Source organism: Autumnicola tepida, assembly GCF_031846485.1.
Classification (GTDB): domain Bacteria; phylum Bacteroidota; class Bacteroidia; order Flavobacteriales; family Flavobacteriaceae; genus Autumnicola; species Autumnicola tepida.
In genome coordinates, this window is sequence record NZ_JAVRHQ010000008.1 from 1 (window position 1) to 115,343 (window position 115,343).

General features: G+C 38.2%; 90 protein-coding genes, 1 tRNA gene and 3 pseudogenes (1 of these 94 running past the window's edge). 49 read left to right on the forward strand and 45 right to left on the reverse strand.

Features of this window, described 5'->3' with window-relative positions; genetic code table 11:
- Together RM553_RS08120 and RM553_RS08125 are read right to left on the reverse strand one after the other, a co-directional pair.
- Positions 1-823: pseudogene (locus tag RM553_RS08120) on the reverse strand (hypothetical protein); the annotation flags it as partial.
- Between the two features lie 588 nt (positions 824-1,411).
- Positions 1,412-1,556: pseudogene (locus RM553_RS08125) on the reverse strand (Y-family DNA polymerase); the annotation flags it as partial.
- Positions 1,557-1,659: 103 nt separating this feature from the next.
- On the opposite strand from RM553_RS08125, the pseudogene RM553_RS08130 reads away from it, so the two are divergent.
- From RM553_RS08130 to RM553_RS08150, 5 genes and pseudogenes are all read left to right on the forward strand, one after another.
- A pseudogene (locus RM553_RS08130) lies at positions 1,660-2,454 on the forward strand (IS1595 family transposase).
- A gap of 129 nt (positions 2,455-2,583) precedes the next feature.
- Entirely contained in the window at positions 2,584-4,935 is a 2,352-nt protein-coding gene (locus tag RM553_RS08135) for a sensor histidine kinase (protein ID WP_311534427.1), read from the forward strand.
- Between the two features lie 88 nt (positions 4,936-5,023).
- A complete protein-coding gene (locus tag RM553_RS08140; protein ID WP_311534428.1) occupies positions 5,024-5,386 on the forward strand; it encodes a response regulator transcription factor in 363 nt (120 codons plus the stop codon).
- Positions 5,387-6,377: 991 nt separating this feature from the next.
- Entirely contained in the window at positions 6,378-14,129 is a 7,752-nt protein-coding gene (locus RM553_RS08145) for an MBG domain-containing protein (RefSeq protein ID WP_311534429.1), read from the forward strand.
- 39 nt (positions 14,130-14,168) lie between these two features.
- Positions 14,169-15,059, forward strand: a complete 891-nt coding sequence (locus RM553_RS08150) for an outer membrane beta-barrel protein (protein ID WP_311534430.1) — start codon at positions 14,169-14,171, stop codon at positions 15,057-15,059.
- A 370-nt stretch (positions 15,060-15,429) separates the two neighbouring features.
- Here RM553_RS08150 and RM553_RS08155 read toward each other — a convergent pair whose 3' ends face one another.
- The 3 genes from RM553_RS08155 to RM553_RS08165 form a co-directional block, all read right to left on the reverse strand.
- Positions 15,430-16,263, reverse strand: a complete 834-nt coding sequence (locus RM553_RS08155) for a universal stress protein (protein WP_311534431.1) — start codon at positions 16,261-16,263, stop codon at positions 15,430-15,432.
- 319 nt (positions 16,264-16,582) lie between these two features.
- Positions 16,583-17,125, reverse strand: coding sequence for a DUF6557 family protein (locus RM553_RS08160; protein WP_311534432.1), 543 nt, complete (start codon positions 17,123-17,125; stop codon positions 16,583-16,585).
- A 129-nt stretch (positions 17,126-17,254) separates the two neighbouring features.
- The gene (locus RM553_RS08165) at positions 17,255-19,345 is read right to left on the reverse strand and encodes a helix-turn-helix domain-containing protein (protein ID WP_311534433.1); all 2,091 of its coding nucleotides are present in this window, start codon (positions 19,343-19,345) and stop codon (positions 17,255-17,257) included.
- Positions 19,346-19,583: 238 nt separating this feature from the next.
- On the opposite strand from RM553_RS08165, the gene RM553_RS08170 reads away from it, so the two are divergent.
- The 4 genes from RM553_RS08170 to RM553_RS08185 all read left to right on the forward strand — a co-directional run bounded on the left by RM553_RS08170 (position 19,584) and on the right by RM553_RS08185 (position 23,294).
- A complete protein-coding gene (locus tag RM553_RS08170) occupies positions 19,584-20,156 on the forward strand; it encodes an ankyrin repeat domain-containing protein (RefSeq protein WP_311534434.1) in 573 nt (190 codons plus the stop codon).
- A 19-nt stretch (positions 20,157-20,175) separates the two neighbouring features.
- Positions 20,176-21,279, forward strand: a complete 1,104-nt coding sequence (locus RM553_RS08175) for an acyltransferase family protein (protein ID WP_311534435.1) — start codon at positions 20,176-20,178, stop codon at positions 21,277-21,279.
- A 146-nt stretch (positions 21,280-21,425) separates the two neighbouring features.
- A complete protein-coding gene (locus RM553_RS08180) occupies positions 21,426-22,193 on the forward strand; it encodes a DUF6090 family protein (protein WP_311534436.1) in 768 nt (255 codons plus the stop codon).
- A 66-nt stretch (positions 22,194-22,259) separates the two neighbouring features.
- On the forward strand, positions 22,260-23,294 hold the full coding sequence (locus RM553_RS08185; protein ID WP_311534437.1) for a serine hydrolase domain-containing protein: 1,035 nt from the start codon (positions 22,260-22,262) through the stop codon (positions 23,292-23,294).
- A gap of 153 nt (positions 23,295-23,447) precedes the next feature.
- On the opposite strand, the gene RM553_RS08190 is transcribed toward RM553_RS08185, so the two are convergent.
- The 5 genes from RM553_RS08190 to RM553_RS08210 all read right to left on the reverse strand — a co-directional run bounded on the left by RM553_RS08190 (position 23,448) and on the right by RM553_RS08210 (position 25,998).
- Entirely contained in the window at positions 23,448-23,681 is a 234-nt protein-coding gene (locus tag RM553_RS08190) for a hypothetical protein (RefSeq protein WP_311534438.1), read from the reverse strand.
- A gap of 37 nt (positions 23,682-23,718) precedes the next feature.
- The gene (locus RM553_RS08195; RefSeq protein ID WP_311534439.1) at positions 23,719-24,072 is read right to left on the reverse strand and encodes a hypothetical protein; all 354 of its coding nucleotides are present in this window, start codon (positions 24,070-24,072) and stop codon (positions 23,719-23,721) included.
- 71 nt (positions 24,073-24,143) lie between these two features.
- Positions 24,144-24,491 carry a DUF4870 domain-containing protein gene (locus tag RM553_RS08200; RefSeq protein WP_311534440.1) on the reverse strand — a complete coding sequence of 116 codons (348 nt, stop codon included), beginning with the start codon at positions 24,489-24,491 and terminating at the stop codon, positions 24,144-24,146.
- Positions 24,492-24,525: 34 nt separating this feature from the next.
- Entirely contained in the window at positions 24,526-25,350 is an 825-nt protein-coding gene (locus RM553_RS08205) for a DUF4412 domain-containing protein (RefSeq protein ID WP_311534441.1), read from the reverse strand.
- A 138-nt stretch (positions 25,351-25,488) separates the two neighbouring features.
- Positions 25,489-25,998 (reverse strand): outer membrane protein, encoded by a 510-nt coding sequence (locus RM553_RS08210; RefSeq protein WP_311534442.1) that lies wholly within the window; start codon positions 25,996-25,998, stop codon positions 25,489-25,491.
- Positions 25,999-26,342: 344 nt separating this feature from the next.
- Here RM553_RS08210 and RM553_RS08215 point away from each other — a divergent pair, with 344 nt between their 5' ends.
- From RM553_RS08215 to RM553_RS08240, 6 genes are all read left to right on the forward strand, one after another.
- Entirely contained in the window at positions 26,343-27,107 is a 765-nt protein-coding gene (locus RM553_RS08215) for a LytR/AlgR family response regulator transcription factor (RefSeq protein ID WP_311534443.1), read from the forward strand.
- A gap of 35 nt (positions 27,108-27,142) precedes the next feature.
- Entirely contained in the window at positions 27,143-29,209 is a 2,067-nt protein-coding gene (locus RM553_RS08220) for a tetratricopeptide repeat-containing sensor histidine kinase (protein ID WP_311534444.1), read from the forward strand.
- A 340-nt stretch (positions 29,210-29,549) separates the two neighbouring features.
- Positions 29,550-30,512, forward strand: coding sequence for a family 8 glycosyl hydrolase (locus RM553_RS08225; RefSeq protein ID WP_311534445.1), 963 nt, complete (start codon positions 29,550-29,552; stop codon positions 30,510-30,512).
- Positions 30,499-30,861 carry a hypothetical protein gene (locus RM553_RS08230; protein ID WP_311534446.1) on the forward strand — a complete coding sequence of 121 codons (363 nt, stop codon included), beginning with the start codon at positions 30,499-30,501 and terminating at the stop codon, positions 30,859-30,861. The genes RM553_RS08225 and RM553_RS08230 overlap by 14 nt, the downstream gene beginning before the upstream one ends.
- 305 nt (positions 30,862-31,166) lie before the next feature.
- Positions 31,167-31,901, forward strand: a complete 735-nt coding sequence (locus tag RM553_RS08235) for a LytR/AlgR family response regulator transcription factor (protein WP_311534447.1) — start codon at positions 31,167-31,169, stop codon at positions 31,899-31,901.
- Positions 31,902-32,329: 428 nt separating this feature from the next.
- On the forward strand, positions 32,330-32,824 hold the full coding sequence (locus tag RM553_RS08240; protein WP_311534448.1) for a hypothetical protein: 495 nt from the start codon (positions 32,330-32,332) through the stop codon (positions 32,822-32,824).
- Positions 32,825-32,937: 113 nt separating this feature from the next.
- On the opposite strand, the gene RM553_RS08245 is transcribed toward RM553_RS08240, so the two are convergent.
- From RM553_RS08245 to RM553_RS08295, 11 genes are all read right to left on the reverse strand, one after another.
- On the reverse strand, positions 32,938-33,312 hold the full coding sequence (locus tag RM553_RS08245; RefSeq protein ID WP_311534449.1) for a response regulator: 375 nt from the start codon (positions 33,310-33,312) through the stop codon (positions 32,938-32,940).
- Between the two features lie 39 nt (positions 33,313-33,351).
- Positions 33,352-36,039 carry a PAS domain-containing protein gene (locus RM553_RS08250; RefSeq protein ID WP_311534450.1) on the reverse strand — a complete coding sequence of 896 codons (2,688 nt, stop codon included), beginning with the start codon at positions 36,037-36,039 and terminating at the stop codon, positions 33,352-33,354.
- A 138-nt stretch (positions 36,040-36,177) separates the two neighbouring features.
- Complete coding sequence (locus RM553_RS08255; RefSeq protein WP_311534451.1) at positions 36,178-36,504, reverse strand: YegP family protein; 327 nt, start codon at positions 36,502-36,504, stop codon at positions 36,178-36,180.
- A 198-nt stretch (positions 36,505-36,702) separates the two neighbouring features.
- Positions 36,703-37,422, reverse strand: a complete 720-nt coding sequence (locus RM553_RS08260) for a LytR/AlgR family response regulator transcription factor (protein ID WP_311534452.1) — start codon at positions 37,420-37,422, stop codon at positions 36,703-36,705.
- Between the two features lie 142 nt (positions 37,423-37,564).
- Positions 37,565-38,989: a glycosyltransferase family 2 protein gene (locus RM553_RS08265; protein WP_311534453.1), complete on the reverse strand. Its 1,425-nt coding sequence runs from the start codon at positions 38,987-38,989 to the stop codon at positions 37,565-37,567.
- Between the two features lie 45 nt (positions 38,990-39,034).
- Positions 39,035-40,060 (reverse strand): hypothetical protein, encoded by a 1,026-nt coding sequence (locus RM553_RS08270; protein ID WP_311534454.1) that lies wholly within the window; start codon positions 40,058-40,060, stop codon positions 39,035-39,037.
- 8 nt (positions 40,061-40,068) lie between these two features.
- Positions 40,069-40,449, reverse strand: coding sequence for a response regulator transcription factor (locus RM553_RS08275; protein WP_311534455.1), 381 nt, complete (start codon positions 40,447-40,449; stop codon positions 40,069-40,071).
- A gap of 3 nt (positions 40,450-40,452) precedes the next feature.
- Positions 40,453-41,166, reverse strand: coding sequence for a hypothetical protein (locus RM553_RS08280; RefSeq protein WP_311534456.1), 714 nt, complete (start codon positions 41,164-41,166; stop codon positions 40,453-40,455).
- A 151-nt stretch (positions 41,167-41,317) separates the two neighbouring features.
- On the reverse strand, positions 41,318-44,905 hold the full coding sequence (locus RM553_RS08285; RefSeq protein ID WP_311534457.1) for a PAS domain-containing hybrid sensor histidine kinase/response regulator: 3,588 nt from the start codon (positions 44,903-44,905) through the stop codon (positions 41,318-41,320).
- A 570-nt stretch (positions 44,906-45,475) separates the two neighbouring features.
- A complete protein-coding gene (locus RM553_RS08290) occupies positions 45,476-49,825 on the reverse strand; it encodes a hypothetical protein (RefSeq protein ID WP_311534458.1) in 4,350 nt (1,449 codons plus the stop codon).
- Positions 49,826-50,129: 304 nt separating this feature from the next.
- The gene (locus RM553_RS08295; protein ID WP_311534459.1) at positions 50,130-50,537 is read right to left on the reverse strand and encodes a helix-turn-helix domain-containing protein; all 408 of its coding nucleotides are present in this window, start codon (positions 50,535-50,537) and stop codon (positions 50,130-50,132) included.
- A 264-nt stretch (positions 50,538-50,801) separates the two neighbouring features.
- Between RM553_RS08295 and RM553_RS08300 the strand changes: the two genes are divergently transcribed.
- A complete protein-coding gene (locus RM553_RS08300) occupies positions 50,802-52,070 on the forward strand; it encodes a HEPN domain-containing protein (RefSeq protein WP_311534460.1) in 1,269 nt (422 codons plus the stop codon).
- Between the two features lie 68 nt (positions 52,071-52,138).
- Positions 52,139-53,011 carry a hypothetical protein gene (locus tag RM553_RS08305; protein ID WP_311534461.1) on the forward strand — a complete coding sequence of 291 codons (873 nt, stop codon included), beginning with the start codon at positions 52,139-52,141 and terminating at the stop codon, positions 53,009-53,011.
- A gap of 573 nt (positions 53,012-53,584) precedes the next feature.
- Here the strand turns inward: RM553_RS08305 and RM553_RS08310 are convergent.
- From RM553_RS08310 to RM553_RS08370, 13 genes are all read right to left on the reverse strand, one after another.
- Positions 53,585-53,845 (reverse strand): hypothetical protein, encoded by a 261-nt coding sequence (locus RM553_RS08310; RefSeq protein ID WP_311534462.1) that lies wholly within the window; start codon positions 53,843-53,845, stop codon positions 53,585-53,587.
- A gap of 212 nt (positions 53,846-54,057) precedes the next feature.
- Positions 54,058-55,023 carry a hypothetical protein gene (locus RM553_RS08315; RefSeq protein ID WP_311534463.1) on the reverse strand — a complete coding sequence of 322 codons (966 nt, stop codon included), beginning with the start codon at positions 55,021-55,023 and terminating at the stop codon, positions 54,058-54,060.
- A gap of 664 nt (positions 55,024-55,687) precedes the next feature.
- On the reverse strand, positions 55,688-56,830 hold the full coding sequence (locus tag RM553_RS08320) for a reverse transcriptase family protein (RefSeq protein WP_311534464.1): 1,143 nt from the start codon (positions 56,828-56,830) through the stop codon (positions 55,688-55,690).
- 189 nt (positions 56,831-57,019) lie between these two features.
- Complete coding sequence (locus RM553_RS08325) at positions 57,020-58,294, reverse strand: phosphoribosyltransferase-like protein (RefSeq protein WP_311534465.1); 1,275 nt, start codon at positions 58,292-58,294, stop codon at positions 57,020-57,022.
- Positions 58,295-58,955: 661 nt separating this feature from the next.
- Positions 58,956-60,197: a site-specific integrase gene (locus RM553_RS08330; RefSeq protein ID WP_311534466.1), complete on the reverse strand. Its 1,242-nt coding sequence runs from the start codon at positions 60,195-60,197 to the stop codon at positions 58,956-58,958.
- Positions 60,198-61,871: 1,674 nt separating this feature from the next.
- Positions 61,872-62,846, reverse strand: coding sequence for a DUF1259 domain-containing protein (locus RM553_RS08335; protein ID WP_008615549.1), 975 nt, complete (start codon positions 62,844-62,846; stop codon positions 61,872-61,874).
- Positions 62,847-63,304: 458 nt separating this feature from the next.
- A complete protein-coding gene (chrA, locus tag RM553_RS08340; RefSeq protein WP_008615548.1) occupies positions 63,305-64,672 on the reverse strand; it encodes a chromate efflux transporter in 1,368 nt (455 codons plus the stop codon).
- Entirely contained in the window at positions 64,672-65,394 is a 723-nt protein-coding gene (locus RM553_RS08345) for a superoxide dismutase (RefSeq protein ID WP_008615545.1), read from the reverse strand. Before RM553_RS08345 ends, chrA begins: the two co-directional genes overlap by 1 nt.
- Positions 65,395-65,531: 137 nt before the next feature.
- Entirely contained in the window at positions 65,532-65,921 is a 390-nt protein-coding gene (locus RM553_RS08350; RefSeq protein ID WP_008615543.1) for a hypothetical protein, read from the reverse strand.
- A 69-nt stretch (positions 65,922-65,990) separates the two neighbouring features.
- A complete protein-coding gene (locus tag RM553_RS08355) occupies positions 65,991-67,271 on the reverse strand; it encodes a sensor histidine kinase (RefSeq protein ID WP_008615542.1) in 1,281 nt (426 codons plus the stop codon).
- Positions 67,268-67,951: a response regulator transcription factor gene (locus RM553_RS08360; RefSeq protein WP_008615540.1), complete on the reverse strand. Its 684-nt coding sequence runs from the start codon at positions 67,949-67,951 to the stop codon at positions 67,268-67,270. The genes RM553_RS08355 and RM553_RS08360 overlap by 4 nt, the downstream gene beginning before the upstream one ends.
- 499 nt (positions 67,952-68,450) lie before the next feature.
- A complete protein-coding gene (locus tag RM553_RS08365; RefSeq protein ID WP_008615538.1) occupies positions 68,451-69,695 on the reverse strand; it encodes a site-specific integrase in 1,245 nt (414 codons plus the stop codon).
- A gap of 248 nt (positions 69,696-69,943) precedes the next feature.
- Positions 69,944-70,018 (reverse strand) — tRNA-Pro (locus tag RM553_RS08370).
- Positions 70,019-70,315: 297 nt separating this feature from the next.
- Here RM553_RS08370 and RM553_RS08375 point away from each other — a divergent pair.
- The 4 genes from RM553_RS08375 (at position 70,316) to RM553_RS08390 (ending at position 74,312) form a co-directional block, all read left to right on the forward strand.
- Positions 70,316-70,774, forward strand: coding sequence for a c-type cytochrome (locus RM553_RS08375; RefSeq protein WP_311534467.1), 459 nt, complete (start codon positions 70,316-70,318; stop codon positions 70,772-70,774).
- Between the two features lie 226 nt (positions 70,775-71,000).
- Entirely contained in the window at positions 71,001-71,867 is an 867-nt protein-coding gene (locus RM553_RS08380) for a hypothetical protein (RefSeq protein ID WP_311534468.1), read from the forward strand.
- Between the two features lie 77 nt (positions 71,868-71,944).
- Entirely contained in the window at positions 71,945-73,375 is a 1,431-nt protein-coding gene (locus RM553_RS08385; RefSeq protein WP_311534469.1) for an MBOAT family O-acyltransferase, read from the forward strand.
- A gap of 1 nt (position 73,376) precedes the next feature.
- A complete protein-coding gene (locus RM553_RS08390; protein ID WP_311534470.1) occupies positions 73,377-74,312 on the forward strand; it encodes a hypothetical protein in 936 nt (311 codons plus the stop codon).
- Here RM553_RS08390 and RM553_RS08395 read toward each other — a convergent pair.
- Complete coding sequence (locus tag RM553_RS08395; RefSeq protein ID WP_311534471.1) at positions 74,302-75,459, reverse strand: glycosyltransferase family 4 protein; 1,158 nt, start codon at positions 75,457-75,459, stop codon at positions 74,302-74,304. The genes RM553_RS08390 and RM553_RS08395 overlap by 11 nt on opposite strands.
- Before the next feature lie 140 nt (positions 75,460-75,599).
- Here RM553_RS08395 and udk point away from each other — a divergent pair, with 140 nt between their 5' ends.
- The 13 genes from udk to RM553_RS08460 all read left to right on the forward strand — a co-directional run bounded on the left by udk (position 75,600) and on the right by RM553_RS08460 (position 88,481).
- On the forward strand, positions 75,600-76,208 hold the full coding sequence (udk, locus tag RM553_RS08400) for a uridine kinase (protein ID WP_311534472.1): 609 nt from the start codon (positions 75,600-75,602) through the stop codon (positions 76,206-76,208).
- Between the two features lie 19 nt (positions 76,209-76,227).
- On the forward strand, positions 76,228-76,542 hold the full coding sequence (locus RM553_RS08405) for an FtsB family cell division protein (RefSeq protein WP_311534473.1): 315 nt from the start codon (positions 76,228-76,230) through the stop codon (positions 76,540-76,542).
- A gap of 41 nt (positions 76,543-76,583) precedes the next feature.
- Positions 76,584-77,972, forward strand: a complete 1,389-nt coding sequence (locus RM553_RS08410; RefSeq protein ID WP_311534474.1) for a methylmalonyl-CoA mutase subunit beta — start codon at positions 76,584-76,586, stop codon at positions 77,970-77,972.
- 2 nt (positions 77,973-77,974) lie between these two features.
- Positions 77,975-80,104: a methylmalonyl-CoA mutase gene (scpA, locus tag RM553_RS08415; protein ID WP_311534549.1), complete on the forward strand. Its 2,130-nt coding sequence runs from the start codon at positions 77,975-77,977 to the stop codon at positions 80,102-80,104.
- A 55-nt stretch (positions 80,105-80,159) separates the two neighbouring features.
- Complete coding sequence (locus tag RM553_RS08420; RefSeq protein ID WP_311534475.1) at positions 80,160-80,819, forward strand: class I SAM-dependent methyltransferase; 660 nt, start codon at positions 80,160-80,162, stop codon at positions 80,817-80,819.
- Between the two features lie 75 nt (positions 80,820-80,894).
- The gene (locus RM553_RS08425; protein WP_311534476.1) at positions 80,895-81,956 is read left to right on the forward strand and encodes a zinc-binding metallopeptidase family protein; all 1,062 of its coding nucleotides are present in this window, start codon (positions 80,895-80,897) and stop codon (positions 81,954-81,956) included.
- Between the two features lie 12 nt (positions 81,957-81,968).
- Positions 81,969-82,850 (forward strand): SDR family oxidoreductase, encoded by an 882-nt coding sequence (locus tag RM553_RS08430; protein WP_311534477.1) that lies wholly within the window; start codon positions 81,969-81,971, stop codon positions 82,848-82,850.
- A gap of 393 nt (positions 82,851-83,243) precedes the next feature.
- Positions 83,244-84,008: a ParA family protein gene (locus tag RM553_RS08435; RefSeq protein ID WP_311534478.1), complete on the forward strand. Its 765-nt coding sequence runs from the start codon at positions 83,244-83,246 to the stop codon at positions 84,006-84,008.
- A 3-nt stretch (positions 84,009-84,011) separates the two neighbouring features.
- Positions 84,012-84,920 carry a ParB/RepB/Spo0J family partition protein gene (locus tag RM553_RS08440; RefSeq protein ID WP_311534479.1) on the forward strand — a complete coding sequence of 303 codons (909 nt, stop codon included), beginning with the start codon at positions 84,012-84,014 and terminating at the stop codon, positions 84,918-84,920.
- Entirely contained in the window at positions 84,910-85,494 is a 585-nt protein-coding gene (locus RM553_RS08445) for a DUF5683 domain-containing protein (RefSeq protein ID WP_311534480.1), read from the forward strand. Before RM553_RS08440 ends, RM553_RS08445 begins: the two co-directional genes overlap by 11 nt.
- A complete protein-coding gene (gene dapB / locus RM553_RS08450; RefSeq protein WP_311534481.1) occupies positions 85,494-86,210 on the forward strand; it encodes a 4-hydroxy-tetrahydrodipicolinate reductase in 717 nt (238 codons plus the stop codon). The genes RM553_RS08445 and dapB overlap by 1 nt, the downstream gene beginning before the upstream one ends.
- Positions 86,211-86,264: 54 nt before the next feature.
- Positions 86,265-87,836 carry a signal peptidase I gene (lepB, locus tag RM553_RS08455; protein ID WP_311534482.1) on the forward strand — a complete coding sequence of 524 codons (1,572 nt, stop codon included), beginning with the start codon at positions 86,265-86,267 and terminating at the stop codon, positions 87,834-87,836.
- 6 nt (positions 87,837-87,842) lie between these two features.
- A complete protein-coding gene (locus RM553_RS08460) occupies positions 87,843-88,481 on the forward strand; it encodes a WbqC family protein (RefSeq protein ID WP_311534483.1) in 639 nt (212 codons plus the stop codon).
- 143 nt (positions 88,482-88,624) lie between these two features.
- Here the strand turns inward: RM553_RS08460 and RM553_RS08465 are convergent, their stop codons facing one another.
- From RM553_RS08465 to RM553_RS08495, 7 genes are all read right to left on the reverse strand, one after another.
- Entirely contained in the window at positions 88,625-89,677 is a 1,053-nt protein-coding gene (locus RM553_RS08465; protein ID WP_311534484.1) for an endonuclease/exonuclease/phosphatase family protein, read from the reverse strand.
- The gene (locus RM553_RS08470) at positions 89,678-90,598 is read right to left on the reverse strand and encodes a rhomboid family intramembrane serine protease (protein WP_311534485.1); all 921 of its coding nucleotides are present in this window, start codon (positions 90,596-90,598) and stop codon (positions 89,678-89,680) included.
- Entirely contained in the window at positions 90,599-91,351 is a 753-nt protein-coding gene (locus RM553_RS08475; RefSeq protein ID WP_311534486.1) for a rhomboid family intramembrane serine protease, read from the reverse strand.
- Positions 91,352-93,202: a DNA mismatch repair endonuclease MutL gene (gene mutL, locus RM553_RS08480; protein ID WP_311534487.1), complete on the reverse strand. Its 1,851-nt coding sequence runs from the start codon at positions 93,200-93,202 to the stop codon at positions 91,352-91,354.
- Positions 93,203-93,496, reverse strand: coding sequence for a hypothetical protein (locus tag RM553_RS08485; RefSeq protein WP_311534488.1), 294 nt, complete (start codon positions 93,494-93,496; stop codon positions 93,203-93,205). It abuts the gene before it with no gap.
- A 324-nt stretch (positions 93,497-93,820) separates the two neighbouring features.
- On the reverse strand, positions 93,821-94,318 hold the full coding sequence (gene ribH, locus RM553_RS08490; RefSeq protein WP_311534489.1) for a 6,7-dimethyl-8-ribityllumazine synthase: 498 nt from the start codon (positions 94,316-94,318) through the stop codon (positions 93,821-93,823).
- A 6-nt stretch (positions 94,319-94,324) separates the two neighbouring features.
- Positions 94,325-95,095: a tetratricopeptide repeat protein gene (locus RM553_RS08495; RefSeq protein ID WP_311534490.1), complete on the reverse strand. Its 771-nt coding sequence runs from the start codon at positions 95,093-95,095 to the stop codon at positions 94,325-94,327.
- A gap of 146 nt (positions 95,096-95,241) precedes the next feature.
- Here RM553_RS08495 and recF point away from each other — a divergent pair, with 146 nt between their 5' ends.
- The 4 genes from recF (at position 95,242) to RM553_RS08515 (ending at position 97,916) form a co-directional block, all read left to right on the forward strand.
- Positions 95,242-96,321 carry a DNA replication/repair protein RecF gene (recF, locus tag RM553_RS08500; protein WP_311534491.1) on the forward strand — a complete coding sequence of 360 codons (1,080 nt, stop codon included), beginning with the start codon at positions 95,242-95,244 and terminating at the stop codon, positions 96,319-96,321.
- Entirely contained in the window at positions 96,318-96,755 is a 438-nt protein-coding gene (locus RM553_RS08505; protein WP_311534492.1) for a hypothetical protein, read from the forward strand. Before recF ends, RM553_RS08505 begins: the two co-directional genes overlap by 4 nt.
- Positions 96,739-97,035 (forward strand): DciA family protein, encoded by a 297-nt coding sequence (locus tag RM553_RS08510; protein ID WP_311534493.1) that lies wholly within the window; start codon positions 96,739-96,741, stop codon positions 97,033-97,035. The genes RM553_RS08505 and RM553_RS08510 overlap by 17 nt, the downstream gene beginning before the upstream one ends.
- A gap of 254 nt (positions 97,036-97,289) precedes the next feature.
- Positions 97,290-97,916: a protein-L-isoaspartate(D-aspartate) O-methyltransferase gene (locus tag RM553_RS08515; RefSeq protein WP_311534494.1), complete on the forward strand. Its 627-nt coding sequence runs from the start codon at positions 97,290-97,292 to the stop codon at positions 97,914-97,916.
- 86 nt (positions 97,917-98,002) lie between these two features.
- On the opposite strand, the gene RM553_RS08520 is transcribed toward RM553_RS08515, so the two are convergent.
- On the reverse strand, positions 98,003-98,422 hold the full coding sequence (locus RM553_RS08520; protein WP_311534495.1) for a nucleoside-diphosphate kinase: 420 nt from the start codon (positions 98,420-98,422) through the stop codon (positions 98,003-98,005).
- Between the two features lie 251 nt (positions 98,423-98,673).
- Here RM553_RS08520 and RM553_RS08525 point away from each other — a divergent pair, with 251 nt between their 5' ends.
- Genes RM553_RS08525 through RM553_RS08535 form a run of 3 tightly spaced genes read left to right on the forward strand, consistent with a single transcriptional unit; the run spans position 98,674 to position 101,375 of the window.
- On the forward strand, positions 98,674-99,690 hold the full coding sequence (locus RM553_RS08525; RefSeq protein WP_311534496.1) for a DHH family phosphoesterase: 1,017 nt from the start codon (positions 98,674-98,676) through the stop codon (positions 99,688-99,690).
- Positions 99,687-100,247 carry a gliding motility-associated peptidyl-prolyl isomerase GldI gene (gene gldI / locus RM553_RS08530; protein WP_311534497.1) on the forward strand — a complete coding sequence of 187 codons (561 nt, stop codon included), beginning with the start codon at positions 99,687-99,689 and terminating at the stop codon, positions 100,245-100,247. Before RM553_RS08525 ends, gldI begins: the two co-directional genes overlap by 4 nt.
- Positions 100,248-100,250: 3 nt before the next feature.
- Positions 100,251-101,375: a peptidylprolyl isomerase gene (locus tag RM553_RS08535; protein ID WP_311534498.1), complete on the forward strand. Its 1,125-nt coding sequence runs from the start codon at positions 100,251-100,253 to the stop codon at positions 101,373-101,375.
- Positions 101,376-101,458: 83 nt separating this feature from the next.
- On the opposite strand, the gene RM553_RS08540 is transcribed toward RM553_RS08535, so the two are convergent.
- Positions 101,459-102,919 (reverse strand): aminoacyl-histidine dipeptidase, encoded by a 1,461-nt coding sequence (locus RM553_RS08540; protein ID WP_311534499.1) that lies wholly within the window; start codon positions 102,917-102,919, stop codon positions 101,459-101,461.
- An 88-nt stretch (positions 102,920-103,007) separates the two neighbouring features.
- Between RM553_RS08540 and RM553_RS08545 the strand changes: the two genes are divergently transcribed.
- From RM553_RS08545 to RM553_RS08580, 8 genes are all read left to right on the forward strand, one after another.
- Positions 103,008-104,087, forward strand: a complete 1,080-nt coding sequence (locus tag RM553_RS08545; protein ID WP_311534500.1) for a DUF3810 domain-containing protein — start codon at positions 103,008-103,010, stop codon at positions 104,085-104,087.
- Between the two features lie 75 nt (positions 104,088-104,162).
- Entirely contained in the window at positions 104,163-107,135 is a 2,973-nt protein-coding gene (locus tag RM553_RS08550) for an amidohydrolase family protein (protein WP_311534501.1), read from the forward strand.
- Between the two features lie 10 nt (positions 107,136-107,145).
- Positions 107,146-108,456 (forward strand): amidohydrolase family protein, encoded by a 1,311-nt coding sequence (locus RM553_RS08555; RefSeq protein ID WP_311534502.1) that lies wholly within the window; start codon positions 107,146-107,148, stop codon positions 108,454-108,456.
- Between the two features lie 254 nt (positions 108,457-108,710).
- On the forward strand, positions 108,711-109,520 hold the full coding sequence (locus RM553_RS08560; RefSeq protein WP_311534503.1) for a TrmH family RNA methyltransferase: 810 nt from the start codon (positions 108,711-108,713) through the stop codon (positions 109,518-109,520).
- Between the two features lie 46 nt (positions 109,521-109,566).
- Positions 109,567-110,805 (forward strand): M48 family metallopeptidase, encoded by a 1,239-nt coding sequence (locus tag RM553_RS08565; RefSeq protein ID WP_311534504.1) that lies wholly within the window; start codon positions 109,567-109,569, stop codon positions 110,803-110,805.
- Between the two features lie 40 nt (positions 110,806-110,845).
- Entirely contained in the window at positions 110,846-113,056 is a 2,211-nt protein-coding gene (locus tag RM553_RS08570) for a RelA/SpoT family protein (RefSeq protein WP_311534550.1), read from the forward strand.
- A gap of 30 nt (positions 113,057-113,086) precedes the next feature.
- Positions 113,087-113,542, forward strand: coding sequence for a Fur family transcriptional regulator (locus RM553_RS08575; protein WP_311534505.1), 456 nt, complete (start codon positions 113,087-113,089; stop codon positions 113,540-113,542).
- Positions 113,543-113,552: 10 nt separating this feature from the next.
- Positions 113,553-114,824, forward strand: a complete 1,272-nt coding sequence (locus tag RM553_RS08580; protein WP_311534506.1) for an adenylosuccinate synthase — start codon at positions 113,553-113,555, stop codon at positions 114,822-114,824.
- A gap of 83 nt (positions 114,825-114,907) precedes the next feature.
- On the opposite strand, the gene RM553_RS08585 is transcribed toward RM553_RS08580, so the two are convergent.
- On the reverse strand, positions 114,908-115,343 hold the 3' portion of the coding sequence (locus RM553_RS08585; RefSeq protein ID WP_311534507.1) for a ferritin-like domain-containing protein. The gene runs 404 nt beyond the window's last position; the window shows 436 of its 840 coding nt (coding positions 405-840); its start codon lies beyond the right edge, outside the window; its stop codon occupies positions 114,908-114,910.

Sequence of the window (115,343 nt, forward strand, 5' to 3'; positions counted from 1 at the left end):
TTTCTGCACTCGGAATTAAGGTGCTATATTCACCTTTCGGATACCATAAGGCCCCCTTACTTTTAGCGGCGATTCTTGAATTGTATATCCGTATGTTTCCAAAGATTGCATTTGCTAAAAAATTAGATCTCTTTTCCCGTTCACGAGCTATAACGCTAAAGCCTTCAGACAAACTTCTATTAATTTGAAGACCCTTCTTAATGTTGATTCCGGAAATATTGTAATTGTCAACACAAATTTGCACAGCTGAGCGCCATCCCCAGGTATGATCAAACCCACCACTAGTTTCTATTGAACAATTTTCTATAGTTGTAACACCACTAAAATTATTGTTCACCTCCTTATTTACTGTAGGAAAGGTTGTGCTTATTAAAATAGCGGAACCTTGCGAACCACCGCTAAAGAAACAATTTTCGATTTTGTTACTCTCCCCTCCGTAGATAGAAGCCCCATTTGCTAAAAAGGGTAACTGAGCCGTACATCTTGTTATTAAATTGTTTCCAGGTTTATATTTTTGCTTTCCGAAGGTCGCCGGCCAAATTGCAAATGAATCATCGCCGGTACCTCGCGCAGTACATCCATTCATAACAGATTCAGTCATACCTATACAAAAGTTAACACCGTCGGCAATAGTATTTCGAAAACGACAATCTTTGACCATCAATCTTTTGGAATTATCAACCCAGATTCCAACTTTAGTATGTTCTATCCACACCCTGGAAATAGATGAGTTTGTTCCAAAGGAACCAACTATGCCGTCATTAGGTTCACTATCATTTCTGTAGTCTAATACAATTGGCACCTCAAAACATGCCTCTTTCATTCTTCCTTAATAGCAGGTAAGGATATCTGATGAGCTTTTGAAATACTTCTTCCAATTATTAGGAAATCTGGATCAGAGGTTTTATTATTCCGCCAGCTCTTTAGTAATATTAATCATTCCATTGGTGTGCAAAATCTCAGGTAATCCGTGTAGCCGTAGTCAGGATATCTTATACGCCACGAGTTTTTAAATCGTTGAGTCTACCTGGAGATTTTCATTTAGTTCCAAATTCCATAAATCACCTCAAGAAACTAATTATTATAATTAAAAGGTGGATCTGTTAGCCAAATACCCAGCCTTTTGAAGGTTTAATATTCCAGTTTAACCTTCGAAGATATTATTAATATCTGTAAATATTCCACCAAAAGATTTTGTCAAAATTTCCTGAGGAACACTTTCCTTATCAAACAGAGACCTCTTCATCTTTTCCAACTTAAAGTCCATTATTTTCCTCCCCATCCGCATACACTACCAACTCCCCAGGCTTTAATGCAAAAAACGGCTGGCCCTTATCCTGGCCAATTCCCGCTCATAGGTGGTCATGCAGGTCTCTAAATTGAGGCTATAACTCCTGTTTATAATGGTAGTAGGAATAGCAAGAGCCTTAGCTTCATTTGAGCAGACTATTTCACAACCGTCATTATTGCTAAGTACCACGACAGGTTTACCAGCCCGGGGTTAAACATCCTTCACATGAGGCATAAAACTTATTACAGTCTACAAGTGCAAATATTACAGGTTTTTATTACAGCCGTAACCATCCCCCAGATGAGAAATTCGTTATCACTAGTAACCTTAATTGGCTTATAGTTTTCCTTTTCGGCCAATAAGATATTATGAATATTTTCAAGGGTCAAAATCTCCTGGAGTTCCCTAATCAGTTCAAAAATGATGAAGATTGTAAAGAATACCTGGCTGGAATCAAGTGGAGTGATGGTTTCCAATGCCGCAAATGTGGCCATAAAAAACTTTAGGTAAGGAAGGATTTCTCAAGAATCTGCAATATTTGTGCGCACCAGAACTCCGCTACCTCCAATACCCTGTTTCTGTTCGTTTCGGGGCTACAGAAAAGACAGCCCGTTTGTTTATGCATAAAGTACGGGAGGCCATGGAGAGCAATGGCAATCATTCAATGAGTGGAACTATCTACATCGATGAATTTGTACTGGGTGCACGCGAGAAAAAACAAATTGGCAGAAGTTATAAAGCTAAAAAAAGAAAGCAATAACGGCTGTTGATCTAACGGATGATGACAAGGTGAAAAGGATGTATGTTATGAGGATCGATGATTTTTCGGCCAGGTCCCTGCCATATTTTTTTGTTGATCATATTAATGCGAAAATAACAACTGACAGGTGGAGAGGGTATAAACCCATTGCAAAGGCTTAGGATATCATTCAGATTGAGAGCAACGGTGGCTTAATTTCAAAGCTCTTCATACAATTATATATCAAATAAAGTCCTGGATAAGAACAACCTATCCCTGACTGAGTGATTCAACATCAATAGGTATTTTAGTGAATTCTGTTATAGGATTATCGTTCACAAAGCAAGACTACAATCTTCACTAATCTATTATCAACATGATCAAAAAGGATAAAGTATATCATGAACAAATTATCTGCAATTAACTACTGACCTCTGTAAAATTATATCCTGCCCCCATAAAATTATTTCTTTCACAAGAAAAACCTGTTTTTATTAGTGTTCAACAAAAGTTAAATTAGTTAAATTGCAGTATGTAAAGATTATCAAAATCTATGAAATCTACGGAAAGCCCCTTGTCATCTGCGCCATCATTCAGTGTTGAACAGCTATTAAAAGAGCTGCCCGTTCCTTTATTTACCTGTAACAGACAGGGAATTTTACACCTCAGCAATACTGCCTTCGATGAGCTATGTGAATTAAAAGCACTTCCCGGAACTTCAGTTTTTGAGATAAAAACCCTCAAGTTTTTTGATGGCAACGGCCGTAGAATTTCTTCAGAAAACTCGCCCCTTCTTGAAATCTTACATTCCCGGAATCCAGTTATTAATAAACAGGTAAAGGCTGGGCCTAAGAATCAGTCCTTCCTTTTGAGCACTTCATTTTCATTAAAGGCCGATCAGGGAGAACAGCTGGTAAATTTTTGCCTTATACCCAATTATTCGACAGAAAGTGAAGAAATAAAAAATGCCAGGCTCTCGGCTATAGTAGAGTACTCCAACGATGCCATTATCAGCAAAGATCTAAACGGGCACATTACCAGTTGGAACAAAGCAGCGGAAAAGCTTTTTAAGTACACCGAAGAAGAAGTGATAGGTAAACATATAAGCCTTCTTTTTCCTGAAGATCGGCTAAAGGACGAACGCATGATTCTGGATACAATAAAAAGAGGAGAACAAATTAAGCATTTTGAGACTATTCGCCTGGACAAGACAGGGAAAGAGATCCCGCTTTCGTTAACCATTTCGCCCATCAAAGATTCTGCGGGCAGGATAATTGGCGCTTCAAAAGTGGCCCGGGAAATTTCAGAGCGATTGGAATCTGAAAAAAAACAGGCGCATCTTTCTGCTATAGTAGAGCATTCAGACGATGCTATTATCAGCAAAGATCTTAATGGTACGATTACCAGCTGGAATCATGGAGCCTCAAAAATCTTTGGATATTCGGAAGAAGAGGTATTGGGAAAACCCATCACTTTGCTGATTCCCGCCGAACGCCTTCAGGAAGAAGATTTGATACTGAAAAAAATAAAGAGCGGGGAAAAAATTCAGCATTTTGAAACGGTACGGGTAACAAAGGTAGGTAAAGAAATACCCGTTTCGCTTAGTGTATCTCCCATAAAAAACCTGCAGGGAGCTATTATCGGGGCCTCCAAAATTGCTCGTAATATTGAAGAACAGATCAGATTCAGGAAAAAGATTAAAGCTTATAATGTAAAGCTTAACATCCTTAATTCTGTTGGCCGCGACATTTCTTCAAACCTGGACGTACAGACGGTGATACAAAAGGTCACCGACGCATGTACTAAACTTTCAGGAGCGAAATTTGGAGCTTTTTTCTATAATACCGAAAATGGAAATGGCGAATCGATGATGCTTTATACGCTCTCCGGAGCCCCGAAAGAAGCGTTCGAAAATCTGGGAATGCCCCGCCATACAGCAGTATTTCAGTCTACTTTCACAGGACAGGGTGCCGTGCGAATAGATGATATAACCAGTGATGCGCGGTACGGCCAAAATTATCCTTTCAACGGAATGCCCCCGGGCCACCTAAAAGTAGTAAGTTATATGGCCATTCCGGTTATTTCGTCCTCCGGAAAAGTTACAGGAGGACTGTTGTTTGGACATCCGGAGAAAGGCGTCTTCCAGGAGGAACATGAAATGATGATCAAGAGCATTGCGGCACAGGCAGCCATTGCATTGGACAATTCCAGGCTTTTTGAAAGAGTGAAATCACTGAGCGAAAAAAAGGATGAATTTATTGCACTGGCGAGCCACGAATTAAAAACTCCATTAACTACCGTGAAGGGATATTTGCAGATACTGGAAAAGAAAATTGAAGAGCCCTCCAGCAGGTTGTTTCTTTCCAAGGCTTTGGAACAGGCCGATAGGCTACATACTCTCATAGAAGATCTTTTAAACATGTCCCGGATTGAAGCAGGGAAACTGGAATTCCATTATGAAGAGTTCGATCTCAGGGAAATGCTTCTCGATTTAGCCGAAACTTTTAGCCATAGTGCATCCACTCATCAAATAATAACCAATTTGGGGGAAAATCCGGTTATAGTAAAAGCCGATAAGCAGCGTCTTGAGCAGGCACTAATTAATTTGCTTAGCAATGCGGTAAAATATTCCCCTACGGCGCAAAAAGTACATTTAAACCTTTCGGTTAATGATGAAAATATACGGGTTGGCGTCCGGGACGAAGGAATTGGCCTTACGGAAGAAGAACAAAAGCAGGTATTCAGCCGTTTTTACAGAGCAGAATCTACAAAAGGGATTAATGGCCTTGGGCTTGGCTTGTATCTTACCAAACAAATTATTGATGCCCATCATGGCCAGCTGGCAGTAGAAAGTAAAGTGGGAGCAGGCTCAGAATTTTATTTTATGCTACCCCGGATTTGCTAAATTTAACCCGCATCTAAGGCATTTTTAACAAAGCCTTAAATTTTAAAGAATTAATGAAACTATATCTTTGATTTTTTAGAATTAAAAGATGAAAAAGGTTTATTTAGTGGAAGATGATTATGGGCTACGTGATTTAATGAGTGTTCTTCTTATCCATAAAAATTTTGAAGTACAGGCATTTCCAAATGCCACCTCCTTTACTAAAACCATCAACAAGGAAATCCCCGACCTCATCCTGATGGATATAATGCTACCTGACGGTAACGGTGTCGATCTCTGCAAAAATTTAAGAGATGCCAGGGAGACAAAGGAAATCCCGATTTTATTGATGTCTGCACATGCAAATCCGTCTATTGCTGATGGATCTGGAGCCGACGCATTTTTACCCAAACCTTTTGATGTTGAAGAACTATACCAATGCATCGAAACAGTTCTTGAAGCAAGACTTTGATAATAGAGCATGAAAAATTAATAAAGATATATTCATTCCTGATGACGAGCTAAAAAAATTTGTGGATGAAATAACAAAAAGTTCTTCGAAAAAATTCTGTTTATCACGCTTTATCCTGTTGTAAAGTGCCAGGGAAAGCAGCAGGCAATATTTTGCTCCAGGTTTACACTTATTCGATAATTACCAGGGCTGAAAATAGCTTCCGTCTCTCACTTTCAGTAGCTTCATTAATGTTTGGAAACTTCTTTTAAACCAGTACCCACAATTGAGATAGAGCCAGCGAACTTAATTCAACCTCCTACAAATTCTTTGGAAGTGCACATTACTGTAAAAGCTTCCGCTTCAGAAAAGAAAATAGAACATTCCAGGACTGCGAACATCATCCAGGTATAATTTTCTCATATTTTCTATTCTTCTTTCAAAAATTAAATCTTATGCTGAAAAATTCAAATAGCTCATAAATAGAATTGTAGGTAAAAACTTACTGTATAATTAATATTACTTCTCTCTTATCTCTTTGAGAACCGCAGAATAGCTGTACAGCAGCTGCCTCTTCTTTGGCTGCACAAAACCTGTTTAAGTGTTAGTTTTGAGGTATGAAAGGAAAAAATTTGTTTTTTCTTGTTAAAAAATACTAAATTAACCACCGATTTCTTAAAAGAAAAGAAAAAATTTTCTCTTTCGATCTTTATGAAATCTTAAAGTGAAAACCGATTAACCGCCCCAAATCGCATCATATGAAAATAAATTACTTAGCATCCCATTGCAAAAGGCTTAATTTTTTCCTAGCCTAATCGCTTAAAATTTTTTGAAATAACACCAAGGTAGGAAGTAAATCCCTGCCCTTTATATCTGCTTTCCTTAAATCAACCTAATATTTCACATCTAACCTTCTCTATTATTACCAATGAAACATTTCTACAAAAAAATCAATAAATTTCTCTGCTCTGTAGCACTATTATTTTCCTTTCTTACAGCCTCAGGACAGGATATGAACTTTTTTAAATTTGAGAATCACGAAAATACTTATACCTGGCCTACTAATATGAGCCGACATGGTTTTGTGCGGACATATCCAGCTATGACCGATAGTGAGGCTATTTATGCCTGGACCATTAAAATTGTCGCAGATGGTTACTGGCCAGGCCGGTTGGGCTGCTCCTTTGGTATAGCTTCCTATCCGCAAATTTACCCTATTGACCACGAAGTAGGAATGTATGCAGATGAATGGGCCTTTAGGGGCAGGGATGGTTTAAAGAGGCATGTCGACACCGAGAATTTTGGTACCGCCTTAAGAACACAAGGTGAATATGCCAGATTAGTGTTAGACAGGACTACCGGAAACCTGCGCGTCTATACAAAGCGTTTGGGAGAAGAAAAATTTAGCCTGGAAGCAAATAAAATCATGTTTACCAATGTTGAGCCACCGGAAGGCACATTTTTTTTGCCAGTAGTTTCAGCCATGGGCTGGAAGACAGTAACGGTGGAATTAGTAGAAAGCAGTATATACCATAAACCATTTGATTCGTATGACTTTACGAAAGATAACCTCCCGAAATTTGATCCCGGCTTTATTGAGGTAACCAGTAATGAGAAAGCTGTGTCTGAAGAAGCTCCGGTAGATTTTGGGGAAGCTACAGTTTTTGAAAATACAAGGCGTCGTACCATCAAAGTACAGAATATTCATAGGGGAGCTGTAATAATTAATGGGACTAGATCCATAAAAATAAGTGGTGCAAATGCCGAAGATTTCTCAGTAGTTTCTATGCCTGCTTTAACAATGGAATATACACATAAAGCAGATTTAGTGCTTGATTTTGATCCAAAAGCTGCGGGACTTCGAACCGCCACAGTTACCATTAATGGTGACGGGGGAGAGAATGTACCCTATAGTTTCGATATCCAGGGAACCGGTATTGGCGGCTGCACCATGACCGCTTCCATAAGTTCCAAAATTAATGTAGGCTGTAATGGAGACTCCACCGGAACAGCTACAGTTACACCTGCAAATGGCATAGCACCCTATACCTTATTATGGGATGATCCCACTGCACAGAACACCGCCACAGCTACAGAGCTTTCTGCCGGCTCTTACTCTGTAACAGTTACCGATGCTAATGGATGTACAGACACGGCTAGTGTTACTATTACAGAACCGGTACCATATAAGGTAGACGCTCCGACCAATGTTACTGCCTGCGGCAGCTACAGCCTTCCGGCATTAACTAAAGGAAATTACTATACACAGCCAGATGGTGAAGGAACAGCACTTTCAGCCGGAGCTCAAATAACCAGTACGCAGACTTTATATGTCTACGGAAAAAATGAAAATGGCTGTTCAGATGAGAACAGCTTTGAGATTACCATCAATAAGAACGATATTGAAGAGGTAACTTTCTCTAATGATGAAGTGGTATATGATGGCAATGCGCACACATTAGCAGTAGCCGGATTACCCGAAGGAGCAACTGTTGATTATGATGTAAGCAATACTTACACCAATGCTGGCAGCTATAAAATTACCGCAACGATAACTTCAGCCCATGCCAGCTGTGGGGACAGAACATTAACAGCCACGCTTACTATCAAAAAAGCCGAAGCGGTAATCACTGCCGAAGCCGTTCAAAACTTTACTTATGACGGGACGGTTAAAAATGTTTCAGCCAAGCTGAATCATACAGAAACCGATTTAAGCTTTAGTCCGCAGCAAGGTTACACCGCAGCAGGAACTTACCCTGTAATAATTTCAGCGGAAGAAACCGATAACTATTTGTCGGCTTCTAAAAATGTTTCGCTGGAAATCGAAAACGCCGAAATTGAAGGAGTTGTTTTTGCCGATGATACTTTTATCTACGACGGGACAACGTACAGCATTTTTGTGGAAAATCTTCCTGAAGGCGCAACCGTAAAGTATGAAAACAACGGCCAAATTAATGCCAATACTTATAAAGTAACTGCAACAGTAAGCCAGGAAAATTACAATGATGAAGTACTCACTGCAAATCTTGTGATCAACAAAGCTGAAGCGGTAATCACTGCCGAAGCTGTTCAAAATTTTACTTATGACGGTTCTGTTAAGAATGTTTCAGCCAAGCTGAATCATTCAGAAACCGACTTAAGCTATAGTCCGCAACAGGGATACACCGCCGCAGGAACATATCCTGTAACAATTTCCGCGGAAGAAACCGATAATTATTTATCAACTTCCACAGATGTCTCCTTGGTGATCGAAAATGCCGAAATTGAAGGAGTCACTTTCACCGATGACAGTTTTGTCTATGACGGCACCACTCAAAATATTTTTGTGAAAAACCTTCCTGAAGGGGCTTCTGTAACTTATGACAATAACGGGCAAATCAATGCAGGAACTTATAAAGTAACCGCTACCGTAAGCCGGGAGAATTATAACGACCTGGAACTTTCTGCCAATTTGGTCATCAAAAAAGCCGAAGCGGTAATTACTGCTGATGCTACGCAGACATTTACCTATGATGGAACGCTTAAAAATGTCTCAGCCAAACTGAACCATGAGGAGGCGCAGCTGACTTTCAGTCCGCAGCAGGGATATACCGCAGTAGGAACTTACCCGGTAAAAATTTCTACGGAAGAAACCGATAATTATTTTTCGGCTTCCAAAAATGTCTCTTTGGTAATCAAAAATGCCGAAATTGAAGGAGTAACTTTTGCAGATGACAGCTTTGTCTATGACGAGACAACGCATAGCATTTTTGTAGAAAACCTTCCTGAAGGTGCTTCTGTAAAGTATGACAATAACGGGCAAATCAATGCAGGAACTTATAAAGTAACCGCCACGGTCAGCCAGAAAAATTATAATGATAAAGTTCTGACTGCAAATCTTATCATCAAAAAAGCCGAAGCCGTAATTACTGCCGAAGCTGTTCAGACTTTCACTTATGACGGGACGGTGAAAAATGTTTCAGCGAACCTGAACCATTCAGAAATTGATTTAAGCTTCAGTCCGCAGCAAGGTTATACCGCAGCAGGAACTTATCCAGTAACAATTTCCGCGGAAGAAACTGATAACTATTTATCGGCTTCCAAAAATGTTTCGCTGGTGATCGAAAATGCCGAGATTGAAGGAGTTGTCTTTGAAGACGATAGTTTTGTTTATGACGGGAAAACGCATAGCATTTTCTTGGAAAACCTTCCTGAAGGTGCTTCTGTAACGTATGGCAATAACGGGCAAATCAATGCAGGAACTTATAAAGTAACAGCAACCGTAAGCCAGGAGAATTATAATGACCTGGAACTTTCTGCCAATTTGGTCATCAAAAAAGCCGAAGCGGTTATCACTGCGGAGGCTACTCAAACCTTTACATATGACGGGACGGTGAAAAATGTTTCAGCGAAACTGAATCATTCAGAAACTGGCTTAAGCTTTAGCCCGCAGCAAGGATATACTACAGCAGGAACTTATCCAATTATGATCACTGCGGAAGAAACTGATAATTATTTATCAGCTTCCACAGATGTCTCCTTGGTGATCGAAAATGCCGAAATTGAAGGAGTTGTTTTTGCAGGTGAAAGTTTTGTCTATGACGAAACCGCACACAGCATTTTTGTGGAAAACCTTCCTGAAGGGGCTTCTGTAACGTATGACAATAATGGCAAAATCAACGCTGGAACTTACAAAGTAACCGCAACAGTAAGCCAGGAGAACTTTAATGATGAAGTGCTGACTGCAGATCTTGTCATCGAAAAAGCTGAAGCGGTAATCACTGCCGATGCTGTTCAGAGCTTTACTTACGATGGAACAATCAAAAATGTTTCAGCTAAGCTGAACCATGACGAGGCGCAGCTGACTTTCAGTCCGCAGCAGGGTTATACCAAGGCCGGAACTTACCCAATCGTAATTTTCGCGGAAGAAACTGATAATTACTTGTCGGCTTCCAAAAATGTCTCTTTGGAAATCAAAAATGCCGAAATTGAAGGAGTAACTTTTGCAGATAATAATTTTGTTTATGATGGGACAGCACACAGTATTTTTGTAAAAAATCTTCCTGAAGGTGCAACCGTAAAGTATGAAAACAACGACCAGATCAATGCGGGAACTTATAAAGTAACTGCAACCGTTAGTCAGGAGAATTTCAATGATAAAGTACTCACTGCAGACCTTGTCATCAAAAAAGCCAAAGCAATAATCACTGCCGAAGCCGTGCAGACCTTTACTTATGATGGAACAGTTAAAAATGTTTCAGCTAAGCTGAATCATGAGGAAACTGAATTAATTTATGCTCCGGCACAAGGATTTACCAATGCTGGAAAGTATGACATAACCATTTCAGCGGAAGAAACAGACAATTATTTGTCTGCTTCAAAAGAAGTTTTGCTGAAAATTGAAAATGCAGAAATTACAGGAGTGGCTTTCGAAAATGAAACTTTCACTTATGATGGAGAGGTTCATAGCTTAGCCATATCCGGTCTTCCTGAAGGCGCCACAGTGAAGTATGAGAACAATGACAAGACCAATGCAGGTACTTATAAAGTGACTGCCACGGTAAGTCAGGAAAACTACAATGATAAAGTACTGACTGCTAATCTTCTCATCAACAAAGCTGAAGCAATAATCACTGCGGAAGCCGTTCAGACTTTCACTTATGACGGCACACTTAAAAATGTTTCAGCCGACCTAAACCATGAGGAAACTGAATTAATTTATGCTCCGGCACAAGGATTTACCAATGCTGGAAAGTATGATGTAACTATTTCTGCTGAAGAAACCGATAATTATTTATCGGCTTCCAAAGAAGTTTCCCTGGAAATCGAAAACGCGGAAATTGAAGGATTAGCTTTTACTGATAATAGTTTTATCTACGACGCAAATTCTCACAGTACTTTTGTGGAAAACCTTCCTGAAGATGCTACCGTAAAGTATGACAATAACGGGCAAATCAATGCAGGAACTTATAAAGTAACCGCAACGGTAAGCCGGGAAAATTATAATGATAAAGTACTGACTGCAAATCTAATCATTAAAAAAGCTGAAGCCTTAATCACTGCCGATGCTGTTCAGACCTTTACTTATGACGGAACGGTTAAAAATGTTTCAGCCAAGCTGAATCATTCTGAGACTGAATTGGTTTACAGCCCGCAACAAGGTTATACCGCAGCCGGAACTTACCCGGTAACAATTTCCGCGGAAGAAACCGATAACTACCTATCGACTTCCAAAAATGTTTCGCTGGAAATCGAAAATGCCGAAATTGAAGGAGTAACTTTTGCAGACGACAGTTTCATCTATGACGGGACAGTGCATAGCATTTTTGTGGAAAACCTCTCTGAAGGTGCAACCGTTAAGTATGACAATAACGGCCAAATTAATGCCAATACTTATAAAGTAACTGCAACGATCAGCCAGGAAAATTATAATGATGAAGTACTCACTGCAAATCTTGTGATCAAAAAAGCTGAAGCGGTAATCACTGCCGAAGCTGTTCAGACCTTCACTTATGATGGAACGGTTAAAAATGTTTCGGCTAAACTAAATCATGAGGAGGCGCAGCTAACTTTTAGTCCGCAGCAAGGATATACTGCAGCCGGTACATATCATGTAACAATTTCCGCGGAAGAAACCGGCAATTATTTGTCTGTTTCCAAAGATGTCTCTTTGGTGATCGAAAATGCCGAAATTGAAGGAGTTGTTTTTGCAGATGACACTTTTATCTATAATGGCGAAGTTCACAGCATTTTCCTGGAAAACCTTCCGGAAGGTGCAACCGTAAATTATGAAAACAACGACCAGATCAATGCGGGAACTTATAAAGTAACCGCTACAGTTAGCCAGGAAAACTATAATGATAAAGTGCTGACTGCAAATCTTGTGATCAACAAAGCTGAAGCGGTAATTACTGCCGATGCAACGCAGACCTTCACCTATGATGGTACGGTTAAAAATGTTTCAGCTAAACTAAATCATGAGGAAACTGCATTGACATATTCTCCTGCACAAAGCTATATCAACGCAGGTACTTATGAAATAACTGTTTCAGCTGAAGAAACTGACAATTATCTGTCAGCTTCCAAAGACGTTTCGCTGAAAATCGAAAATGCGGAAATTGAAGGAGTGACTTTTGCCGATGCCAGTTTTGTCTATGATAATACAACGCATAGCATTTTTGTGGAAAATCTTCCAGAAGGAGCAACCGTAAAATATGCCGATAATGAGCAAATTAATGCAGGTACTTATAAAGTGACTGCAACGGTAAGCCAGGAAAACTACAATGATAAAGTCCTGACTGCAGAGCTTGTCATCAAAAAAGCCGAAGCGGTAATTACTGCCGAAGCTGTTCAAACCTTTACCTACGATGGAACGATTAAAAATGTTTCAGCTAAACTGAACCATGAGGAATCTGCATTGACCTATGCTCCGGCACAAGGGTTTACAAACGCAGGAACTTATGAGGTAACAATTTCTTCCGAAGAAACAGAGAATTACCTGTCCGCTTCAAAAGAAGTTTCCCTGGTAATCGAGCCGATAGAAATTGAAGGGCTAAGTTTTGAGGGTGCCACTTTTACCTACGATGGCCAGCCACACACTCTTAGTGTGATTGGACTCCCTGAAGGTGCAAGTGTAAGCTACAATAACAATGCTAAAACAAACGCCGGAAGTTATACGGTTACCGCAAGCGTAAGCCTGGAGAACCATATTGATAAAGTGCTGTCTGCAGAGCTTACTATTAACAAGGCCACGCAAAGCATCACTTTTGATGAACCTGCAGACAGGAACCTGCAAACCGATGATAACTTCCTGCTGGATGCTACTTCAACTTCAGGATTGGCTGTGAAGTACACCTATACTTCTGAAAACACCGAACCTGCAGCCACGGTAAGCGAGCGCGGATTTGTAAGGCTGCTTGCCGCAGGCGCCATCAGCATTACCGTTACCCAGCCTGGCAACCAGAATTATGAAGCTGCAACTCCTGTTACCAGGACACTGAACATCGTAAACAGTACTGCAAGACTGGACAACGTGGTGATCAACGGTACCTCCTACTCCAATCCTACCACAGATATTTATTACCTGATTGGCTGTGGCAGTGATGAAGACCAGGTGCAGATCCAGCTGGAATCCAACCGCGGTTCTTCCGCAGATCATGCAGAAATGTTTACGATCGAAACACCTGCTCCCGGGATTTACAACAAAACCATAATGGTGACTTCAGGAGATGGAAATGCCAGCAGGACCTACCATATCAAAGTTGAGAAAACCTTTGATTTTGAGGATATCGTGGTGCAGAAGTTCAATAATGTATTGTTGGTAAACAACAATCCCGCAACCAACGGGGGGTATAAGTTTGAAAGCTTTAGATGGTACAAAAACGGAGCCCTTATCGGAACCGGGCAATACTTTTCTGAAGGTGACAACGCCGGTGATGCGCTGGATGCCCAAAGCAATTACTATGTGGAAATGACCACTGAAGACGGAGAGGTATTAAAAACCTGTTCCACTACCATCCAGCTGAGAAGCTCCTACAACGTGGTGCTGTCTCCAAACCCGGTAAATGCAGGGGCATCTTTAGAGTTGCTTGCAGATTTCCCGAAAGAAGAACTGGCTACCATGCAGCTTTCCATCCATAACCTGAATGGGGCGCTTATTGAAAGAATGAGTTCCAATAAGAAAATTACCACCATCGAGCTGCCGTACAACGTGCAGGCAGGTGTTTACATCCTTAGCATTAAAACAAACAAACGCAGTAAATCGCTAAAATTTATTGTTCGCTAACGGGAACGGAATTCATTCTAAATCATCAAATAAAATCTTATGAAATTCAATTATAAAAATACTTACCGGGGCAAATCAATTATGAAGCTGTTACTGCTTATGCTGGTTTGCGCTGCCATGGGAAATTCCTATGGGCAGTCTAAAAACGAAGTTTCCTTTTACCTGGAGGGCTCCTTCTCAAAACTTGATTATGAAGTCCTACAGGATAAAAGCGAGCTGGAAAACGGTTTTGGCTTTGGAGCGCAGTATGCGTATTATCTTTCTGAAAACTGGAGTATCGGCACAGGTGCAGGACTTCAGTATATGGAAGGCGCTGCTCAGCTCTCCTCTGTAGCAGATGCTTATGCCACTGCAGATCCGGAAGGAGAAGCATTTGAATTCCGATACCAGGCAGAAGATTTCCGGGAAAACCAGTACGCGTATTTCCTGAATGTGCCTTTAAAAGTTCAGTTTGAAACCGGGGACATTGCCCGGTTTTATGCCGCGGCAGGTGCAAAGATGGGTTTTGTGCTTAAATCTGAATATGAAACAGAGGCTTCTTCGCTGGCCACCAGCGGGTATTATGAGCAGTATTATGCGGAGCTCCGCGAGCCGATGTTCGCCGGGTTTGGGGATTTTGGGGCTCTTAATACTTCAAGGTCTGACCTTGGGCTTCAAACCAATTTGATCCTTAACCTGGAAACAGGGGTGAAATTCATGCTGGAAAATGACCAGACACTCTACATGGGCTTGTTTGTAGACTATGGGTTAAAGGACATAAAGCCTGAAAAAAACGGGCTAGACCTTATTGCTTATAATGCTGAAGATCCCATGAACTTTACAAATAACAGCCTGCTTACTTCAGCAAGTAATACAGCATCCACGGCATATGTAGATGAAGTAAAAACCCTGGCTTTCGGACTTAAAATCAGGTACGGCTTCCGGTTTTAAACAGGGAAATAATTTGCATCAAAATCAGCCTCTTCAATTAGGAAGGGGCTGATTTTTTTGCACATGCAGTAGATGGAGATGGAAATTGGTTACCAAATTTTTCTCTACAAAAGAAGGTTACCTTCAAAAGATTCCGACAAAAGAGATAATAATCCTTCTTTTGATTCTTTTCTATAAAACCGGCCAACTTTTTAAAGTTGATAATGTGTTGAAGCGGGATCAATTTTTTTCAGCCTCTGGAAAGACTTGTAATTACTTATAATTTGAAAAACCGGTCATTCCCTCCCATTCACTTTTCACGCGAGTCTGCTTATTTCATCCCCTGATTCTAAGGCTGAACTTCTTAAAAATAAAGAAAAAACTATGCATTCTACCCGTGAAGTACCAGGATAGGAAGCTGGTTATTTACCATAGAGCAAAGGCCATAGCGGGTATGTAACAGCCGGTCACATACATTCAGATTTTTTCCCAGCACTACGATAATATCAAATTTTTCCTGTATTTCCAGAAGAACATCCCTGCTAAAAATGGCCGGTTCTGCCATATCTATGTAATCCACCTTTGCCCCATTCAGCAGGTCCGGAAGTTTATGCGCTACCGTTTCCTCTTTTTTAACCCCAAAATCATTTTCCTCTATTTCCACTACGGTCATTTGTGTATCCTTAAGAAAACTGCAGTTTTTAATATGCTGGTATATCCTCTCTTCAGACAAAACCGAATAATCTATGGGCAAAATACTGGTTTCAGGCTTTCTATATTTTTGATTTTCGGGCACTGCCACAATATTGCACTTAATTTTTCGCACCACCTCATAGGCATGGTCCCCCAATAGAGGATGATGCCTTACATCACGGCTTATCGCTCCAATAAAAATAAGGTCGATCTTCTTTTCTGCAACGCACCTTCGCACCGCATTAATAAGGTTTTCTGAAGATAAAATGCTGTGAAATTCCAGTTTTAAATTGTTGGAATACTGTTGAAATAACTCAATACTTTTATGCAATTTCCCGGATATTTCCACCATTTTTCGCTCCAGAACATCGGGCACCGCTTTCTTAAAGTTAATATTCTGGATATTGAGCACATAAATCTGGCCCGGAGCATTGCCAAGGAAATCCAGGGCATACTTGCCTGTATTATTCGACACTTCTGAAAAATCAGTCAGGATTAGTACATTCATCACATCGGGTTCAAATAACTTCATACAAAATTATGAGAACCATAGAGCTGGAAAAATGACCAAAATCATTTACAGGGATCTTTTAAAAAAGGTTTGCAATTTCAGCATTTTCACTTCAAAGTTAAAGTAACCCTTTCCTTAGTTGTTTGAGGGTTAAGTATTTAGGATTTTGAGCTGAAAAAATTAATGAAAAAAGCATGGCGAGAGAGATAAAAGATCTTTTTTCTTGGCTAAGATTTTATACTACAAAAATTGGCTGATTTTTTACATGATATATTCAGGTATAACAGAAGAGGCCTACAGATTGTGGCCATCATTATGTCCAGCTGCTTCAATTTTCAAGTTATAAATTCTTGTTTTCCTCTTCATCCTCTTCATCTTTCATTAAATCATCTAAAAAATCTTCCAGGGAACGATTGTTTTCAATTTTTTCTTCATCGGTCATTTTTTCGTACTCTCCCATGCTCTGTTCAATATTATTCAATTGTTCCTGTACCTCTTCTTCTTCAAAGCCCGCAAAGGTCATTTCATAAAGACAATGCGCCAAGATCTCCAATTCTGTAAATTCCTTTAAACTTTCTTCATTAATATCCATACCCAACCATTTCTTCCAGGGAGTGAATTCTATGGCCTGGGAAAATTCTTCTTCCTCATTTTTTGGATGCTTATATCGGCCAGAAACATCAACGTAGGCTGAACCATCAAAATGATCAAATACTGTCTTAACCACAATGGTCATATCGGTTTCTTCCGGGTTCATCATCAACAAATTCGCATATACATCTTCATATCCTTCACTGTTCTTCTCTTCCCCGGGATATAAATCGAAAAGAATGGTTGAAATACTTAACCAGAAATTATTTTGTAGAAGTTGTTTTAGGGTCATAACCTGAAAATTTCAATTAAACACAAGGATGTTATTGATGTTTTTCAACCAGGCATTTGGAGAAAATTTCTTAAAATTAAGATATTTATCAGCATAAATATTCCTAAATCTTTCTATTTTCCTCTTTCATCATATAAGTTTTTCTTCCTCCAGTTTTGCCCTCATAATAGCATGTTTTGCCCAAAACCGGTCTTTGATCTTTTGCATGGTTTTTTGAAAATCAGGATGATTTTTTAAAGGTTTGAATATTGGGTCCCCTTCAATTAATAAAAACCAGAATGGATAATTATCCTTATTTGAAAATATTTTGAGTTGCTTCATTGCCTGGTTAATTTTCCCTTCGTACGCGTATTTTATTGCAAGATTAGCGCTCTTATAAACCGTATTATCGTTTTGACAATATTCTGAAAAAGAACTGAAGAAACTTTCTGCTTCTTCATGCAAACCAAGCTTCTCATATACCAGGGCGATTTTCGCATTTTCCCCTGTATAAATATCCAGGCCTCTTTTTTCCCTAGCGTCTACAAATTTCTTAAAATAGAAATAAGCGGTTTTATAATCTTCTTCCACATAATACATTTTAGCGATATCCTGCAAAATATCTAACCGGGTGGTATCCTTCTTCCATTCCTTGACCAATAATTTCTGGGTTCGCTTAACATTAGCATCCCTGGCAAAAAGAATAAACGCTTTTACATGCGGGGAGTAATAATTTTGTGAATCATAATCAAGCGACAGATCTACAAATTTAAGCGCTTCATCAAAAAACCCTGAGGAAACCAGCGCATTGCTCAGCTGCAAATAGGCATAGCTTTGGGTAACCGAGTCATTTGCTGCAACATTTAACTGCGCAGCTTTTAAGGCATATTCCAGGTATTTTTGGGTATTTGGAGTTAACCGGAAATAGAAATCGGCCAGCATTTGAATAGCCAGAGAAGAATTTGGATTATACTCCAGGGCTTTTTCAAGATATGGAAGGGCTAAGGAATATTCCTTTGTCTGAATGTAATAAAAAGCCTTAGCTGTAAGACTTTCAGCAGATTTTGAATCATACAGCAGCGCTTTATCTGCATAACTATTAATCTTTTCTGTAAACTGTTTTTCAGCCTGGAACATTTCCAGCAGGTAATAGGAAATGGCGAGATTTGCATAGGCCAGCGAGAATTCCGGGTCCTCTTTTATCGCTTTTTCAAATAAGCCGATGGCTTGTTTAAGCCCTTCGTTAGTCCTGGATGAATAAGGATCCAGCGCCTGCAGGTAATAATCATACGCCAACAGGTTTTCAGTTGGTTTTTTCTCGATTTGCCTCAGTTCTGCCGGAGTGACAATCGCCTCGATAGCGTTCGAAATTTTTGCTGAAACTTCACTCTGAAGGGCAAAAATATCGCCCACTTCACGGTTGTACTGCTCTGCCCAGAGATGCCGGTCTCCCGAAGCCTCGATAAGCTGGATGTTGAGCAACACCTGATCGCCTACTTTTTGCCCGCTTCCTTCAACAAAGTAGTTCACCTTAAGTTCTTCAGCTATTTCCGGAATTGTTTTATTGGTATTACGGTATTTCTCCACTGAAGATCGGCTTATAACCCGCAGGTCTTTAATCTTCTGCAGGTTATTTAAGGTAGATTCCATCAAGCCGTTAACAAAGTAAAGATTGGTGGAATCATTGCTTTCATTTTTAAAAGGTAGAACCGCAATGGATTTTTCCGGCTGTATTTCTTTATGCTCCTGCGCGGGCCGTTTATAAAAAATGAAAAAAGAAGTTTCTGAAACAACCAATATCGCTATCGTAACAAGCAGAATCTTGTTGGGGAATTTGTGGGTTAGCTTTTCTTCGGAAGCCTCCTGGACTACAGGTTCCGGTGATACCGGCAGCGGTTTTTCCGGTTCCGGCTTTCCCACGGCGCCGGGGGGATACCCGTATTGTTCCCGGAAACACTTGATGAAATAAGAGGAACTTCCAAAACCAACTTTATACGAAATCTCTGAAACAGTGAGTGAAGTTTCCTTCAGCATTTCCATAGCGATCTCTAATCGCACCTGCCTTATAAACTGGCTTGCCGAAAGACTTGTAGCTTTCTTTATCTTTCGCAGCAAATTGGAACGGCTCATATTCAGCTGTTCTGCCAGTTCAGAAACGCCAAACTGATCTTTGGAAGCATTCTCCACGATAACTGCAGTTGCCTGATTAAGAAAATCCCCTCTGTTTGCGTGATCTGACATCCAATTGTTTATCCAGTCAATTTAACAAAATTTTATATAATCTCACATGGATATATAACATTAAATATCAGCCACATAACCGGCACTCGCGCCATAATTTATACTGCTGCTTCATAATTTATATGCCTGTTCCAAACTTTATTCTTTTGGCATCGTGGCTTGTATGCCTTCTATTCTTCCCTTTTCCATCTTTGTGAGAAACAAAACCTAATTATATAAAAGCTAAAAATTAAAAATCATGAAAACACTCAAAATGAATTCCGTTCGGGTATTATTGAACCTTTTCTTAATGGCTACTTTATTTTCGGCCTGCAGCCAGACCAACAAGAAATCTAACGAACAACCTGTGGTAGAAAAATCAGCGATGGATATTCACGCGGCGGTAATGGCAAATAACCTGGAGGTTGTGAGACAACATATTGAAGCAGGTAGTAATCTAAACGTAAAAGATAATTTTAGCGGTTCCACTCCTTTAAATACTGCTGCCGTATTTGGTAAAACCAAAATTGCCAAAGAACTGATTGATGCAGGTGCCGATCTTTCCGTAAAAAACAATGATGGTTCCACACCGCTACATACCGCCGCTTTCTTTGGCCGGGTGGAAATTGTACAAATGCTGATAGATGCACATGCAGATAAAACGCTACGAAATAATTTTGGCGCGACTCCAAGGGAAACCGTTGCGGGTCCATTTTCAGACATGAAACCCATTTATGAAATGATGCAACAACAACTTGCACCATTAGGCCTAAAACTGGACATGGAGCAACTCCAGAAAAATCGTCCTGTAATCGCTATGATGTTACAGTAATACTACAAAATCTTTTATCATGAAAACTCAAAGAAGATACGATATAGACTGGCTGCGGGTGATGGCGATAGGACTCCTTTTAATCTATCATATCGCCATCATCTTTCAGCCGTGGGCAATGTTCATTGGATTTATAAGAAGCGATGAGCTGATGGAAGGCTTGTGGAAACCTATGAGCATGCTTAATGTATGGCGCATTCCGTTGCTGTTCTATGTTTCGGGTATGGGCGTATATTTTGCCATTCAAAAACGTAACTGGAAAGAATTGTTGCTGGAGCGTGGCAAAAGAATTCTCTTGCCCTACATATTTGGGATAATTGCTATTGTCCCTTTACATTTTCTCATTTTTCAGGAGTACTACAATCTTTCTTTGGGATATTATGCGCACCAGGGACATTTGTGGTTCCTGGGAAATATTTTCGCCTATGTATTGCTAATGCTTCCCCTGTTTTTTTATCTGAAGAAAATAAAGAACAGCAGGTTTATGAAAGGATTAAGTTCCCTTATGAAAAATCCGGCAGGACCACTTTCTGTATCTATTCTTTTTGTGGTGGAAACAATTTTGGTAAGGCCACAGGTCTTCGAAATGTACGCGCAGACCTGGCACGGATTTTTCCTTGGGCTGATGGCCTTCTTTTTCGGCTTCCTTTTCGTCTATATAGGGCAGGCATTCTGGCAAACGGTATTGAAATGGAAATGGCTGTACTTTGGCCTGGCCATTTGTTTTTATATAATCCGTCTCACCTTATTTAACATGGAAGCACCAGGCTATTTAATGGCCCTCGAATCTAACTGCTGGATTTTTACAGTTTTCGGATTTGGCTACAAATACCTGAACAAACCGGGCAGGATCTTAAGCTATTTAAGCCAGGCAGCTTATCCGGTTTATATCATTCACATGTTTGTTTTGTATGCCGGCGCCCTGTTTATCCTGCCGTTGGAAATTCCTGTTTTGCTGAAATTTATATTGATTAGCCTATTTACATTTTTGGTGTGCTTTCTCATTTATGAATTTATACTCAGGCGGATTAATATACTAAGACCGTTGTTTGGACTAAAATGGATGTATAAAAATGATGAGAAAAAAGCCGAACAGCTATCGGAACCTGTTCAACCTAATTAAGCCAAGAATTGACTAAACGGCTGAATAATTTAAGTTTTTTAATTTTACATAAACATCTTTAAATAAGATAGTTAACTTGCATATTAGAGAAAAAATTCAGTTAAAACCATACATATCATTCAAGACTAATCTATACCATTTGAAAAATGAGTAGAATATTTAGAAAATTTAGACTATCACAAATTTCGGAAAGTAGAAGTGGTAAGTATTTTATTTATGCGATAGGAGAAATTATACTTGTCGTCATCGGGATCTTGATTGCCTTGCAGATAAACAACTGGAACCAGGCCAGAAATGATGATAAAGCCCTGAAGGAGTATTTGGGCAAAATTAGATCACACACCTTAAAAGATATTCAATGGCTTGATAGCTTAAGCATTTATAGAACCTATGTGGGCCTGCAGTGCAAAAAGGCCAGGAAGAGTATACTGGACAAAACAGAAGAGCAGAACCTTTCTCTACTTATGTCCTGCGGAAGTGCTTTTATGGACTACTATTTTAGACCCAACACCAGTGGATATGAAGCTCTTAAAAACTCAAAATACTTCGGTAAAATTAATAATACAGTCCTTGATTCGCTTTTAACCAACTACTACAGAATAGTAGATGATATTGCGCAAAATGAAAGTAGTTATAACCACTACGTAAATGGCCAGGAAAACTATCTTTCCACCCAGTTTGACAGGTCTTTAATTCTGGCTACTGCTTTTCTACCACCGGATTCCCTGAATATAAGGGCCACTCCACAATCTGAATATTATGAAGATTTTGCTGAATATACCGCCTCTGCGTCCTATCGAAACGTGATTGGTTTAGCAGCTTTCCAATTTGAATCAATGGTTAATCAGTATAAAAAATTGAAGGGCGTAGGCAATGGAATCGTTACAGAAATTGATGTATTAATCAAAAATTAATTTCTTTTTTTACATCTTCATTTTTTAATTCCGAAAGACAAAATACTCTATTTACGATAGAAAATCATGAATAAAAAACAAATAAAACGAATTTTCAGGATAGTATTTATTCTTGTAAGCATAGGCTCTTTATTTTTTGTACCGTGGATTTTGGTAAAAGCGTGGATTATGCCATTACCAGATAGCGTTCAGGAACAGTTGAAGGAGGCTGTGGACCTGGGATTTGACGGGATTATTGTTTACGTAGACGAGGGCGCAAAGCCACCGAAATTTTATGCTGAAGGATGGAAAAACAGGGAAAACAAAATACCTGCAGATCCGCATTCTTTATTCAAAATTGCCAGTATTGGGAAATTATATAACGCAGTTGCGATCACCAAACTGGTAAGCGAAGGGCGCTTATCGCTGGATAAAACACTTGCAGATTACTTTCCGGAACTCGTGGGAAGAATTGAAAATGCCAGTGAAATTACCTTAAGAATGATGGTGCAGCATAGAAGCGGTATTCCAAATTATACCAATACTCCTAATTTTTGGGTCGACCCTCCGGAAAGCGATAAGAAAAAACTTGAACTGGTACTGGATCTTCCCGCCAGCTTTGCACCAGGTGAAGATTATGAATATTCCAACACCAATTATTTACTTATTTCCATGCTCATTGAAAAGGTTTCAGGAACTACTCAATTTCAATATATAAAAGAAAAAATTTTAGAGCCTCTCGGGCTAAAAAATACATTCGGTTCCATTCATGATGTAGATATGGACGAGCTTATGAGCGGCTATTATGTAGGCGTGGAAGAAGATATTAAAACTACTGATTATGGTTCTATGGTGGCCACAGCAGAAGATGTTGGCATATTTCTGCGGGCTTTAAATGATGGTTCCTTATTAACTGAAGAGGAGCAGGAAATTTATTCTTCTATTTATAAATACGAACATACAGGACTCATTCCCGGTTACCAGAGTATAGCAAAATATCATCAGGATATAGATGCAGTGGTGATTCAATTTAATAATACGACCAACTTTGATGGATATGAATGGAATTTGGCAGAAATCGTATATAGTCGTGTTGTAAGAATAATTAGAAAAAACTCATAAGAATTAAGCTGCTGGTTTCCGTAGAACCTCTCCGAAAAAATTAATTACAAAGGCACTTCGGCGTATTTCAGCAAATTTGAAATATCTTTAACAGGCCCATCAGAACCCGGGAGCTTTATTCCATTTGTACTTACTGCTTCATGATCCATATTATTAGGTATACACAGAAGGAATTGTAGAATTATTTTCAGGGTGGCTGTCTTCCGGAGTCCCGTTATCGGCCATTATTTTTCCCAGTTCCTGCAAATAATGTATAGTTTCCGGCCCCTTTGCCAAAAGATGATGCTCACAGCCGCATAAATATTCAAACATATAACCGAAGGAAGTATCATACAAAATTTCAGAGTCGCTGCGTTCCCCTACAAAATGTGATAAGTTGGAAATCATAGTTTTTTAATTTAAAAGATTATTAAAAGGCTGCGGCTTAGAGCTGGTAAAGTGTGTGGGAACTTTTCATAACTCCAGCTTGTGTTTCTTCACTACAATCCATGTTTTCAACTTCATCAATTGCCTGCTGATATTCTGTGCCCCAAAAAGGACAATCGCTGAATTCTTCATAAAATGTAATTAATGATTCCTTATAGTTCTCGCAGTTTTGCACATTGGGGTTTTCTGAATAAACTGTAAGAGCATCCATAACATCGGCATACTCATCTTCAAAATCGGCACATCCTATTGCATTGTTTTCATCCACATCAGAATCATCATCAGAACAGGAACAAAGGCCAAAAAAGCTCAGTGAAAGAAGTGCTAAAAAAATTGTTGATTTGATTTTCATAATATTGTCTTTTTAATCTATTAATAATGTTAAGCGTATTTTTATTTTCTACGGTATGCCAAAACTTATCTTTAAATGTCTTTAAACCATTCCTGAAATTTTTCCCCAAGGAATGGTACGGCTTTTAGCCTGCCGTTAATGGCATTTATAAGTCCCATTATCCATAAGTACAACAGAAATAAGGAACCGAAGAAACTTACTATCCACCCCAGTACAGGCACAAGGCCTACCACAAATAAGGCTATCCCGCATACACATAAACCTAAGGATTGCCGAATATGATAAGCAGCAAATTCATCTTTTTTATCCCTGTTCATCACAAAGGCCGCCACCAGTCCAATAATTGTTAAATAAGCGACTATTGCAAGTGTTTTATCGTCTTCTATATGGGTTTCTCCATCTGTGGTTCTGGTTTCCATAATCTTATTTTAGAAGGTTAGAGATGTATTTTCATTAATCTTTCGCAGGTGCATTGTAATCTGATTTACTTATTGAAAATTGACTTTCTTCAATCTTCGTACAGGTAATAACTGTATTTTTTGAAGGTTCATCTTTATTTTCCATTTCCATCTGCATCATCAGGCCTTCTCCATTTTCTAGCCATTCAGGATCAAATCCACTCGGAATTTTTTTTTGATTCGCCTGAAAGATGTCATTAAAGCTGATCCCCGCTTCATCGGTTACATAGAAGGTAAAAACCGAATTTTCATTCTCTATTCTGTAACCCTGGCAATCGTAACCCTGAATTGTTTTCTTTCCGATTTTCTGGATTTCCATATCTGCATTTTCATTCTTCCCTTCCATAGTTCCGGAAGGTTCAGGAAATTTTGTAGCGGTAACAAAATTTCTTCCGTCAGAAGCTAAATACATCACGGTCATATTATTCCCTTTATCGAGAACCGTGAACATTTGGGGTGCCTTCGGAAATTGTACACCTACATATTTGGAATTCTCTTTCAGGAAATAGGTCATTTCCATGTCAGTTTCTGCTGTTTTCATGTTTAAGGTATATTCCCAATCAAAACTGTAGATTTCAGGAATTTCAGCAGGGTCTACCATTTCTGTCCCAACCGGGAAAGAAGCATTCTTGAAGTCTGTTTCCCAAAGCTGATTAAGTTTTTTATCAGTTTCATTTGCGGCTTTGTCTGATACATTCTTTACCACCGCATCTTCCACTTTTTCTTCAACTTTTTTGGTCAGTTTCCTGAAGATCTGTGCTTCAGCAGGAAAATGGAATAGAAATAAAATTCCGAGATTTAATATCAGTAACTTTTTCATTTTGTGTTTTTTATGGACAATTACTCTCCGGGGATTAGTACTGTAATTGCTTTTATGAGGATGCACGTAGAGAGCAGCACCAATAAAAAGAAGAGCAGTATATGCCGGGATTCCGGAAAGCCTTTCATTGCCTTTATTTTACAAATTGAATTTTACTCCGGCTCCAATTACAAGTTGGCCGCCATCAATAATCACATATTTTATTTCAGCAAAGGGAGTTATGTTGCTGCCTATGCTAAAATTTGCACCAGCCCCAAGATTTAATCCAAACCTGCCATCACTAACCTCCATAGAACCGCCGCCAAACTGGCTCCCGTCATAATCTAACTGGACGTGGGAGTAATTAAGCCCTCCTAACCCATAAAAGACAAGTCTTTCATTATCAATAAAGTAGTAATTAGCATTTCCGTTTATTTCCCACCAATTCAGGTCTATACCAGATTGATCTTTTGGCAGGTAGTAAATAAAACCGGGAGAAATACTAAGATTTTCCATAATTGGGAATTCCGCATTAACTCCAATACCTAAATTTTCTATTTCTGTTCCGTAGGCCAACATTGCGCCCAAACGGGTTTCATCTTGTGCGGAAGCGTTAAAAATACCTGCAAGAAACAGGACTGCGCTTGTGACTAATAATCTTGTTCTCATTTTGAATTGTTTCTGATTAATAATTAATTAAGACATTTCTGTTGAAAAATATTTTGGGTGCTGAATTAATTAGGATGAATATCCGAAAGAAGTACACCTTCGACAATAGGTGTTGAGTATAAGCCTTTTATGGATGAGCGTAGCCGCAATAAGTTTTATTAAAAGTACCTGTTGAACAAAAATTGGCAAATTGAAGAGTTTACTCATTCATAATGCACTTATACTCATGAAAAACAGGTTTTTAGCCGGCTTTCCTTTAATAGTTCCAATAGAAAAGTTACATTTAAGAATAGCTTTTCTTTAAGCTGAAGTTCATTTGAAGCAAATAAAAAATTATACCGGTCATGAGAGTAGCCATTATAGACGATGAAGTGCATTGTGTGGAAGGGCTGGTGCTGCACCTGAAGAGCAAGTTTCCCGAAACCGAAATTGTATTTAAAGGAACCCGGCCGGAAGATGCTTTGCTTGCCTTACCCGATGCCCGCCCGGATTTGCTGTTTCTGGATGTGGAAATGCCCGGAATGAACGGGTTTGAATTACTGGAACAACTCCCGGAGGATTCGTTTGATGTAATTTTTACTACTGCCTACAGCCAGTATGCCGCACAGGCTTTTAAAGCCAAAGCGGTAAATTACCTGTTAAAACCTATTGATGAAATGGAGTTGCAGTCTGCAGTAATGCAGTGGAAGGAAGAAAGGGAAATGAAGAACAATCTTTCTTCAGAAAGGATAAAGGAGCTTCTAACTTATATGAAACGGGAAGGGATCCTGAAAAATAAAATAGCTGTTCCTGTCTCTGAAGGATTCGAGTTTATAGAAACCAACGAAATTTTATACTGCCAGAGCCAGAATAACTATACGCTTTTATTTACCGTTGATAATCGCAAGCTGGTTTTAAGTAAAACCCTAAAAGAATTTGAAAAATTACTTGATAAATATTTTTTCATCCGCATCCATAAATCCTATCTCATCAATCCAAATTATATGAAGAAATATTACCGGAATGACGGCGGTTACCTGGTGATGCAGGACGGAAAATCCGTACCGGTGAGTAAAAATAAAAAGGAGCTGATCACGAATTTATTTGATGCCATTACCAAAACCGCTTAGATTTTACGCAATCTCAGTTTGAACTGATTTTATATATGTACAATTCTAAAAAAAACTTCCATAGGTTCCTGTGGAAAATACTCTTTTTACTCATTTTCTCTTGCTCATGTACTGCATTGGCCCAGTCCCGCCTGGATAGCCTGAAATCTGCCTTCATTCAGGAAACAAACGATTCCCTTAAAATTGTATATGAACTTCAGCTCAGCAGGCAAATACACCGGAAGGATCATAATGAAGAAGAGGAATATACTTATGCCCAAGATGCCATTCAGCAGGCACTGAATATAAGCGATACCTTATTATACGCCCGGGCTTTAGACAATTTTGGTTTGCTTTACCGCTATCATCAGCATTATGATGAAGCCTTTTCATTACATATTAAAGCTTTTAACCTGGTAAAGGATAGGAAAACAGATCCCCTTTATAAAATGATTTTTGCAAATAATGCCGGGGTGGCCGGGCGTTATAATCAGAAATATGACGCTGCTGTTTCTTATTATATGAAAGCCTTAAAAATTGCCGAAGCGGAAAATGACCTTAAAAATATTGCCATTTCCAGCAATGGGATAGGAAATGCATTGGGAAACATTCCCGGTCGTGAAGAGGAGGCCCTCGGTTATTTTAAACGCTCTCTTAAAGCTGAAAGGAAGCGTGAAAACAGCCTGGGGATAGCGATGAACTATCTTTCGATTGCAGATTATTATATAAATAAGGAGCAATTTAAGCGCGCCAGGGAATATCTTCACGAGTTACTTCAAATAAACCAGGAAAGAAATGATTTATATGGCCTGGCCATTACCTATGAATACCTGGGAATAGCCTATTTAGAGGAAGAAAAAAATCTCAAAAAGGCTGCTTCTTATTTTAAGGATGCCCTTCAAAGGTTTAGGGAAATAGAGGATGCGCACAAACAGGCAGAAATATTATTGAGGGTAGGCGATATAAAACTAAAGCAAAATCAATTGACCCCAGCCCGGGAGAATTTTCAAAAATCTTTGGCCCTGGCAAAAAGTTTAAACCAGTATGGGCTGATTATGGAAAATTCCTTCAGGCTTTCCACCATTATGGAAACCAATAATAAACCTTCACAGGCATTATTTTATTTCAAACAGGGGAAAGCTTACGAAGACAGCATTGAACTCTCTGAACAAAATGTTGAGATTGCTGCGCTTATAAGGAAGTATGATTTAGAGAAAAAAGAAAACCATATCAAATTACTACAAAAAGACAAAGCCCTCCAACAAACCTTACTGGCCAACCAAAAACAGAAGCTGGAACGGCGCAGGATTTTTATGTTGCTACTGGGAACCGCACTCTTCTTTATCCTTATTATTTTCTTTCTGCAATACCGGAATTCCCTCACCAAAAAGAAAACCAATGCCCGAATTTTAAAAGAAGAGAAGGAAAAAATGAAGGCTATTTATGAGCGCAATCTTGCCCGGGCAGAAATTCTCGTCACCCGGCTACGTATTAATCCGCACTTTCTTTTTAACAGCCTTAATGCCATTACTTATCTTATACAAAGCGAACAAAATTCTAAAGCCGTAAAATACCTTGTTGTTTTTAGCCGGTATACCAGAATGGTGCTGGAAACTTCGCAGAAACATGTAGTGCCGGTGACCGAAGAACTACAATTAACCCATTATTATCTTACCCTGGAAGAAAACCGTTTTGGAAAAGACTTCTCTTTTAAAATAACAGGAGATGATGCCCCGGAAGTTAAAGACGCGCTTATTCCTCCGCTTTTACTGCAGCCCTTTATTGAAAATGCAATCTGGCATGGATTGTTACCAAGTAAACGGAAGGAAAAAACCTTGTTAATAGATATAAAAGCGGAAGCGAAAAATATTCAAATAATTATTGACGATAACGGGGTTGGAAGAAAAAAAACGGCAACACAGGAATCCCAAAAAGCGCACAGGAGTATGGGAATGCATATGGTAGAAGAACGAATAGAATTATTTAATAAAAGCTATTCAGAAAAAATAAGTTGCAAAATCATCGATAAAAAGAATGAAGATGGCCAACCCGAAGGCACCCGTATAGTGTTACATTTACTACAGAAAAACACTGTTGAAAAGCGGAATAATGTATTCTCCTGAAATAATAATTATCCTGCCTGTTTACAAATATAAAAGTCGAATCCAGTAAATACATACCACATTTATATTCTTTGGTGAAATCTGATAAACACTTCAATTTAAAATAAGGTTTCGCCGGGATAATGCTAATGAGATAGAAGAAATTCCTTAGCGTTATCACCTGGCGCCTCTGGGACAATCGATTGCGTATAATAAATTAATATTTATATTTAATAACCCAGAACCTCGGAGCAGGCATTTCGGAGATTAACTCTCACTGAGATAAAAATAAGGATAGAAAATTTCAGCCTTTAAAACTCTGGCTGGTGAATTTATCATGTATTATTTAAAATCAAAATTCATGAAGCAGATTAAGTCAATTTCATACATATTTACTTTTGTTGGAGCACTCATTCTTGCCGGGTCCTTAAAAGCCCAGGATTGTGGGGAGAAGGTAAACGATCCACGGGGTAAAATGCAGCCATGGGAAAAAGGCGCCTGGGAAACCGGGGAATACCGCAACCTATTTTTGGAGGCCGGTTATAGGCAGGCAGAGATTGATGCTAAACTGGAAAAAGCTTATTACGACACCTTTGAAGGACCAGACAGGGTGTATTTTGAAGTAGAGGATTCCCTGGCCTATGTCTCAGATTTGAAAAATAAAGATGCCCGTACCGAAGGGCTTTCATATGGGCTTATGGTAGCCGTTCAGCTGGATAAAAAAGAAGTTTTTGACCGTCTTTGGCGATGGACTAAAAAATATATGCAACACCAGGGTGGTGCCAGCGATGCTTATTTTGCCTGGAGTGTAGATCCAAAAACAGGAAGACCAAATGCAGAAGGTTCTGCCTCAGATGGGGAATTGTATTTTGTTACTTCCCTCCTCTTCGCCTCTAATCGTTGGGGAAATAAAACCGGGATTGACTATTACAGCGAAGCCAGGAGAATTTTGGATGCGATGTGGAGCAAAGATGGTACAGAGGGGGGTAGGAACGTCCTGAATGTAGAACACAAGCAAATTAATTTTGTACCACATGATGGTGGTTACGACTGGACAGACCCTTCTTACCACCTGCCTGCCTTTTTTGAGGTGTGGGCTCAATATGCCAATGACGGCCATGAAGATTTTTATAAAGCTGCTGCAGATACTGCCCGCATGTTTTTACATCGCGCCACACATCCCATAACCGGTTTAACTCCAGATTATGCCGAATTCAGCGGCGCTCCCCATAGCCGTGGGAAGATGGGTGATGCCTTCAGGTATGACTCCTGGCGTGTTCCCATGAATATCGCTATGGATTATAGCTGGTATGCCCAGGGATAAAAAATGGCAACAGGAATATGCGAACCGCATTCAAAATTTTCTGTATTGTCAGGGCTTAAAGACGTACGTAGATCAATACAATATCGATGGTTCAACTCCCGACTGGATATTGCCTGCAGGTCGTTATCAAAAATTAAGGCATTCCCTTGGATTGGTTTCCACGGCCGGTGCCGCTTCTATCATGGCCACCCATCCCAAAGGCTGGAAATTTGTAGACGAGGTATGGAATGCAAAACTGGAACCTTATGAAGATGGCTATTTCGACCCCTATTTTGATGGACTGCTTTACCTTTTTAGCCTAATGCACCTGAGCGGGAATTATCGTATTATCACCCCACAAAGCAATTAATACCGGGTTCATCCGGGTGTAATTTGTATGTTTTAGGCTACCTCTCCCAAAAAAATTAAGTTGGTAGAAATAAATTCAATTACCGGATGTTGTGAGGAATCCATGTCCGGGTCCAAAAAATTGTACGAAGGTTTCGGTACACAGGTAACGAATTCAGGGAAAAATATTTTATTAGTAATTGTTTACCAGACATTTACAATGATATCCATTTTTATTTTTCAGCAAAAAAGATGTGAATTATTTCCCGGGGAAGGATCTTAATTAAAATATTTTCAATAATTTTAAGAGGTTCTTTACTTAAACCTATGGGTAAGAATTACAAAATTATTGCACTGGAAGATAATCCCATTTACAGGGGACATCTAAGAATGATTTTGGATAAACTGAACTACAAAACCTGCAAGATGTTAGATTCCCCCAAAGGTTTTATGAACATTATAGAAGCCTGCAAACCAGATGTTATCCTTATGAATATCAATATTGAAAATGAAACAGGCGGCATAGAGCTTACCAAGAAGATCAACAGGCAATATGATATTCCAACCATCTTTCTTACCTCTTATGATGATATGCTAACTTTTAAAAGGGCTAAAAAAGCTTTACCATACTTTTACCTGGTAAAACCTTATAAGGAATATGATCTGGAGCGGGCAATCGAGTTAGCGATTCTCCATAAAAAGGAAAAATTGTCCCGGCCACAGGGAACAGAGGCAGCTTCCTGCCAACACTTATTTTTTCGCACCAATAACAAGCTTCAGAAAATTGATTATAAAGACATTAAACTGGTTACGGCCATAGACAAATACTGCCATATTTTACTGAAGGATAGGAAAATAATTATAAAAGAAAGGCTTAAAAATCTTCTCTCCCGCTTACCTGAAGATCAGTTCATCCAGGTGCACCGCTCTCATATTATTAATATTGAAGCTATAGTTTCCCTGAACAACACTGCTACAGAAGTAACAATTTCAAATCAAACCCTTAAACTCGGCAGGACCTACAAAGCGAAACTATTATCAAGAATTAGTTTGATTGGCTAGAATTTTAGCTCACCATCCTTGCTCAATTTTCTAAATTGTAATTTTTTTGTCTGTAAAATTTATATTGAAGATCTGGCAGGAAAAGTAACATTTATAATCAGCTACCCATCTTCCGGAATATCCGGATAACTAAAAAAGGATTGGAAATCCAGCCTAAGAACATTTTTGAGAATTTAATCTGTGCGGGGGAAGGCACTATTTTAAACCAGATCTCAAATTCAAAAAGTTTTTGAAGGGCAGTGAAAAATCCTTTTGATAATTATAAAAAGGAGCCCTCAAAAGTGAATTAGGTGGGGTATCCATGCTTCGAAATGCGGTTTATTCCCATCTTAAAGACATTCATTCCTCAATTTCCTGCATTCATTCCTTTTATTTTGAAGTAACATCTATGGTTCTCATCTTTAACCTGAATAAGTAAAGAAGCAAGCATGAAACTTCAACTATTCTTCAGGTTCTTAATAATGCTTCTAATTATAGGAGGGGAAAGTTGCTCAAAAGATGATGATGAGGTAGCCGATGGATATCTTGCCGCAACAGCCAACACGCTTGCTTATATTAGTTCTAAATCTTCCCAAGGCCTTATTATTGACCGATATATTTCAGATTACGGGACGGTATCTTTTCAACTAACCAGTAGTTCAGATGATAATAAAAATATTGAATTATTTATTCCAAATTTTAGTGGTGCCGGTATCTATGATATCAAAACTCTAAAGGGCAGCCGGATGGAATTTAGCACTGCTGGTGAAACGTGGTTTTTTGACCGTGAAAACTTTTACAGTAATGAATTCGATTACATCGAGATTACCAGCATTTCAAAAAATAGTATTGAAGGCAACTTTAAATGCCGCAGTATGATTCACGAGAACACCTTTGAAAATCTGGTGTTACAAGGGGAATTTAAAGGAAGGTTACGCCATTAAAATTTTACCCTTAATATAAATTTACAAATTTAAAGCCTTGTAAATCTTTGGATTAACAAGGCTTTGTTCCATTTGATAATGGACTTGGTCGGGGATTTAATCTAAATTTTTATTTAAACCATTAATTGTTTAAATTTTTCAATTGTTAGTGGTTTTATAAGAATATCCTTAATAGAGGGATCCTTTTCTGCCCTGGAGTGCTCTAATTTATCTATTGAAGAAGTAAGCAGGTAAATTTCTTTATTCTGCAGAAGATTTTGTTTTTTCATTCCCTGCAGGAATTCCCACCCATTCATTATGGGCATATTGATATCCAGGAAAATCATTGTTTTTTTAGAATCGTCATTTTCTCTGTTAAAATATGCCAAGGCCTCCTCACCATTTTCAAATTCTAAAGCTTCTTTGGCCAGGTTGCAGATTTGGACTATTCTTTTTAGAACTTTCCGTAGGATCTTATCATCATCAATAATAATTACTTCTAATTTCATATTGTTAGAACATTAAAGATCAAATTAAAGAGTGATTAATTATTTGCGTTCTAAGAAATTAGTTTTATCTGAAATCTGCCGGATGATAGAATCAATTTCTTCTGCCGATTCTAATATATTATCCAGTAATTCTTCTTTTTCTTCAGTTTTTAACCCCCCGTGTTGCATAAGATCTATAATACCCATCAGCCTTGCTACGGGAGCTCTTACATCGTGGGATTGCTGCCTCGCAATATCCTTTAAAATTTCATTATGCTCCAGAATCCTGTCTTCAGCTCGTTTTCTCTTGTCAATATCCTGAAAGCTTCCGTAAATTCTAATACATTTATTGTTCTTTTTCTCTGGTTTTCCAATAGAACGTATCCAGATTTCTTTTCCATTCAATGTAATAATGGGGAGTTCCATATCCCAGGATATATTTTTTTCTTTCGCATCTTTTATGGCTCTTTCCATGGTGGAACGGTAATCCTTTCGTAACAGTTTAAAGACCGATTCCATTGTTGGCTTGTAATATTGAGGAGCTTCATAAATCTCGCGAGTTATCTGGGACCAGAAAACCTTATTTTTTTCAATATCTAATTCCCAACTACCTATACGTGCCAGTTTGCCTGCATTATCAAATAATTGCTGCAGTTCTTTTGTCTTGGAAATATCCTTGGCTACTGCATATATAAGTCCTTCTTCTTTCGAGATAGTACAATCCCAATTAAGCCATATTATATTTCCTGAGCCCGTAACACATTGGCATTCGTAATGAAAATTTCTTCCGTAATCTATCTTGTCCTTAATTGTTTTTCTGCATTTATCAGTATTATCTGTATAGAGTAAATTCAATAAAGAACTCTTGAGAAGTTTTTCTTCGGAATATTCTAAAAGATCACAACCGGCCTTATTTATCCTTTTAAAATTACCCTCATAGTCCAGGGTTCCAATTAAATCTGGTACCAGCTGAAAAATGTGTTGCAGGTCCTGTTCCAGGCTTTTTCGGCTGATTTCGGCTGCCAGCTGGCCCGATATTTCGGGCCATACTTCACGGAATAAATTAAGGGAAGTAATATTTTCTTTTATCCCGCATATCCATACTCCAATGAGTTCATTGTTATTAATTAAGGGTACGCCTATTAATTTTTCGATCTGATTAATCTTGTTTAGATAATTAAGCTTACAATGATCATTAATATTCGCTACATCGGAAATGAGAAGTTTTCCTGCCTCCCAAACGGCGCCTGGAACCCCATCTCCCTTCCTGTAACTTTCGATAGAATTACTATTAATATTATCAGATTGATTGTTGTGTCCTGCAAAAAGTTCGATCTTGCTTTTATCTGAATTAACCAGCCATATTTCTGAAATCTGGAAATCTGCATACTCGTTAAATAATTGAGTGACCTCAAAGAGGGTTGATTTCAGATTATCATTATTGCTAAAAATAGTACTAAACTCACTTAAAAGTTCCTTTTTTAGTTCAACTGAACGTTGCAGGGTGATGTCGCCTAAAACACCAATCATGCGTAAAGCTTTTCCTTCTTTATCACGTATTACATAACCCTGATCCTTAACTACCGTGTAATTATCCTCTGCATTCTTAAATCTATATTTTGCCTGCCATCTATGCTGATAAGGATCGCTAATGAATTCCTGAAATGAGTTCATGGTTTTCTCCAGATCTGGAGGATAGACCAGTAACCTCCAATCGTTTATGGATAGTATGGTATTTTCGTTGTCGTAACCAAAGAGAGCCTGATAACCCTGGCTCCATTCAATGGTGTCTCTACCTAAATCCCTGGTGTAAATAGCTTCATTCGTCGCTTTATTCACATATTCCGCATGTTGCGTACTAATTTTCAAATCTTTACTTTTTCTGATATTTTCCAGGATGAGACCAATAAGAGAAGAAGAGCGTTCAAAGATCTGTAATGTTTCTTCTGTAGGAAAGCAGGTTTGATCATAATAATTGGCAAAAGTGGCAATCACCTCTTTTTTCTCATTAAATATGGGTTGGGACCAACAGGCTCTTATTCCGTAGGGAAGAATAAAATGCCTGTAGTTGTCCCAAAGTTCATTAGATTGTATGTCTGTAACAATTATTTTTTTTCCTGTATAGGCTGAAGTTCCACAGGAACCTGCCTTAGGTCCAATAGGCTGGCCATCTATAGCCGAGGTAATGGATTTAGGAAGCGCCCCTGAAGCCATATGCCATACTTTTCCATCTTCTACCCGTAAAATAGAAGCTTTCATATTAGTAAAAATAGCCTCCAGTCCTTTAATATATTCCTCGAACATTTCCTTTAGATCAGATTCCTGATTTAAAGCTGCTTCTAAAAGTTTTCTTTCAATTATTCCTAATTGATAATTGATATTTTCCTTATTCTTCCGGAGTCCTTCTGAAGATTCCGAGTTTGAATTAAAGCTGGCAACCGCATAGTAAAGCTTCTCTTCTTCATCCCAGGAAACCGACCACTTTAGGAAATCTTTCTTGTAAATGTAGGATTCAGCAACTTTATTCCCACTGAAATTATCCCATTCATTCGTGAAATCCCGGCAGGAAGTTAGTTGCTCTTCTTTACAGGTTTGATCGCCGCAGTTGCTGAAATAATCATCTGGATGTAAATCTAAAAACACCTCAGCCTTTACATTAGACCACAATACTCTTCCCTCCATGTTTATTACACAAGCAATAAAATCGGCGTTCCGGAATAGTTCTTTGAACGCAAAATTCTTTTTCATAATAATCTTGATTAATGCTTCGTAGGGAAAAGCATGTTAATTTTTAAATTTTCACAGCATAGCGGGCTTTTAGATAGTCTGAATAAATTGGTTAAGTATGGTAAATTTGCGGCAAAGCTTGTTGTTGTAAAAGAACAGTTAACTTAGAACAAGTATTTCTGCATCAGGGGCATTTCTTATGACAGAAAAAATTCCATTGTTCATCCCGCTAACAGTAGTATAGACCTCACTCGTTCCAATTACCTGGCCGTTAGTCGCTTTTAAATTAAATCTATGGCCCGTTGGAACCTGCTTTTTCTCGAAACGATCGTCGGTTTGTGAATTTTTCCTGATAGATTCAATTCCATTCTTACAGGCCTGCATAGTTTTGTAGGCTTCGCTGCTAAGAATAATTTGTCCGTTTCTCGCTTTTAAATTGAACCGATATTGTCCTGACTTATCGGTTTTGATTTCAAACTTTCCCATTTTTTGGTTTCTTAATTAGTATTTCTCTTACATTAGAAATTTAAATCTACCAACATATCTTTTGATTCTCGTTGGTAATAAAATGCGTTTAAATTGCTAATACTGCGGTAAAAATATTAACTAATGCAAGTGGGAAAAGTTTTTTTATTCTAGCGGCCTAAATGACAAAATAAACGGTAAAATTGATGCATTTAGCGGTTAGAGAAGATTCAGGCGTTTCATAAGCTGGGGTTTATTCCTTCTGCTTATCGGGATTACTTCTTTACCAATAAGCACACTGTTATCCTGAATGTCCACTATCATTTCGAGGTTGATAATAAAGGAACGATGTACTCGTAGAAATTTGGAAGCCGGTAACTTTTCCTCTATTTTCTTGAGGGTAGAATAGGTAATATAATTTTCATCCAGGGTTTTAATATATATAAAATTCCCCTTTGCTTCGATCATTTTTATACCTGGTATATCTATCTTAATAAGACGCTTATCAATATTTATGTAAAGAACGCTTTCTTCTCTGGACAAAACCTCTTCTTCAGGTTTTTTTACCTCGGCCTTTGTACCTTTTTTTCTACTAGATGCTTTAGTGATGGCGCTCTCAAATTTGTCCTTTTTTATGGGTTTTAGCAGGTAATCTGTAATATTATCAAACTCGAAAACATTAAGAGCAAAGCTTTTACTGGAGGAAATTAAAATGATTTGCGGATTATAATTTAAGGCTCTTATAAAATCAAAACCGTCAAAACCAGGCATAACAATGTCCAGAAAAATCAAGTCTATTTTTTTCTGTGTATTAAGATATTTTAGTGCTTCTACCGATGAATTAAACTCTTTCAATAGAACTAAATCATCTCTCTGCCTGATTAATTCTATCAATATTTTTCTTGGTAATTCCTCGTCATCAACAATTACGCAGTTCATTTTCCATTTTTGTATAAAATATGAATAAGCAAGCAGTATTCTAAGTCATCTGCCTGTACCTATTTCAACACTTTTTTGATAAATTTAAAGTACGAAAATAATTCTGAAATAATGCGAATAACTGTTGCATGTAAAAATTAAATTATTTCTTTTTCTGTGGATTTCCTAAACCGGTTCGCTGCATGGTGCCCCAATTCTTCTTTCCTTTATAAAGATCCCAATTTCCTTTAACAGAAGCCCACATAATAAAAGGATGATAGACCAAAGGCTCGATAAGGATGGTACCAATCAGCTTTATAATATATTTGGGTTTTTTGTACTGCTGAAAAGAGAACTCTTCAAAGAAAAGCGCGGTTATCGAAAATAGAATTGCAAAAGAATATACTACCGCAAAGAAGATGAGATACACCACCGGATTCAAATCGCTGAAAATAAACAGGTATATCACGTAGAGAATGCCCAGAAATTCAATGAGAGGCGCAAGCCATTCAAAAAAGAACCAATACGGGGTACTTAACATTCCCAGAACTTTATACTTTGGGTTAAAAAGCATTTTCCGATGTATCCACAGGGTTTCAGCCGTTCCTCTAGTCCAGCGGTTTCGCTGCCTGTGCAGGATATGCCATTTTTGTGGAACTTCTGTCCAGCATAAAGGATCTGGAACAAAACCTACATTATAAGAAATCTTTTCTTCCCTCATCTTTCTTCTCATCCTAACCAGTAGCTCCATATCTTCCCCTACTGTATCTGTGTTATAGCCTCCTGCTTTTATCACCGTTTCTTTATCGAACATGCCAAAAGCTCCGGAAATGAGGAGAAGTCCATCTAAGCGGGACCATGCCATCCTGCCCATCAAAAATGCTCTGAAATATTCAATGATCTGGGCACGGGCTAAAAAAGTATCAGGGAGTTTTACATCAATTATTCTTCCGTCTTCAATAATACATGAATTTGCCACTCGTATAATTCCTCCGGAAGCGATCACTTTTTTAGTGTTATTCAGAAAAGGTTTTACGAGTTTCATCAGCGCATCGCTTTCCAGAATACAATCAACGTCTATACAGCATGTAATTTCATGATCGCAAAGATTGATGCCTGTATTTAAAGCATCTGCTTTTCCGCCGTTTTCCTTATCTATTATCTTTAAATTTTTATACGCTTTGTTTCGGGATCTGTAGACTGCCCGCACTTTCTGTGTAGGAATGAACTGGTAATATTTAAAGTCCTTTTCTTCCAGGTCAAAAGTTTCAATTAATTGCTGCAAAGTGCCGTCTTTACTACCATCGTTTAGAATTACTATTTCACAGGATGGATAGTTAAGAGTAAGCAGGGAGCGAACGTTTTCTACCACATTTGCCTCTTCGTTATAGGCAGGGGCAAGCACCGAGATAGATGGTAAACTTGAAGATTGTAAAAGTGTGAATTCAGCCTGGAAATTATGTTTTCGCTTATAATCCCGAATTTCAAGAAAGGAAAAAATTGCAGCAAAACTGTAACCCAGGGAGATAATTATGCCGTAAAATAAAAATAACCAGCTGGCTATCTCTGCAATTTGATAAATATTCAAACTTTCAGTGTTTTGGAATTCAGGAGAAGAAGCTTCAATTACTTTCTACACAGTAACGCTGTTCGATTCTTCGATAAAATTTGATTTTAAATTATTAAAAACCTGCAGATTCATCCAGTCATGAGCAGGAATACGATTTTCAAATTTCAAAAAATCATCTGTATTTCCAATTCTTTGAAGAATCTTTATAATCACTTTTTTTGTATTTGGTGTTTGCGAGTTAAACGTTTCCTTACAATAATCCAGTAGTTCTGAATATTCTAACTGTGCGAGATATTCTATGGCTGCATTCTTTAATTCTTCCTTTTCACTCAAAAGAAAAGGAACCATTTTATCTATATTTTCATATTGATTGTATTCGCTAATCATCTTCATTGAAAAAAGCTGAACACTGGTTAAAGTATGATGTAACCAAATAGAAAAATCGGGTATTGGACCGGAATATTTTGTTTTTAAACATTCTTCGATATAGATCTGCTCCCAAAGCGTAATTGGGGTTTTAATCAAATCAAGAAATTCCAGCGGTTTTTCTTCTGAAATAGTTATAAGGTAAAAAATGGCCTGCTGTCGTACTTCTTCCCTTTCCGAATTAAGATGACTTTGTACAAGTTCCTTAAAATCGATAAGGCGAAGTTCTGAAGATACATATATGGCCCTCGCTATTTTATACCATATTCCACTTTTTAGATCTCTTTCTGTGAGTTTATCCAGTTCCCACATAAAGAAAAGGTCGCAAATCATGGTATTGGTGCTGCCTTTGAAATTTTCTTCAAAAACAAGTAAAGTTTTAATTGCTATTTTCTGTTCGAAAGCACTCTTTAAATTCTGGCTTTGAAAAGTCTTAATATCATTGGGGGACAAGCTTTCATCAAATAAATAGATGTTTATAAAGTTGCTTAACGCCTCATTTAATTTCTTAAGCTTTTTTTCTTTCAGAATCTTCTGATATCGGAGAAAAAGTATAGAAGAAATAAAAAAAAGCGTGATTAGAAAGAATACCATTGTGAAAATAAGATTGATTTTTAAGATCAATTCTCCGTTCTGGATGATATGTTCTATAAACTCCTCCAACTTAATTCCTATTTAATCTCCGGCAGTGATGCAGATTTTATAGACCTTTTCACGCGTACCGATAGTTCATTGGGGCTAAATGGTTTTGTTATAAAATCTTCAACTCCAAGATTAAATGCATCCATAATGATATCTTCCTGCTTTGAAGTAGATAGTACGATAATTGGTGTTCCTGGGTAGACGGCTTTCACGTGTTCTATCAACTGTATTCCGGTTACAAAAGGAAGCATTAGATCTGTAAGAATAAGATCGAACTTTTGTTTCTCCAGAATCTCTTTTGCAACTCTACCATCTTCTGCAATAAAAACCTCGTAACCATCTCTCGATAATTTAAACTCAAGAGATTTGCTCACCATCGGGTTATCCTCTATAATCAGAATCTTTTCCATCACTCACGATTTTTTTAGGGTAAAATCTGTCTCCAGTTCTTTTTTTATCTTTTCAAAAATTTTCCTGAGTTCCTTTATCTGGACAGGCGCTTCTGAAGCATTAAATTTATAGATAAGATGATTGCACAAACCAGCGGCTTCATCGTTCAGCAACATTTCAAATGAAGGTTTGATGTGGTGCGCAATTTCGCCTATTTTTTTGGATTCCTGATTTTCCAGGGCTTTTTCCAGTAGTAATATTTGTTCGCTTACAGAAGTTTTAAAAATTTCTATACTACCACATATAAATTCAGTATTTCTGTCTGAAATCTCTGTAAGGTACTCCAGTGAATAATGCAAAGCATCCTGTTTCACTTCTATCTTTTTACTGCATAGCTTTTGCAAACCTTCCAGGGTAAATGGCTTTTGAAGTAATTTCTCATCGTTCTTTGCCGATTTCTTTGTAGAAGAAATAAAAATGGGAGCGTTCTTTCCTAATTCAATCTGGATGTATTCTGTAGTTTGGGTCACATTCATAGGCTGTAGGCCTTCCTCCAGGATAATGATATCGGCAAAATTGTTCTGTAACCAGAGAATAGCTTCTACGCTACTTTTAAAAGATGTAACTTTAGCATCACAATTATTTTGCACTACATCGACAAATCGCTTTACTTCATCCCCATTACTTTCAATTATAAGGATCGACTTTAAATCACTATTTTTCAATTTATCATTCATTGGATTTTAATTGGGACAGCAAATCTTTATAGATCTTAAAAACTGAGATTCCTTCGGAAAAATGTAAACGAATTTTAGTCAAAGTAAACTAATTTTTTCCATTTTCCTGCGTTAAATCTAGATCTTATGCGATGTTCAAATTTTTTAAAACCTAATTCTCAATAAGGAATTTAGAAAGTTTCTCTTTAATATCATCAAGAATAACCGGTTTCGTTAGATAGTCATCCATACCCATTTCAAGACACTTTTCCATTTCATCTTTAACGGTTCGCGCGGTTAAAGCTATTATCGGGATGTGCGAATTTTCTTTCTCTAATTTACGAATTTTTCCTGTAGCCTGAAATCCGCTCAATACTGGCATTTGTATATCCATGAAAATAAGGTCCAGTTCATGTTTTTCAAATTGTTCTACAGCTTCTTCACCATTTTCGGCCTGGAAGAGAGTAGCATTGGGCAGCGCTTTTTTAATAATGGTATTTGCAAGGAATTTATTAACCGGATTATCTTCAGCAATGAGAATATTGAATGGTTTTAAGAAGTTTTTAGTTTCAGGCAATTTTTCCTCAATGGCGACTTCATTTGTATAAGGCTGTTCTATTTCTTCAATTATCTCGTATAACTGGTGCAAATGAATAGGCTTCGTGATATTGTACTGCACCTCAAGTTTACGGCATTTATTGATAATTTCTTCATCATTTACAGAGCTATGGAGTAAAATAATAGGCAGCTCCTCGGCTCCATAGCCCATCTCTGTCCTAATTTGTTCAATTAGCTTAATTCCATCCATATATGGCATATTATAATCTATAATGGCCAGATCAAAAGTTTCCTCCTTTGCTTTTATCGTACTCAGAGCCTCAATTCCATTACCGCATTCTTTAGATTTAATCTTGTTCACCGCAAGCATCTCTCTTAGGATGATGCGATTATTGGTATTGTCATCAATAATCAGTACATTTTTAATAGAGGACAGAGGTTTGTTTTGTTTAGGAGCTTCTTTTTCGGTTTGTAGTCTTACCTTGAAGGAAAATACACTTCCTTCATTAAGTTTACTTTTCACCTCAAGCTTGCTATCCATAAGGTTTAAAAGTTTATTACTTATGGATAATCCTAGACCGCTTCCTCCATATTTCCTGGTTGTGGAAGCATCTTCCTGATCGAATGCATTGAATATTTTCTTCAGGTTCTTCTTCGCAATTCCAATCCCGGTATCGCGTATGGCAAAGGAGAATAATAATTCTTCCTCATGATCACCAATAACTTTAGAATCCACACTTAGCTCGATCTCTCCTTCTTTTGTGAACTTAACCGCATTGCCGAGTAAATTGGTAAGTATCTGCCTTAATCTCACCGTATCAGCATAAACATATCTTCTGAGGAAAGGAGATATGTTCAAAAGAACTTCCAGCCCTTTTTTATGAGCCTGGTGTTTTACGATATCCACCGTTTGCGCACATACCAGTACAAGATCGGTTCGCTCTTCACTAAGTTCTAATTTTCCAGCTTCTATTTTAGAGAAATCAAGTACATCGTTGATCAGGTCCATCAATGAATTTGCTGAATTATATACTGTTTTCATGTACTGGCTCTGGGATTCATCAAGTTCTGTCCTCATTAAGAGATCTGTAAATCCAATAATTCCATTCAGGGGAGTCCTGATTTCATGACTCATATTGGCCAGGAATTCTGATTTGGCCTGATTCGCTGCTTCTGCCTTCTTCTTAGCTTTAATAAGAGATATTTCCATTTCCTTCAATTCAGAAATATCGGTAGCCACACCAAGATATCCGGTAATCTTGCCTTTATGATTTCTAATTGCTGTAACTACAAGCTGAACTGTAAATTCTGAACCATCTTTGCGAATATAGGTCCACTCTCTTGCATCAAAATTACCATCTTTGGCTTTTGCAGTAAAAACATCAAATCCCTGTATTTTCCGATTAAACTGCTCACTCAGTTCTTCACCTCTAAGCCTGATTTCTTCAGCATCATGTAATTTCTCAACATTAAGTTTTTTTATCACCTCTTCTGCAGTATAGCCAAGAAGGTTCTCTGCTCCTTTATTGAACTTTTGTACCACACCATGCAAATCTGTTTCAATCAATGAAACCTGCGTGCTGGCGTCCATCAAACTTTGCAATTCATTTAAGCTTTTTTGCAGCGCTCTCTGGGAAAGGATTCTTTGGGTGATATCACTTATCTGGCCTATTAGATATAAAGGTTTACCATTATCATCCACAATTAAGGATACATTCAATAGCCCGAATATAGTTTTGCCATTTTTATGAATGAATCGCTTCTCTACACTATAGGTGTCAATTTCGCGGTTAAGTAAAGCCTTCAGTTGCGGTGTGTCTTTTTTAAGATCTTCTGGATGGGTTAACTCCTTTGAAGTTTTATGTTTAAACTCGGTTTTGGTGTAACCGAACATACTGGCGAGGTTTTGATTCACCATCAGCCAGTTGCCTTCAATGCTTACCACACCCATTCCGTTAGGGGAATATTCAAAAGCACTCTTAAACCTTTTTGCATTCTCTCTGGCTTCGAACTCCAGTTCTTTACTGGCAGTGATATCCTCTACCTGGCTTATAATAAGTTCATCTCCTTTATTCTCAGATCGTACAATACCGCTATGCATACGGCACCAGATGAGTTTTCCCTGCTTTGTATAAAACTGAGCTTCTAATTGATAGTTATCAATTTCATTATTTGTTAGCCGGTTACGTTGTTCTACGGCCTCCCTTAAAAAATCTGGATGGATCAGGTCTCTGAAGGTGAGCTTCATAGCTTCACTTTTATCCTTCTCTTCAAAGCCGAAGATTTTGAGACTGGCAGGATTTAACAGTAAGATTTTACCTGAGACATGTACTAGCAGGTTCCCTATGGTAGAATGATTGAAAACCGTTTCAAACTGTTCTTTAGCTCTTTCATAATTAAGTTCACTCAGTTTTTTTGAATTAATATCCTGAAAAGCCCCATAAATTCTAACACATTTACCATTCCTGAATTCCGGTTTACCAAACGCCCTAACCCAGATTTCATTATTTTTGGCCGTGACTAATTTAAATTCAGAATCATATGGAGTTCCCTTTTCTATTGCTTCACCAACCATTTTAGTAACCTTATCCCTGCTCCAGCCCTCCTTGTAAAAATTAATTCCCTCACTCAAATTAGGTTCATAATCCTGGCCAACCTCATGAATGTCTTTAGTTACTTTGGTCCAGAAAACTTTGTTATTAACAAGGTCTACTTCCCAGCCTCCTACCTTTGCCAGTTCATTTGTTTCGTGGTATACGGAATTTAAATCTCTAAAATTCTTTAAGTCTACTGGGTTAGATTTTTCTTCCTTAAGGCGTGAAAACTTTATAATTATATAGTATTCTGAAGACGAGATTTTTATCTTTTTAGACCTGGTTTTAAAAGACACCTTCGTATTAGTCGGTTTTTGAAACTGGAATGTGTCAGTTTCTGGCGGTTTACCTTCAAATCCTTCACCAAGGATATTTTCCTTTACTTGAGAAGGAATAGAAGTTTCCCATTTTTCTTCCTGCTCTTTTTCTGAAATAGTTTCATAGCCTATACTTTTCCAGAAAGCATTATTTATCCATATATCCCTGGTTTTGCCATATTTGATTATCCAGATTCCATGAAGAACATCTTCAGTAATCCAACCGGCTAAAGATGGTTCTTTAACAACTAAACTGGAGAACAATTCTGTAAAATTGAATTTGAGAGGCATAATTAATTAGATTTAGGCTGGATAAATCTAACTAAAATTTTCGTGGTTTGGCCTTCACTCTATTTTCGGACTGGTCAAAAATATAATATCTGCGTAGTTTAATGTCCTTGTCTTATAATCTTCCTCCAATCACAGGTAGGAGGGCCTTACCTTTTAAGCAGTGATTGAGGAAATCCTATCCAGAAGATCCTATTTGTGTCCAGCAACTTGAAATATACCTGGTTATAGTGTTTAATCCCGGGAATGAAATTAGGCTTGATCCGTGCAACGGGTGAAGTCATACTTTACAATTAAAAACAAAAAACACTGAAAATCAATAGATTAACAGTGTTTTAGTTCTCTTTTCGATAAGGTTCGTCGGGGTGGCAGGAAATACTACGGCTTTTCTAAAAGCTCGCTACCAGCCACTTTATTTTTTATCGAGAGGAACTATTCACTGAATCATTCACTAAACTTGAAAGAACTATACGATCCATTTTATTTGATCGTCTTTGATATTTTAAAAGTATAAAAAAAATTAATAATATTATTCTTCAAACGAAAATAGACCCATTCCTGACTCACAACGAATTATATTCTTTCTGAAACTTTTATGTTTGGATTTCCATAGAGATGCATGGCTAACCTTCCTTGGGGAACATAGAATGCATTTGAAATAGTATCATTGTACTCCGCTAATTTATTATTTGCCATGAAAACCGACTTACTAATATAATCACCATTATTAAATGACAGTAAAAATTCATCTAACCAAAATGAAGGTATTGAGGTATCTAAACTCCAACAAGGAGCTATAACTGTTTTGTACCCTGAAAGAATTATTTCGTGTACTAAAGAGATTACACTATTTGAAAACAAGTCTTCGTTCATTATACCTGAATTACATATAAATAGAATAGCAACTTCTCCTCGCCCAATTAACTCTTTATTTTCAATTACAGCACTATTAATTCCATCACTTCTATAAATTGCTTTAAAACCTAATTGATTTAATTCTCCATGAGCCAAAAATATATTTACATCTGTATCAATTACTTTTTTTGGCACACTTTCGGTTATTGCTTCTACACTATACTTGTCAAAAATTGGTTTAAGCTTATCATAAGCAAAATTAATATCAGGGTCAGCATCTTCAATTGGAATCCAAGAGGTTCTTGAATAATTGCTTTTCAAAATAAGTTGCTCATCATTACCAACGAACCATTCTAAACTTAATATATTGGCGACTTTTTTTCTTGTTGCTAAAAAATCACTTTCATTAATAAGTAAGTTAACAGGAAATTTTGATAAGCTCAAATTAGTAGCTATCAATAATTCTTCAAATTCATGATTTAAAATTGTCTCTGTAAACCTTAATTGATTTACAATTTCTTTATATGCTTCCTCCTGATCTCTTAAATCGAAATATTTTTTGGAATCAAAATAAAACTTATGTTTTTGTTTCAACCATTTGTTCATAATCGATAATCCCCATTCTGGAATTTTAATAATCTCCATGGACTTTTTTGCATTGATTATTAGGCCGTAAACAATTGCTTTAAAATCAAATAAATACAAAATGAGTTGCTCATCTCTAATATGAATTTTTTCTTTGATATACTCTGAATAATTGCTTAAGTGCTCATACTCAATGTTATTTTTAAAATCAAATTGAACTTTTGTTTCTTTTTCAATATACCTATTATTGTAGGTCAAGCTTATATCGTTAAATACAAATCCTGACAATAATATACTATCAAAATCATTTTTATCAATTCCATACCTTATTAGATGGTTAGCAATCAATTCCAAGTTTTGAATCTCATAAATGAAATCTTGATATGAATAGGTCAACAAAACGTTTTTCAAACTCTCTATAAAACCATTCTTCACATTATTAGTAGAAAAATGCATCTTTTTTAAATGCCCTTTTGACTCATCGTTTAACTTATCTTCAAGTTCATTTATTATGTCATCAATTTTAGTATCAGAAACTATAAAACCCTCCTCTTTGAATCTAACGAGGTTATAAAAATAATTTAACCAAGGAAAGACACCATTGTCCTTGTATCTAATTATTTTTTGTTTGTTTTTTCTAAAAAATACTATGGATTCATCCACAATTTTATTTAATTCACCTTTACCGCGATTGGCTATTGATAAATAATAGCTTAAATGGATTTTTTGTTCATCATAATCATTAAGCTTAATGCCTTTCAATAATTCAAAAACCCCATCCAATAAATGATATGCAGGTTTGTCTCGAGCAAATTTTAGAATACTATAGAACACATCAACAAACTCTGTATAACTTAACTTTGTTTCAACTGAAAGGGAAGTTATATACAGGCATCCGTAAACAGTTGAATCAAAAACATTTTTTTGCTGTTCCAAACACAAAAACAACATTCCCCAGCCTCTATATGCTTTTTTATTCTCTAAGGAAATCAGTAAAATCTCTTCAGATAAATTTCTAGCTTGTTGGTATCTGTTGTCAAAATTTAAAGCAGAGATTAAATTGCTACATACCGAATAAAACTCATTTTCTAAATTGTACTTGTTTTTAAATACTCTGACAATACACAAAAACGAAAGATAGTTCTGCACTTCATCAATATTATATTTTTTGGTTACTAAAGTTGATAAATAATCTAAAGACAAGGAAATTAGTTGTTTTTCTTCTTTTTTGTTCAGAGGAATATCAATTGTAAAATCAAAAAGTCTTATTTCATTTTTACTAGAAAAAAGACTAGTATAAAGAGAAAATGCATCTTCTTTTTCATAATTAACAGATTTAAATTTTTTATCCTTCTTTAACTTAATATGATTTAATTCTCCTAACGCATTTGTGAAATAGGTTATTAAATGAAAAAAACCATGAATACGTGATTTTTGAAAAATATCTGAAATCCTATAGCGATAAACCGACAAATCGTACTTGCCAAAAGCTAAAGAGTTAAAAATGTTTGTTAAGTAAAATTGAATATGCTCATTAAATATTTCATCTTCCCTATCTTGAGTATCATTGTAAAATTGAAAGTTTAATGAACGACTTAGAGCTGTAATTTCATTTTCCAAAAAATTTTCTTCGTCAATAAAATCATAGTTATCCATGAAAAGTTTAGGTTTGACACCATCAGGGAATACTGATTGTTCTTTCCAAAAAATTTTATTAGCCCTTTGGAAAATTGGTAAGGGATAGTTAATAAAAATAAGTAAATTTTTGTTGAACTCTTTCTCATCATTATAATAGGTGATCCTATTAAACACTTTTGGGAAAACCATTTTTTCTTTAAAAACCATCCGTGCTTTTGAAAATTCTCCTGTAGAAAAATAATTCTTCAATAATGGAAAATCCAGAAATGGTACATTATTAAATTTAAGCCCTGAGAAAGAATTGTTATTACCAATTATGATTGGTGTTGCTGGTTTATTTAATTTAAAAGTCTCAATTATATTTTTTGTTTTACCATCTAATTTCTTTGAAAAAGTATTCAATAAGTTTAAATAATGATTGATTTCTTCTGATTCAATTGGGTGTTTTATAAAAAAGAATAAATTGATAAATAAATAATAATCTTTTAATTCAACTAAAATACAATCATCAAGCAATTCATTTTCGTTATTTTCAAAAATTTCAAATTGGTATTTACAACCTGCATCCGTTATCTCTTTCTCAATATACTTCTTGAGCCTGTCTAATTGCCCTAAATGGTCTTGTTGAATTTCATTTAATATACTATCCAATAATAGTCTGTAGTTAGGAGCAGAAAGTAAAGCTAAAGACAGATATAAATAATCGCCAAATTGATATAAGGGCTTTCTCCAAAAATAGGGAGATTCACTTTTATCTGTTAATGCATTAATAATTCTGTCAATTGAATTATGTGAAATACCAGTACATTTATTAATAACATCAATTAGAATTCTTCTATGAATTTTATTAGGCACCTCTTTAAGTGACTTGTCAATATTCATTTTTAGACTTTGCATATTTATCAATGACATTAAATCTTCTACAACATTAATTATTTTAAAGATTTGAAATAATTCAATATTGTAACAATCAAATTTTTCATTTTCTAAAAAACCACTAGAAGCTAAATATTTTGCGTAATGTGCAAAATCATATTTCCCTTTCTTATTTCCAGTAATTGGATTAATAACCCCATCTGTGACTTTATAATCAATAATTGTTTTTTCTTTCTTTGAATCAATGTCAGAAATTAATAGATAAGAAAAATATTCGTTTAGATAACTTGCCTCTCTAATTTCGCCTATTTTACTAATAGTCCTTACTTCTTTATATTCATCGGAGCATTTTATTTTCACTATTGAGTCATCATTGTTAGCAATTATATAGCCTTTTTCAAACCTCAAAATGTCATAGAATGAACTAAAAGAGTATATCTGAGATATATTCATCCATATTTCGCTAAAACGGTCAAAGAAAAACTGATTATCTAAATCCTCAGCTTTTCTATTCTCTTTTTTTAGCTTCCATTGATTTACAATTGATATAAAAATGTTTAAAACATCTCCTCCTCTTTCAAAGACTTCTTTAGTTGCTATTTCATTACCATGCGCTGTTTCAAATCTTTGAAAGGAAAGACTTTCCATGTCCACTGCAACAGAACCAGTCTCATTTTTTTTAACCAATTGTTTAATATGAATATTGCGAGAGTTTATATATTGCTTATTCACTCCTTTGAAGAAAAAACCTATTAACTCTGCCTTCTCTAAGTTTAATTCACTAAAAGTTTTAAAAATATTTTGAATTGATTTTAAGTACAATTTACGACAGTGAAGGAGAAACCTAAAGAGATCAAAATCTTGCTTTGTGATGTTATCCGCCTTTGATGCCTTAATTACCTTTTTTAAATTATAAGAAGTGCTAAAAGGATTTTCTTTTAGTATGTCTTTAATTTCATCTTTCTGCATTGATGACGTTTTTCATTTCATTATTTTAAAGGTCACCTTCTCCGATTCATTTGCTAAAAAGGAAAGGGTGATAAAAATTTTACAAAAGGAATGAAGATACTTAGTTTTTAAGCTTAGGGTTAAAGGGATAATTTATTCATGGTATTGTAAACAGGGATATCCTGTAACTCTCAACTCTAAAATCCACTTTTGGGATATAGACCAGTTTATTCAATTTAAATTAAAAAGCTATTTGATCTATATATTTTTAATTCAAAATAAAAAAGAAGCTTACATGCAGCCCAAGCGTTTAGAAACTTACAAATTATTTTCCTAATAACTTCTCCAAATAAGCCACCTTATCCTTCTCCGCCTGTACTAAACGCTCGTAAAGTTTTTTATTTTCTTCATAGGCTTCTACCAATTTATCTAAAGGATTGAAGTTTGGCTGGTAACAAAATAATGAGGCATTATCATGATTAGTTACCGTGTTTCCTATAATATTAAAAACGGCCTCTTCAGAAAAATCTTCTATTCCTTCTTTAGTGACACCAAGAACTTTCGCCACTTTTTCAAGTTTTTCATCTTCTAAGGTTTCACTTTTTTCAATTGTAGAAACACTTTGCTGGCTAATGCCTAATTCTTCGGCAAGAGTTTCCTGCTTCATGCCGCGCAGTTCACGAATGCGGGCAATTTTACGGCCGATGTGGTTTGATTTGGTGGTTGTTGTCATAGCTCAAATATAACGATTTCTTCTTCTAAAAATTTACGGATAACCCTCACGGGTAAAATACAAACCCTTGCGGGTATTATACAAGGCACTTTGGTAGGGTACGACCTTGCTGCTTTTTACCTTCAACAGGAATAAAAATTTCAGCATCATGAAGGTATTAACAAATATAGGAATTTATCCTACTGAAAATGTACAGGTTCAGAAGACTATTCAACAAGTTCTTAACCAGGTACTGCAAATACTATTGAAATAAAACTTTTAACTATGACTAATTATCTAAACCTGCCTGATCAGTTTGAGTTCACTGAGAAAATCACGGAGCTTACCCGCCAAATATTAAATGTACTTACTTTGGATCAAATTTACCTTTCAAAAAAGCAAACCGAAGGTGAATCCAATTACTACATCCTAACCGGTTTTGTTGATATTAGCCTTGATCCTATTCCTAATGAAGTATTTTCTTTAATAGCTGAAATACAAAAAGGTTATCCAGAATTCAGGATTCGTATCTATAACGAGGAACAAGCAGATACTGCAATGCAACGAGGCAGCCTTTATTTTCTAGAACATTGTAGTTTGGGAACATTCATATACTCCAATCCTGAGGGAGAGAATATATTAAGCTATCCTGAATTATCTTTAAACGGTCTCTTGGTTTGGGCTTCCAGGCATTATAACAGAGAAAAGCGAAAAGTAGATTCTTTTGAAAAGACAGGCCGCACGCTTATGGAAGATCAGCAGTTTGGATTAGCTGCCTTTAATTTCCACCAGGCATTTGAATTTCTTTTTCGGTGTATTGAGAGGCTATGTATAGGTAAATGCCGGGTTACCCATAGTATCATCAGCCATATTAACTACTGCAGGTCTTTTTTCCCTCAAATATTACCTTTTCAAAACTCTCCGGAGTCTAAAGAACTTTTAGTGCTTCTGGAACATGCCTATAGTGCCGGAAGGTATGAGGATGAATATTGTATTACAAAAAAGGAAATAGATCAAATTCTTGTTGAATTGAAATGGTTCTGCGAGAAAGTTGAAGAGTTATACCAGAAGCACTTGAAAAATTGTCAGTCCCAGACTAAGCCTGGTTCTGAAAAAGAAGAAAAAACCGAGAATCCGGAATATCAGAATTTGGAAAACGCTACAGCACCTGAAAAACATCATAATCCCCATCTTGACTTTTCAGAAAATGCGCCGGAAATTACAGCAGATACTAATGATATAATTGAAATCAGGTCAAAACTTCAGGCACTACTTGAAAAAAAATTATATAGACTCAAGAAGGATAAGTTAGTTTATAGAAGCGAATTCCCTATTTCTGGAATTGCTGATGTTATTTATACTATAGGTGGAATTCTGAAAGTCTGCATCCTGGCTTCTAACAATGCGGGAACTTCCTATTCCCGTTCAATTCCTCAGCCCAACGTCAATATTCAGACAGTTTTAGAACATGTGCTGGAATTATTGCCTTATGAAGAAATGGAGTGCTTAGAAGATATTATAAAAGAATATTCTGATTTAGTTGAACCTGGATAACATTTCAACATTTCAGTAAATACTGAACCTTTCTTTAAGAACATTTCTCCCAACTAAAATTTCCTATTATGAAGAAGAAAAAACTACTGAAGAAGATCATAGATCTTATAATTGCCAAATATGATGTTCATTCGGTGTATCTCCTGGGGAGCAGAAAAGAAAAAGAGGTGCAAAAATTAAAGCTTGAGCCAACAGTTTTAAATAATAATAGCGGCTATACATTTTTACTATTTATAATTTTTAGAGGAATTTATAAAATAAATGAAAAAAAGATTCAGAAGTTTTTGCTGAAAAACAATTACCCGGAATATGTGATATGTCCTATTGTATATAATCTTTCAGAATTCCTGAGGCAAATTGACAGAGGTAGTACCTTTTTAGGACAAATTCAGGCTAATATCTCACCTTTTTATAGTATTGATACTTCTATAAAGGATTTAAAGTTAGAGCCATCCCATTACCTTGTATTCTGGAAGAGAAAAACTTCGGAATGGAAGATAAGGTCAAAACGTGCTTGTTTTCTACTGTTAAAAGCAGAAGAATATGATGGAAGTGATATTGATAGCGCAGCAAAGATGAGCATTCTTCATGACTGTCTTCAACAATTATGTTTGGGATTGCTTGTGGTGTGCTGGGACTTCAAACCTAAAATTCTTCAACTAAAATACCTTCTCCATTTATGCAGTTACTATATAAGCCTGCTAAAAGAAAATGAAACTGCAAGACTAACCATGAATGCTTACCACCTATTATTGGATGCACATGAAATTATGCAACAAAATACGGAAATCAAGATTCAGGAAGAAGAATCGGAACAGGCAGCCGCTCTGTGCAGCGACTTTTTAAGAGAGGCTCATGTAATTGCTAAAAATGAACTGAATCGTTATCATCAGAAATGTCTGGATTATGAAAATAAAAGAAGAAAAGAACTTGCTCATTAAGAATAATAACATTTACTTTTTTTATCCGGTGCATTTTCCTTTGATTACCTTCTAAAAACAAATTTTGAGTGGCATCTCTCACCGAAATGAAAACAGGCTGCTATTCTTTTCATTTACTTCTTTCAGAGCCGTACGCATTACCTTTTGATGTGGCTTGCATTTCAGGATTTGAAATTAGGAAAGGCCTTATAAAAAGCGACGCGAAGCATAGCGGCTTTATGCAGGCCGCTAATTTCAAATGCTGTTTCTTTCACATCAAAAGGTAAGGCATCTGAAATTATTAGGAGTAAAGTGAATTTTGAAAACTACTACTCTTAAGTAAAAAATATGTTCTTAGTTAGCATCAGCGGACTTGAGTCAAAAAAGTTAATTCCTCTATTTACTATTTCGAATCATCATCTTTTTTGGCTCGTGTCCAAGACCATAAGACGAACCGTTTTTCCTGAAATGTAATGGAAGGAAAAGTGGTGAGGAGCTGACGTAGGTAGGTTCATTTCTACATTGTTTGCTTTTTAATGCGAGTGGTTCCTGAAATAATTTTAATACGCATTCGCCTCAGCCGGTTTTGATCCCTCACTTTCCTTTTGTATTATCCTTGCTAATCTGGTGTGTGTTCGTAAAATTGCCTTTGTTCCAATCATAGCCCCTCATATCACTAGTCATAATATAAGCTCCAGTTTCGGTGTCTAAAATAATCACTCCTTTTTCACTAACTTCAGTTTGAAATTTACCACCTACCCAGGCATTACTGCTCTTAAAACTGAAAGTTGCTATCAATAAAGCTGCACTTAAGAATCCGATAATTGTAGATTTAATATCTAACTGAATTTTCATAATAGTTGGTTTAAAATTACTGTATTCCTTTATTCACGTGGATTTCATCTTTATTTAAACGTGAAATAAACTTCTTGAGTATAAAATCTGCAATAATATTTGGTGTAAGAGTCCCAACTGGTCATTTTGGTGGTCCATATAATAACCAGGCCCAGAAAAAGATTTTGATTCACAAGGTCAACTATAATTTCATCGGTTGTCACGTAATATTTTTAATTAATCATTTCTAACGCCCAATTTAAACAGCCCTGTGAGTCCATTATACTCCAGGAATGTGGATGCCTGGTTCCATCTGCACGAATTCCTTTATCATGTGTGACTATTATTTCTGCGTCTCCATTTCCTTTTCTTTGTAACAAATTAATCATTGCAGAAATGTCAGTAGAATTTAAATCGTAAAGATCTCTCTGCCTGTTTTTAAGTTGCCATTCGATTCCTGGTTCTGTATAAATTCTTACAGGTGTTTTAAGTAAATATTTAGCGTTTCCTCCATCTTCTTCGCTGTGTGAATAGATTGAATATTTAATATATTCTGCAGGAACTGTTTCTGGTGTTCCACCAAATTCTTTTTTAAACATATTCATTAGCCAATTTCCCTCGTTAACAGCAACTTCAGAAAAATTTCGTTCCACATCCCGTTGGGCCTGATTGTATAAATGAGCAAAATCTAGCGGGGAGTCAAGCGCAAATATTGCCTTTGGAATAATAAAGGTACTATCCTTATCTCTATTTGCTTTTTCAGCGTAACTAAGTGAAACCATTCCGCCACCTGAAAGACCACCAAGTATAAATTTATTCTTTGGTATTTCGTATGCTTCAACTACTTGTCTAAAGATAGTATCTAAAAATTCGTGTGCATCTGTAAATTTAGATGAACCCCCATTTATTGAAGGAAAAATTACCAATAGATTTTGTTGAACGGCAAGTTGGTGTAATCTTATTTGGTCCATTACACTTTCCACCAACTCGCCCCATGATGGTAAGATTACTAAGCAGCCTATAGGGTGAGCTTCTGGAACAAGTTTTAAATAGAAAAGACTTTCTGATTCAGTTGGTTCAAACATATATAAATTGTTAGGATCTTCTTCTGAAACAACTACTTTTTCAACATCTTGTCCAAACGTCAAGGTGTTTAGAAGTATGAAAAGAATTAGTGAAATTTTTAACCTTTTTTTCATGTTTTATTATTCCTTTTTGGATTATAACTATTACCGCTAATATCTCCTAAACAAATTAAGGTCGGGAGAGCCTGAATATTCGAAGTAGGACCGAATGTTGCATCGAAAATAGCAAGGATTATTCAAGCAAAAATGCGAAAACTTTTCAGCTGTAACTATTATTCTAAGTAATAAATTCCGATCAAACGCCAGCCTGTAATTTCTTATATGTGCTGCTAAGAACTGCCATTAAATTACCTCTAAAAAGTGTTACTTAAAATTGAACATGTTTTTTTTGGCTCATCTCCAATACCAAAGACAAACCGTTTTTCCTGAAATGTAATGGAAGGGAAAATGGTGAGGAAAACAGCATAGTATTCATCTAAAATTAAATTTTACTAAAAAATCAACCAGTTTGTAGGGTCTTCAGAAGTTTTTTAGTAAAAACTGCGTACAGCATCATCTTTTTAACGAACATAACTAATTGAAATACAATTAATTGAAACTTTATAACATCGCGAAGCGTGTTATCCTCTTGCTATTCCGATCCAAATTGTACATCAGTAAAAAATGTATTTGATTTAGCAATCCATATTAATTCAGAAATTTAATTCGGAATGCTTTTGATTTACAATACAGTATAATTATTTATTGCATCCGATTAATTTTTCTTTCTAAATCCTCATTAAATAAACCAATCAATCTTACTAAATCCCTCCAAAAGCTTATCTCCTGCATGACGATTTACAGATGAGATAAAACAGATATGACCATAAAGCCAATCGTGAAAAGGTAAAACACCTTGAGGGTTCTGATCCTTCCCAGCAATCCTTTTCAAATGATCTTTTACGCCGAATTGTCTGCAATAATAAATATGTGAACCTATTTTCTTTCGATATTTTTTCGAAACATTTATACCATTTGTAGTGGTTAGGCCAGTTACATATTGCTTACTGCCTCTGCGCAAATACTGTATCTTTTTTTCATTGACCACGAACTTCTCCTCTTCTATAATTTGCTTTATTATTCGGAGACTAGGAAGCCTTTGGTCGCCTCTTATTGAAAACGTCAAGTCATCAGCATACCTAGAATATTTAAAACCAAGTTTTTCGGAAAGTTTTTCAAACCTATAATCCATTGTATTGGCTAAAATGTTAGCCAATGCAGGGCTTGTTGGTGCTCCTTGTGGCAAGACTGACGGAGCATTTTCAGCTTCATAACCAATAACCTTTAATTCAGCTCTTGGCATACTCTTCCAGTATTGCTTCTTATGTTGGGCTGTTGTAATTTTAGCTAATGATACTGCTAAATTTTTCCTGTAGCCAATATCCGCAAAAGCCGTAAAAACTCTTTTTTCTGTTATTGTATCAAAAAATCTTAGTAGATCCACTTTTAGGACAACTTCAGAATTTTCATGAGGTTTAGCATTATCTTTAATAGAAATACCCTTTCTAAACCCAGTACATGAATCTGTGAGATGATGCTTTTCCAGTATATTGATAAGAATCCATTTCTGAATAAATTTCAAATCCTTTGACGGACTCATTATTTCTCTATAACCTCCATTTCTTTTCTTTAACTTGAAATAGTTATATCGAAAACTTTTATACGGTTCATCTTGATATTTGTACTTCTTCCTTTCTCCGATTAGGTGTCTTAAAAAATCTGATTGCACACCCATTAACATTGCTAAATGCTCTATGGAAAAAATGACTGGAAAACCTAAATTATCTAATTTTTGGGCATAGAAAACCGTTGCCTCAATAAATTCTTGTGACTTGTTATCTTCTCTTGCTTGTTTTATAAACTGATTAAAAGGAAATGACATAAATCGAGGTTACTCTGTGTGAATGTTAGCGCAGTATTGATATGCTATGTTATTAGATACCAAATGAGCTGACAATCGAAAATATTACTATAAGTAAATAACATAGCATATTAATTTCTGTTAAGTAGCTTTAGTACTTCTCAAGATACTACCCTGAGAATCTCGTAAAGAGAATTGGCTAACCCTTCATTATGTCAATCCTTCAAATGTTTTAGGTATGTAAATCAATTCTTTAGGTTTTAAATTTTGTTCTGTTTCGTTTCTCGATCTTTCTTTGCTGATTCTTCTCTCAAGATTGTTGAAATATACTGTTGCCTTGGATGTCAATCTTCGTGATAAATCAACAAAACCAATTTTTCTTGAACGTTCATACACCTCATCAAGTTCATTGTCTGTTAAACCTAATATATGGCAGATTATATAATCTTCCGTACCCTCTAATTTTAATTTTAGTAAAGCAATAATGGAATGATGTAGTTTATTGTTATACTTCCGTTGATCTTCAACCTTAACAGTATTTGAGGCTTGTTTATATTCTTCTAAACTCAACAAGTCTATACCTAATCTATTACATATGCCTATATAAAATGCTATACTCTTTTTAAATTCTCTTGCTTCATCCATTCTTGTTTTTGCACGCCTAGGAAACAATGGTATCCAATTTTTGCCCCACCAAAACAGCGGTAAGGTATTATTTGGAGTTCCGTGAGAAAAGGCAAGGAGTCCTTGTGAGTCTTTGTATCCTCCTAGATAATCCTGACTTACCTTAATTCTTTGCTCATATTTCCTAGAATTAATTTTATGCTTTTCAAAATTTCCTAGTGCGATTAGAGGAGATGAACTTTTATCAAAGATCTTGGCCCTCTCTTGGGCATAAACCTTTATATATTTGAAGGTGTCTTCAATTTTCTTTCTTCCCTGAGCCATTATCACAGTACTCAGAACATAAACTTTTGGTAATTTTGATCGATTTTTTATCCATTTTTCTATGCCTTCATCTCTGTATTCATCACAAAAAGTTTTTCCTGATCCAATAAAATCATCAATTAAAATTATGCAATTGTAGCTCTCTACATCTAATTTTTTTAAATCTTTTTTAATTATGATCCTACCTTTTTTTTCAAGCTCTAAATAGAAAGGACTGTGACTTAATGGATAAGTAACTAATGTACCGCTTTTACCAAATTTACCGTAAGGTATAACCAAGGCATTATCTGTATTATGAAGATCCATAAATATTTTCTTAAGCAAATCCTCAAGTCTATACTGCATCTCATTAAAATTTATATACTCAAAGACCTGTAGAAAATCATAAGCATATTTGAGATCATCCTCCTCAAAATTTTCTAACCATCTTACAATTTTGGAAGGCATTACAGAAAACTTTAGCTTAGGTAATAAATAATCAATATTCCGTAGTGCCTTTTGTGTAAACTTAAACGAATGTCCTTTTGTTGCTCCCATAAATTATGCTGCTACCCAACCATTATCTTTTGAAGCCGGGGTAAATACGTTATCATTAACTTTATTGCAATCATTAGAGAAAACTTTTCTATTATATCTTTAGTAAGGTCAGTGTCAAGAAGCTGCTCAAAGTCACTCCAATCATTTAATTAAGTAACATTATCCTTGTAATCAGGAGTTAAAACCGAGGTTTTTTCCTCGCTCACAGGGTTTAAAAGATGCTCTGCTGCATTCTCCATCCGGTTCCTCTTTCAAGGTCAATTTTTCTATCAGATTAAAAGGCTTTAACTCATTTTCAAATAATCCCATTCGGATGCTAAATTCTTAGCATCATTATAAGCTTATCTCCTAAAATGCCTTTAATTCAGCTTTAAAGCTGAATTAAAGGCATTTTCTTTTAGCACTTCATAAATTTTCATTTAGCTTTTGAAGTTTTTTAAATTGTCATTCAGACGGTTAAGTTTTTTACATAAAATTTAACAAAATAGAATTTTTAAGATACCTGAGCAATAAGAAGAAAGAATATTTTCACTATTTTATTTTTCTTTGAATTAAATTACAACTATTTCAGACCACAGATGCTCATACTGCAACAATTTGGAGTTTCAGGATGAGATGAACTTACCACAGGCGTTCTGCTATAATTTATCGCTGACTTGATTCAATTGCTATTGAACTTTTTCTTTTCTCCAATTATATTATCCAATTTACTAATATCAGAGCTCAGTTTATTTTCCAATACTCTCGCATAAATTTGAGTAGTGGAAAGTTTCGTATGTCCTAATAGTTTTGAAACGGTTTCAATAGGTACTCCATTTGAAAGCGTTACTACAGTTGCAAAAGTATGCCGGGCAGAGTGAAAGGTAATTTTCTTTCTGATCCCGATAGAATCCATGACCTCTTTTAAATATTTATTGGTTTTCTGATTGGAGATCACCGGAAAAACTTCCTTCAATTCTTTTCCCGGATGTTCCCTGTATTTTTTAATGATTTCCTTCGCAGGATTCAGAAGCGGAATTTTTACTGACTGTTGCGTCTTTTCCCGTTTAGTATAAATCCAGTCCTTGCCATCCATACCTTTTACAAGATTATCTGTGGTTAGCTCTTTGAGCTCTATATAAGTTAAGCCGGAATAGCAGGAGAATACAAACATATCCTTTATGCGTTCAAGAGAAGCACTGGTAAACACTGTATCTTCCAATATATGCAGTTCTCTCTCGGTCAAAAATTGCCGATCATTCTTTTCAAACTTAAAACTATAGCTCTTAAAGGGGTTTTTCTCCAGCCATTCTAATTTTATGGCCAGGTTCAGGAGCTTCTTTAACCTCTCCAAGTGCTTCATGGTGCCATTAGTTCCACAGGTTTTTCGAGCTTTCTTAGGGCTGTAGCTTCTGAGGAACATTTCAAATTCCGTAATGAATTGATAATTGATATGTTTCAGGTAAACATTATCGGTTTTCTTTTTCTTCTTTAAAAACTCTTTCAGATAGTTGGCAGTGGTGTGGTAGTTCTTAAGCGTTCCCCATTTCAGAACATCTTTCATCTTTTCATTATGATAGATTACAATATCCTTAATAGTCTTATGATCTTCATCCAGGCCCGAATAAGAAGCCTTAACCTTTGCAGCAGTAATAAGGTTATCCTTCTCCAAAAGCTTCTTATGAGTATCCAGTAATTGGGAATACACCTGGTCCAGATAGTTGTTTAGTTTTTTAATTCTGAGAGTAGTTCCTTTAAGTCTTCCTTTGGAATTATCCCATTCATTCACTGAAGTCTTTCTTTTAAGACTCATTTCAGAGCATTTTCCATTTACGGTAATCCTGGCGTAGATGGATAGTTCATTTGAATTTTTGTTCAGTTTTCTTGTAAAGAAAAGTACGGAGAATGTAGTAAAATCAGGCATTTTAAGCGTCTTTAAGTGATACAATAGTTTGTAAAGACGAAAGTCAAATCAACCGTAATGTTCTTCTAAGGTAGTGAATTGTTGGAAAGAAAGTATTCACCGAATCATTCACTAAAATGGATGAATTCATATGATATCAATTGATATCATAGAAAATAAAAAACACTGAAAATCAATAGATTAACAGTGTTTTAGTTCCTTTTTCGATAAGGTTCGTCGGGGTGGCAGAACGCTTTTAAAACGCTGAAAACCCCAGTATTTGTATGGTTTCACGCAGTTCTAGTTTTTTGAACTCACGATTAACTCACAATTTAAATAGAACGTATTGGTGCAGTTTGATATTCTGACCTAATCAAATATACAAATAATTAGATTATGAATCCTGTCTAATTTATTGAGGAAGTAAAAGATCCGACTCCAAAAAAATCAAAGATTTTGCATCGAATCTGGTCAATCCGGAAAGTTTAGAACAAAAACCAATTTACTTTTTTCATCTGGAGCATTTTCCTTTTGCCGGCGAAAAGAAAAAATAGTGAGATCAGGATGAAATGGTTTATTCTCAATTTTATTTACTTCTTCCAGCGCCATCGCATTACCTTTTGATGCTACTTCATTCAGTTTTAAAATTATAGAGGAGCTATAAATAGCAAAGCGGTTTATGCGCTCCGGTTAATTTTTAAGCTTGATTTTTGCATCGAAAGGTAAGGTGATGTAGGAAGGATTTTTAAATAATTCTGAAAACCTGATCGGTGAATTTTAGTTACCGCCTAGCGGACTTGAGTCAAAAAGCTTTTTCGATCGTATTCTTTTAATATTTTAAGCTTTTTGGCTCGTGTCTAAGACAAATTGTAATAAACCTCTTTTGCTGAAATGGAGCTTTTGCGAAGTGGAGGTAAAAGTGGTAAGTGGGTTTGAATTTCAGTTTTCCGTGAAATTTGTCGCAAAAAACCACCTATTTACGGGGGTTGCGAGTGCATTTGTCGCAAAATACGTGAAAAATGATAGGATTTAAATTCGTAATTTATTGAATTTCAATGTATTAATGATCTGTAACATCGCTTCGCGTGTTACCCTCTTGCTATTCCCCCTTAGTTTTACGAACACACTTATTTAGGAATTATATATATGTTAGTGAGTTTCTGTAATTGTTAACTTTCTATCGGGGAATACTTCCCCATAATAATAAACTGTGACCGAACTGATAGGAACGAATTATACGCTATTCAAAGCTTCGGGCTGATACTTATTTGATAAAAGCCCTTGTTAGTTATCTCCGGAACGGCATCAGATGGAAAATCAGGTTTTAAGACCTTTTAATTTAATAGGAGTTCAACATCCTTTTCGTTAAAGAAAATTTCAACATTTTAAAGGGTAATCGTATATAGACATATAATTATCCTTTTCTTTTAAAGATAACGAAAATTTCGCCTGGGTTACTCATAGGTCTATTTTATTCAAGGGATTATTAAAAAGCTCACATAAAGTTTTATTTCGGCAAGTTCCAGACAGGACATCCACCTCTTGGCAATGGTTAGAGGAAATTCAGAATAAATAGAAAAATTACAGTATACGAGAACCGTAGGTATTTTTACGTGGAAAGAGGTAACGGAAATTAATCCCGTGTCTCCTCTCTCATTCATTTAAAATACCTCGCTAAATTAAAAATGAATTTAATTATTCATTTTTGCTCACCACCCCGGTCTGGTTAAGAGCCGTTTTCAGACCGTGGGCGAGTTTCTCGGCTGGGCCCACACCCCAATAATGTAAAAAGAATATTCTTGGTTCTTCATACACCATGTGATTATGTACTGCCACTACTTCAATACCGTTTTCTACAAGGGCTTTTATAACAGGGGCAATTTCATCGGCAAGCATGGTGAAATCTCCTGCAACAGCAGCTTTTTCTGGAGTCCCCTGCCAGCTGGCCCAGGTATTAAATCCCATAAAAGTACTAACAGGAGCTCCGTGCTCCCTAAGATCAACATCTGGCCTCCCTATTGTAATCTTATAAACTCCATTGTTAAGATTACCTGAATGTCCTATAATATTATCTATTCTATCAGTATCCAGCGTATTCTCGACTTCACTAGGTTCGGAAGCTGCAGGATTCCCACCACGCACTTCCACAACCTTATCGAATAAAGCTTTTACTTTTTCTGCAAGTACTCCTTCTTCACCCATACCTCCAATATGCATGTACATGACATTGGGATTATTCCTCACAAAATGATTATGGATGGCGGTAATAGTCAATCCCTGTCTTATTACTTCCTGTTGTACCGGCCACAAATCATCTTCAGTCACCACTATATCGCCCATGACCATTGCTCCCTCTTTAATCGCAGAAAATGCTGCCCAGCTGCCTAGTCCCATCGGGGGGATGATTTTAAAACCATCAACCATTATCTCTAGATCATTTTGGGGAACTACTACTTTATATTCCCCATTGTTTTCCGTGCCCTTAATGCCAATAACCTCCCGGATAGCTGTAATATTCAGGGGATGCCGTTCCATATCTTCCTGTTGTTCTATCTCCTTTTGTTTTTCAGAAGATGGGCGAGAACTGTCAGCATTCTCTTTTTTACCGTCATGGCCATTGCACGAAAGCAATAAAAAAACTGTTGAAATCAATACGTATTTACTTTTCATAATATGTTTGTTTTATTATTTAAATTCTTCTAATCAATCTAATGTTTTTATACTGAAATCATCAAAGTAAGTTACAGCATCTTCTTTGGTCCATAAACCCACCTTACCAGCTTTAGTGAGGGTGGTATCTTTAACTTTAAATACTCCTTATTGTTCAAATAAATGGTAAATCATCACTTTTAATATTAATTCCAGGCTCTTCCAGTTATCACCTAGAGCGGCAACATCTAAGCCATAGGTTTTTCCTTTTCCTACAAGGGGCAAATCTCTGCGTTAGCCATCTTCTACTTTGTACACACCACGTTATCCTCGAGTGGATTTGCCCGTACTACATAATAATTGTTTTATCCATAAACCGCCGCCCTTGTCGTGATTGCCGGTTACACCTTTTAAACATACCGTAAGTACCATATCCTTTGTTATCATGCTGTTATCGACAATAGGGTTACAGCACATAATCAACCTAATTCCTTAAATATGAAGAAATAGATGATACCTGATAAAACACTGATCAGGATAGTTTTCAACATATCCCATTTCAAAATGAAATATACAAAAGAGGCTATTAGAGCAATAATTAATGATCCAATATTAACTGTGCTCCATTCGGGAATCAACCACCTTGCTCCGTACAGATATTTTTCGTTAACCTCAGAGAAAAGGGTGTGGATTGCAAACCAGACACCCAGATTAAGTACAACCCCTACTACGGCAGCTGTAATTCCTGATAGTGCAGTGGTTAAACTTTTATTGCCCCGTAGGTATTCTATATAAGGAGCGCCTGTAAAAATGAATAGAAAGCAAGGTACAAAGGTAACCCAGGTAACCATCAGGGAAGCTAAAATTCCAGCTGTTAGAGGATCGAGAGAGCCGCTTAATCTATAGGCCCCCATGAAGCCTACGAACTGTACCACCTGTATCAGCGGACCCGGCGTAGTTTCGGCCATACCCAGTCCATCCAACATTTCACCGGATTGTAACCAGCCATAATCTTCAACCGCTTTTTGAGCGATATAGGCTAATACAGCATAAGCCCCTCCGAAAGTTAGAACGGCCGTTTTACTGAAAAATAAGCCTTCCGAGAAGAAAATGTTTTCGACCCCAATCACCAGTCCAAGGATCAATAGTGGTAAAGACCATAGCGTTAGGAAAATAAAAATAGTCTTGAATGTTTTTTTTAAAGACGGCTTTACAGGTTGTATTTTGCTGTCAATCAATGTATTTTCATTATTGTCCTTGTCTTTATGTTCTTCAGCTAATCTATGCCCTTTAATGACATGGAATTTTTCTTCCCAAAGTTTTCCGCCAATAAAACCTGTCAATCCCGCTGCTATTATTATATAAGGAAAATCTACCTCAAAGAAAAATATAGCTATAAAGGCCAAAGCCGCCAAAACAAACATGAGCTCATTTTTGATGGCCTTTTTACCTATTTTAATGACGGCTCCAACAACTATGGCTAAGACGGCAGGTTTAATACCGAAGAATATAGCTTCGACAATACCAACATCTCTGTAAGCAGCGTAAAGAATACTGAGAATTAGTATTGAAACAAATCCAGGTATTACAAATAAAATACCTGCAGTTACCCCCCCTTTCGTCCTATGCAGCAACCACCCAATATACGTGGCCAGCTGCTGGGCTTCCGGCCCAGGCAGCAGCATACAGTAATTGAGCGCATGTAAAAAGCGGTCCTCACTTATCCATTTTTTTTCTTCGACCAGAATTTTATGCATCACCGCAATCTGCCCGGCAGGTCCACCAAAGCTATAAATGGCTACTCTAATCCATACTTTTATGGCTTCTTTAAAGGGTAATTGCTCCATTAAACAATTTTTATGGCCTTATTATATCGTTCTGCTACATTATCCCAATTAATGATATTTAAAATCGTATCGACAAAATCCCCTCTTTTATTTTTGTGTTTCAAATAATATGCATGTTCCCACACATCAATAACCAATAACGGAATCACGCCCCACTGGGTCAGTTTCTGATGATTCTCACATTGCAAGATGGTTAGCGATCGGGAAAAGGGTTGATAACCCAAAATACCCCAGCCGCTTCCTTCTACGCCTTTAGATACTTTTGCTATATATACCTGGAGCTTTTCAAATGAGCCGAAATCTTTTTCTATCTGTTTCAATAGTTCTGCTTTGGGCTGTGTTTTTTTATTGGAAAGGTTTGTCCAGAAAATGGTATGTAGCACGTGGCTTGAAAAATGATACGCCAGTTTGCGTGTCCACAAATCAACCTGGTCTAAATCTCCTGATTTTAGGTGTTCTTTTATTTTAATCAAATCTTTGTTTGCACCTTTAACTGCTCCACCATGATGAAACTCATAGTGTAAGTGAAGGGTTTCTTCGTCCATATGTGGTTCCAAAAATGTTTTGTTGTAAGGAAGTGATTTCTGGATAAAGTTACCGTTTTTGTCGACCAACTTATCTATTCCATTTTCAGTCACATTCTGCGAAAATACATTGTTAGTAGGGAGTATGGTTGCTCCACCTAAAATTGCTGAGTTCCTTAAAAAATCTTTTCTGTCCATAATTTTTTCTTTTATATGATTAAAATGCTATTCCAACTTGAAAACCAAAAGTTACTGAAAAAGGTAAATCATTGCCGAATCTAAACGGAATGGGCGTAGCGAGGAAATAAGTTACTTTTTCCTTTTTAATTATAGGTCTAACCATAACGGCCGTTGGTATTGAATGCAAGCCTGGTTAAAAAATTAAAACCTCCAATGTTTCGGTAGATAACACCTGGGTGAAAAAGTAATCCGGTTACCCTACTCGCACGATCATTAAAAGAAATCATAGGTGCAAACTCGATACTGTAAGCTATTTTGTCGCTCTGAAGAAAATTTATACCAACTGGAAAGCCTACTGTATAACTGCCATCAAAATTAAAGTGATTCCCGTCTTTTGTTATAGTGGCAATAGGATGCATAATACTAAAATAGTTTTTTATCTTAGGATAATTTGTTTCTTTATTTTCTACCTGTGAAAAAACAATTTTAGGGGTTAAAAAGGATAAAAGCAAAATAAGAATGATTTGGTTCCCGGCTCTGTTCATTATAGTTTCATGATTTTATTAAATGCAAGTATATGAATGGAATCTGTAGAAATTTGGGAAGCTGATTGGTTACCCGAAATTCACTTCAAAAATGTGCAATCCTTCTTCTTTATAATAATGAAGTCCCCATCCACTCGTTTCAGCTACCTTTAGAGCAATGGCTAATCCCAACCCCCAAGTATTGGGATTCCTGGATTGTTTGTAAAAACGGTTGAACAATTTATCCTTCTCAAATACTTTTCCTATTTCTTGCTTTTGCCCGGTATTGGCAATAATGAGCTTGTTTTCCATTATTTGAACGCTTACCATTCCATTCTCAATATTATGCAGAAAGGCGTTTTTAAGTAGGTTCTGTATCAGTATCTCCGTAAGCATAATATTTCCCTGCACTTTCAAACTATCTCGTGTTTCGGCTTTCACCGATATATTCAAGGCGGCTTTATGTTCTTCATAAAATTCCATGGATCGGCATAAAATTGTTTGAATATCAACCTGTTCCGAAAGGATAAACTGCCGGTTTTCGATTTTAGATAAGAGCAACAGAGTTTTACTCAGTTTTTTTAAGCGTTGTGTTGAACCGATAATGCCTTCAATAATTTCCGCCTGCTTCTTTGAAAGTTCAGCCTGCCCAATGAGTGCTTCCAGCCTTGACTGGATAATGGACAAGGGCGTTTGCATTTCATGTGAAGCGTTTTCAATAAATTGCTTTTGGCTTTGAAAGACTTCAGTATTTTTTCGGACCAGCTCATTCACAGCTTCATTCAGCATCCGGAACTCATCAATATTTGTAGATGGTAATTCGGGCATTTTCTCTTTATCAAAGCGCAAGAGCCGGAGCCTTTCGAGCATTTCAAAAAACGATTTCCATATTTTTTTGGAGATAATACGTTGGGTTAAGTAAAAAGAAAGCGCCAAGCCCATAAATAGGCTGCCGAGTGTAATGGCAATGGTACCTATCATTTCTCCCGCTTCCAGATGTGGCTTTATAATTTCCAGCCGGTAGTTATTATTGTGTAATTTCACATAAGCTGTAAGCTTTCGGTACTCATCAAACTCATCATCAACAGGCTCATAAATAAGAGTGTCAGTGTAGCTTTCATAGCTTTCCTGAAACACCTTCTTTTCAACAGGAAAAAAGGTAAAATCGTCTAGTGGGTTATCCTCTTTAAAAGGAGCTTCAGGATTTTCTTCTAGATAAGCTAGCAAGTTGACTTTGCGGTTGTTCAACACTTCATCTACATTTTGAAGTACATTCCAGCTAAGTACCAAATAAAACAATATCGAAAAAATCCCGAACAAGACGAGGAAATACAGCATTTGAAGGCGGGATGTGTAGGTAAGCAGCTTCATAAAGCCTGAATTTGATAACCTACCCCATAGATGTTATTTATTTCTACTTGTGCCCCGGCATCTTTCAGCTTTCGTTTGAGGTTCTTAATCTGAGAAAACAAAAAATCAAAACTCTGGGCCTCATCTACATAATCACCCCATACGTACTCTGCGAGCGCCATTTTAGAAATAATACGTTTATTATTGTTAATGAGGTGGATGAGTATAGCATATTCTTTTTTAGTAAATGAGATTGGCGTAGAAAAGTTATCTATTCTCACTAGGTATTGGCCTAGATCTATTACCATATTGGCAAAGCGGATAGGCTTATTGGTTTTAAACTGTTTCCTACGAATGACGGCTTTTATCCGGGCATTAAGTTCTGAAAAATAAAATGGTTTTATCAGGTAATCATCAGCTCCTAATTCGAGGCCAGTTAACTTATCATCTAGGGAATCTCTTGCAGAAAGAATAATAACACCATCAGTCTTATCTTCTTTTTTAAGAATTTCAAGAATTTCGAACCCACTGCCATCCGGTAAATTAATGTCTAGAATTAGACAGTCATAATCGTATAAATAAACACGTTCTTGGGCTGTTTGAAAGTTGCCTGCCGAATCATATAAATAGCCTTCTTTGGCCGCGAAATCCTCAAGGCTTTTTAACAGGTACGGTTCATCTTCTACAATCAGTAATTTCATAATAAATACAAATTAAGAAATTAATTCTGTAGAAATACTGGCTGAGCAATATCTTCTTCGCTTCAGTTCGATCTCAAAATCCATTGGCAAATAAAAAAATATGATCGGCAACCAAAACAATAACAGCTGAATCAAAGCCCCCAAAGTTTCTCAGTATAACGGACAAAAGTTTTTTAAAAGATAAATTTGGATTGGTGATAAATTTATGACCAAATACTTTGCTCTCAACGGCTTCCGGTAAATAGAAGCTAAAATGGAAAAAACAAAGGATTTTAAGGATATCAAATAGGTTAATTTTTATTAATAGGTTGATCAAAATTCCTAGACCTGAAATGATCCACCCAGTTTCGAAGAAATTCTGCGACAAATAAAGATATAAGCTATTTTAGAAGTAGTTTCTACTTTCTTCAGTATTTGAAAACAAAATTTGAACAAAAAACTTGAATCCGAATTGGTGACCTTGAAACAAGACTATTACAAAGTCTCTATTAATAAAGGTTTATAAATAAAAGGTACGGTCTGTTACCATTTCTGTTTTTTCATCGTTCAACTTTTCTCTTAAATTATCAATATCATTAGAAATTTTAGAATCAATTACTCGTGCATAGATCTGTGTAGTGGATAATTTGGTATGGCCTAAAAGCTTGGAAACTGTTTCTATGGGAACGCCATTAGCTAAAGTTATCGTTGTGGCAAAAGTATGCCTGGCGGTATGAAAACTCAGTTGTTTTTTTATTTTCACCTCTTTAGCTATTTCTTTTAAATACTGGTTGGTTTTCTGGTTGGAATAAACCGGTAGCAATTTTTCCGTTCCGTCTATTTTAGGATGAGTCTTATATCTTTTTAGAATTCGTTCCGCCTCTGCGAGTAATGGAACTCTCACAGCAGTATTCGTTTTACTCCTTCGGGTATAAATCCATTTATTGCCATCCACTCCAATTTGCAAATTGTTTTTATTTAAGGCTTTGGCATCAGCATAAGCCAGCCCGGTATAACAGGCAAAAACAAAAATATCCCGGTTAATAGTTAATACCGGTTTTTCAAACTCTTCGTTTTTGATCTTTTCCAGCTCGGTCTTGTTTAAATAAACCATATCCACCTGATCAAAGCGTAGCTTGAACCTTTTGGTGGGGTTCTTTTCAATCCAATCTAAATGTTCGGCCAGGCGCATTAGTTTTTTGAACCGCTCCATATGCTTCATTACTCCATTATTTTGAAGGCCCGGCAAAACACGTAAATAACTTTCAAATCCCAGGGTAAACTGGTAATCAATTTGCTTTAGATAAACATCTGAAGTATGATGCTGGGCTTTTAAATAATCTTTTAGGTAATTTTCCGTAGTCGTATAATTTTTCATGGTACCATATTTTAACACCTTATCCATCTTTTCTTTGTGATAGTTAATCAAATAGGTAAGCGTATAATGTTGCTGGTCACTACCCAGGTATCTAGCTTTGACTGTTTGTGTGGTTACCAGCAGTCCTTCTTTTAAAAGGCTATCATAGGTTTTATATAATTGCGCTTTGGTTTCATCAATCTTTTTATTGATCTGCCGACTTTCAGAAGTGTTACCGGTAAGTTTACTGGCTGATTGGTTCCACTTGTCTACCGGAATAGTTCGTTTTAAACTTATTTCTAATGATTTACCGTTAACGGTGATTCGGGCATAGAGGAGGGCTAAGGCTGGTTGCTTTTTCTTTTTGCGAATAAAAAAAGAAATGGAAAAGGTTTGACTGGTACGCATCGTTATGTTATTTTAATGAAACAATTAATTAAGGCGAAAGTCAAACTACCAATACGCAATTATGGAGTATCGGTAAGCTAAAAATACAAAAAAATAACTCACGATAAACTCACAAATTCCCAGTGAACTCACGGTGAACTCACATAAAATTTAACACTGTTTGTTAAAATTTGAGCAAAAAAGAAAGGGCAACTATATGAAAACCATATAATTACCCTTTAATTATGTTAAAATATAACTTGTTAAAGTCGGGGTGGCAGGATTCGAACCTGCGGCCTCCTGCTCCCAAAGCAGGCGCGATAACCGGGCTACGCTACACCCCGAATTGCAGCCAAGCTGCGTTCTTTACAATAATAAACTGGCATTAAAGAAACTTCCACAATTTTGCCAGCGTTTTTTATATTAAGCGGCTGCAAATATAGAAAAAACTTTACACTCTGCAATAGTATCTTTTAGATTTTATCATTTCACCATGCTTATCCTTTTCAGAAAGTTTATTAAATTGGCCAATGATAATTTCCTATCCAACTATATGGTTTTACTTAAAAAACCATAACCTTAGTTTGATCCTATATATAGGAATGGAAAAGTTTGATAAAATTAAAAACAGTTTATTCAAAATGAAAAAAATTCTGGCTATTGTTTTTGTTGTTGCAATTTTCGCATGCAAATCCGACAATAAAAAATCTGAAAATGAAGAAGACAATTATGTAATTCCTTCCTCCGAAAATTCTGCTTCCAAATCACCTCTTCAGGAAAGCATGGAGCATGGCAAAAAAGTTTACGCAGATATTTGTGTAACCTGCCATCTTCCCACTGGAAAAGGTATCCCTGGAACTTACCCTCCTCTTGATGGTTCAAATTGGCTGACTGAAAAGAGGGAGGCTACTATTCATGCTGTAAAATACGGCCTGCAGGGGGAAATCACTGTTAATGAAAAAACTTATGATAATATGATGCCTCCAATGGGGCTGAGTGACCAGGAAGTGACCGATGTTTTAAATTATGTAATGAATACCTGGAGCAATAATAATCAAAACCCAATTACCACAGAAGAGGTGGCGGCAGTAGAAGAATAATTTCATTTACCCGTAATCGATTATTTCCAGCATTTCATCTAAATTTCTTGTAAGCTAAAATTGAATTTATTAAATAATACCGGTTCTGAAGCAGAATACATTAGGAACGTGGTATCTCTCAAATACATTACTAGTTTTTGAAATGTTTAACTTAAAAAATTCTTTCTCATTTAAAAGAATTTGTTTTATTTGAAAAAAATTTATCTAATAACTTAAACGCACACCTATGAAGAAATTATTTACATTATTGTTCATTGGCTCCATGATCGCATCATGTTCTGATGATAACAGTATCAATGACATTGAAGAACCGGAAGCAGCTGTAAGCCTAGAAGAGCAGGTTGCCGAAGGAAAATTTGACAATTCAAGCCTTGGTATTTACGAAGGGGTTTTTACAACCCTTGATGGTTCTCAAAGATCAACTGTTGCTATTAAACTAGATGGGAAAAATGAACCTGTAGTTAGCTTTTTGTTTCCTGACGGAACAAAATCTTCTATAAAAGCTGCTTCAACATCAAAAGCACAGGCTGGAACAATCAATTTTTCTGATGATAAGTTCAGTTTCGATTTTAATGTAGAAGAAGATGGAACCAATCCTGAAGTTACCAATGTAACTTATGCCGGTAAAGAAGGTGATATTATTATCTTTAAAGAAACCTCTAAAGGTGCCGTTTCTCCTAAAACAGGAACTTACGACTGTGTTGATTGTGAAGGGCATCCTGAACTTGGAGAGCCAGGTGCTTTACAGACTTTTAATATTGTAATTACTGACGGTGCAGAATCTGATATGGAAGTGCAGTTAACACTTAATACTCGCACTTATTATGGAAATATGACCCAAAGCTCTTGTGAGGAAAGTGCTTTTGGAGACTACACCACGTGTAAATTAAATGGAACGATAGCAGGAAACACAGGTCCTGTTACTGTTAATCCATCTAATACAAGGACTACTTTCCATCAGTACAGATCTGGCACAGGAGACTGTTCTACAATTCAGGGAGTAATGTCATATACATCCAGCTTATTTGGCGGACCTTTCATTATGGCTTTTAACACTGACGATCCTATAGGCCCAAATGGTGATTGTCTATAAAAATTGAATTTTTCAAATTTCAAGACCCAAGTTTTTAAAGCTTGGGTTTTTTAGTTTTACCATTATAAACTTTTGTATTGTTATTCAACTCCCTGGAATTCGCCATTTTTTTACCAGTTGTATTCCTACTATACTGGAGCATAGGCAGTAAGCAAAAAAAGCTACAGAACTACCTTATTCTTGCGGCAAGTTATTTTTTTTATGGTTATTGGGATTGGAGGTTCCTGTTTTTAATTCTTTTCAGCTCTCTTATAGATTATTGGGCGGGAATTGCCATTTATCGTACGCAGAAAGAAAACAGAAAAAAATGGTGGCTTTTCTTTAGCGTCTTCTGGAATTTAGGAGTTCTCTTTGTTTTTAAGTATTTTAATTTCTTTATAGAAAATTTTTTGAATGCTTTTAATCTTGACCACAATGGAACATTAATAACTTCTCTCAGCATTCTGCTTCCTGTAGGGCTCAGTTTCTACACTTTTCAAACCCTTAGCTACACCATTGATGTTTATAAAAAACGAATAAAACCAACAAATAAGCTTCTTGAATTTTTGTGTTTTGTAAGCTTCTTTCCGCAATTAGTAGCCGGCCCAGTGGAAAGGGCTTCTTTCCTATTACCTCAATTTTTAAACAAGCGCATTTTCAATTCTCAGAAAGCAAAAGAAGGGCTTCGCCAAATCCTCTGGGGGCTTTTTAAAAAAATTGTAGTAGCAGACAATTTGGTGATAGCCGTTAATGAAATGTACTCTAATCCCGAGCGATTTCAAAGCCTGGAATTATTTTATATCGCAGTGCTTTACTATTTTCAACTATACTGTGACTTTTCAGGTTATGTTGATATTGCCATTGGTACCGCCAAATTATTTGGTTTCAACTTAAGTGTGAATTTCAGGATGCCTCATCTCTCCAGAAGCATCCGTGATTTCTGGAGGCGCTGGAACATTACTTTAAGCCAGTGGTTTAGAGACTATTTATATATTCCCTTTGTAAAACAGAGGCCAAGAACCGAAATTAACACTGCCATAGGCTTGTTTATAACCTTTACATTAATAGGATTTTGGCATGGTGCCAACTGGAATTTTCTTGTTTTTGGAGCCATACATAGTATCCTTGTAATTATCTACCGTTATATTCCTGAAGTGGATGCTAAAAACTTCAGAAACCATTTCAGGTTTCGCTTTGCCGACATTACGGGTACTGCAACAAGCTTTTTTATCCTTATCATTACCCTTATAATCTTCCGCACGCCGGAACTATCTCTGGGTTTTAAAATAATAGGTGATATCTTTTCATTTATTCCAGATAATAATTTTGAGACAGTAATCGGAATGAAAGTTTTATTTATACTCTTATTATTAGGTATAGAACTTCCGAATCGCCATAAAGATTTTCCGCTACAGGGCATGGAAAGATTTATCCCCCGGATAGGAAGATGGTTAATTTATTACTCTTTTATATATTTAATAATCCGTTATGCAGGACCCCAGGCCGAATACATCTATTTTCAGTTCTAAAATGCTAAAGTTTATTGCCAGATGTCTAATTTTTATACTCCCGGTACTTCTTGTTTATACTTTGGTAGAATATAATTTACGCCAACTTCCTTATGGCGTAAAGGTGAAAAATGAATTTGCCATGGCCAATCGGGAAAAGATAAAAATTCTAGCTCTGGGCTCCAGTCATTTCGAGAGAGGAATAAATCCGGAATATATGGATTCGTTAACGCTGAATTTAGGAAATTCCAGTCAGCGAATAGTAGAAAACTATCGTCTGCTCTTAAAATTTGAACCGCTCCTGCCCAATCTGAAATTGGTTATAGTGGAATTAAGCTTTGATTGGCTTGAAAGGAATAAAAGCAGAACTTCCCCGGTAATAGATAATCTTAACCTTATTTTTTACAATGTGAATACGTTCGAAAGAGACATAAAGCCGCAAGATTATTTGCTTTTTCCATCCAATCCCGATTATTTCAGCAACAGACTGAGGGAGCATCTTTTTAATGAATCTGCCATTAAATTTAACAGGTATGGCTTTGATACCAACAGGTTTTACGGTTCCTACGAGGCTGTGCAACACCGGGATTCATTAATAAGAGATGAAGATATTTTCGTAGAAAACGCCGACGATCCGGAAGCTTTTTCTAGAAATGTAAAGGTTCTCCAACAATTTATTGACTATTGTAAAAAAAGGGGGCTAAAAGTTCTTATATATAGTACCCCCACACACTATCGCTATAATCAACTTCGAGATAATAAAATAGTAGCAAGAAGAGATTCCATTTTAGAGGTTATGCAGAATACCTATCCAAATTTAAATATATATATAGACGAAGAAAATCCTGAGTTTATTACCCCATATTTTTATAATGGCGATCATCTCAACCCAAATGGAGCTGAAAAAGCCACAAAACTGTTAAATACTTATATTGAAGAAAACATTTTTAGGAAATGACCTCCTGCAAAATTTCCAATACAGTTCGCGAATACTTCTCTATATTAAAATTATCTTCAAAATATTTTCGTGAAGACACAGAAAAATTAGAATAGGACATAGGTGTCGTTTCCTGTATAAGCATTAAAATAATGTTCTTCAACTCTTCCGAATTTTCATAAAGGAAACCATTTTCACCAGGCTTTATGATTTCACAAATTGCTCCCGATCCCCGTCCAATAACTGGAATTCCTATAGCATTTGCTTCAGCAACGGTTCTGCCAAAAGCTTCATTCTTACTGTTAACAATTAAAAAATCAAAATGCTTATAAATCTCTGCTTTAGGTAAAAATCCTAAGTGCTTTATATTTGAATTTTCCGGTATTATATTATCCAGATACTGTTTCTCTCCTTCTCCAATTATAATCAATTCTATTTCCTCATCACAATCCGGCAATTGCTCAAATATATCAATAACTTCCTTTTGATTTTTCTGGCTGTTAATCCTTCCTACCATACCAAACCTAATGTTATTGAAATCAGGTTTTGGGAACTTATCTGCGCAATCTTTAAAAGCAACGCCATTATAAACAACATTACACTTAGATTCCCCGAATTCTTCCTTGTAGAATGTTGAAAGAAAATGGGAAGGATAAATGTTTTTTTTTGCACTTTTAAAATACTTAAAAAACTGTCTGCGATTTTCCAGCATAAATCCAGATTCAGGCTCTTCCACAGTTTCGCGGTGGTGCCATACATAAGGAACCTTTAGTTTTGTTGCCACCACTGCTCCCATTGGGGCTAGGGAAGAATTTACATAAATTATATCCGCATTAAAGTGGCGTGCAAAAGCAAGATGTCGCCTTCTGTAAAAGCTGTTTTTAATTCTCTTCTGCCATTTATTTTTCAAGTACCAGATTTTAAAAAGAAAATTACTGTTGCGCCGGTATTTCTCTGCTACTTCAAAATTGTAGATCCAGTTAAAATGAGGAATTACTGTATAAGAAATTTCATTTTCCTGCAGTAGTCTGCATACAGGCTCTTCGGATGGGATAATTACATGCACGCATACCCCCGGTTGTTGCTTCCTAATCCCTAAAATTAGGTCTATTAAGGATGAATTCGCTCCATAAAGAGTTGAAGAATGTGCATAAAAAAGAATCTTCATTAGGTAAATTTTAGCTGAAACGAAGCGTGGTTTCAAAGATAGCCCGGATAAAAGACTTTTCACAACAAATAAAATTTTTAAAATCCCTGGCTCTGGTTTGCCTTTTAAAATGAATAATTAAATTTGCCAAAAATTACGCTATGCTCATTATTGGAATTGCCGGCGGGACCGGAAGCGGGAAAACCACGGTTGTAAACCAAATTATAGACGAATTAAAAAATGAAGAAGTTGATGTGATTTCCCAGGATTCTTATTACCAGGACACGACGCACCTGAGTTATGAAGAAAGGGTGAAAATCAATTTTGACCATCCAAAGTCCATAGATTTTGAACTTCTCGTTTCACATTTACAGGACCTAAAAGCCGGTAATGCAATTGAAGAACCGCTTTATTCCTTTAAAGAACATAACCGCACAGGGGAAACCAGGACCATTGTTCCCCGCAAAGTGCTTATTGTTGAAGGCATTCTCATTCTTACCCATCCGGAAGTCCGCGACATGTTTGATATTAAGATTTACGTTCATGCCGATAGCGACGAGCGCCTTATCCGAAGGTTAAAGAGAGATATTAACGAAAGAGGCAGGGACCTGGATGAAGTCCTGTGGCGCTACCAGACCACCCTTAAACCTATGCACCAGCAATTTATAGAACCCACCAAAGAATTTGCCGACATTATTATTCCTACCAACCGGTATAACACCGTGGCTGTTGATATTGTTCAAACAATCATCAAGGACCGCTTAAGCTAATTTTGTATATTTAGGGCAAATGAAGTGGAAAAAGCTACGTAACAAACCCTGGTTTAGGTTCATTAGCAACAGGTATATTTTGCTAAGCCTCATCTTTGCAGGCTGGATGTTCTTCCTGGACAGCAATTCGTGGTTTATCCATCATGAACTTAATCAGGAAATTGATGAACTTCAGGAAAATAAAGAATATTACCAAAACCAGATCGCTCATGACAAGACTGTGATTAAACAGTTGCAGGATTCAGTTCAGCTTGAGCAATTCGCCAGGCAAAAATACTACATGAAACGTGCAGATGAGGATATTTACATCATCGAGTACGACACGATTGACTAAAACGCTATAGCATTTTTTATAGCTGTTTTAAAAAACTACACATGAAGGACTCACTATTTCAGGAATTTGATGAAGTTTCTGCCCAACAATGGAAACAAAAAATTCAGTATGACCTAAAAGGTGGAGACTATAATGAAAATCTGGTTTATAAAAGCCTGGATGGCATCAATGTAAAACCCTTTTACAGTCCTGAAGATATTCAGCAAAAAATTTCCACTCCTTCTCCTAAAAACTGGAATATTTGTGAACGCATTTTTGTGGCTTCAGAAGAAGTAAGCAACAAAAAAGCCATACATGCATTGGAAAAAGGTGCTGAAAGTCTGTGGTTTATTATTCCGAATCAAGAAATTAAACTTTCAAAGCTACTTAAAAACATTGATGAAGAAATACCTGTTTACCTCAGCACCCAATTTCTATCTTTTGATTACTACGGAAAATTTCAGCGGTTGCTGAATGATAAAAATTATCAAATTTTTCTCCAGCAGGATATTGTAGGAAACCTGGCCAGAACTGGCAACTGGTTCTCCAATCTTAATGAAGATTTTAAGATTCTGGATGAAATCTTCAGCAAATCTGAAGGCTTCAAATCTGTAATTTCGGTAGATGCCGGGTTGTATCAAAATGCCGGTGCCACAATTCCGCAGCAACTGGCGTACGCGCTGGCACATGCAAACGAATACCTCAATCATTTTAACAGAAATAATTTCTTCGGAAAACAGAATGGGTTCAAGCTTCAGTTTATCACCGCTTCCGGCTCCAATTACTTCTTCGAAATTGCCAAAATCAAAGTTTTGCGCTGGCTGTTTTCCACTTTGGCAAAAGAATATCAGCTTCCCGAAAATTGCCATATTCTTTCTATGCCTACAAAACGCAACAAAACCTTGTACGATTACAATGTGAATTTGCTGCGTACCACCACCGAAAGCATGAGCTCGGTTTTAGGTGGAGCCGATGCAGTTTATAATTTGCCTTACGATGCCATTTTTCATAAAAACAACGAGTTTGGAGACCGTATTGCCCGCAACCAGCTACTTGTAATGAAGAATGAAGCTTACCTGGACAAAGTTTCCAATGCCGCAGAAGGTTCTTATTATATTGAAAGCCTTACCCGGCAATTTGCTGAAATGGCTTTGGGTATTTTTAAAGATATTGAAAAAGGCGGCGGATTTTTAAGTCAGCTCAAAGAAGGAATTATTCAGAAGAAAATTCAGGAAAGCGCGCAGGCAGAACAGGAAAAGTTTAATTCCGGCGAACTGGTTTTAATCGGCACCAATAAATATCCAAATCCTGAAGATAAGATGCAAAATGAACTGCAATTATTTCCATTTCTGAAGAAAAATCCGCGAAAAACTTTAATCCAGCCAATCCTCGAAAGACGCCTGAGTGAAGAATTGGAACAGGAAAGATTGGAAAAAGAAAAAGCCGAATAATGATGCAGAGGAAAGATCTTCAACATATCAAACTCAGCGAACCAGATTTAGAATCTAAAATTCGGGATAATTCAGAATTTGAAACTCCTGAAGAAATTTTCTTAAAATCTTCCTATTCCGAAGAAGATATTAAGGAAACTGAACATTTAAAATTCGCGGCCGGGATTCCGCCATATTTGCGCGGTCCATATAGCACCATGTATGTGAGCAGGCCCTGGACCATCCGGCAATACGCAGGTTTTTCCACTGCCGAAGAGAGCAACGCTTTTTACAGGAGGAATCTTGCCGCCGGCCAGAAAGGGCTTTCCGTAGCTTTCGACCTTCCTACGCACCGGGGTTACGATAGCGACCATAAACGCGTGGTGGGAGATGTGGGAAAAGCCGGGGTGGCCATAGATTCTGTGGAAGACATGAAGATCCTTTTCGACCAGATTCCGCTGAACAAGATGTCGGTTTCCATGACCATGAACGGTGCGGTACTTCCTATTATGGCCTTTTATATAGTTGCCGCAGAAGAACAGGGCGTAAAACCGGAAGAACTTTCCGGAACTATTCAGAATGACATTTTAAAGGAGTTTATGGTGCGTAACACCTACATCTACCCTCCTACTCCTTCTATGCGGATTATTTCTGATATTTTTGAGTACACATCCCGAAATATGCCAAAATTCAACAGTATAAGTATTTCGGGGTATCATATGCAGGAAGCCGGTGCCACCTGCGATATTGAACTAGCTTACACTTTGGCTGATGGGCTGGAATATATTCGAAAAGGACTGGAAGCAGGAATGGATATTGACAGTTTTGCGCCGCGGCTTTCCTTCTTCTGGGCCATTGGAATGAACCATTTTATGGAAATTGCAAAAATGAGGGCGGCGCGTATGCTCTGGGCAAAACTGGTAAAACAGTTTAACCCGAAAAACCCAAAGTCCCTGGCGCTAAGAACCCATTCCCAAACCAGCGGATGGAGTTTAACAGAACAGGACCCCTTTAACAATGTTGCCAGGACTTGTATTGAAGCGGCGGCGGCGGCTTTCGGCGGAACCCAAAGCTTACATACCAACGCCCTGGATGAAGCCATTGCCCTTCCAACAGATTTTTCAGCAAGAATCGCCAGGAACACCCAGCTTTATCTTCAGCAGGAAACAAAAATCACAAAAACGGTAGATCCCTGGGCAGGTAGCTATTATCTTGAAAGTTTAACAGATGAGATTGCACATCGTGCCTGGAGTTTAATTCAGGAAGTGGAAGATTTAGGCGGAATGACCAAAGCCATTGAAGCCGGAATTCCCAAAATGAGGATTGAAGAAGCCGCGGCTAAAAAACAGGCCAGGATAGACAGCGGCACCGATATTATTGTGGGCACCAACAAATATCGCCTTGAAAAGGAAGATCCGCTTGTTACACTGGAAGTGGATAATCAAACGGTAAGAAAGCAACAAGTTGAAAGGCTGGAAAAAATCAAATCGGAAAGAAATGCTGAAAAAGTAAGCAAAGCTTTGGCCGATCTATCTTCCGCAGCAAAAAATAAAAGCAATAACTTGCTGGCGTTGGCCGTAGAAGCTGCCAGGCATAGAGCCACTTTGGGAGAAATAAGCGATGCTTTGGAAGAAGTTTACGGCAGGTATAAAGCCAAAGTACAATCTTTTAGCGGAGTATATTCAAAAGAAATGAAAGACAATACTTCTTTTCAAAAAGCAAGGGAACTTGCCGATAAATTTGCCGAACTGGAAGGCCGCCGCCCTCGCATTATGATTGCAAAAATGGGCCAGGATGGCCACGACCGCGGTGCTAAAGTAGTCGCCACGGGTTATGCCGATCTTGGATTTGATGTGGATATAGGTCCGCTTTTCCAAACTCCTAAAGAAGCGGCCAAACAGGCTGTGGAAAATGATGTACATATTTTAGGAGTTTCTTCCCTTGCCGCAGGCCATAAAACCCTTGTGCCACAGGTAATAGAAGAACTAAAGAAACATGACCGGGAAGATATAATGGTAATCGTTGGCGGAGTGATCCCTTCGCAGGATTACCAGTTTTTATTTGATGCCGGTGCAGTAGCAGTTTTTGGCCCCGGAACAAAAATTAGCGACGCGGCTATTCAGTTGCTGGAAATTTTGATTGAAGAAGATTAGATCCACTCTTTTCTAAACCTAAAACCTCGCCTTATGTATGGCTTGAAAACTAATAATGATCGAATTAAAATTTAAGACTTTTAAAAGAGCTCCTTTTTTTGAAATTGCAAAACAGCTGATAAAGGGCAGAGATAAGATTTTGGACATTGGGGCGGGAGAAGGGAGCTTTGCTGATTATCTTCAAAAACTAGACATCTATTTACTCGAAGGAAATCCTGCCAGCGTCGCTAAACTAAAAAAAAGATATAAGAACGTATTTCAAGGTAAACTTCCTGATTTACCTTATGAGAATTCCTTTTTTGATCTTATACATATCAGTCATGTGATTGAACACCTCCATCCTGATGATATGTATAAAACGTTGAAAGAAATGGACAGGTGTTGTAAACCTGGCGGGGCAATAGTGGTCTCCACTCCCCTTTTCTGGAGCGGGTTTTACAATGACCTGTCTCATATAAAACCATACGATCCTCTCGTTCTGGAAAAATATTTTGGTGCGCTTCAAAAACCGAATTCCACTCGTGAAGTTATTTCCAAAAGCTATACAGTAGAGCGGCTTGAATATCGATATATGGAAGAAATTCCAGACTGGAATTTATACAGGTGTAATGGGCTTGTTCTTTTTCTGCTAAAAGTTCTTACCTTTCTAAGAAGAAGTATTTACAAAAAATATATTAGAACCGGATACACTATTGTGCTTAGGAAAGCAAATTAAAATTAATTTGCGTACTTCCGGCAGGAACAAAATTCTGTTGTACCTAAAAGTCAGGATAATCTTAAACACTATTAAATGAAAACATTTACCTGCAATAACTGTGAGAATATTGTTTTTTATGAAAATGATATTTGTGGCTATTGCAGTAGTTTATTGGGATACTGGAACAGGGAGGAAAAAATGCTCGCTGCTAAACCAGGAACAGTTTTTTCTAACAACGAAACATTTTTCAAATACTGCAGAAACCATGAATATGGCGCATGCAATTGGCTTATACCTTTAAATTTCGATATTGAATACTGTGAAGCCTGCCAGTTAAACAGCGTTATCCCTGATCTTGGAGACGCAAAAAGATTAGAAGAATGGCGTAAAATTGAATTCGCGAAACACAGGTTAATCTACAGCCTTAATAAGTTACAACTACTTTTTGTCTTTCCTCAAAAAGACAAGGAAGATCTTAAATTACAATTTCGTTTCCTGGCGCCGGACAATAGTAATGAAGGCGGAAAGAAAATATTAACAGGCCACCTAAATGGCATCATTACTTTAAATGTGGAAGAAGCAGACGATCTGAAAAGGGAGAAGGCAAGAATGCAGATGGGGGAAAAAATGCGCACCTTGCTGGGACACTTCCGGCATGAGATTGGCCATTTTTACTGGGAAGCTCTTATTTTGCCACATCCGGAAAATCTGAGTCAGTTCAGGGATATTTTTGGAGACGAGTCAAAAGATTACGCTGAATCCCTGCAGGAATATTATAGAAATGGGCCCGCAGAAAATTGGCGGGAATCTTTTATAACCAAATACGCCTCTTCCCATCCATGGGAAGATTGGGCAGAAACCTGGGCTCATTATCTACATATTATGGATACCCTGGAAACTGCACATTATTTTGGTGTAAAAATAGAACCACAGGAATTAAAGGCTAAACCCATACAAAGTGCGGGTATAGATCCATACAAAGAAGAAAAGTTTGAAGTAATCGTGAATGAATATATTACTTTAACTATAGCCATAAATTCTTTGAACCGGGGGATGGGAATTCCTGATATTTATCCTTTTATTCTGAACAGTAAAGAAATCATTAAATTAAGTTTTATACATAACCTGTTGTATCAGGGCAAACACTTAAATTAAGAACCTATAAAAATGGACTACACCAAAAAAATGCTTCGTGATGATGCTTTAAAAGGAAAGAATATTGTGGTAACCGGTGGTGGCAGCGGACTAGGTAAAGCGATGACCAAATATTTCCTGGAACTGGGGGCCAAGGTCGCCATCACTTCAAGAAACCTGGAAAAACTTCAAAACACGGCTTCAGAATTAGAAAAAGAGACCGGCGGGAAATGTTTTCCTGTGCAATGTGATGTAAGGCATTACGAGCAGGTGGAGCAAATGCGGGAAAAGGTATTAGAGGAATTTGGAGGTGTAGACATCCTGCTTAACAATGCCGCGGGCAATTTCATTTCCCCTACCGAACGTTTGAGTGCAAATGCTTTTGACACTATTATTGACATTGTTCTTAAAGGAAGTAAAAATTGCACCCTTGCTTTTGGGAAACAATGGATTGATAAAGATGAAAAAGACAAAGTTATTCTTAACATTGTGACCACCTATGCCTGGACAGGATCTGCTTATGTTGTTCCGAGTGCTACCGCAAAAGCCGGTGTTCTGGCCATGACGCGTTCCCTTGCCGTGGAATGGGCAAAATACGGCATCCGCTTTAACGCCATTGCTCCTGGGCCTTTCCCCACTAAAGGCGCCTGGGACAGGTTGCTTCCGGGGGATCTGAAAGATAAATTTAACCTGGCTAAAAAAGTTCCGCTTAAACGTGTGGGCGAGCATCAGGAACTGGCAAATTTAGCCGCTTACCTGGTTTCAGATTTTTCAGCTTATGTGAATGGAGAAGTGATAACTATAGACGGTGGAGAATGGCTTAAAGGAGCAGGGCAATTCAATTTATTAGAAGCAATTCCCGAAGAAATGTGGGACCAGCTGGAGGCCATGATAAAAGCGAAAAAAAGCAATTAGGTTTAGGATTTAAAACTTCTGGTTTTCAGGTTTCAAGTTTAAAGTATAAAGTTTCAGGTTTAGAAATTTAAAGTTGCGGGGTTACCTTTCCTGATAATGGGCAAAAATACTTCCCATTAATTTCAGAAATTGCAAACTTTCATTATTCACCAGCCATTAAAAAATTTCCCCGCAAATCCCGCAGATTATCGTAGAAATCCCAAACCGGTTATTCATTTTTCACTGAACTTTCCACTCTCTTCACCCTTCCCCATTCACTACAGACTAAAACCTGGAACAAAAAATTAACAACATAGAACCCACAACCGATATTCCTTTATAAGCTGTTAACAAAATCATTTTATATACCTATAATTAATTGTATTTTTACGCTTCAAAAATCGACTACAATTAATGGGTAAAATCATTGCTATTGCCAACCAGAAAGGTGGTGTCGGGAAGACTACAACTTCAGTAAACCTGGCGGCATCGCTGGGGGTATTAGAGAAAAAAGTGCTGCTTATTGATGCCGACCCCCAGGCGAATGCAACTTCGGGATTGGGAATTGATGTGGAAACTGTGGAATCGGGCACATATCAGTTGCTGGAACATTCCACAAATGCCACCGATACCGTAATGCAAACCGGTTCTCCAAACCTGGACATTATCCCTGCGCATATAGACCTTGTGGCCATAGAAATTGAGCTGGTAGACCAGGAATCGAGGGAATATATGCTGAAAAAAGCCATAACTCCTTTAAAAGATAATTACGATTATATTTTAATTGACTGTGCTCCTTCTTTGGGACTACTCACCCTTAACGCCCTTACGGCTTCAGATTCAGTAATTATTCCAATCCAGTGTGAATATTTTGCCCTGGAAGGTCTTGGCAAACTGCTGAACACCATTAAAAGCGTTCAGAAAATCCATAACAATAAACTGGATATTGAAGGGCTTCTGCTTACCATGTACGATTCCAGGCTAAGGCTTTCCAACCAGGTGGTGGAAGAAGTGCAGAAACATTTTGATGAAATGGTATTTGAAACAATCATTCAGCGAAACGTGCGTTTAAGTGAAGCCCCCAGTTACGGGGAAAGCATTATAAACTATGATGCCGGCAGCAAAGGTGCCAGCAATTACCTGAGCCTGGCGCACGAAATTATTAAGAAAAACTCCTAGAAAATGGCGAAGGCTACGAAGAAACAGGCTCTTGGACGCGGACTTTCAGCATTGCTGAAAGACCCGCAGAACGATATAAAATCTGCAGAAGATAAAAATGCCGATAAACTGGTGGGCCATATTGTGGAACTGGACCTGGCTTCTATTGAAGTAAACCCTTTCCAGCCCAGGACCAGCTTTAATGAAGAATCACTGAAGGAACTTGCTTCTTCCATCAGGGAATTAGGAGTAATCCAGCCAATTACCGTTAGGAAACTGGATTTCAATAAATATCAACTTGTTTCCGGAGAAAGACGTTACCGGGCTTCTAAGCTGGTAGGACTGGAAACAATTCCGTCATACATTCGTATTGCCAACGACCAGGAATCTCTGGAAATGGCGCTTGTTGAAAATATCCAGCGCCAGGACCTGGACCCCATAGAAATTGCCCTTTCTTATCAGCGCTTAATGGACGAAATTAGCCTTACCCAGGAACAGCTGAGTGAAAGGGTGGGAAAGAACAGGTCTACAATTGCCAATTATCTAAGATTGTTAAAACTGGACCCTATCATACAAACAGGCATGCGGGATGGTTTTATGTCTATGGGGCATGGCCGCGCTTTGATTAATGTGGACGACCCACAAATGCAGCTGGATATTTATGAAAAAGTGCTGGAAAGATCACTTTCTGTAAGAGATACTGAAAAACTGGTGCGGGAAATGCAGGAAGGAAAAACCGGCAAGTCCAAAACGGCTTCCAGGACACCTTCAGTAGCGCCGGTTTATAAAAAAGGAGTGAAAGAATTTTCAGAATATCTTGGAGCCAGGGTTGATGTAAAGGTCTCAAAAAAAGGAAGCGGGAAATTAACCATTCCTTTTAATTCCGAAGAAGATTTCAACCGCATCAAAAAACTTATCCAGGGTGAAGATTAAAACGCTCATCTTAACAGGAGCATTGCTTTTGTGCATTTCCGGCATCTGCACAGCACAGGAAGATTCCCTTGCCGTTGCACCAAAACGAGCGCTGGATTCCCCTGTTTTAAATGAAGATTCCGAACCTTACAACCCTCTTGCCCCGGCCAAGGCAGCCTTTTTCTCTGCCATTCTCCCGGGGTTGGGCCAGGCTTATAACGGCCAGTACTGGAAAATCCCCATTGCTTATGCCGGGCTGGGAATTGGAGTTTACTTTTACATAGATAATGATGAAAAATACAACCGCTACCGGGATGCCTATAAATCCAGGCTCGCCGGCAGGGAAGACGATGAATTTTTTGGTTCGATTTCTACCAGCAGGCTCATAGATGCGCAGGAACTTTTCCAGCGCAACAAAGAGATTTCTATCCTCGTAACCGTGGGAATCTACATTCTCAATATCGTGGATGCCAATGTAACGGCTCACCTGCAACAGTTTAATGTTAACGAGGACCTTAGCTTAAAGCCGAAAATGAACTATGATGTTTTAACGGGCAAACCTAACTACGGCTTGTCCTTAAATTTTAATTTTTAATGAAAATTGCACTTTTAGGATACGGGAAAATGGGAAAAGCGATTGAAGAAATCGCCGCCAACAGGGGCCATGAGATTGTGCTTCGTGTTTCTGAAGATATAGAAAGCTATAACCTTAAAGAAATTGAAATAGACGTTGCTATTGATTTTAGTGTTCCCAAAGCAGCCTTTAAAAATATTACCACGGCATTTAAGAATAAGATCCCGGTTGTTTCCGGCACCACGGGCTGGCTGGACGATTATGAGAAGGCTACTGAAATATGTAAAAAAGAAGACGCCGCTTTTATTTACGCGTCAAACTTCAGCATTGGAGTGAATGTTTTTTTTGAATTGAATAAAAAGCTGGCTCAGATGATGAAGGGCCTGCAGGACTATTCTGTAGAAATTGAAGAAATACATCATACTCAAAAACTGGATGCGCCCAGCGGGACAGCTATAAGCCTGGCACAACAAATAATTTCAGAAAATCCGAATAAAAAAGGCTGGCAGCTGGACCATGCCGATAAAGATGAAATTCCCGTACATGCAAAGCGGATTACCGATGTTCACGGGACACACACCGTTTCCTATAAATCCACCATAGATACTATTGAAATTATGCATATGGCACATTCCCGCCAGGGATTTGCCCTTGGCGCAGTAATTGCCGCTGAATGGCTAAAGGACAAAAAAGGCGTTTATACGATGAAGGATGTTCTAAGCAGTCTTTTTGAATAATTTTTAGTAACAAATTAGCTTTTTGCGTTACCTATAACAGCAAATAACATTATTATGACATTTACAGAATGGTTTCTGTTTTTCCTTGCAATACAGGTGATTCATTTCCTCGGAACCTGGAAACTCTATCAAAAAGCAGGGAGAAAAGCATGGGAAGCTCTTGTTCCCGTATATAATGCAGTAATCCTGATGAAGATTATTAACCGCCCATGGTGGTGGGTAATCCTTCTTTTTATTCCAATTGTTAACTTAATTATGTTTCCGGTGATATGGGTGGAAACCGTTAGGAGTTTTGGCAGGCATTCCACCGCCGATACCTGGCTGGCTATCCTTACGCTTGGTTTTTATATCTACTACGTGAATTATGCGCTGGATGTAAATTATATTGAAGACAGGAGCCTGAAACCACGTACGGAAGCAGGAGAATGGATTAGCTCTATCCTCTTTGCCGTTATTGCGGCTACTATTGTGCACACTTACATTATGCAGCCGTTTACCATTCCCACGTCTTCTTTGGAAAAGACTTTGCTGGTGGGAGATTTTCTTTTTGTAAGTAAATTCCATTACGGGGCGAGGGTACCTATGACTGCTGTGGCTTTTCCCATGGTGCATGACACCATTCCGTTTCTGGGAATAAAATCTTACCTCACCAAGCCGCAGATTCCTTATATGCGTTTCCCCGGATTCGAGAAAATCGAGCGTAACGATATTGTAGTTTTCAACTGGCCTGTAGATACCGTAAATGCTTTTCAGCAATGGGGAGACGGGAAATATTACTACAAACCTATAGATAAAAAATCCAATTATGTAAAGCGTGCGGTGGGTGTTCCCGGGGATTCGCTGAGTATTTTGGACGGAAAAGTTCAAATTAATGGCGAACCATTAGCACTTCCCGTTCGGGCTAAAGTACAGTACACCTATTACGGAACCACAAAAGGCCAGGGCTTTAGTCCGCAATACATGGTGCAGGATCTGGGAATTACAGATGGTTACGGTTATAATCCCAATACGAATGAATTTTTTATACAATCGCTTACAGAAGAAGCTTACGAAAGGCTGCAAAACAATCCGAATGTGGCTTCTATTGAAAGGAAAATTGATTCTGCGGGAGTAAAACTCTCTAATATTTTCCCTAATAACAACAAGGTAAACTGGAATGCCGATAACTTTGGACCGGTGTATATTCCGAAGCAGGGCGTTACTGTTCCTATAAATCAGCAATCTTTACCATTTTACCGAAGAATTATTGAAACCTATGAGGGAAGCGAACTGGGAGTGGACAATAAAATTAGCTTTAACGGAAACCAGGTTTTGCTGAATGGAAAACAAATTGATTCCTACACCTTTAAACAGAATTATTACTGGATGATGGGTGATAACCGCAACAACAGTGAAGACAGCCGTTTCTGGGGTTTTGTTCCTGAAAATCATGTAGTGGGAAAACCTGTATTTATCTGGTTTAGCTGGGATTCTAATGCCCAGGGCATTATGAACAAAATTCGCTGGGACAGGGTTTTCACCACCGTACGCGGCCAGGGAACCCCCGTTTCTTATCTTCCTTATGCCCTGATGATTGTGGTGGTGCTTATCGCCTTCAATTACTTCAAAAAAAGAAGAAATTCTTAAACCAGCATGAGCAGAATTCTTTTACATCCTGTTTATTTCGGGCCGGTTTCGCAATATGTTCAGCTGGTGAATGCTGAAGAGGTTATTTTTGAGAATGAAGATAATTATCAGAAGCAAACCTATCGCAACAGGATGTATATTTATGATGCCAATGGGAAGCTGCTGCTGAATATTCCCATAAAACATACTTCAGCCCTGGGGATTTCCAGTAGTGGCCATCAAAAGTACAAGCAGGTGCTAATAGAAAATGAATTCGAATGGCAGAAACAACACTGGCGGGCATTAAAAGCTTCCTACCAGACATCTCCGTTTTTCGAATTTTATGAAGATGAACTTTACCCGCTCTACCATAAAAAGTATGAGCTGCTAATGGAATTTAACTATTCCTGCATGCAGTTTGTATTGGATTGTCTACAGGTAGATATCCCCTTCAGAAAAACTTCAGAATATATCTTAAATCTAAAGGATGTGGAGGATTGCCGGCATTTTGTTGATGCGAAATCCAAAGAAAAGTTTAGCAATAAAAGGTATGCGCAGGTGTTTGAGCCTAAACATGGTTTTATACCAGATTTGTCAATTCTGGACTTGCTGTTCAACGAAGGGCCCAACAGCCTGGAATATCTTAGATCTCAGTATGTATCTTAAATTTTAAGCCGGAAGCTGTAATTCTTCTTTTCAGAGGTTCGGACTATTTTCAATTATAAATTCTAAATTTTGAATTTTGTATTGCTCCTGAACACCAAACTCCGAACTACAAACTTTCCCCTTTTAACTATTCACTTTTAGAACTAATCAGGAGAAAGGTCAAGGGTGGCTTTAACAGGAAAATGATCTGAATAAAATACTTCCATAGTTTCAAAAGATTCTACTTCCATGCTTTCATCTGGTAGTATAAAATCTATCCGCAGCGGGAAATAATCAAAGTCAAAGCTTCTGCCAAATCCATTTCCGGCCTCTTTGTAGGCATCGTTCAAACCAAAACCACTGGAGCGTAATTCCCGGTAAATATAAGAATAGGCCGTATTGTTAAAATCGCCCATTACAACTACTTTATAGGGAGTATTCCTAATTACGTCCAACACTTTTTCCACCTGTATCTGCTGTATGGCAAAAGTTTGTCCCATGCCCATCCAGACTCTTTTAGAACTCTCCTTCTCAATATTTCCAAGATCAGGCTTTTGGCTAAAAGACTGTAAATGCACATTGATGACGCGCAATGTATCTTCTCCCACCACTACATCTGCATAAACTCCATTATTATTGCTTTCGGAATCAAAATCGAGAGAATAAGTGTTTATAATGGGATACCTGGAAAGAATGGCAAGGCCAAATTCGGCGCCTTTAGTCTTTAATTTGATGTATTTATAGGGAAACTGGCTTGCAACATTTATTTCTCCTTTATAATATTCCTGCATGCAAACAATATCGGGATGCTGCTCTTCTATAAAAGCTGTTATTTGTTTTGGCACGTTCTCCCTTTGCTCCTTTGTGCTCAAATACTGACTAAAATGCCGTACGTTATAGCTCAATACTCTAACAGCATCCTCTGAAGTTTTCTTTTCTTCTTCTGAAGAATTGATTTCATAAATGGAGGTCACATGATTGAAGCCAAGCAGCAGCACTATTAAAGGCAAAAGAAACTGCTTTTTAAGCCGGATTATCCAGTAAACTAAAAATCCTATATTTACCAGGATAAGCAGTGGCACTCCCAGGCTCAAAACCGAAAGTAAAGAGAATTTAAGGGGCGGGATAAAAGGCAACAGGTAAGAGAATAGCAAAGCTGCCGCCAGAAGCGAATTCAGCAAAAAGAGGAACTTGTCAAACCAGTTTAAATTCTTCATTTAATCGTCTTTACCTGCCTGGAAAAGAAAATCCTTTTCTGCTTTATTTAAACTATCGTATCCGCTTTTGCTTATTTTATCAAGAATTGCGTCAATTCTTTTTTGCTTTTCATCTTTATTCATACTCCGATTCACGCTTCTCCCGGAATTAGAAGAAGTTTTACGCGTGGCGGTTCTGTTCCGGTCGCGGTGAACAGTTTTCATTTTTGCCTTTCTCTCCCTTGGTTTGAAAACCCCGGCGATTCCATCCATTATTTTTTCAAACCAGCTTCCAATATCATTTCCCCTTTGCAACTGCGTGGTATAGAGATAACCTAAAGCAGCGCCACCTAAATGCGCAAGATGCCCTCCCGCATTGCCCATAGGAATCTGGATCACATCAACAGCCACAAGAAAGGCGGCGATCCACCAAAATTTTATACTTCCCAAAATCAGCAGGCGCACCCGCATGTTAGGAATATGTGTAGCGATACCAATTACCACAGCCATCACCCCGGCAGAAGCACCAATAAGATAAGAACTGCCCATCCCCTGGAAGGCAGGAAAAAGATTATAGCTGAGCATATAAACCAATGCCCCTACAATAACCCCAAGAAAATAGTAATTCAGTAACCGCTTAGGAGAAAAGTAATTCAGAAAGTAAATTCCGGAATAGTACAAAATGAGCATATTTCCCAGGATGTGCCAGATACCACCATGTAGAAACGAATAAGTGATTATTGACCATGGTTTGATGATGAATTCGCTTAGCTCCTTCGGAAAAACAAACCACTGCAAAAGAAAATCTGACGGTAGCTGAAATAAGTAAGCAATGGTACGAAACAGAAAAAACAGTACAAACACGATCACATTTATAGCAATGAGCTTTTCTGTAACGGTGGCCGTTTGAATTTTATATCTTAATCTGTCCGATGTTCGCATCTAATACCACCTGTTTTGGTTAAACTGGTTCTTTTTCCAGTACCACATCATTAAAAAACCAATTATCGCACCTCCAATATGCGCCCAGTAAGCCGTATTTGAAGGCCCCAGGATATTTGCCCCGGTAATAGCCGAATATACGTTAATAAGAAAATATCCTCCAATAAAATATTTAGCTTTAATTGGAATAGGAATAAACATGAGATACAGCGGGAGGTTTGGATAGATAAGGGCGATTGCGGCCATCACTCCAAAAACTGCGCCGGATGCCCCCACCATAGGAGTAACGTAGCTGTTTATAAGGGCTTCAGTTGCATCCTGAGGCACATTATTGTAAAAGTTATACCTTCCCGAAGCTACCACTTCATTTAAAAATCCCTGGATTTCATTTGGGTTAAACCCGGCATCCAGATAAGCCTGGTAAGCAGAATTAAAAGTGAAATAGCTAAAAAGAATTTGCAAACCCGCAGCTCCCAGACCGGCAGAGAAATATAAAAATAAAAACCGTGGCTGGCCGATGGATTGCTCTAAAAGGCTTCCAAAAATATATAGCGCAAACATATTAAAGAAAATATGTGTTAAGCCTCCATGCATAAACATATGCGTAATTAACTGCCAGAAATAAAAATTATCATTTTTCGGAAACCAAAGGGCGAATAACTGGTAAGCATATTCCCCTAAAAACTGACTGCCTACAAAAAACAGAATATTAACAATCAGTAAAACTTTTACGGTTTCTGTAATTCTTCCCATTTATGTAAATTTTTTCTCTAATTCATCCACCGTCAACGTAATAAAAATAGATTTGTTGAAAGGTGTAAGACCAGGTTCTTTACAGGCAAAAAGCCGGTTAACAATATGCTGTTGTTCACTGCCGCTCAAAACTGTTCCCGTTTTCACAGACATGCTTTTGGCCAGGGATTTGGCCAGCAAATCGGTTTGTGAAAAACCGTTATCAGGAACATCATTTTCAAGATCAGAAAGCAGTTGCTCCAGGAGCATTTCCACTTCACTTTCAGAAATGAGCGTGGGAATTCCCGTAATTTCCACCGCATCTTTGTTTATTTCTGAAAAGACAAAACCGGTTTGTTCCAGCGATTCCCTTATCTGCTTAAGCATTTCCACCTCGTGGGCGTTAAACTGAAGTTTCAAAGGAAATAATAATTGCTGACTCACCGCTGCTGAAATTGTTATATTTTTCAGCAATTCTTCATAAAGTATCCTGCTGTGCGCCCTGTTTTGATCAATGACCAAAATGCCGCTTTTCAGGGTACTGACAATAAATTTTTTATGAAGCTGAAAAGTGGTGTTTTCAGGCTTTTCTTCAGAAGTATCAAACAAACTGCCGGTTACCTCTTCACTTTCAAACTCCATGTGCCCGCCTGCTGCAGCAGATTCAATTTCCGCAGTTGTTCCTGCGTAAAGACTTTCCCAACCTGCAGTGCTTTCTTTTTTAAATGAATTGCCAGGCCGGTAATTAGACCCGCCGGTTTCATTTTTAAAGGGATTAAAATCACGGTCTACTTCCACTTTAGGGATTTCCGCACCTTTATTTTTATAAGCATAAGGCGTGTCAAGTTCTGAGTCCCGGTCAAAATCGAGTACCGGCGCTACATTAAACTGGCCCAGGCTGTGTTTAATCGCGCTGCGCAGCATGGCGTAAAGTGCATGCTCATCGTCAAATTTTATCTCTGTTTTGGTAGGATGAATATTAATATCAATGCTCTTGGGATCTACCTGCAGGTACAGAAAATAGCTGGGATAGGTTTTCTCCTTCAGCAAACCTTCAAAAGCGGCCACTACGGCATGGTTTAGATATGGACTTTTAATAAACCTGTCATTCACAAAAAAGAACTGTTCTCCCCTGCTGCGCTTGGCGAATTCAGGTTTTCCAACAAAGCCTGAAATTTTCACAATTTCGGTATCCTCGTTAACGGGAACCAGTTTCTCATTGGTTTTCCCTCCAAAGATATTGGTGATGCGCTGGCGGTAATTAGTGGCATTCAACTGAAAAAGCTCACTGCCGTTGTGGTGCAGCGCAAAATTGATATGTGGATGTGCCAAAGCCACCCGCTGAAATTCATCTATGATATGCCGCGTTTCCACATTATCTGACTTCAGGAAATTGCGTCGCGCGGGAATATTATAAAAAAGATTTTTCACACATAATGAAGTGCCTTTAGGCGTCACGCAGGGTTCCTGGGAACTAATCGAACTGCCTTCAATTTTAATGCAGGTACCTACTTCTTCATCTTCAGGCTTGGTTTTAAGTTCAACATGCGCGATAGCGGCGATAGAAGCCAAAGCCTCGCCTCTAAAACCCTTTGTTTTTAAACTGAAGAGATCTTCCGCAGATTTGATTTTGGAAGTCGCGTGGCGTTCAAAACTCATCCTGGCATCGGTAAGGCTCATCCCCTTTCCGTCATCTACCACCTGGATAAGCGTTTTACCGGCATCTTTGATCACTACCTGGATATGCTCTGCCCCCGCGTCTATAGAATTTTCAAGCAATTCTTTTATTACGGACGCCGGCCGCTGGACCACTTCTCCCGCGGCGATCTGGTTTGCTACGTGATCTGGTAAAAGTTGAATAAAATCACTCATTTATCGAGCATTCGAGAAAATGGACAAATCAAAATCTATAATCCAGAGGAAAATAAACAGAAGTATAAGAATAATGTAAACCACTCTTTTATTGATTTCCCTGTTGCCACGGGTACGACTGGATTTGCGGATTTCAGACCATTGAGATCCAAAATCTATCGCATTGGTGGCTTCTTTATATTTATTGAATTTGGAATCAAAACTGTAAATATTGCCCGTATCTTTCCCCTTATAATACCTGGGGGTATAATTATAACGTGCATTCTTTTTACTTTTTAAAAAATTGACTCTCAAAATGTGGGATTTTAGTGGTACTTCAAATTTACTCAAAAAGCTCCGAATTCCGAAGCCTGAATGGGCAAATTATAAATAACAAGAATGATGCCGCTTCCTGAAATGTTTAAAGTTGAAGGTTTAAAGGTTGTCTGTGGGTTGTGGGTTGTGGGTTGTGGGTTGTGGGTTGTGGATTGTGGGTTGTAGGTTGTGGGTTGTGGGTTAAAAATGTACAAACTCATAACTCTAAATTGACAACCGATAACTTTTTTAACTCTCCACTTTTCAGATTTTCAGAAATTCCAGCTTCGTACTTCTAACCTCTTATTTCTTTGTTCCCTTCATTTAAAAACGTGCATCTTTGCGCAGCTGGGCCATTTTTATGGCGGCGATGGCAGCTTCTGTCCCTTTATTGCCATGTTTTCCGCCGGAGCGGTCAATTGCCTGCTGCTTGTTTTGATCTGTAAGCACACAAAAGATAACCGGAATATCACTTTGTACATTAAGGTCTTTTATGCCCTGGGTCACCCCATCACAAACAAAATCAAAATGTTTGGTTTCTCCTTCAATTACGCTGCCAATAGCGATTACCGCGTCCAGCATATCATAACTTTGCTGCATTTTTTTACAGCCGTAAATAAGTTCAAAGCTGCCCGGCACATTCCACCGGACGATTCTTTCCTCCAGCACGCCATGCTCTTTTAAGGCTGCAAAAGCACCATTAAAAAGCCCTTCTGTGATTTCTTCGTTCCACTCTGAAACAACAATCCCAAACCGAAAATCTTTCGCGTTTGGGATTGAACTTTTATCGTATTCTGAGAGGTTGTTTCCTTCAGTCGCCATATATTTTTATTTCATTGCCTGAGCCTGTCCCATGTAAACCGCAACACTTTCAGCTTCCTGAGTATCGGGATATTCATCTTTTAGCTTGGTAAGATATTCTTCTGCCTCATCAGCCTTTCCTAATTCCAGAGCGGTAATTGCAGATTTCAGTAAAAATTTAGGGGTTGTAAATGAATTAGACCTCATATTAGCCGCCTGTACATAATAATCTAACGCTTCCTCCGGCTGGTCCAGCTGCATAAATGCATCGCCAATCCCGCCAACTGCCAGGGCAGAAGTAATTTCATCATCAGCATCGTAATCTTCAAGATAATCTATAGCATCCTGATAGTTTCCTGTACGCAAACTTGCAAAACCAGCGTGATATTTAGCGATATTTGCAGCATCTGTCCCGCCGTAGTTTTCAATAATATCCACAAAACCATACTTACCTTCGCCTCCGGTAAGGGACATGGTGTACAAAGAATCGCTTTGTGCACCGGTAGAATTGAGCGCGCCTGCAAAATAATCCTGGGCCTGGGCCATCTCGTTGGCAGCTTCAGCCTCTTTTGGCTCCTGTATCCAGTTTTCATAAGCAAGATAACCAAGAGCAACTATAACAGCCACACCAACAATAATGTAAATATATTTCTGGTTTTCGGCCACCCATGTTTCGGTTCTGCCGGCACCTTCATCAAGAGAGTTAAAAACTTCTGCTGTTGTAGATTCTTCTTCTACATGTTTTTGTTCTTCTTCTTTATTGGAAGGTTTATAGCCTCTTTTCTTGTACGTTGCCATATAATCTTTTTAATGCGTGGCAAAAATATGATTTTTATTCAAAATTAAAAGAGATTTTATTTGTATTTTTTCGATAATTTGGGGTCATTCGCAGTAGAAGAATATGCTGAAAATTAATCTTTTTATATATTGATTATCAATTTTTTATGTTTTTAAAACAACTCTCCTTACTCAATTATAAAAATCTGGAATCTGAAACATTTGAGTTCGACTCAAAAATAAATTGCCTGGTGGGACATAACGGAGTTGGGAAGACTAACGTTCTGGACAGTATATACCATTTATCCTTCGGAAAAAGTTACTTCAACCCAATTACCAGTCAGAATATCAATCACGATTCTGATTTTTTCGTGGTTGAAGGAGAATTTGAAAAGAACCAAAAAGAAGAACACATTCTGGTAAGTGCCAAACGCGGCCAGAAAAAGGTAATTAAGCGGAATAATAAGCCTTACGAAAAATTTAGCGAACATATTGGCTTTATTCCAACAGTGATAATTTCTCCTGCAGACCGCGATTTAATTGTGGAAGGCAGCGACACCAGGCGTAAATTTATTGATGGGGTAATTTCACAAAGCGACAACGCCTATCTTAATTATCTGTTGCAATACGGCAAAATCGTGTCGCAGCGGAATTCTTTATTGAAATATTTTGCCGCCAATAATTCCTTTGACCGTGATACGCTGGAAATTTACAATATGCAATTGTCTGACCTCGGCCAGGAGCTGTTTGAAAAACGGAAAAAATTTCTTGCTGAATTTATCCCGATTTTCAATAAACGCTATGGCGATATTACCAATAATAAGGAGCCGGTAAATATTTCTTATAAAAGCCAGTTATTTGATAACAACCTGAAAGATTTACTGGAAGAAAACCTGCAAAAGGATATGGCGCTGCAGTATACCAGTGTGGGAGTTCATAAAGACGACCTGAGTTTTGAAATTGAAGACCATCCCATTAAGAAATTTGGTTCACAGGGGCAGCAAAAATCATTTTTAGTTGCTCTAAAACTCGCGCAATTCGATTTTATAAAAGCTATCAGCAAAGTGAATCCTATTCTTTTGCTGGACGATATTTTTGACAAGCTTGATGAACAAAGGGTTGGGCATATCGTCGCTTTGGTGGCTACAAACGAACTGGGACAAATATTTATAAGCGACACCCATGCCGATAGGACAGAAAAGGTGGTAAAAGAGAGCAATCAATCCTATAAAATCTTTAAATTGTGAAAAAACAGCTTCTTATCTTTATAGTAGGATTTCTGATTTTTGGCTGTCAAAAACCAAATCCCAAGGAGCAGCTTCAACATCTTAATGGTTACTGGGAAATTGACCGCGTGGAATTTTCTGAAGATTCCGTTAAAGATTACTCCATGAGCCCTTATGTGGATTATATTCACCTGGAAGATGAAAAGGGTTTCAGAAAAAAGGTTCAACCACATTTTGACGGAACTTTTACTGTCATTAATAATAATGAAAAAGTTGAAGCCACTATAGAAAATGACAGCCTAAGGCTACTTTATAAAACCCCTTATGCTACCTGGGAAGAAACAGTTCTTTCTGCGGAAGAGGATAAATTAAGCATTATTAATGCCGACGGAGTGATATACTATTATAACAAATATGAACCTATAGACGTAACAGCAGATGAAAAAGAGGAATAGTGAAAATATGAGTATAGGTGACGTGCTGAAGGAGTTCGTGGACCATAACAAATTGCAAAAAGGGCTTGATAAAGTTACCGTAAGAGATGTTTGGAATGAACAAATGGGGCCTGCCATCCAGAAATATACCACTGCCATTAAGCTGGAAGGTTCAACGCTTTACGTTCAATTAAGTTCTTCTGTTCTTCGCGAGGAATTAAGTTACGGCAAAGAGAAAATTGTAAGGATGCTTAATGAAGAATTAGGCAGGGAACTGGTGAAAAAACTGGTACTTCGGTAGATGTCAGTCTTTAGACGGTAGACGATAGAATTTCAGTGAATGGTGAATAAGGTAAAGTTCAAATTAAAAGCTGACAACAGACAACCCACAACAGACAACTCACAACAGACAACCCACAACCGTCAACATAACAGCAATTTAGAATACATTTTACAGATATATTTTCAACCTCAGCACAATGCCAACACATTCTTCAGGTAAAAGCGGCTAATTTCTTTATCTTTAAGCAACCTCCTTTCTAAGAATAAAGAAAAATGAACACTTCCAAAGAAGAAATGATAAGCCTGCTGGAAAAAAGAGGGATTAGCAATCCTGAAGTGCTTCAGGCAATGCGCGAAACCGACAGGAAGAACTTTATTCCGGAGGATGTAAAACAAAAAGCTTATAATGACAAGCCACTGCCAATTGGAAAAGGACAAACTATAAGTCAGCCTTATATTGTGGCTTATATGGCGCAGCAGTTAAAACTTCAACCTGGCGAAAATGTACTGGAAATCGGGACCGGCTGTGGCTATAATGCGGCCGTGCTTTCTAAGCTCGTAAAGAAAATCTATAGCATAGAAATAATTGAATGGCTGCAGCAGTACGCTGTTAAAAACCTGGAGAAAGCTGGGGTTAAGAACGTTTATACCCGCAATGCCGACGGTTATAAAGGATGGCCTGAAAGAGCGCCTTTTGACGCCGTTGTACTTACCGCTGCCCCGCCAGAAGTACCACAAACTTTAAAAGAGCAGCTAAAAATAGGTGGCAGACTTTTGGCACCTGTAGGACGACGCTCCCAGAAACTGGTGCTTATTACCAGAATCGGTGAAAGCAACTTCAAGGAAAAGACACTTTTGCTGGTAAATTTTGTGCCCATGACGGGGAAGGCACAGGGATAAGCAAAACCATTAAGTAAATTCAAACTTTGGACAAAAAAAAGAAGCTGCCTAAAAAGACAGCCTCTAATTATAAATTTTGGCACTTCTTAAAACATTTCCCTTCCGGCGAAATGAAAAGAACCTTCAATTTCTGCATTTTCATCGCTGTCACTTCCGTGTACCGCGTTTTCTCCAATAGAAGTCGCATATTTTTTTCTAATGGTACCATCGGCAGCTTCTTCAGGATTGGTGGCTCCAATAAGCGTCCTGAAATCTTCCACGGCATTTTCTTTTTCAAGAATAGCAGCAACAATAGGCCCGCGGGTCATAAATTCTACCAACTCCCCAAAGAAAGGACGCTCTTTATGAATATCATAAAACTTCTCGGCATCAGCTTTTGTCATTTGAGTAAGTTTCATCGCCACGATTCTAAAACCTGAAGCGGTAATCTGTTCTAAAATTGCACCAATATGCCCGTTTTCAACAGCATCTGGCTTTAGCATGGTGAATGTTTTATTTCCTGCCATTTTGTGTTTTTTAAATTTTGTGCAAAAATAGAGAATTCCGCTCCAAATACAAGTAGATTAGAATTTTATATGGCCCCTGAATTTAGTTCATAGACAAAATGTAAAGATTTGCCGCTAAACTTCTCATTTCTAAAATAGAAAAAGTAAGAAAATGAAAAATATCACTGGCATTTTTTGTTGCTTTGTGACAAATCAAAAATGAAAGCTCGTTTATTAGCAAAAACTAATAAATTGTATCTTTACCAATAGGTATGATAGAACAAAATATTTTAGAAATCACCGCAGAACTTGCGCACGCCAAGAACATTGTTATAGTTCCACATAAAGGCCCCGATGGCGACGCGATAGGTTCCACCCTTGCCCTCTGGCATTTTTTAAAGGAAAAAGGGCATAATGCCAATATTATTGCACCAAACGACTATCCACACTTTTTAAAGTGGTTGCCCGGCAATGAAGAAGTAATTATTTACGAAAATAACCAGGACGCCGCCAACTCCCTGATTAATGAAGCCGAAATTATTTTTACCCTGGATTTCAATACGCTTTCCAGGGCAGGGCAAATGCAGGAATCCTTAGAAAATTCCGAAGCGGTTTTTATTATGATAGACCACCACCAGGAACCGGCAACTTATGCCGATTATACTTATAGCGATGCGGAAATGAGCTCTACCTGCCAGATGGTGTATCATTTTATTGAAAAGCTACGGGCGGTAAAAAAGATCACGCCCGAAATTGCCACCTGTCTTTACACAGGGATCATGACAGATACCGGCTCTTTCCGCTTTACCTCCACAACCAGCGACACCCACCGCGTTGTGGCAGATCTAATAGATAAAGGTGCCGATAATGCCACCATCCACAACAATGTATTTGACACTAATTCTGAAAATGGCCTGCAACTACTTGGGACCGCCCTTCAAAATCTAAGGGTAAACCAGGTTTATAGAACAGCTTATATAAGCCTTTCCCAGGAAGAACTGGACCGGCATAACTTCAAAAAAGGAGATACTGAAGGTTTCGTGAATTATGGCCTTTCCCTGGCTGGAATAATTTTTGCCGTCATCTTTATCGAAAACAAGGCAGAAAATATTATTAAAATTTCCTTCCGGTCAAAAGGAGAATTTTCGGTGAACGATTTTGCGAGGAAGCATTTTAACGGCGGTGGGCACATTAATGCCGCGGGAGGAAAAAGCGAGTTATCCCTTAGTGACACAGTAGTAAAATTCAACCGTATTTTGCCCGAATATAAAAATGAATTATCCTTATGAAATTCAGGATTTTAACCATCCTTTTTTTAGCAGCTGTTTCCTGTAAATCTCCGGAAGCAAGATATCCCGTAACACAAAAATCAGGATCTTATATAGACGAATCGGTACAGAGGAATAAAGAACTTCTTACACAGGAAGAGACCTATATTGAGCAGATTATTGAAAAGGACAGCACCCGCGACTATATTGCTTCCAATAATGGGTTCTGGTATTTTTACAATGAAAAAAATTCCGATTCTACCAATACTGAAAGACCCGAGTTTGGCGATATTGTGGTTTTTGACTATAATATTTCAACTTTAGACGGGCAGCCCATTTATGCTGAAGGAGAAAAACCTACAAGAGAATATGCCGTAGACCAGGAAAAACTTTTTAGCGGACTCCGTGAAGGGCTTAAATTAATGAAAGAAGGAGAAACGGTAACTTTTCTCTTCCCTTCCTACAAAGCCTTTGGATACTATGGCGATAAAGCAAAAATTGGGACTAATGTTCCCATAACCGCAAAAGTGACCTTACATTCTATAAAAACTAAAACCAATAACGAATCCAATAATTAGAAAATGAAGAAAACAAGTATTTTATTTTTATTCGCGATAGCACTTTCTTTTATCGCCTGTAATGAGGAATATCCCGATCTTGAGGATGGGCTTTATGCAGAATTTAAAACATCCAGGGGCCCTATTGTAGCTGAACTTTACTATGAACAAACTCCTCTTACCGTGGCAAGTTTTGTTTCCCTGGCTGAAGGGACCAATCCAATGGTAGACAGCACTTACCAGGGAAAACCTTTTTACGACGGAATTACCTTCCACAGGGTTATAGATGGTTTTATGATTCAGGGTGGTGACCCCACAGGAACAGGTTCCGGTGGGCCAGGCTATCGTTTTCCAGACGAATTTAATGACAGCCTTCGCCATGATTCCAAGGGCATCCTTTCTATGGCAAATGCCGGCCCCGGCACCAATGGGAGTCAGTTTTTTATCACTCTTGCCCCTACCCCAAACCTAAACAACAGGCATACTGTTTTTGGAAAAGTGGTGAAAGGACTAGATGTTGTGGAAGCAATCGGAAAGGTGGAAACAGGCCCACGTGATAAGCCAACAGAAGATGTGACCATAAATACCATTAATATCATTAAAAAAGGTAAAGAGGCAAAGAATTTTGACGCGCCGGAAACCTTTGAGACAGAACTTGCAAATATTAAAGCCGAAGAAGAGGAAGCTGCGAGAAAAATGGAAGAAGCAAAAGCCGAAACCGCGCAGCAACTGCAGGAAATGGAGGAAAAAGCAGATTCCCTGGACACGGGATTAAAAATCTATTTTGAAGAAAAAGGAGAAGGCCCTAAACCTCAAAATGGCCAGCGGGTTGGCGTGCTTTACGAAGGTTACTATACCGATGGTGGTATTTTTGACACTAATGTAGAAGACGTTGCCAAAGAAACCGGCACTTTTAATGAACAACGAGCAGCGCAGGGTGGATATGCGCCAATGTACATTCCTTATGGCCCCGATGCTCCAATGATCCCTGGGTTTAACCAGGCACTGGAACAAATGCAGGTTGGCGATGAAGCCGTGGTATTTATCCCAAGCCATTTGGCTTACGGAGAGCGAGGCAGAGGCCCTATCCCTCCAAATACAGACCTTGTATTTCGTATAAAACTTACAGACATCCAGGAACAACAATAAAACCAGAATGTTTTATAAATAGAAAAAGCCCGCGATAACGGGCTTTTTCTATTTACTAATTTTCCCGAAAAATTAGGTTACTCTTATTTCTTCGGGATATTCTTAAGGATTTCCTGTACAAATTTCCAGTACTTTTTTGCTGAAGAAATGCTGGCGCGTTCATCTGGAGAATGCGCGCCCCTTATGGTTGGGCCAAAAGAAATCATATCCATTTCGGGATAATGGCTTCCAATAATTCCACATTCCAGGCCTGCGTGGCAGGCGGCAACATCGGCCTTTTCCTTATTCAGTTTTTGGTAAATCTCATCTGCAACTTTTAAAATAGCAGACTCCCGGTTTGGCTGCCAGCCAGGATATTCCCCTGAAAATTTCACCTTAAAACCGGCAAGTTCAAACGAAGCTTCAAGGCTATTGGCAAGGTCGTCTCGGGAAGATTCCACAGAAGAACGGGTAAGACAATTAATTTCTATCCTGCCCTCTTCGGCCACAATCTTAGCAATATTATTGGAGGCTTCCACCAGGCCTTCAATATCGGGGCTCATTCGGTACACGCCGTTATGCGCCGCGGAAACGGCCTTTAAAAAATCCTGCTGGTCTTCCACCTTCATCACATTTTCCGGTACATCAGCTTCAGAAATACTAATATCAAGATTTGGCTCCAGGTTTTTATACTCCGCTTTAATTTCGTCGATGTGGATCATGTTCTCATTCAGAAAAGGTTCCATATCTGCTTTATCCACAACCACAAGCGCTTCAGCTTCTCGGGGAATGGCATTGCGCAGGCCGCCGCCATTGAATTTGGACAAACGCAGGCCGTAATCGCGGTAAGAATCATAAAGCACACGGGTAAGCAGCTTATTGGCATTTCCCAGTCCTTTAATGATGTCCATCCCGGAATGGCCACCTTTTAAACCTTTTACTTTAATAAGATACCCAATAGAATTATCGGGGGTATGCTCTTCTTCATATTCCCTGATGGCCGTAATATCCACTCCCCCGGCGCAACCTATTCCTATTTCATCATCTTCTTCGGTATCGAGGTTAAGGAGAATCTCCCCCTGCAGCATTTCAGGATCCAGGCCTTTGGCGCCGGTCATCCCGGTTTCTTCATCTACCGTAAAAAGCGCTTCTAAAGCTGGATGTTCTATTTCCTTACTTTCAAGAATGGCCATAATTGTCGCCACGCCAAGTCCATTATCTGCACCTAGTGTGGTTCCTTTTGCACGCACCCAGTCTTCATCTACATACATTTCTATACCCTGGGTTTCAAAATCGAATTTAGTATCGTTATTTTTTTGATGCACCATGTCCAGATGGGACTGCAGCACCACCGGTTTTCTGTCTTCCATCCCGGCCGTGGCGGGTTTTCTTATCACCACATTACCGGTATCATCTACCAAAGTTTCAAGATCATTTTTGTTGCCGAAGTTTTTCATAAATTCTATAACCCGCTCCTCTTTTTTTGAGGCTCTGGGGACTTCGTTTAAATCGGCGAAATTCTTCCATAGTTCTTTAGGCTCCAGGGCCCTAATTTCTTCATTCATTGTCTTATATTTTGGTATATTCACAAATGTATTGGTAATTGCCTAAGTTCTAAAATTTGAGGCGAAATATTAATTGTATTTTAAGCTTGTGAAGAGAAAATCTACCCTTATCCTTGCATTACTTCTGCCGCTGCAGATTATTTTTATAAAAATCATCTCCAATTATCCACAATTCGTGGAAACCTGGTACAGCAAAACACTCTATCCTGAAATTTCACGGATTATGAGAATAAGCCTTGGAATTTTGCCGTTTTCCCTTGGCGATTTTCTCTATGCCTTTTTGGTGATTTCTATTATAAGATGGTTGGTTATAAGAATCAGGCAGCGCTTTAAAAATCCGAAGAAATGGATCTTGGAAGCATTTGCCACCCTCTCCATTATCTATGCCTGCTTCAATATTTTTTGGGGCTACAATTATTACCGCCTGCCTTTGCACCAATCCCTGGGTATAGATAATGAATATTCCACGGAAGAATTGATCAGGCTTACAGAAAGCCTTATTTCCAGGTCCAACGCTATTCATTCTGAACTTGCTGAAAGCGATTCGGTAAAGATCGATATGCCTTATGATAAAAATGAACTTTTTGATATTACTCTTAAAGGCTACACCAATATCAAAAAACAATATCCTGAACTCACCTATGAAGGGGAGAGCCTGAAGCGTTCCCTGTATAGTATTCCGCTTTCCTATATGGGCTTTAACGGTTATCTTAATCCACTAACCAACGAGGCCCAGGTAAACACTATTATTGTTCCTTATAAAATTCCCACCACCGCCAGTCATGAAATTGGCCACCAGCTTGGGTTTGCCAAAGAAAATGAAGCCAATTTTATCGCCTGCCTGGCCACTATGAACCATCCCGACCCTTACTTCAGGTACTCCGGGTTTACCTTTGCCCTTAGTTATTGTTTAAATGAATTGTACCGCAGAGATAAGGAGCAAACCGATGAAATTATAAAAACAATCCATCCCGGGATTTTGGCAAATTACAGGGAAGTGCAGGAGTTCTGGCTGAAGCATCAAAATCCGCTGGAGCCCATGTTCCAGATGTTCTATAATCATTATCTCATTGCCAATAACCAGGCAGAGGGGATGAAAAGCTATAGTTATGTGGTGGCGCTCCTGGTTAATTACTTCGAAGATCCTGAAACTCAATTCCAGCTATAGCAGAATTTTTATTAAAATTTTGCTAAATTGAGCGCTTCTTAATTTTACCCTAAACTTAAATAAATCACGGTTTTTATGAGATTAAAACTACTGGTGTGTTTCTTTTTGCTTGCAGCAGTACAGCTGAAGGCACAGGAATACTTCCCAAAGAACGACGGGGTCAAGTCCCGAAATACAAATTATACCGTTTTTAAAAACGCGAAAATTCATGTAGACCCCACTTCAGTTATTCAAAATGGCATGTTTGCCGTTCAGGATGGCAAAATCACCGCGGTTGGAAAGAACATTTCTGTCCCGGATAACAGCGTTGTGATAGACCTCGAAGGAAAGGAAGTTTATCCTTCATTTATAGATCTTTACAGCGATTTTGGGATTCCTAAGCCAAAAAGAGCAGAAAGCAACAGCGATCAGCCACAATATGATGCGGGCCGCGAAGGTTATTACTGGAATGACCATATTCGCCCTGAAACCAATGCAGTGGCACAATTCAGCTATGATAAAGAGAGCGCTTCCAAACTTCACAAAGCAGGCTTTGGTGTGGTAAACACCCATGTTCCCGATGGCATTGTTCGTGGAACAGGAACTCTGGTTGCCCTAAATCCTGAAGGCACCGAAGGAGACCGTATTCTCAGGGACCGTTCTGCGCAATATTTATCTTTTGATAAAAGCGTGCAGTCCCGGCAGTCTTACCCAACTTCCATTATGGGTGCCATGGCGCTGTTGAGACAGGTTTATCTTGATGCCGACTGGTATGCCGGTGGGAATGCCGATAATACAGACCTTGCCCTGGAAGCTCTAAACAACAATAAAAACCTGGTTCAGATTTTCGCCACAGACAATTTGCTTGACGAATTTCGCGCCGACAAGTTGGGTGATGAATTCGGGATTCAGTATGTGATTCTTGGGAACGGGAGCGAATACAAGCGCCTGGATAAGGCAAAGAGCACTGGTGCCACCTATATTGTCCCGCTGAATTTCCCGGATGCTTACGATGTTGAAAATCCTTTTATGGCAGAACATGTAAGCCTGGAAGATATGAAACACTGGAACCAGGCGCCAGCCAACCTTAAAATGATGGCCGATAAAAAAGTGCCTTTTACCCTTACCACTAAAGGGATTGATGCTGAAAAAGATTTCAGGAAAAACCTTTTAAAAGCTATTGAGTACGGCCTTGGCAAAGAAGATGCCCTTGCGGCTTTAACAACCATTCCCGCGAAGGTTATTGGAGAAGAAGGAAGCCTTGGTGAAATTAAAGAAGGTGCCTGGGCAAATTTTATCATTACCTCCGGGGATTACTTTGATGAGGAAAGCAGCCTTTATGAGAACTGGGTGCAGGGAAAAAGAGCGGTAATTGAAGATATGAACACTACTCCTATTACCGGAGAATATGACCTGAAGCTGGATGGAAATTCTTATACGCTGAATATTTCAGGAGAGCCAACAAGCCCTAAGGCAGAAGTAAAACTTGGAGACACAAAAATTGGTTCAAAACTAAGTTTTGATGATAACTGGATAAACCTGTTGCTTTCTTCGCCAGATACAACAAAAACAGAATTCATCAGGCTGGTGGCCAATGTACCTTCGGAAACAAATACCATTTCAGGCAAGGCAATTCTTCCAGGCGGCAGGGAAACTTCATTTACTGCTGTTAAATCTTCCGCAGAAAAAGATTCCGAAGAAGATAAAAAAGATAAAGAACATCCTGAAGTGCTGCCTGTAACCTTTCCAAATAAAGCTTACGGATTCACAGAATTGCCTGAACAACAAGACGTGCTTTTCAAAAACGCAACAGTATGGACAGGCGAAGCTGAAGGAACATTGGAAAATACGGATGTGCTGGTTAGAGACGGAAAAATTGCCAAAATTGGTAAAGACCTTAATGCAGGCCGGGCAAAAGTGATAGATGCCACGGGAAAACACCTTACTGCCGGGATAATAGATGAACATTCGCACCTGGCTGCTTCTGCAATTAACGAAGCCGGGCAAAATTCTTCAGCAGAAGTAAGTATGGAAGATGTGGTAGATCCTACCGATATTGGTATTTACTACGACCTGGCAGGTGGCGTGACATCCATGCAGATACTTCATGGTTCAGCCAATCCCATTGGTGGCCGTTCTGCAATTGTAAAGTTGAAATGGGGAGAAGACGCGGAAGATATGATCTACGATAACGCTCCAAAATTTATAAAATTCGCCCTTGGAGAAAATGTAAAACAATCCAACTGGGGCAGCAATGTGCGCTTTCCACAAACCAGGATGGGTGTGGAGCAGGTGTTCACAGATTACTTTAGCCGCGCCAGGGCCTATGAAGCTGAAAAAGCCAGAGGTGGAGACGATTTTAGAAAAGATATTGAAATGGAAACCCTGGTGGAAATCCTTAATGGCGAACGTTTTGTAACCTCTCACTCCTACATTCAGAGTGAAATTAATATGCTGATGAAAGTGGCTGAAAATTTTGATTTTAACATCAATACCTTCACCCATATTCTTGAGGGTTATAAGGTGGCGGATAAAATGAAGGCACACGGCGTTGGCGGCTCTACATTTTCTGATTGGTGGGCCTATAAATATGAAGTGAACGACGCTATTCCTTATAACGCGGCGATTATGCACAGCCAGGGCATTACGGTAGCCATTAATAGCGATGATGCCGAAATGAGCCGCAGGCTAAACCAGGAAGCAGCGAAAAGTGTAAAATACGGAGGTGTTTCTGAAGAGGAAGCCTGGAAATTTGTAACGCTTAATCCCGCAAAACTGCTTCATATAGATGACCGTGTGGGAAGTATTAAAACTGGAAAAGATGCCGATTTGGTGCTTTGGAACAACCACCCGCTTTCCATTTATGCCAAACCGGAAAAAACAATGATTGAAGGAGTGGTGTATTTTGATGTTGAACGGGATAAGGAAATGCAAGAGCAGATAGAACAGGAAAGAAGCAAATTGATCACTCAAATGCTAAAGGCCAAAAATGAAGGAGTGAAAACGCAACCGGTCACTAAAAAAGAAGAAACACGTATTCATTGTAATACGCTGGAAGAAATCCACTAAAATTTAAGAAATGAAATTTTTAAAAATAACATTCATTACAGCGCTTATTTCCTTCTGCGGAAATCTGAGCGCGCAGCAAACACCCGCGCCGGAGCAAACCGAGCCGGTAACTATTGTTGGGGCCACAGCACATATTGGAAACGGCGAAGTGATAGAAAACAGCCTTATAATTTTTAAGGATGGTAAGATCACCCAGATAATGTCTGCTAACAGTACAAAAATGCAGTATCCGGGACAAATTATTGAAGCCAAAGGCAAACATGTTTACCCGGGATTTATCGCGCCAAACTCAACATTGGGACTGGTTGAAATTGACGCGGTAAGAGCTACTGATGATGAAGATGAAATAGGTACCATGCTGCCAAACGTAAGAAGTTTAATTGCCTATAATGCCGAAAGTAAAGTGGTGGAAAGCATGCGGCCAAACGGCGTATTGATTGGCCAGATCACCCCTCGTGGTGGCAGGATTTCCGGCACTTCTTCTATTGTTCAGTTTGACGCCTGGAACTGGGAAGATGCCGTAATAAAAGAAAATGACGGACTGCACATTAACTGGCCAAACAGTTTTAGAAGAGGCCGCTGGTGGGCTGGAGAAGAACGTGGCATGAAAGAAAACAAGGAATATAAGAACGAAGTCCTGGAACTTTCAGACTTTTTCGCGGCTGCAAGGGCCTATGTAAACGGGGACAGAAAAATCCCAAACCTGCCCTACGCTGCCATGGAAGATGTTTTTACAGGGAAGAAAAAGGTATTTGTTCATGTAGACGGCGAGAAAGAAATCACCGATGTAATTCAGTTTAAGAAAGAGCAAAATCTTGAAGGATTGGTAATTGTAGGTGGAAATCAGGCGCTTGCCGTTGCAGATAAACTGAAGGAAAATAACATTCCGGTGCTGGTAAACCGTCCTCACCGTACTCCTGAAGAGGAAGATGAAGATTACGATATGCCTTACAAACTTGCAAAATTACTAACCGATAAAGGAGTGCTTGTTGGCCTGGAAAGCAGCGGGAGCATGGAAAGAATGAGCACCAGAAACCTGCCGTTTTATGCCGGTACCGTTGCAGCCTTTGGTTTGGATAAGGAAGAAGCTCTAAAGCTTATCACTTCCAACAATGCCAGAATTTTAGGAATAGACGGCACAGCAGGAACTTTAGAAGAAGGGAAAGACGCCACTTTATTTATTTCTGATGGGGACGCGCTGGATATGCGTACCAACATTTTAAGTCATGCCTATATACAGGGCCGGGAAGTAAGCCTGGAAACCCACCAAACCGAACTTTGGAAGCGGTACATGGGCAAATATGAGAGGCAAAGTAAATAATTTTACATGTTGTCCCTAAACATGCATATAGCCGGATTGAAGAATTTTCCTGCAAGGTCTTTGCGACCTTGTAGGTTCTGATAGAAATACTGACTTATTCAAAATTTACACCTATAAGTTTTGCAACCTCGCAGGAGATAAGAATAGGAATCGAAATTATTATCATTTGATATAGTATTAGTTAATTTAAGAAAGGCCTTCGAAATTTTCGGAGGCTTTCTTTTTTTCAGGGATTATCTGTTTATTTTTACGCCATGCATAAACAAATTTCAAGTCCGCACAATGCCGCCATAAAACGCCTGCTGCAGTTACAGGATAAGTCCCGCAACAGGAGAAAAGAAGGCGTTTTTGTAGTTGAAGGAATCCGGGAAACAGGGCTGGCCATAAAAGGAGGTTTCGATTTAATGGAAATTTATTTTTGTCCGGAATTATTTCCTGCGGAAGAACTTTCTACTTTAACTGAAAAATGCCAAATTCAGCCGAAAATTGTTGAAATCTCTTCTGAAGTTTATAATAAAATCGCTTACCGCGGAAGCACCGAAGGAATTATTGCCGTTTTTAAAGGTAAGACCACGGCATTGGAATCGCTGAAGTTTTCTTCGGAAAACCCACTGATTTTAGTAGCCGAAGCACCTGAAAAACCGGGAAATATTGGCGCCCTTTTAAGGACTGCCGATGCCGCAAGACTCGATGCCGTGTTAATCGCCAACCCCAAAACAGATCTATTTAACCCGAACATCATAAGGTCCAGCGTGGGAGGCGTTTTTACAAATAATGTGGCTACCGGCAGTACGGCTGAAATAATTTCGTTCCTGCAACGACAAAACATCAAAATTTACGCTGCCGCTTTGCAGTCTTCAAAAATATACGCTCAGGTAGATTTTACCCAAAGCGCCGCGATTGTGGTGGGCACCGAAGCAACGGGTTTAAGCCGGGAGTGGCTGGAAAATTCTACTCAAAATATTATAATTCCCATGAGCGGGGAGATAGATTCCATGAATGTTTCGGTGGCCGCGGGAATCCTGGTTTTTGAAGCGAAAAGACAGAGGGGGTTTAGGCTGTAGAATGTAGAAAGGATAAAAATAGTTTTCAATATAAAAAGAAAAGCAATTGAATTCAGAAGCGATATTTTACATTATTATAGGAATTATTATTATCGACTTTATTTTCGATAAAATCCTGGACACCCTAAACGCCAGGCATTTTGATGATCCCGTTCCCAAAGAACTCGACGATGTGTACAATTCCGAAGAATATGAAAAATCCCAGCGTTACAAAAAAGAGCGGTATAAATTTGGGTTGGTAATTTCAACATTTTCGGTTTTGCTTACGCTGGCTTTTATCATCTTTGGTGGATTTGCCTTTGTGGATGAAATTGCAAGAAATATTACGGATAATGCAATTCTCACCGCCCTTATTTTCTTCGGAATTATAATGTTTGGGAGCGATATTTTAATGCTGCCATTTTCCTGGTACAGCACTTTTGTGATCGAGGAAAAGTATGGCTTCAACAAAACCACAAAAAAGACATTTTTCCTTGATAAAATTAAGGGCTGGTTAATGACGGCCATTGTTGGCGGAGGCATCCTGGCACTCATCGTATGGTTTTACCAGGTGGCCGGGGATAATTTCTGGTGGTACGCCTGGATTTTAGTGGCGATATTTGCGGTTTTTATGAATATGTTCTACGCGAAGCTAATCGTTCCGCTTTTCAACAAACAAACTCCCCTACCCGAAGGTTCCCTACGCACCAAAATTGAAGAGTATGCGCAGAGCGTAGGTTTTACGCTGGACAAGATTTTTGTGATAGACGGTTCCAAAAGAAGCACCAAGGCGAACGCTTATTTTTCCGGTTTTGGAAGTGAAAAACGCATTACGCTTTATGACACGCTGGTAAATGATCTTGAAGATGAAGAAATTGTAGCCGTACTCGCGCATGAAGTGGGCCACTACAAGAAAAACCATATAATTGTGAATATGGCTGCTTCAATTTTAACCACAGGATTCACGCTTTGGTTACTTTCACTATTTGTAGGCAGCCCCCAACTTTCAGCGGCGCTGGGGGTGGAAACTGCCAGTTTTCATATTGGCCTTGTAGCCTTCGGGATTTTGTACAGCCCTATTTCAGAATTAACAGGCTTTATAATGAATTATTTATCCCGAAAATTCGAATACCAGGCCGATGATTTTGCCCGGAACACCTATAATGGCAATTTTCTGGTCTCCAGCTTAAAAAAGCTTTCCAAAAACAGCCTAAGCAATCTCACCCCGCATAAGCTTTATGTGAAAGTGCATTATTCGCACCCCACGCTATTGCAACGCTACAGGAATTTAAGGGGAATCGTGTAGTTGTTTCTTTACAATCTTAATCGTATTTTTAAAAAAAATGATGACAGAAGCGGCCATAAAGAAGGAAAACAAGGATATTGCGAGGCAGTACAAGGAACTCCTGCGCATAAGTTACCAAACCCTTAGCGAAGACGATAAAAAGCTTATTCGTTCAGCTTTCGATACCGCTGTAGATGCGCATAAGGACCAGCGCAGGAAATCGGGCGAAGCCTATATTTTCCATCCCATTGCCGTGGCCAAAATTGTCGCTTCGGAAATTGGGCTGGACGCCACCTCTATTGCCGCGGCCCTTTTACATGATGTGGTGGAAGACACCCGCTATACCCTGGAAGACATCAATACTATGTTTGGGGAAACCGTAGCGAAAATTGTAGACGGCCTTACCAAAATTTCCAGCCTTAAAAAAGACAAGGATGTTAGCCTGCAGGCCGAAAACTTCAGAAAAATGCTGCTTACCCTGAATGATGACATTAGGGTAATAATCATTAAAATCGCCGATCGCCTGCACAATATGCAAACCATGGATGCCATGCGGCCGGACAAGCAGGTGAAAATCGCTTCGGAAACGCTCTACATTTATGCTCCCATGGCGCACCGCATTGGGCTTTATAATATTAAAACAGAACTGGAAGACCTGGGGCTTAAATATACCGAGCCGGAAGTTTACCAGGAGATCCTTACCAAAATAAAGGAAAGTAAGGAACAGCAGGACGCTTATATTAGGGAATTTACCAAGGTTATAGAAGATTCCCTTCAGAAAGAAGATTTCAAATACGAGATAAAGGGCCGGCCAAAATCCATCTTTTCCATCCACCGTAAGATGCAGAAGCAAAATGTGGGATTTGATGAGGTTTACGACAAGTTTGCCATCAGAATTATTTATAAAAGTCAGCCTTACGACGAAAAATTCTTCGCCTGGAAAATTTATTCCATTGTTACCGATCATTTCAGGCCAAACCCCACGAGGTTAAGAGATTGGATTTCTTCCCCAAAATCTACCGGTTACGAGGCGCTGCATATTACCGTAATGGGGCCTAAGGGCCGCTGGGTGGAAGTGCAGATTAGGAGTGAGCGTATGAACGAAATTGCCGAAAAAGGCTATGCCGCGCATTACAAATACAAACAGGGGAACGTGCAGGAAGACCAGGGAATTGAAGAATGGCTGAACCGTTTGCAGGAAGCCCTTGAAAACCCGGAAGTGAATGCCGTTGATTTTGTAGAACAGTTTAAGCTGAACCTTTACGCCAAGGAAATCTTTGTGTTTACCCCCCAGGGGGATTTAAAATCTTTACCAAAAGGCGCTACGCCGCTGGATTTCGCATTCAGCATCCATACCGAAGTGGGCAGCCATACCCGTGGCGCAAGGGTAAACAATAAACTGGTACCCCTTAGCCATGAGTTAAAAAGTGGCGACCAGGTGGAGATCATAACTTCTGAAAGTGCCAAGCCCAATATCAACTGGCTGGATTATGCCAATACCGCCAGGGCAAGGGCAAAAATAAAATCTTCGCTTAAAGAAGAGAAAAAAGAAATTGCAGAAGAAGGAAAAGCGATCCTTAACCGAAAGCTGAAATCTCAAAAGATCGCCTTTAATGAAAAAACCATTAATGAGCTGGTGGTATATTTTCATTTAAAGACCAGTCTGGACCTTTTCTACCGTGTGGGAATAGGAAAAATAGATAACCAAAAAATAAAGGAATTTGCTTCCTCCCGCAGCAATGCCCTTGTAAGCTATATAAAGAGCAAGATCAAAAAACCGGTAGTAGCTGAAGATCTTAACAAAGACGAGATCACAGCTAAATACGACCAGCTGGTTTTCGGGAAAGATCAGGACGAGACCCTGGATTATAAGCTGGCCAGTTGCTGTAACCCCATTCCGGGTGACAATGTTTTTGGTTTTGTAACCGTTAGTGACGGGATTAAAGTGCATAAAAAAGATTGTCCAAACGCCATTCAGCTTCAAAGTAATTATGCTTACCGTATAATTCCTGCAAAATGGATAGACAGTTCGCAGCAGGATTTTAAAGCCGTTATCAGGCTAACCGGGATTGACAACCTGGGGCTGGTAAGCGAGATTACCAAAGAGATTTCCAGCAATATGAATGTGAACATGAAAAATATAAATTTTGAAAGTTCAGACGGCGTTTTCAGCGGTAGAATTACACTTGTGGTAAAAAATAACTCCATTCTTAATACCATCATCAACCGGCTCAAAAAAATTAACGGCATAGATAAGGTTACCCGTGAATAATCCCATACATTTGCTTTTGGAGGAAGAATTATGAGTAAAAAAGTTGTAAATAAAAACGACCAGGCGGTCGTAAAGAACGTATTTACGAAGTACCTGGAGGATAAAGGCCATAGGAAGACACCTGAACGTTTTGCCATTCTTCAGGAAATCTACAATAATGACGATCATTTTGATATTGAATCACTTTATATCAAAATGAAAAATAAAAAGTACCGAGTTAGCCGGGCCACGCTTTACAATACCATAGAATTACTGCTGGGCTGCGGACTGGTGCGAAAACACCAGTTTGGGCAAAACCAGGCACAATACGAAAAATCTTATTTTGATCGAAACCACGATCATATTATCCTTACAGATTCCGGCGAGGTAATAGAATTCTGCGATCCCCGCATACAGTCTATTAAAAAAACCATAGAAGAGGTTTTTGATATAGAAATTACCAAACATTCTTTATATTTTTACGGCAACAAAAAAGAAACCAACTAACCAAATATTCATGGCGGTAGATTTACTTCTCGGGCTCCAGTGGGGCGACGAGGGAAAAGGAAAAATTGTTGATGTATTCACTTCAAAATACGACATTATAGCCAGATTCCAGGGAGGGCCTAACGCCGGCCATACATTGGAATTTGATGGGCAAAAACATGTTCTCCATACTATCCCTTCAGGTATATTCCATCCCGGCACTATTAATCTGGTTGGGAACGGGGTGGTTATTGATCCCGTGATTTTCAATAAGGAATTAAAAAACCTGGACAAGCATAATGTGGATTATAAATCCAACCTGCTAATCTCCAGAAAAGCTCACATTATTCTGCCAACACACCGGCTTTTGGACGCTGCCTCTGAAGCTTCCAAGGGAAAAGCCAAAATTGGCTCTACCCTTAAAGGCATTGGCCCTACTTATATGGACAAAACCGGGAGAAACGGTTTAAGGGTTGGAGACCTGGAACTTGATAACTGGGAAGAAAAATACCGTTCGCTTGCTAATAAGCATGAAAAAATGATTGAATTCTACAATGTAGATGTTCAATATAATCTTTCGGAACTGGAAAAAGAATTTTTCGATTCCGTAAAAGTGCTGAAAGAATTATCTTTTATAGACAGTGAAGATTATCTCCAAAAAGCACAGGCAGAAGGTAAAACCATTTTAGCCGAAGGCGCACAAGGCTCCTTGCTGGATATAGATTTTGGAACATATCCCTTTGTAACCTCATCCAATACAACAGCGGCAGGCGCCTGCACGGGATTGGGAGTGGCACCACGACAAATTGGTGAAGCTTTTGGAATTTTTAAAGCCTATACTACCCGCGTTGGTAGTGGCCCCTTCCCTACCGAGCTTTTTAACGAAGACGGGGAAACCATGGGCCGTGTGGGCAATGAATTTGGCGCCACCACCGGAAGGCCAAGAAGGTGCGGCTGGCTTGATCTTGTAGCTCTTAAATACGCCGTACAGGTAAACGGGATCACTCAGCTGATTATGATGAAAGGAGATGTTTTAAGCGGGTTTGAAACTCTGAAGGTTTGTACCGCTTATAATTACAGGGGAGAAGAAATTACTCACTTACCTTATAATATAGAAGCCGAGAATGTAACTCCGGTTTATACTGAAATGAAAGGCTGGGCGGCAGATTTAACTAAAATGACGGAAGCTTCAGAATTACCTGAAGAATTTAATAATTATGTAAGTTTTCTTGAAAAAGAACTGCAGGTTTCGGTTTCAATAGCTTCAGTTGGGCCTGATAGAAAACAAACCATAAGGCTTTAATTTCTGCTAAATAATAGAATTAAAAAAAGCTGCTTCTCACGAAACAGCCTTTTCCTTTTCATAACAGTTTTTGTGAACTTTATCTAATCTTCGCTATCTTCACCGTCACTATCCATTACAATAAAATTGGAAGCAATAGCATTTACCTCATCCATAGTCAATGGCTCGTCAAATGCTGCCGTTATTGCATCATTTCCTCCAAAATCATCAAACATTCCAGCAAGATCTACACCTCCTTGCTCTGTATTTTGTTCTCCTGCATATATACCTGCAAAGGCATCTGGAATAGTTGTATTATTTTGAACAATCCACCCTTTCTCTCCTCGCATCCTTCTTACTTGGGAAGCGTGACGAGCTTCAACAGAATGAATTTGAAGAGCGTACGTTAACAAATCGTCGTCATCCATTAAAGCACCAGCTTGGCCTTTATAGGCTCTTACTCCAGTGTCCTCGAAACCTTGAGACAAGGCTAGAAAAGTTTGATAGTTTGAGAAGGTATCAAGATTCAATCCTTTTCCG

Coding starts and splice junctions, on each gene's coding strand:
- RM553_RS08135 (WP_311534427.1), top strand. CDS start 2,584: ATGAAATCTACGGAAAGCCCCTTGTCATCTGCGCCATCATTCAGTGTT.
- RM553_RS08140 (WP_311534428.1), top strand. CDS start 5,024: ATGAAAAAGGTTTATTTAGTGGAAGATGATTATGGGCTACGTGATTTA.
- RM553_RS08145 (WP_311534429.1), top strand. CDS start 6,378: ATGAACTTTTTTAAATTTGAGAATCACGAAAATACTTATACCTGGCCT.
- RM553_RS08150 (WP_311534430.1), top strand. CDS start 14,169: ATGAAATTCAATTATAAAAATACTTACCGGGGCAAATCAATTATGAAG.
- RM553_RS08155 (WP_311534431.1), bottom strand. CDS start 16,263: ATGAAGTTATTTGAACCCGATGTGATGAATGTACTAATCCTGACTGAT.
- RM553_RS08160 (WP_311534432.1), bottom strand. CDS start 17,125: ATGACCCTAAAACAACTTCTACAAAATAATTTCTGGTTAAGTATTTCA.
- RM553_RS08165 (WP_311534433.1), bottom strand. CDS start 19,345: ATGTCAGATCACGCAAACAGAGGGGATTTTCTTAATCAGGCAACTGCA.
- RM553_RS08170 (WP_311534434.1), top strand. CDS start 19,584: ATGAAAACACTCAAAATGAATTCCGTTCGGGTATTATTGAACCTTTTC.
- RM553_RS08175 (WP_311534435.1), top strand. CDS start 20,176: ATGAAAACTCAAAGAAGATACGATATAGACTGGCTGCGGGTGATGGCG.
- RM553_RS08180 (WP_311534436.1), top strand. CDS start 21,426: ATGAGTAGAATATTTAGAAAATTTAGACTATCACAAATTTCGGAAAGT.
- RM553_RS08185 (WP_311534437.1), top strand. CDS start 22,260: ATGAATAAAAAACAAATAAAACGAATTTTCAGGATAGTATTTATTCTT.
- RM553_RS08190 (WP_311534438.1), bottom strand. CDS start 23,681: ATGATTTCCAACTTATCACATTTTGTAGGGGAACGCAGCGACTCTGAA.
- RM553_RS08195 (WP_311534439.1), bottom strand. CDS start 24,072: ATGAAAATCAAATCAACAATTTTTTTAGCACTTCTTTCACTGAGCTTT.
- RM553_RS08200 (WP_311534440.1), bottom strand. CDS start 24,491: ATGGAAACCAGAACCACAGATGGAGAAACCCATATAGAAGACGATAAA.
- RM553_RS08205 (WP_311534441.1), bottom strand. CDS start 25,350: ATGAAAAAGTTACTGATATTAAATCTCGGAATTTTATTTCTATTCCAT.
- RM553_RS08210 (WP_311534442.1), bottom strand. CDS start 25,998: ATGAGAACAAGATTATTAGTCACAAGCGCAGTCCTGTTTCTTGCAGGT.
- RM553_RS08215 (WP_311534443.1), top strand. CDS start 26,343: ATGAGAGTAGCCATTATAGACGATGAAGTGCATTGTGTGGAAGGGCTG.
- RM553_RS08220 (WP_311534444.1), top strand. CDS start 27,143: ATGTACAATTCTAAAAAAAACTTCCATAGGTTCCTGTGGAAAATACTC.
- RM553_RS08225 (WP_311534445.1), top strand. CDS start 29,550: ATGAAGCAGATTAAGTCAATTTCATACATATTTACTTTTGTTGGAGCA.
- RM553_RS08230 (WP_311534446.1), top strand. CDS start 30,499: ATGCCCAGGGATAAAAAATGGCAACAGGAATATGCGAACCGCATTCAA.
- RM553_RS08235 (WP_311534447.1), top strand. CDS start 31,167: ATGGGTAAGAATTACAAAATTATTGCACTGGAAGATAATCCCATTTAC.
- RM553_RS08240 (WP_311534448.1), top strand. CDS start 32,330: ATGAAACTTCAACTATTCTTCAGGTTCTTAATAATGCTTCTAATTATA.
- RM553_RS08245 (WP_311534449.1), bottom strand. CDS start 33,312: ATGAAATTAGAAGTAATTATTATTGATGATGATAAGATCCTACGGAAA.
- RM553_RS08250 (WP_311534450.1), bottom strand. CDS start 36,039: ATGAAAAAGAATTTTGCGTTCAAAGAACTATTCCGGAACGCCGATTTT.
- RM553_RS08255 (WP_311534451.1), bottom strand. CDS start 36,504: ATGGGAAAGTTTGAAATCAAAACCGATAAGTCAGGACAATATCGGTTC.
- RM553_RS08260 (WP_311534452.1), bottom strand. CDS start 37,422: ATGAACTGCGTAATTGTTGATGACGAGGAATTACCAAGAAAAATATTG.
- RM553_RS08275 (WP_311534455.1), bottom strand. CDS start 40,449: ATGGAAAAGATTCTGATTATAGAGGATAACCCGATGGTGAGCAAATCT.
- RM553_RS08280 (WP_311534456.1), bottom strand. CDS start 41,166: ATGAATGATAAATTGAAAAATAGTGATTTAAAGTCGATCCTTATAATT.
- RM553_RS08285 (WP_311534457.1), bottom strand. CDS start 44,905: ATGCCTCTCAAATTCAATTTTACAGAATTGTTCTCCAGTTTAGTTGTT.
- RM553_RS08290 (WP_311534458.1), bottom strand. CDS start 49,825: ATGCAGAAAGATGAAATTAAAGACATACTAAAAGAAAATCCTTTTAGC.
- RM553_RS08295 (WP_311534459.1), bottom strand. CDS start 50,537: ATGACAACAACCACCAAATCAAACCACATCGGCCGTAAAATTGCCCGC.
- RM553_RS08300 (WP_311534460.1), top strand. CDS start 50,802: ATGACTAATTATCTAAACCTGCCTGATCAGTTTGAGTTCACTGAGAAA.
- RM553_RS08305 (WP_311534461.1), top strand. CDS start 52,139: ATGAAGAAGAAAAAACTACTGAAGAAGATCATAGATCTTATAATTGCC.
- RM553_RS08310 (WP_311534462.1), bottom strand. CDS start 53,845: ATGAAAATTCAGTTAGATATTAAATCTACAATTATCGGATTCTTAAGT.
- RM553_RS08315 (WP_311534463.1), bottom strand. CDS start 55,023: ATGAAAAAAAGGTTAAAAATTTCACTAATTCTTTTCATACTTCTAAAC.
- RM553_RS08320 (WP_311534464.1), bottom strand. CDS start 56,830: ATGTCATTTCCTTTTAATCAGTTTATAAAACAAGCAAGAGAAGATAAC.
- RM553_RS08325 (WP_311534465.1), bottom strand. CDS start 58,294: ATGGGAGCAACAAAAGGACATTCGTTTAAGTTTACACAAAAGGCACTA.
- RM553_RS08330 (WP_311534466.1), bottom strand. CDS start 60,197: ATGCCTGATTTTACTACATTCTCCGTACTTTTCTTTACAAGAAAACTG.
- RM553_RS08335 (WP_008615549.1), bottom strand. CDS start 62,846: ATGAAAAGTAAATACGTATTGATTTCAACAGTTTTTTTATTGCTTTCG.
- chrA (WP_008615548.1), bottom strand. CDS start 64,672: ATGGAGCAATTACCCTTTAAAGAAGCCATAAAAGTATGGATTAGAGTA.
- RM553_RS08345 (WP_008615545.1), bottom strand. CDS start 65,394: ATGGACAGAAAAGATTTTTTAAGGAACTCAGCAATTTTAGGTGGAGCA.
- RM553_RS08350 (WP_008615543.1), bottom strand. CDS start 65,921: ATGAACAGAGCCGGGAACCAAATCATTCTTATTTTGCTTTTATCCTTT.
- RM553_RS08355 (WP_008615542.1), bottom strand. CDS start 67,271: ATGAAGCTGCTTACCTACACATCCCGCCTTCAAATGCTGTATTTCCTC.
- RM553_RS08360 (WP_008615540.1), bottom strand. CDS start 67,951: ATGAAATTACTGATTGTAGAAGATGAACCGTACCTGTTAAAAAGCCTT.
- RM553_RS08365 (WP_008615538.1), bottom strand. CDS start 69,695: ATGCGTACCAGTCAAACCTTTTCCATTTCTTTTTTTATTCGCAAAAAG.
- RM553_RS08375 (WP_311534467.1), top strand. CDS start 70,316: ATGAAAAAAATTCTGGCTATTGTTTTTGTTGTTGCAATTTTCGCATGC.
- RM553_RS08380 (WP_311534468.1), top strand. CDS start 71,001: ATGAAGAAATTATTTACATTATTGTTCATTGGCTCCATGATCGCATCA.
- RM553_RS08390 (WP_311534470.1), top strand. CDS start 73,377: ATGCTAAAGTTTATTGCCAGATGTCTAATTTTTATACTCCCGGTACTT.
- RM553_RS08395 (WP_311534471.1), bottom strand. CDS start 75,459: ATGAAGATTCTTTTTTATGCACATTCTTCAACTCTTTATGGAGCGAAT.
- udk (WP_311534472.1), top strand. CDS start 75,600: ATGCTCATTATTGGAATTGCCGGCGGGACCGGAAGCGGGAAAACCACG.
- RM553_RS08405 (WP_311534473.1), top strand. CDS start 76,228: ATGAAGTGGAAAAAGCTACGTAACAAACCCTGGTTTAGGTTCATTAGC.
- RM553_RS08410 (WP_311534474.1), top strand. CDS start 76,584: ATGAAGGACTCACTATTTCAGGAATTTGATGAAGTTTCTGCCCAACAA.
- scpA (WP_311534549.1), top strand. CDS start 77,975: ATGCAGAGGAAAGATCTTCAACATATCAAACTCAGCGAACCAGATTTA.
- RM553_RS08420 (WP_311534475.1), top strand. CDS start 80,160: ATGATCGAATTAAAATTTAAGACTTTTAAAAGAGCTCCTTTTTTTGAA.
- RM553_RS08425 (WP_311534476.1), top strand. CDS start 80,895: ATGAAAACATTTACCTGCAATAACTGTGAGAATATTGTTTTTTATGAA.
- RM553_RS08430 (WP_311534477.1), top strand. CDS start 81,969: ATGGACTACACCAAAAAAATGCTTCGTGATGATGCTTTAAAAGGAAAG.
- RM553_RS08435 (WP_311534478.1), top strand. CDS start 83,244: ATGGGTAAAATCATTGCTATTGCCAACCAGAAAGGTGGTGTCGGGAAG.
- RM553_RS08440 (WP_311534479.1), top strand. CDS start 84,012: ATGGCGAAGGCTACGAAGAAACAGGCTCTTGGACGCGGACTTTCAGCA.
- dapB (WP_311534481.1), top strand. CDS start 85,494: ATGAAAATTGCACTTTTAGGATACGGGAAAATGGGAAAAGCGATTGAA.
- lepB (WP_311534482.1), top strand. CDS start 86,265: ATGACATTTACAGAATGGTTTCTGTTTTTCCTTGCAATACAGGTGATT.
- RM553_RS08460 (WP_311534483.1), top strand. CDS start 87,843: ATGAGCAGAATTCTTTTACATCCTGTTTATTTCGGGCCGGTTTCGCAA.
- RM553_RS08465 (WP_311534484.1), bottom strand. CDS start 89,677: ATGAAGAATTTAAACTGGTTTGACAAGTTCCTCTTTTTGCTGAATTCG.
- RM553_RS08470 (WP_311534485.1), bottom strand. CDS start 90,598: ATGCGAACATCGGACAGATTAAGATATAAAATTCAAACGGCCACCGTT.
- RM553_RS08475 (WP_311534486.1), bottom strand. CDS start 91,351: ATGGGAAGAATTACAGAAACCGTAAAAGTTTTACTGATTGTTAATATT.
- mutL (WP_311534487.1), bottom strand. CDS start 93,202: ATGAGTGATTTTATTCAACTTTTACCAGATCACGTAGCAAACCAGATC.
- ribH (WP_311534489.1), bottom strand. CDS start 94,318: ATGGCGACTGAAGGAAACAACCTCTCAGAATACGATAAAAGTTCAATC.
- RM553_RS08495 (WP_311534490.1), bottom strand. CDS start 95,095: ATGGCAACGTACAAGAAAAGAGGCTATAAACCTTCCAATAAAGAAGAA.
- recF (WP_311534491.1), top strand. CDS start 95,242: ATGTTTTTAAAACAACTCTCCTTACTCAATTATAAAAATCTGGAATCT.
- RM553_RS08510 (WP_311534493.1), top strand. CDS start 96,739: ATGAAAAAGAGGAATAGTGAAAATATGAGTATAGGTGACGTGCTGAAG.
- RM553_RS08515 (WP_311534494.1), top strand. CDS start 97,290: ATGAACACTTCCAAAGAAGAAATGATAAGCCTGCTGGAAAAAAGAGGG.
- RM553_RS08520 (WP_311534495.1), bottom strand. CDS start 98,422: ATGGCAGGAAATAAAACATTCACCATGCTAAAGCCAGATGCTGTTGAA.
- RM553_RS08525 (WP_311534496.1), top strand. CDS start 98,674: ATGATAGAACAAAATATTTTAGAAATCACCGCAGAACTTGCGCACGCC.
- gldI (WP_311534497.1), top strand. CDS start 99,687: ATGAAATTCAGGATTTTAACCATCCTTTTTTTAGCAGCTGTTTCCTGT.
- RM553_RS08535 (WP_311534498.1), top strand. CDS start 100,251: ATGAAGAAAACAAGTATTTTATTTTTATTCGCGATAGCACTTTCTTTT.
- RM553_RS08540 (WP_311534499.1), bottom strand. CDS start 102,919: ATGAATGAAGAAATTAGGGCCCTGGAGCCTAAAGAACTATGGAAGAAT.
- RM553_RS08550 (WP_311534501.1), top strand. CDS start 104,163: ATGAGATTAAAACTACTGGTGTGTTTCTTTTTGCTTGCAGCAGTACAG.
- RM553_RS08555 (WP_311534502.1), top strand. CDS start 107,146: ATGAAATTTTTAAAAATAACATTCATTACAGCGCTTATTTCCTTCTGC.
- RM553_RS08560 (WP_311534503.1), top strand. CDS start 108,711: ATGCATAAACAAATTTCAAGTCCGCACAATGCCGCCATAAAACGCCTG.
- RM553_RS08570 (WP_311534550.1), top strand. CDS start 110,846: ATGACAGAAGCGGCCATAAAGAAGGAAAACAAGGATATTGCGAGGCAG.
- RM553_RS08575 (WP_311534505.1), top strand. CDS start 113,087: ATGAGTAAAAAAGTTGTAAATAAAAACGACCAGGCGGTCGTAAAGAAC.
- RM553_RS08580 (WP_311534506.1), top strand. CDS start 113,553: ATGGCGGTAGATTTACTTCTCGGGCTCCAGTGGGGCGACGAGGGAAAA.